Origin of the sequence: Streptomyces malaysiense (genome assembly GCF_000980885.2) — a bacterium.
In the GTDB taxonomy this organism is placed as follows: domain Bacteria; phylum Actinomycetota; class Actinomycetes; order Streptomycetales; family Streptomycetaceae; genus Streptomyces; species Streptomyces malaysiense.
In genome coordinates this window covers 1-107681 of the sequence record NZ_LBDA02000062.1, presented here as the reverse complement: position 1 = coordinate 107681, position 107681 = coordinate 1, and the positions used below count along the sequence as shown (strand labels likewise).

Below are 107681 nucleotides of genomic sequence, written 5' to 3'. Positions count from 1 at the left end.
GCGAGGTTAAACGCCAAGCTCAGACCTGTGGACGGGGGCGTCGAGTGGTTCGAGGGTCTCTCAGAGGGTGACCAACGCAGGGTCCTGCACGCACTGGTGTTGTTCTGCGGGCAGGCACGCGCCCGCGAAGAAGACGTGCCGGAGAGCATCGTGCGTTCCGGTATCCGCCCTACTCACACGCCAGCGGTGATGCTCACGAAGTGGCGCTTCGGAATGGAAGCGCTTCCGGCCTACGAACTCACCAAGTCATTCCGCCTGCTCGTCGCCCTCTTCAGCATCGCCGACACCCGCAGGCGAACGCTGCAGTGTGCCGGCGGATGCAGTCACGCGTGGCACAACCTGCCGGATCCGCCACGCGACGCAACCTGAAATGTCTTCTTGCCCTGGGTCTTGCCGGGGATCTTGGTGACCTGGATTTTCGCAGGTCCGAGCAATGCTCCTGGGTTCCTAAGCAGTTGTCATTGGTCGTCACTGGCCGCTGCCGAGCAGCCTCGGACAGCCCAGAGACGGCCCAGACGACGGAGCCGCCCGGCGGCGTGATCTTACGGCTCCCTCCTCGGACTGCTCCTCGATGGGCGATCCGCCGGAAACGGGCTTACGGTCGAACGAAGGGCTGCCCTATAAGGGAGCTCATGCGCGTCGGCCCCCGTGGATCCCCCTCACGACACCAACAGGAGACGACTGCCATGGCCACAGCATCTGAAACCCCTGTACTGGACACCATCGCCGCGATGACGGTCGACTCGGTTGAGCGGTGCGGACTGGCTCCGGACACGCTCCTGCTCACCCGCATCGCGGCCCTCGCGGCTTCGGACGCCCCGCCGATCTCATACATTGCCCACATCGACCCCGCCATCCAAGCCGGCCTGACCGCCGAGCAGGTGCAGGATGTCCTTGTCGCCATCGCTCCTGTCGTGGGTACAGCCCGCGTCATGACGGCAGCCGGCAACATCGCCAAAGCCCTCGGCATCACGATCGCAGTCGCCGACGCCGAGGCCCAGGGCCGCGTATAGAGATCTCGCCCAAAGTCTGCAGCTGACGGCCGTGCCCACCAGTGACGCCTGGGCGCGGCCGACGGCTGAGCAGTACCGGCAAAATCGCGTACCGTCGCCCAGACGGACCAACCCCATAACGGCGCCGAACTCCCGTCGCCGCCCGTCGCGTGGCTCTCAGGACCGTCCGGGCCACCCATGCAGAACCGTGTCACGGCAGAACCTGCGCCCCCTCAGGAGTTCGCTCCTAGCCTGTGCCAGCCCCGGCCGTCGACTGGCGCGGCGGCCGGACAGAGACGCTGGTGTACGCCCCCGTCCGGCGTTGTTGAAGTCAGCCGCAGATGTCTTTCTGATGCGTAGCTCTACAGAGATCAGTCGTCAGCGGTCATACAGGCCGCCGGAAGCCTCTGAGAGTCGGCGTGGGGCGCTACCGGTTGCCGGGGTTGTTGTACTTCGCTGCTGTACCGCCGGCCCAACGGCTCAGTACCGGAAGCGTGCGGTATCGCCGTGAATCCTCAGCAGGAAGTCTCTGATGACCTCACCCCCGCCTTCGGGCACCAATTCGAGGCCAAGTGCATAGATGGCCTCGTCGGCCGCGATGGCCGCGCCCTCGTCCTTCCGCTCCCATGCGGCCCGCGATGCGTCAATGAACGGCTTGAGGGCTGGCCAGCCAGTTGAGGGCTCGAACCGGCAGTCGGTCCAGAACATGTCGACGGCTTCGAGCGTGAGGACACCGACGACCTCATGACCTCGACGCAACTGCCAAACCTGATCTTCCATCACAGCCCCCTTCATGGAGGTTGCACCGTCGCGGCCGTGGCCCCAATGTCACTGCCCACGCCTAGTCTCCGACCATGAGCATGATCGGTGAGTACCTGCGTGTCACGGCTGCTGAGCTTGATCGAGCGATCCAAGATCCCGGCTGGGCTCTGGACTTCGTCGAAGAGGTCCAGGACGCCGAGGAGAAGACGGAGCCTGCGCCGACCGAGGCACGCCACTTCAGTACGTACAAGACCTGGGACATGCTCCGCTTCCTGCTGGCGCACGCAGAGTTCCCCGTGAACGTGATCCATGGCGAGGAGTCGTTCGCCGAGGACGAGGACTGGGGCTACGGGCCTCCGAGGTACCTGCGGCCTGAGCGGGTCCGGCTCGCCGCGGAAGCTCTACGGACTACCAGCTATGACCAGCTCGTCAGTGGCGTGGATCCTGCTGAGCTGGCCAGCGCCGAGGTCTATCCCCTGGGATGGAGTGAACCCGGCTCACTGGAATGGGGGCGCCCCTGGTACGACGGCCTCACACAGTTCTTCGAGGCTGCTGCCGGGGCGGACGACGCGATGCTCGTCTGGCTGGACTGACGGGCCCTCGACTGCGGTGGGACCTCAGCTCGGGAAGCTTAGGTCATCTGGAGGGCAATTAGACCTCTGACCTGCCGAAACGGCATGATCGCCGTCCCTCGGTGCGCTGCTCCTCACTCTGTGATTCCCCGCTGTTCCCCGCCTGTTCTGGCACGCATGTGGCACGTGCTCACCAGGTCGGTGGGGTCCCGATGGGGGAGTGGCCCTCCCCAAGGGGCGATCTGGTTGCCGGAGTTCTGGAGTTCCCCATCTTGCCGTATCGCCACCCCTGCGCGGAAACCCGTTGGGCGGGGGCGCTGTGACCTGGGCTTTCACTGGTGGCGGCTGTGAGGGGTCTGTCGCTGTCGGTTGCCATCGAGTGTCCCTGGGCGTCCTCGCACGGCCCCGAGCGGGCGCAGGAACGATCACTCAGGCAACCGGCAGTCGTCCTCCAGACCGAAGTTCTCGGCCAGGTCCGTCATGGAGGATCGCCGGTCGGGCCGTGGCTCGTGTTGCACTGCACGAGGGCTGCCGGCATCAGGCGGTCGGCGGGTGGAAGCCGGCCGTGAGAGATCCGGACCGCCCCCGGCGACGGCGACCAGGGAGGGACGCGTGAGCGACAACCAGCAGGCCAGCACCGAGGAGCAGTGGCAACGGGCCGCGCTGATCTGGGAGTACCACCAGATGCACCACGCGCTGCGGCCCGTCGACGTGGCGATCGGCCTGGGCAGTCACGACCTCAGCGTCGCCACCCGCTCCGCCGAGTTGTACCGCGCCGGGCTGTTCCCGACCCTGGTCTTCACCGGCGGCAACAGCCCCACCACCGCCAAGGTCTTCCCACGCGGCGAGGCCGTCCACTTCCGCGAGCACGCCATCGGCCTCGGTGTCCCCTCCGAGGCGATCCTGCTCGAACCGTCCGCCGGCAACACCGGGCAGAACATCACCCTCTCTCGTGAGGTCCTCGCCGCCGCCGGCATCACCCCGGCCACCGTGCTGCTGGTCTCCAAGCCCTACATGGAACGGCGCTCGTACGCGACCGCCCGCAAGCTGTGGCCCGGCGTCGAGATCCGCTGTGCGTCGGAGCCGTTGGATCTGTACGACTACGTGAAGTCCATCGGTGACGAGAAGCTCGTCCTGGACATGCTCGTCGGTGATCTCCAGCGGGTGATCGAGTACCCGAGGCGCGGATTCGCCATCGAACAGGAGGTCCCGGCCGACGTGCGTGAAGCGTACGAATCCCTCATCCGCGACGGCTTCACCAGCCGACTGATCGCTTCCTGACCTGCCGGAATCCGGGCGCGCTGTGCGCACCGGCCCCAACTCCGATCCGGGGCGCGTGGAAGCCCGGCGCCCGCGTCCCGGGCCGGCGGCTGTCGTCCTGGCTGCCGCCGCACAGCCCAGGCCCGTCACCTTGCTCGTGCGGGGCAGGCTGCCAGGAAGCCCGCGAAGGCTGGTGTGGGGCACTGCCGGTTGCCGGGGCATCTGCCGCCGCCGGTCGCCCTTCGCCGCTACGGCGACGTGACGCGCTTCCTGAGTCGGGAGAATCGTCGCCAGGCCACCCGCAAGTTGATCAGGAGCAGAGCGGATCCCGCGATGGGCCAGCCTGCGGATCCACCGTCGCGGTAGGTCTTGATCCCTTCGGAGAACAGCAGTGCACCGATCACGGGGCCACCCACGAGGTCGAGGAGTATGCCCACCGGCCTCGCGATCTTCGGGAAGAGGACGTCCGTCCGCGCCACGAATCGTGTGAGGAGGGCGTCCATCCGCCTCGCGATCTTTGCAGGGTTGACCACGGCTTGATCGTGACAGGTGGCCGCCCTCGCCGCCAAGGGCGAGATCCTCGCCAGGACCTGCTCCTTGGGCACCCGCCTCGTGCCGTCCAGCGAGATACGCACCCGGAAAGCCGTCTCCGCGATGTACCGGGCCGCCGGTCACGGCCCATGACGGCCCAAGTACGGCCCAAGTACGGCCCAGGCTGCGTGAGACGGCGCCTCATCGGTGGGAAGCCCTCTGGTGAGGGGCCTTTTCATGTCCTCTCGTGGAGGCGGGCGGGGATCAGGCCCCGGCGATGGTTCGGCCGGGCATCGGTTCCGCCAGTGCGGCGCGCCAGGCCGGCGCGTCGAAGGGGGCGGCGAAGTACTGCGTCTCGTGCGCCACGTGCCGGCCGGTGAACTCCATGACGCTGACCGAGTAGGAGGGAACGCCGTCGTAAGTGATGACGCACTCGCTCACCCACAGACTGCCGTGGCCGGTGATCCGCCGGACGGTGAAGTGCCGGTCTGCCGGGTGCCCGCCGCGCTGCGCGGAGATCCGCTCGCGGCCCCTGAACCGCTCACCGGACTGCGGGTAGTCCAGGATCGCGTCCGCGGCGTAGATGGCGTGCTCGGCTTCGGTGTCCCCGCGTTCCGAGGCCCGCCAGTGCTCCTCGATCGCGTCTCTGGTCCGGGAGTCAGCCTCCATGGCACCGCCCTTCCGTGGCGGGGACAGCCTAGGCACGCCGGGCCGTGGCCGACCCGGGTCCAGGCGGACACGGGCTGACACGTCCTTCCTTTGGCCGGATCAGGAAGGAGAGCGAAGTCCCCGCGGATCGCTCACGCCGCGGCCCGCCGATCGGGCCGCCCGACTGAAGGGGTCCGCGCCGGTCGAAGTCCGGACGCGGCAAGGGGCCTCACTCGCCCGGCTGCTCCCGCTTGCGCAGGAGGACCAGGACCGCGCCGCCGATGACGACCAGGCCGATGGCGGCGCCGGCTATCAGGGGGGTGACGGCGGAGCCGCCCGTCGCGGCGAGGTCGGTGTCGTCGGGGGCGGGGGTGGCCAGCGGGGTCGGTTCGCCGACGGTCTGAGCGGCGGTCCTGGAGACGATCGTGCCCTGGATCCTGCAGTCCAGGACGCCCGCGAAGCGGCGGGTGAAGCCGTTCGCGCCGGTGATCGTGAAGTCGTAGCCCTGGTCCTCCTGCACGGGGACGGGGACGGTGTGCGTGGCGCCGGCCGGGACGGTGTGCTCGGCGCCCATCAGGCTGAAGGTGAAGGGCTGGTCGCCCTTGTCGGCGGCCGTGATGTCCACCGTGCCCTTGGCGCAGTCCTTGCGCGCCGACACCGCCGGTATCGCGCCCTGCGCGGCCCAGTCGGCCGTCGCGCTCGCGGAGACCGCGGACTCGCTGGAGCCGGCCAGGATCTGGGTCTGGCTGCGGCTGTCGGAGGCGAGGGCGCGCCCCACCGGGACGGTCGTCGAACCCTGCACGCTCAGCTGGGCGGAGCCGTCCGCCGCGTCCTTCGGGATGTCGAAGTAGATCCGGCTGCCGTTCTTCGCCGTGGTGAGCGCCTTGCCGGTCTTGTCGGTGATCCGCACCCCGCTGGTGGCCGCGTCCGCGGGCGGTATCACCGTGACCGCGCCCGCGTTGGTGTGCACGGTCACCGGGCCGATCACGCCTCCGGGCCGGCCGGAGACCGCGGCCGGGTCCAGGGTCAGCGAGGCCGCCGGCTCGCCGCTGGTACGGGCGCTGCGCTGGAGGTAGCCGGCGAGCTTCTCGGCGCCCGGGGTCACGGCGTCGACCTTGACGTGGTCCGAGTACCGCCAGATGGCCACCTGGGTGCCGGTCGCCGCGTCCTGCTCGGTGAGGCTGCCCACGCCGGCCCGGTGGGCGAGCGCGGCGAGGTCGTTGACCTGGGGGTAGGAGTGCTGCACGATCCAGCGGATCCTGCCCGCGTCCCGGTTGCCGCCGAGCGAGGTGCTGCTCCAGGACGTCTCCTGGTAGTGGGCGTCGCGCTGCACCGGGTTGTGCAGGTCGACGCCGTACGTCTGGAGGGTGCCGCCGCCGTCCACCGACATCTCGAACAGCCCCGCCGACACCCGCTGGTCGCCGCCGGCGTCATGGACCACGGCCTCACCGAAGGTCTTCAGACCGTCCAGGGTGGCGCTCGCCCCGCCCTCGGTCTGCGGCGCCACATCGGCCGCGGCCGTACCCGCGCCGGACAGCACACCGGCCGCCACGAGCCCGGACACCGTGGCGGTGGCGGCCAGGCGGGCCACGGTGGTGGACCGGCAGAACCCAGAGAGCGCAGCAAGCACAGAATTCCCCTTCGAGCAGGACCCGTTGGACGTGGGGGACGGGTCCCACCAGCAGAATCGGCAGCCCCGAGGGGCATGCCCGGCATCCTATGGACTCGGGCTGCGCCTCCCCGGCCGGTCGGATGATCAGATTGCGTTTCTGATCCGGAATCGTTATCGCCGGACCACCCTTGAACAGCCCTTATCGACAAATCCACCCGGGTGGACAGCTGACTTCACGTCACTGTGGCTGGTTCCGAGACCTGTTGGACGGGAGTGTCCTCGCCGGTGTCCGGCGGAACCGGGGTGGCCCAGTCGGGTTCGGGCCGAGCGGCCCCGGCAGGGGGTTCCGGTTTGCCAGCGCGACGGAAAGCCGCCGTACCCCGCGAGAGGTCATGGCCGATCGCCGTGGCGTCGATGTCCGCCGACGCCCACTGCTGCTGCCCCTCGCGCCCGTCGGTGCGCACCTTCAGCCGGCCCTGCACGACCAGCGGCTGCCCCACCTCCACCGACGCCATCGCGTTGACGGCGAGCTGGCGGTTGGCCCACACCGTGAAGAAGTTGGTGTGCCCGTCCGTCCAGGCGCTCTTCTCCCGGTCCCAGTAGCGCGCGGTCGCCGCGAGCCGGAACCGCAGCGACGGCCCCGCCGCCAGCTCCCGGTACACCGGCGCGGTCGCCACATTGCCCACCACACAGACCACGGTCTCGTGCATCCTCGCGCTCCCCTCCCCCGCCCGGCGCCCTCGGCCGGGCGGGCGGACGTACGTACGGGCCCGTCCCGTACGGCGGCGTCTGCCACGACCCCAGACTGCCGCCGTCGGGCCGGGCCCGCAGAGCGCTGTGGACGGCCCCCACACCTGTGGAGAACTCCGCCACCCACACGAGTGACCACCACCGGCGAACCGCCCTGCCCCGCCCTGCCTCGCACGACACCGACCGGTACCGGGTCAACTCGCCTGACAGGGAAGAGAACTCACGCGCTACGGCACGGACTCATGCGGCACGGCGCAGCACTCGGCACCGGCGGGACTCACCCCACCCCGGCCTCCGCCCGCGCCACCCTCGCGTACTGCTCCCGCACCTCCCCGTACCGCAGCAGTTCCGACGCCACCGGATCCAGCACCCGCGCCCGGCCACAGCTCGCCGCCGACTCGCGCAATCGCCGTTCCGCGTCCTGGCCGTACCGCCGCGCCGGCCCCCGCGCGGCCATCCGGCAGCCCCACTCCACCAGGGGCCCGCCGACGATCCCGCACAGCATCAGCAGCACCGGGACCCCCAGATTGGGCGCCATCACCCCGGCGATCTGCCCGGCCAGCCACAGCCCGCCCGCGATCTGGAGCAGCGTCATCGCCGCCTGGACCAGTACCGCCGCCGGCCACCAGCCCGGCCGCGGCGGCCGCCCGGAGGGGCCCCCGGCCCGTTCCGCCAGCTCGTCCAGGGCCTCCGGCAGCCCCTGCGCCCCGCGTACGGCCGCCTCGCGCACCGCCTGCGCCCACGGCCCCGGCAGCCCGGCCGAGGCCCGGTCGGCCACCGTACGGACCGCCTGCTCCACGCGCTGCCGCGCCGTCGCCTCCTCGTCGGCCTGGGCTCCTGACCGATGGCGGCCGGTCGCCGCCGTACCGCGCTTCTGGTACCAGCGCCACAAGCGCAGCCAGGGTGTGCCGCAGGCCCGGTTGGCGTTGCGCAGCCAGGCCCGCTCGGCGGCCTCGCCCGCCGCGGTGGCGCCCACCGCGTCCGCGAGCCGCGCGGCGAACTCCTCGCGCGCCTCCTCGCTGAGCCCGACCCGGCGCCCGGCGGCGTAGACGGGCCGCAGTCCGGCCGCGGCCGCGTCCACATCGGCGGCGACCCTGCGGGCCGCCGCGCCCCGTTCGGCCACGAACTCGCCGAGCGACTCGCGCAGTTCGCCGACCCCCTCACCGGTGAGCGCGGACAGCGCGAGCACGGTGGCGCCGGGCTCGCCGTGCTCGCCGAGTGCCACGCCGTCCTCGTCGAGCAGCCGCCGCAGATCGTCCAGGACCTGGTCGGCGGCCTCTCCGGGCAGCCGGTCGACCTGGTTGAGCACGACGAACATGACCTCGGCGTGGCCTGCCATGGGCCGCAGATAGCGCTCGTGCAGCACGGCGTCGGCGTACTTCTCAGGGTCGACGACCCAGATCACCGCGTCCACCAGCTTCAGGATCCTGTCGACCTGTTCACGGTGCTGCACGGCGGCGGAGTCGTGGTCGGGCAGATCGATCAGGACCAGCCCCCGCAACTGCTCGTCCGACTCCGGGTTGTTCAGCGGACGGCGGCGCAGCCGGCCCGGGATGCCGAGCCGGTCGATGAGTCCCGCGGCGCCGTCGCTCCAACTGCACGCGATCGGCGAGGAGGTGGTCGGGCGCCGTACTCCCGTCTCCGAGATGGCCACCCCGGCGAGGGAGTTGAACAGCTGCGACTTGCCGCTGCCGGTGGCGCCCGCGATCGCGACGACCGTGTGCCGCCCGGACAGCTTGCGCCGGTCCGCCGCCTTGTCCAGCACCCGGCCCGCCTCGGCGAGGGTCTCGCCGTCCAGCCGTGTCCGGGAGAGCCCGACCAGCTCCCGCAGGGCGTCGAGACGGGAACGGAGGGGGCCTTCGTAGGCGAGTGGGACGACGGTTCGGGCGGCCCCGCCACGGGCCGGGACCGGCTCCAGGGGGGTGGCGAGCGCGACGGCGGCCGAGGCGTCGGTGATACGGCGGGCGATGAGGCCGTCGTCCCAGGAGCCGGAGGGGATGGAGGGGGTGGAGGGAGAGGAAGAGGAAGGGGTGGAGAGGGCTGAGCCGGTCGAGCGTTCCGGTGAGTTGGAGGGGGTGGCCGGGGCGCCTTCCGGATCGGCGGTACGGAGGGCTCGCGCGGCGCGGGAGGGGCCGCCGGGCCCGCTTTCCGGCGCGCGGGGTCCGCCCTCCTCACCCTTCGAGCCCAGGGCCGCCGCCTTCGCTCCGTCCTCGGCGCCCTCGCTGGCCTCGTCCGCTACGACCCCGCTCGCGTCCGGCATCGGCGTACCTTCCTCCCCCCGGTCCTCCGCAGCGGGGACCGCGGTGACCGTCGCACCGTCACCGTCTCTGTCACGGTCACCGTCTCCGTCTCCGTCTCCGTCTCCGTCTCCGGCCCTGTCGGCCCGGCCGTCCGCCACCGCGCCGTGGGCGTGGCCCCCCGGGATGCTCTCCCCCTGTTTCCGGATGTCGGTGCTCCTCGGACCCGCGATGTGGTCGATGGGGTTGACGGGGTCCACAGGGCCGATGGGGTCGACGGGGCTCACGGGGTCCCTGGGCTCGACGCGATCTGTGTGGTCCATGTGCTCCTGGTCAGTGACGGCGGACACCGGTCACCTCTCCTTCTGCAGTACGGACAGGGCGGCGATGAGTTCGGCCTGGGGTTCGGGATGGATGTCGAGGGCGTCGAGCGGGGCGAGGCGGCGTTCGCGTTCGCGGTGGACGACGCGGTCCACGTGCTCGGTGAGCAGTTGTTCCGCACGGTCGCGCAGGCGCAGCGCGCCGTGGGCGCCGACCCGGTCGGCGAGCCGTTCGCCCGCGTGGCGGCCCCGTCTGCCGCCCAGCAGGGCGGTGGCGACGAGGGCGGCGACGGCCTCGGGGTCGGGCGCGACGCTGCGGTCCAGCTGGCGCGCCTCGTCCTCTGCGTACTCCTCCAGCTCCCGCCGCCAGCGCCGTACCGCGAAGCCGATCCGGTGCTCCGCGCTCTCCGGCGAGGGGTCGCACCCGGCGAGCCCCGGGGCCGTGGCGGCGGGCTCGCGGCGCCACGCCTCGGCCACCCGCTCGTCGGCTGCGGTGACGGCGCACAGCAGCAGCGCGCCGAGGCTCTCCACGAGGGCGTCGAGGAGTTCGCCCGCGGTGCAGTCCAGGGGGAAGGCGCGCCAGCGTTTGAGGGCGCCCCCGGCTAGTACGGCGCCGGACTGGAGGCGGTCGCGCAGGCGCGCGTGCTCCCTGTCGTACGCGCCCTCCACGGCGGTGGTGAGCCGGAGCGCGGCGGCGTACTGGGCGGCGGCGGCCCCGGCCAGCTCGGGCATGCGGGTTCTCAGCGAGTCGAGGAGGCCCTGGGCTGTACGGGCCATGACGTACTGCCGGGCGCCGGGGTCCTGGGCGTGCTGGACGAGCCACGTGCGCAGGGCGGCGACGGCGGTGGCGGGCAGCAGGCCGGCGCTCCAGACGGACTCGGGCAGCTCGGGCACGGTGAAGCGGGGCACGTCGCCGAGGCCGGCCTTGGTGAGCAGGGCGGCGTACTGCCGGGAGACCTCGGAGACCACCTGGTGGGGCACGCGGTCGAGGACGGTGACGAGCGTGGCGTCGTACTCCTTGGCGGTGCGCAGCAGGTGCCAGGGGACGGCGTCGGCGTAGCGGGCGGCGCTGGTGACCATGACCCAGATGTCGGCGGCGCAGAGCAGTTCGGCGGCGAGGACGCGGTTCTCGGCGACCAGGGAGTCGACGTCGGGGGCGTCGAGGAGGGCGAGGCCGCGCGGCAGGGTGTCGGCGGTCTCGACGCGCAGGGCGCGGACCGGTTGGTCGCCGGGGAGATCGCCCGGGAGCAGCAGGTCGTCGTCGCGGGAGTCGTGGTGGGGCACCCAGACGCGCGCGAGGTCGGGCAGGACGCGCATGCCGCTGAACCAGTGATGGTCCGCCGGATGGCAGACCAGGACCGGGGTGCGGGTCGTCGGCCTGAGTACGCCGGCCTCGCTCACGCGGTGCCCGACGAGGGAGTTGACGAGGGTCGACTTCCCCGCGCCGGTGGACCCGCCGACCACGGCCAGCAGCGGCGCCTCGGGGGCCCGTAGTCTGGGCACGAGATAGTCGTCCAGCTGGGCGAGGAGTTCGTCGCGGTTGGCACGCGCGCGTGGGGCCCCGGCCAGGGGGAGCGGAAAGCGTGCGGCGGCGACACGGTCGCGCAGAGCGGAGAGTGTGTCGAGCAGCTGAGGCCGTACGTCCAAGGTCACCACATGTGAAGAATGCCCAATTTTAGGGGAATTCTGAAGCATATGGACATGCCTGCGCGCCGACGGAACAGAAAGGGCGGATGGGGCGACTGGGACATGGGCGCGGGCCAGGCATAACGAGTGCACAACACCCGGTGGCGTCGGACGCCAAAAGCGCTGCACGATTCGTACCCGCCTGCGATTATCAGGACCGCTTCACCGAACCTCCACATCGAGCCACGGAGGCGAAGCGACAGGGTCGGCGAGCAGGGAGCTTTATCCTTGAACGCGCCACCAGGCCCCCGTAGCTCAGCGGATAGAGCAGGCGCCTTCTAAGCGCTTGGCCGCAGGTTCGAGTCCTGCCGGGGGCGCCATCCGCAGCCCTCCCTTCGGGGAGGGCTTTTTGCTGGTCAAAGTGGGTGCGGCCGGGCGCGCGTCAGCCCCAGAAGCGCCTCTGGTGATCAAGGGCGGGCTCCGGGGCGATCCGGCCGGCACCGGGATCTTGCGGGTGGCCGCGTCGAATACGTGTCGAAGTTCCGGGCCGACACCCCGGCCGGTGGACGACTCCCGGGGGGAAGATCTCCAGCCGCTTCCAGCCGCTTCCAGCCGCTTCTCCGGATCGGGCGGCCACCCGCCGGCGCAGCGGGCGCAGGTGGCCGGAAGCACGGCGACACTGTCGTCGCCGGAGGAGCGGGGGCCCGGTTCGTGACAGCGGATCAGACCGTACGCTGGGCACGCGCCGGTGGTGGGGAGACAGCCGTACGCCGCGGAGGCCGGGAACCGGTCTCCCGGACTCTGGGATCGGGGGAGCGATGTCACAGCGGTGGGGCCTGATCGTCGAAGAGATGCGGGGGACGTACACCCACAGCTGTTCGGCGACGGTTCTGGAGCACTTCCTCGGCACGCGCGAGGACGCCCTGGCCCGCCTGGAAGAGCGCGCCCGCTCCTACCAGGCACGACACCCGTTGAACCCCGTAAGGACCCGGCTGTTCCGGACCGGCGAAGGCTTCCTGCTGGTCAACGACGGCGACACGCACGGCTTCGGCTGCCGCTTCTCCGTCGCCGAACTGCTGTGTGACAGCGCCGAGGAGAAGGAGGCGGCAGCGGCCGCCCGCGAGGCGGAGCGGCAGCAGCGGGCGGCGCTGAAGCAAGCGGAGAAGGAAGCGAAGCGCGCTCAGCGCAAGTCGCGCCGAGGCCTCTGACGTCGGCCGAGTCGGCGTGCGGTTCGCCCGACCCGAGCGGTGAGGGGAAGCCGAGCCTCCGGGCCCTCCCCGCTCCACCCGGGTTCTTCGTCGCTCACAGCTCCGTTGCTCCCGTGACCCCACGCAGCTCACGGATCAGGCTCCCCGCCCGCTCCACGGTGATCTCCTCCAGATGGTGGTCGGAGCGGGAGTGGGTGAACTCGTGGATGACCGGGTCCGGTGCCCACTTGTCCCCGACGACGAAGGCCTCGTCCATCACACGCTCGGGGCTGCTTCGGCGACGCACCACCGTGACCGGCGTGACACCGTCGCGGTATTCCGCCTCGTCGAGGTACAGCGCCCAGTGCTGGACCCAGCCCTGCCGGTCGGCCTCCAACTGCGCCGCGCGTTCGGCCGAGATCGGCTCGAGGCTGGTCGCCATCGGCGGGCTCTTCACCGCCCCGTTATCGCCTACCGGGTGCCATGCCCAATCGAGGAACGAGACGTACTCCCAGAACTCGTCGTCGCGGCGACGCCACAGCCCGATCACGCGGGGCGGATCGTAGCCACGGTGCATCTCGGTGAAGTACTCGTACTTGTTCTCTTGATCGGCCATCGGTGGTTCCTCCTGGTGCTGTCGGACCGGTGCCCAGCGCGGCATGTGCGCTGTTGGTCACCACGTCGTGGCGGCCGGCCGTGGAGTACCGGGGAGCCCTCCCAAGCGTCCGCGGTCACTGGCCGGTCATCGCGATCCCCTGGTCAGGCTCCTCCGGTAGCGCTCGACGACCCCGATCGAGAGCGCCGATCCTGCCATCAGGCCGAACACGATCGAGTCGGAGCCGTCTCCGTGCTCTCGCTCCCACACACGAGCGCCGGCCAGGAGGACGACCACGACCAGCAGGGCGAATTGCGCGCGGCGGACGACCCGGGCTCGTCGAGCCCGGCGCCCCTCGTCGTTCCCGGTTCCGTCCATCCGGACTCCTCCCCCTCTCCCCCTCTTCGGCCCACCACGATATCGAGTACGCGGTGGGTGCGAGCTCGCGGTCCCGCCGATCCGCGCGTCGGCCAGGGGGAGTTGGCACCCGCCCCCGCGTAACCCACCTCACCGTCCGACATACTTCGAGACGCTCGGAGTGCTCGGATCGCTCGGAGTGCTCGGATCGCTCGGAGTGCTCGGATCGCGAGGGGAGAACGGCGTGGGACTTCGTTGTGCGGTGCTGGACGACTTCCAGGGCGTGGCCACCGAGTCGGCCGACTGGTCGGTGCTCGGGGACGCGGTGGAGGTCGTGTCGCTGCGTGAGCACCTGGCCGACGAGGACGCGCTCGCCGCGGCGCTCGCCGAGTACGACATCGTCGTCACCCTGCGCGAACGCGTCGGCTTCCCGGGATCGCTGCTCGCCCGGCTGCCCCGGCTGCGGCTGATCGTGGCGACCGGGATGCGCAACACCGTGATCGACTACGCGGCGGCCGAGGCACACGGCGTCACAGTGTGCGGGACGCAGAGTTCCGGGACTCCCCCGGTGGAACTGACCTGGGCGCTGCTGCTCGGGCTCGCCCGGGGGATCGTCCAGGAGAACACCGCGCTGCGCACCGGCGGGCCCTGGCAGTCCACGGTCGGCGCCGATCTGCACGGCGCCCGTCTCGGTGTGCTCGGGCTCGGCCGGATCGGCGGCAGCGTCGCGCGGGTCGGGCTCGCCTTCGGCATGCGCGTCGCCGCGTGGAGCCCACGACTGACCGAGGAGCGCGCCGCGGCGGCCGGGGCCGAACTTGCCGCCTCCAAGGAGGAGTTGCTGGCGGACAGCGACTTCGTCTCCGTGCACGTGCCCGGCGGCGACCGCACCCGGGGGCTGATCGGCGCCGCCGAACTCGCCCTCCTGAAGCCGACCGCCTACCTGGTCAACACCTCCCGGGCCTCGGTGGTGGACCAGGACGCCCTGCTCGCCGCGCTGCACGAGGGCCGGATCGCGGGCGCCGGCATCGACGTCTTCGACATCGAGCCGCTGCCCGCCGGCCATCCGATGCGCACCGCCCCCCGGCTGCTCGCCACCCCGCACCTCGGCTATGTCTCCGCGGCCAACTACCGGACGTACTTCACCCAGGCCGTGGAGGACATCCAGGCCTATCTGGCGAAATCTCCGGTACGACAATTGCCGTGAAACCTCAGGTATCGGAAACGTCTCCGTTGAAAGGGTGATCTCCCGCTGATCACCGTGACCCCTGCCGGAGGGCCACGTTGAAGGTGGAGTGCGACGGCGAGACCAGCCGTCGCGTGTCCCGAGCAACAGGAGGAACGTGATGTCTCGCATCGCGAAGGCGGCCGCCGTGGCCCTCGGTACCGGCGCCGTGGTGATCGGCGGAGCCGGGCTGGCTCTGGCCGACGCGTGCGCCCAGGGCACGGGCGCCGATTCGCCCGGCATGCTGTCCGGCGACGTGGTCCAGGTCCCGGTCAACATCCCGGTGAACGTGTGCGGCGACTCCGTCGACGTCATCGGTCTGCTGAACCCGGCCTTCGGCAACGGCTGCGTCAACCAGGGCGGCACCCTCGTGTAGAGCGGCAACGCCTGCGGCGGCCGAGGCCCCGTCGCACGCCGCGAAGAGCCCCGGCACTCCGAGCGCCGGGGCTCTTCGCGTGTCACCGGCACGGACCCACCGGTGCGGACTCACTCGTACCGGTAGATCCCGCTCATGTCCTCCAGCTGATCCGGGGTGTCGTTCCACGGCGGCAGCTTGTCGTGGCGGGCGACGACCCGGCCGTGCTGCGGGTCGTCGGCGCCGGGTGGGTCGGCCGGCAGATAGCGGTGACTGCTGTGCGCCCGCTGCCAGCGTTCCCACTGCATGTCGAGGTAGGCGTGATGGAGCCAGAACACCGGGTCGTTGACGGACGCGGCGCCGAGCATCGCCCCGCCGACCCAGCGGTGCACCCGGTTGTGGTTGTGCCAGGAGGCGCTGCCGCTGCCGGTGCCCCAGCCCTCCAGCTTGTTCCGGAACCCCTGGGTGACGGTCGAGTCCCAGGGCCGTACGTCGTAGACCGGGTCGTTCAGCGCCCAGTTCACGTCGTCCTTCGTGGGCAGTTGGAGGGGTGAGGCGGCGCGGCCGAGGTCGCGGGTGAGGTAACGGCCGTCGGTGACACCCACCTTGATGGTCCAGCCGCCCGTCGCATAGGCGAACGGCCCGTTCACCACCTGCTGGTCGGAGCGCCGGCCGTTGCCGCCGAGCAGGTCCTTGGTCCAGGGCGTCGAGGTCGTCGTGCGGTCGCGGGTCCAGTCCCAGTACGGCAGGGTCACCGAGGGATCGACGCGACGCAGCGCGCTCTCCAGGTCCAGCAGGAACCGGCGGTGCCAGGGCAGGAAGGACGGTGCCATGTGGGCGGCGCGAAGATGGGTCTCGCCGTCGGCGGCGAAGTACGCGATGTGGGTGCGCACGAACTCGTCGTACTCACCGCGCCTCTTGACCTCCAGCAGGGCGTCCACGAACCGCTTCCGCTCGTTCGCGGTGAGGCCGCCGACGTTCTTACGAACGTACGCCATGCCGGCCCCCCACCCTCATGCCCGTGCCGCCCGCGCCCACACCGCCCATGTCCATGCCGTCCATGTCCACGGTCGTGCCCATGCGGCCCATCATGTCCTTGGCGCCGTCGGGCAGGGTGTGGTCCAACAGGCCCGGGGCCAGATCGCACAGCCGCTGGCCGGGGCCGAGTTCGTCCACCGCGGCCCGCGCCGCCTCCAGGGGCGTGCGGTACGACGTGTAGTGGTCGACCATGCTCAGCCAGGTGCCGTCGGCCCTCCGCATCAGGTGCAGCGGGCGGCCGTCGACGGTGATCCGCCAGGCGTCGTCGGACGTGCTGCGTCCGGCGGCCGGCAGTCGTACGCCCTGGATGTGCCGCCCCCGGTACGTCTCGTCGAAGGAGTCACCGCCGGCGGCCGGGGGCACCGGCCGGGAGGCGGCGACGACCGGCGCGAGGGCGAGGGCGGCGACGCAGGACAGCAGCCCCCGCGTCACCCGCCGGCGTCCGGGACCGGCCGTCGTACTCGCTCTGACCTGCTCTGTCGCGCCCGCCGCAGTCGCGCCGTCGCCGTCGACCATCGCACTCTCCTCGTCCGGGAACAGATGTCGTACCCGCTAACGGACCGGGAGAGGCCGGGTCACCGGCGTACGGCCGAACGGCGCTGATGAGGGAGCCCTGGGGGTTACCGGACCGGGCCCGGGCCCAGGTCGTCGGCCGCGGCGGCAGGGGCGGTCGCGCTCACGCCGGCCGCGGCACCGGCCAGCACGACGGCGAGGGTTCCTCAGGGGGTCGGCTCCATCTCGCTTACTGCCCCTTCCGGATGCGAGAGTTCGGCGACCGTACCGCGTAACCGGTGTTGCCGGGACGGAGCACGCGGGCGGCGTCCGATTCCCCCGGCCGCCGTAATCGTCGGCGGGCTCGTCTTTCGTGAAGGCCGGCCGCGCTCTTCGCCCGCCGGCCGGTCACGCTCGTACGGTCCCTCGTCCGTGCCGCCGTATGCCGGGGCCCCGGCCCTCGTCCACGCCCTCAGCCACGCAGACTGGTGGCCGGCAGCACGACGTGCGCGGCGGCGTGCAGGGTCTCCGGGGCGCCGGCGAACGCGGCCAGCTCGGCCGGCTGCACGATCCTGCCGGGCGCGCCCTCGGGCCAGGCGCGGGTGGTGAAGACCAGGTAGGCGAAGCCGCGGGCGCGGACGGCGGCGAGCCACTGCGGCGGCGCGGGGGCCTGGGCGATCAGCCGCGGCATCCGTACGACGGCCTGGCCGGCCTCCACCAGCAGGGTGATGGGGAGGCTGGGCCGGTGGGTGCCGTCGACCATGTCACCGCCGACCGGCAGTCCGTTGCTCACCAGCAGCTGCTCGACCGCGGCCGCGGTGGCCTGGGGGCCGCCCGCGGCGTCCCCCAGGGAGTAGGCCAGCAGGTAGGGCATGTCGGTGCCGTCGGGGGCCGCGCCGCTCCAGGGCAGCACGACCAGCGTGCCGAGGTCGGCGGGGCGCAGTTCCGTGGGGGTTGAGGTCACCGCGCGACCATACCGACGCGCCCGGGGGCGGCTCGGCGGCTTCTCACCCGTCCGGACCAGTGGACCGGGGGGCTCCACACGAACGAGGGAAACGGTCCCGAAAGGGGCGGGGCCGGCACCGCAAATGCGGTACCGGCCCCGGTCGCGCAGGAGGTGTCAGCCCTTCAGGGGCAGGCCGCCGAGCAGCGGGTTGTGCTGGTTCAGCGCGGTGGTGGCGCCCTTGACCGTGTGCAGCACGGAGTCCTTGTCCTCGGTGTCGAGGGCGTTCGACTGATGCTGGAGCGGCATCACGTCCCGCAGGGTGAAGTCACCCTTGGCGAGCTGGTCGACGGCGCCGTTGAGGCTGGAGGGCGTCAGGTCGGTGGCGTTGTAGGCGAACGCGGGCGCGGCGACGCCGGCGAGGGCAACGGAACCGGCCAGGACGGCGGCAGCCTTCAGGGACTTCATCGTGTTCCTTTCTTCGGCAACGACGTGTCCAACGAGCACCGCGCCGGGGCGGAAACCCCATGGTCGACAAGACATATGAACATGTCTCAGCCGCGGCGGGACCGGGTTCGCGGCCGGGCCAGGAGGTCAGCCGGCCGTGGGCACCGGTGTGCTCGGCAAGGCGGGCACGCTCGGGAGCGTCGTCGGGGTGGGGGTCGGGGTGGCGGTGGGGGTCGGGGTCGGCAGGCCGGTGCCGGGGAGGGCGGCGAGCAACTGGGCGACCAGGGCGTTGGCGGCGGCGACCACCTGGTCGACGTCGGAGACGACCGCATTCACCAGGGCATCCACCGCGGCCAGCACATCGCCGAGGAGGTCATGGGCGACGGGCACGCCGCGGACCACCCCCCGCGGGGCCGGGCTGAGCGGTACGGCGGGCGACGCGGCCGGCTTGGGCAGCGCCGACTGGGACTCGGACCCCGAGGGGACGGGAGCGGGGGCCGAGGGGGTGGCGGGAGTGGCGGGGGCGGCCGCGCTCGCGGCGGCCTCGGGGGTCGCCGCCTGGGCCGGATCGGCGGGCACGGCGGGTGTCGCCGCCGCCGTGGGAGCGGTCGGAGCGGCGGGCGTCGTCTGCTCACCGGCGACCGTCGGATCCGCGGGCGCCGTCTGCTCCCCGGAGACCGTCGGATCGGCGGGCACCGCCGGCGCGGCAGGTGTCGTGGGCTCCGCCGCGGCCACCACGACGGCGGGGGTCGTCGGCTCCCCCGGAGCCTTGGCGACGCCGAGCGTCCCTTCCGCAGCCGCGCGTGCGACGGCCTGCTTCGCCGCGTCGCCGAGGCGCTCGGCCTCCGCCGCGGGCAGCCGGCCCTCCGTCAGCGAGCGGTCGAGCAGTTCGACGACCGGCTTGGGCAGGGCGCCCGCGTGATCCAACGCTCTGACCTGGGCGAGGAGTTTCGTGGCGCCGGGCAGGGCGGACTGGGAGGCGGGGGCGTCCGCCTGGCCCCGTGCCGTGTCGACGGCGACGGCGACCGGGCCGGTGATCGCGGCGATGACGGCGGCGCTCAGGGCGGTGGAGGCGAGGCGCCGTGCGGGCAGAGCACGCATGGACGTTCCTTTCGGCTGGGCTTCGAGGTCTCAGCCCACCGTCAGTTCGCCCCTCCCGCCCCCGCAACCGCTCACCGTGCCGCATGCCCCGTCCGGGCCCACCGCTGCCCCGTACGGGGGATCGGCGCCCGGGAGCGCGCGGGGACACACAGGAAAACCGGCCGCCCGCCACCGCGACGGATGCGCGGGGGTGGACGGCCGGTCGAAGGGGTGTGCGCCCCGGACGTCAGCCGTTGGCGCAGGTGTTGCCGAACGCCGGGTTCAGCAGACCGATGACGTCCACGGAGTCGCCGCAGACGTTGACCGGGACGTGGACCGGGACCTCGACGACATTGCCCGAGACGAAACCGGGCGAGTTGGCGGCGGCGCCGTTCGCGCCGGAGTCGGCGGCGGCGACACCGGCGGCGCCGGCGACGGCCGCGACGGCGGCGGAGGTCAGGACCAGACCCTTCGCGATACGCGACATGGAGAGGTGCTCCTTGTAATAGACACAAACATCCGGGCGGATGCCCGGCGTTGTGTCAACGCGTCGCGCGCCCCCGGGTTGTGCGGCCAAAGGAGTGATGTGCGACGGGTGCCGCCCGGACGGGACTTGGCCGCCCTCGCCGAAGACCCCCGCACGGGTGTGTGCGGGGGTCCTGGGCGGCGGGTGCCGGACGCTCGGGGTCCGGCACCCGGCAGCTCACCGACGGACGGCTGTCCGGCCGCGACGGTACAGCACCACACCCGCCATGATCAGCGCGGCGCTGGCGGCCGACGTCGCGATCATGGCCTTGGCGTTGCCACCGGTGTGCGGCAGGGTCGGCGGCTCGTCGTTGCCGTACGAACCGGGCGGGGTGGGCTCGTCATTTCCGTACGAACCGGGCGGGGTCGGGTCGTCGCTGCCGTAGGAGGACGGCGGCGTGGGATCGTCGCTCCCGTAGGAGGTCGGGGTGGGGTCGTCGCTGCCGTACGACGTGGGGGTCGGCTTCGGATCGGGGCGGCCGTAGGACGGCGGCGGCGTGGGGTCGTCATGGCCGTAGGCCGGCGGGGTCGGGTCGTCATGGCCGTACGACACAGGCGTGGGTGTCGGGTCGTCATGGCCGTACGACACAGGCGTGGGCGTCGGGTCGTCATGACCGTACGACACAGGCGTGGGCGTCGGGTCGTCATGACCGTACGACACAGGCGTGGGCGTCGGATCGTCATGACCGTAGGCCGGCGGCGGCGGATCGTCGTCGCGGGGATCGGTGGGGCGCGGGGCGACCGGGTGGCCGCCATTGACACAGGTGTTGCCGAACGCGGGGTTCAGCAGACCGATGACGTCCACGGAGTCGCCGCAGACGTTGACCGGCACATGCACCGGGACCTGGATGCTGTTGCCGGACAGCATGCCCGGTGAGCCCTGGGTCACGGACTGGGCGTTGGAGTCGGCGAGCGCGGCCGTGCCGTACAACGAAAGCACGCCGGTCGCGGCAGCTGCGGCCACGACCATGCCCTTGCTGAGGGTCTGTCGCAATCTCGTAGTCTTCCTACTCGAACTGCTCGGAGATACGGAAAGGCCGGCCCCGGGCCAAAGGATCTGTGGATCGTCGGTCCGGGGCCGGCCTGGAAGCAGCCGGCCGGCTGGCGTGCGGTGGGTACCGGACGTCAGCCGTTGGCGCAGGTGTTGCCGAACCCGGGGTTCAGCAGACCGATGACGTCCACGGAGTCGCCGCACAGGTTGACCGGGACGTGCACAGGCATCTCGATCACGTTGCCGGAGAGCATGCCCGGGGAGTTCGCGGCGAGGGCATCGGCCCCGGAGTCGGCGAAGGCGGGGGCGGCCCCGCCCAGCGCCAGGAGGGCACCGGCGACGACGGCAGCGCTCTTCTTCATGGATTTTCCCTTCTCTGACGGTCATGCCCCTATGAGCGGCCGAAACCGAGCGAGCACAGCCTTGAACGGCTCGCACCATGACCGGCAGGTTGTAAAACGAGGGATAGACGGCCGGAGAAACCCTCGAACGCGCCCAGCCCCCTAATTCACTCGAACGCCCCCATAGAATTGACACCTTGGACGATCAACAGATAGACGCTTATTCGGGAAGAACGACAAAACCGTCCGGGCGCCGCACCGAGAATTCGGCGCGGCGCCCGGACGGCACTCGGGGGTGGGGCCCTTTCAGCTGCCGACGGCGCCGTTGCCCGCCAGCACGGAGATGTCGTCCGCGATGTGCGAGAGCGGCTCGTCGTCCTTGGCCTGCGTCGAATTCTCGGCGCACTGCTGGGTCTGCGGCGAGGACAGCACGGGGATTTCCTGGACGCCGACATTCAGGGCGGCGAGGACCGACTGGACGTCCGCCTTCGCGGGCAGGCCGACGCACAGGTCGTTGAGCGAGCCGCCCACCAGCGTGGCCTGCGGGCTCAGGTCGCCGCTGGTCACGGCGTTCCCGAACGCCTCACTGGCACCGACACCGCTGGCCGAGGTGGTGCCCGTGTCGTTGCCGATGGCAAGCGCCTGAGGGGCCGCCGCCGCAGACACACCGATGAATGACGCGGCGACCGCCGCCGCGGCCATTGCCTTCTTCAGCATTTCGCATTCCTTTCCTGGCTTTCGCCAAGACGCACGTTCCTGCCCTGGCATCAACCGGGTCGCCGCCGTTTGGTTGCGGTGCATCACCCGATCGGATCGTCCGGCGGTATTCGGCGACATTCGCCGGCTGATCGCCGCCCCCGGCGCCATATGAGCCATTGGAGTGAACGAGGGCAACTCGTGGGCGTGCGGAGCCGTTGAACCAGATCGCTCCGGTGGACGGGGTGTCTTCAGAAGGGAACAGCAAGTGATCAAGAAGGTTATGGCCACCGCCGCGGTCGCCGCTTCCGTCGTCGGTGCCTCCGCAGCCGCCGCGGCGCCGGCCCTGGCCATCGGCAACGACACCGGCACGACGTCCTACAGCGGCAACGGCGCCGCGCAGACGTACGGCAACTCGGCCACCTACGGCAACATGAGCCCGCAGATGGCGCTCATCCAGGGCTCGTTCAACAAGCCCTGCATCGGTCTGCCGGCGAAGGCGGACCTCCAGTCGCTGGTGGGCCTGGTCAACGTCGGCGTCCAGGACATCCCGATCCTGTCCTCGCCGCAGACCCAGCAGTGCACGGAGAACTCGACGCAGGCGAAGGGCGACGAGGCCCTGTCGCACATCCTGGACGACATCTCCGCCCTGTCGGGCAACGGCGCCACCGGCAGCTGATCGGACGCGTCCCCGCGAACGGCGGGTCACCGGCTCCCCCGGTGGCCCGCCGTTTCGCCGTTCCGGTGCCGGCTCGACGGGGGACGTTCATCCATTTATCCGACCACACTGCTCCAAACGGGGCAAAAGCCGCAACCAGGGCCCCATTCGGGCAGTTGACGGTCACGCAGCTCCTCCCCGGAGTCCGCCTTTCGAAGGGAACGAACATGAAGAAGCTGTGGGCAACCGCGGCCGTCGCCGCCTCCGTCGCCGGTCTGGCCGGTGCGGCGGCTCCCCAGGCCCTCGCCATCGGCAACGACCACGGCACCACGTCGCTCAGCGGCAACGGCGCCACGTCGGCCTTCGGCAACTCGGCCACCTCCGGCAGCATGAGCCCGCAGCTCTCGCTCGTCGAGGGTTCGCTCAACAAGCCCTGCGTCGGCCTGCCGGCGAAGCTCGACGCCCAGTCGCTGGTCGCCCTGGTCAACGTCGGCGTCCAGGACATCCCGGTCCTGTCCTCGCCGCAGACCCAGCAGTGCACGGAGAACTCGACGCAGGCGAAGGGCGACGAGCCGCTCTCGCACCTCCTGGACGACATCTCCGCCCTGTCGGGCAACGGCGCCGTCGGCAGCTGATCGGACGCATTCCCGCGACGGCGGGTCACCGGCTCCCCCGGTGGCCCGCCGTTTCGCCGTGTGCGGGACCTGCCGGCACCTAGGAGACGATGTCCTTGCGGGCGAACCCCCGGAAGGCCAGCGCGAACAGTACGAGCGCGCAGGTCACCGAGAGGGCGGCGCCCTGGATCATCCCGGACCACTCGGCGTGCGGCTGGAGGGCGTCGGCCCAGGCGAACTGCCAGTGCGCGGGCAGGAAGTCGCGCCAGTGGCCCAGCGCGGTGACGGCGTCCAGGACATTGCCGACGATGGTCAGCCCGACCGCGCCGCCGACCGCGCCGAGCGGGGCGTCCGTCTTCGTCGACAGCCAGAACGCGAGTCCGGCGGTGACCAGCTGGGACACGAAGATGTACGCCACCGCCACCACGAGCCGCTGGACGGCCGTGCCGGGGTCCAGTTCGCCGCCGGTGGGTATCCGGAGCGGTCCCCAGCCGTAGGCGGCGGTGCCGACGGCGAGGGCGACGGCCGGCAGCAGCACCATCGCGGCGAGGCTCATCCCGAGCGCCACGACCAGCTTGGACCACAGCAGCCGGGCCCTGGGCACGGGCGCGGCGAGCAGATAGCGCAGCGAGGACCAGTCGGCCTCGGCGGCCACGGTGTCCCCGCAGAACAGGGCGACCGGCACGACCAGCAGGAAGCCGGCCGAGACGAACAGGTTCACCGCGGCGAAGTTGGCCCCGGACGCGGTGGCCGTGTCCATCAGGGTGACCTGGCCGTCGCGCCCCGACGGGTGGCCGACGGCGAAGGCGATCACCAGCACGAACGGCAGTACGGCGAGGAGCCCGCCCATGACCAGGGTGCGGCGCCGCCCCAGCTGGCGGACCAGCTCCACGCGCGGGGGCAGGGTGCCCCGGGTGCGGTAGCCGGAGGCCACCTCGGTGAGCGTGCTCATGCGGAACCTCCGATCAGGGTGAGGAACGCGTCCTCCAGGCGGCGGTGCGGGCCGACCGAGGCGACCGGCACCGAGAGCCGCACCAGCTCCGCGACCAGCCGCTCGGCGGTGCCGCCCGCCTCCAGGCGGATCAGCAGCCCGTCGTCGGTGCGCACGGCGGAGGCGACGCCGGGCAGGGCGGCCACCTTCTCCACCACGGGGTCCGCCACCCGGCCCGCGGTGCCGACGAGCAGGGTGTCCCCGGAGCCGACGATGTCCCGCACGGGTCCGGCCTGGACCAGCCGGCCGCGGTCCATCACCACGAGGTGGGTGCAGGACTGCTCGACCTCGGAGAGGAGGTGGCTGGAGACGATCACGGTGCGCCCGGCGGCCGCGTAGCGGATCATCACCTCGCGCATCTCGCGTATCTGGGGCGGGTCGAGCCCGTTGGTGGGCTCGTCCAGGATGAGCAGATCGGGGAGGCCGAGCATGGCCTGGGCGATGGCCAGGCGCTGGCGCATGCCCTGGGAGTAGGTGCGCACCGCACGGGCCAGCGCGTCGCCGAGGCCGGCGATCTCCAGGGCCTCGTCCAGATGGGCGTCCTCGGCGGGACGGCCGGTGGCCCGCCAGTACAGCTCCAGGTTCTCCCGCCCGGACAGGTGCGGCAGGAAACCCGCGCCCTCCACGAAGGCGCCGACCCGGGAGAGCACCGGGGCGCCGGGGCGGATCGCGTGTCCGAAGACGCGGATCCCGCCGTCGTCCGGGGTGATCAGGCCCATCAGCATGCGCAGGGTGGTGGTCTTGCCCGCGCCGTTGGGGCCGAGCAGCCCGAGCACCTGGCCCCGCTCGACGCGGAAGGACAGCTCGCGCACCGCGTACCGGTCGGCTGATCCCGCGTACCGCTTGCTCAGCCGCTCGATGACCAGCGGGACCTCGGTCAGCGCGGGATCGGGCGCGGGGGCGGCCGTACGGCGGCGGGCGGTCAGCAGCAGGGCGGCGGCCGCCCCCGCGCCGGCGAGCGGCAGCCACCACACCCAGGAGGGCAGCGGGGCCGCGGCGGTGCGCACGGCGGGCGCGGTCGGGACGCTCAGCGTGCTCCTGAGGGCGACGGTGTACGTGGCCGGGGCGGCCGGTGAGGCGTAGCCGAGGTCGGTGGTGGCGAGGACCAGGCGGAGCCGGTGGCCCTTCTGCACCTCGTGGTCGATGGCCGGGAGGGTGACCGTGACGTCCTTGCCGCTCCTGGCGCCGGTCACCCGGAAGGGGGTGACGAGCTGGGAGGGCAGCACCTGGTGTCCGCCGGGGCCGACGTCGTAGACCTTGCCGAACAGCACGGCGTCGCCGCCGGTGGAGGTGATGTGGACGCGGGCGGTCGGAGTGCCCGTGATCCGGAGGGTGCGGGTGAGCGGCGCGGAGTCGAAGTGGGCGTACTGGCCGGGGAAGTCGAGGGCGGTGCCGAGGCCCAGCGCGGACAGCCGGCCGAGACCGCCCAGGCCGGGCAGCGCGGAGACGGCGGGCGGGCTCGCGCCGGCCGGGTTGGCGATGCGCTGCGCGGGGCCGGACAGGGCGATCCCGTGCCGGTCGGCGCGCAGGCCCGGGTAGGCGTTCGCGCTCGCTCCGCGGAGCTGGGCGGTGCCGTCCGTGGAGTCGACGCCGCCGGTGCGGGTGATCCGGAAGGCGGGGCCGGTGTCGGTGCCCCGGTCGCCCTTCAGGTACCGGTCGAACCAGGCGCGCACCCGGTTCTGGACGCGCCCGGTCTCCAGGTCGCCGCCGTCGTGTCCGCCCGCGATCCAGTCGACGTCGACGAGGGCACCGGCCGCCCTGATGGCGTGCTCGGCCGCGTCGGCCTGGCCGAGCGGGAAGAGCGAGTCGGTCTGGCCCTGCACCAGCAGGGTGGGCACCTTGATGCGGGAGCCGACGGCGGACGGCGAGCGCTCCTGGAGCAGGGCGCGGGCGGCCGCGTCCGGGGTGCCGGAGGTGGCGACCCGTTCGTACATCCGGCACAGGGCGGGTTCGAAGCGGGCACAGCCGCCGCCCTCGCCGAAGAAGACCCCGGCCCACAGCTTCTTGTAGACGCCGTTCGGGAACAGGGAGTCGGCGAGGTTCCAGTAGGTCAGGGCCGGTGCGATGGCGTCCACCCGCCGGTCGTGGCCCGCGGCGAGCAGCGAGACGGCGCCGCCGTACGAACCGCCGGCCACGCCCACGCGGGGGTCGCCGGGCTTGTCGAGCCGTACCTGCGGCTGCTTCGCGAGCCAGTCGATGAGCCGGGAGACGTCGGCGACCTCGGTCTTCGGGTCGTTCAGTCCGATCTTTCCGGTGGATCTGCCGAAGCCGCGCGCGGACCAGGTCAGGACCGCGTATCCGTCGCGGGCGAGGTCCTCGGCCTGCCCGCGCATGTCGTCCTTGCTGCCGCCGAAGCCGTGCGCGAGCAGGACGGCGGGCCGGCGGCCGGCGGGGCCCGCGGTGAAGTACGAGGTGTCCAGGCGCACGCCGCCCGGCATGGCCATCATCCGGTCGGCGCGGTGCACGGGTTCGGGTCCGCCCGAGGCGGCGGCCGTCCAGGTGCCGGCGCCCGCGAGCAGCACGACGGCGGCCGCGGCGGCCACCAGCCGCCGGGGTCCCTTGAGCAGCCCCCGCAGCCGGGCCACACGAAGATCCATGCCTCAACGGTACGGGCCGCCACTGACATCCGCCGGACCCCCCGGGGCTGAACCGGGGCCCCTCCCTGGGGAGTAGGGCCGGCGTTCCCGTACTTCATCCGCGGTAGCACGGCGCGGCCCCCGGTACCGGAGGTGAGGGGGGTACCGGGGGCCGCGCGCGCCGCGGAGGGCTCAGATCTCCTGTGCGTCCTCGGGGATGGACACCAGCCAGCGGGTGTGCCGGCGCGGGCGGAGGTAGAGGGCCCAGTAGAGGGTGGCGGCGGCGGTGATGCCGCCGGTCCAGATCAGGTACGAGACCTCCTGCTCGACCAGGATGTAGACCAGGAAGGCGATCAGCAGGACCGGCATGGCGGGCCACAGCGGCATCCGCCAGGCCTTGCGGGTGCCGTGGTGGCCGCGGCGGGCGAGCAGGGCGGCGACGGCGACCAGCAGGTAGAGGGCGGTGACGGCGACGCCGGTCACGCCGTAGAGGGTGTCCAGGTCGACGAAGCAGAGGAACGCGCCGGGGACGCCCACCACCAGGGTGGCGACCCAGGGGGAGCCGAAGCGGCCGAGCTTGGACAGGGCGTTGTTGACCGGCGAGGGCCAGGCCTTGTCGCGGGCGGAGGCGAACAGGACGCGGGAGTTCTGGATGACCATCACGATGCCCGCGTTGATGATCGCGAGGGCGACGCAGAGGCTGACGAAGGTGCCGACGGCCGAGTTGCTCCAGGCGATGACCATGGTGGAGATGTTGCCGGCGGTCAGGGAGGTCAGGTCGCCGGCGCCCAGGGTGATCGCGGCGACCGGCACCAGGATGACCACGCTGGAGATGGCCAGCGTCGCGAGGACGGTGCGGGCGACGTTGCGGCGCGGGTTCTCCAGTTCCTCGGAGAGGTAGACGGCGGTGGAGAAGCCCTGGGTGGCGAAGAGCGCGATGGCGAGCCCCGAGAGGACCATCATGGCCGTCACCGGGTTGACGTGGGCGTGCTCGCCGGCGATCTGGAAGGAGGTGAGGGAGCCCAGGCCGCGGTGGGAGTGGGCGAAGCCGAGGACGGCGACGACGCCGGCCGCGATGACCTCCAGGACCAGGAAGATGCCGGTGATCCAGGCGTTGGCGCGCAGGTCGAGCAGGCCCGCGAGGGTGGCCGCGATCATCACGCCGGCGCCTGTCCAGGACGGGTCGAGGTGGACGACCGGGGCGAGGTAGTCGGCGGTGCCCATCGCGATGACCGGGGGGACGATCATCACGACGAGCAGCGACATGACGAAGGCCAGCCAGCCGGACAGCCGGCCCGCCAGGGTGGAGACCATGGCGTACTCGCCGCCCGCGCTGGGGATCAGGGTGCCCAGCTCCGAGTAGCAGAAGGCGACCGGGATGCAGAGCAGCGCGCCGATGGCGAGGCAGAGCGCGGTCGCCGTGCCCAGGCTGGAGAACAGGTCCGGCACGATCACGAAGAGCGTGGAGGCCGGTGTGACGCAGGAGAGGGTGAGGAGGGTGCCGCCGACCACGCCGATCGAGCGCTTGAGCTTCTGAGGGCTGTCCGTGGCCTCCGGGAGGCTCGTCGCGACTGGGCGGAGCGTGTCGGTCATACGGCGGAATCCGATCGACTCGTGTCGTGCGTGAGGGTGGGGGGTTCGGGAGCGCTATCGCCTCCGGCGGATCGTCGTCGTACGGTCGTCTTCGTCCGCTCCCGGCGCCCATAGGGAACCCCGACGAAAACCACCACGTCAATGGGCGTTTGCCTTCGGAATCCGCACCTGCGACACGCATCGCGTTGGATCAGATTCGCAGGCAACAAGACCACATAGGTGCATCCATCAAGCCTGTACGCGATCTGACCTTGCTTTCCAAGGCTGCCTCCCCGTAACCCCTTCGTCACCCGTTTCATCCACATGAACGGGAACCGCAGCCGTCGTTTCAAAAAAATGTCAGGCCGTCCGGAATCCGGACGGCCTGACGGGGGAAGAACGGGGTCGCTACCTCACGTTCAGTGGTTGCGCGGGAACCCGAGGTCCACGCCGGCGGGGGCGTCGGCCGGGTCGGGCCAGCGGGTGGTGACGACCTTGCCGCGGGTGTAGAAGTGCGTGCCGTCGTTGCCGTAGATGTGGTGGTCGCCGAAGAGCGAGTCCTTCCAGCCACCGAAGGAGTGGTAGCCCACCGGCACCGGGATCGGCACGTTGACGCCGACCATGCCGGCCTCGATCTCCAGCTGGAAGCGGCGGGCGGCGCCGCCGTCCCGGGTGAAGATCGCGGTGCCGTTGCCGAACGGCGAGGCGTTCATGAGGGCCACGCCCTCGTCGTACGTGTCCACGCGCAGCACGCACAGCACCGGGCCGAAGATCTCGTCCCTGTACGCCTTGGCCGTCGTCGGCACCTTGTCCAGCAGCGAGATGCCGATCCAGTGACCGTCCTCGTAGCCCTCGACCGTGTAGCCGGTGCCGTCCAGGACCACCTCGGCGCCCTCGGCGGCCGCGCCGGTGACGTAGGAGGCCACCTTGTCACGGTGGGCGGCGGTGATCAGCGGGCCCATCTCGGAGGCCGGGTCGTCGCCCGGACCGATCTTGATCTTCTCGGCCCGCTCGCGGATCTTCGCCACCAGTTCGTCGCCGATGGCGCCGACCGCGACGACCGCCGAGATCGCCATGCAGCGCTCGCCGGCCGAGCCGTAGGCCGCCGAGACGGCCGCGTCGGCCGCCGCGTCCAGGTCGGCGTCCGGCAGCACCAGCATGTGGTTCTTCGCGCCGCCCAGGGCCTGCACGCGCTTGCCGTTGGCGGAGGCGGTGGTGTGGATGTAGCGGGCGATCGGGGTGGAGCCGACGAAGGAGACGGCCCGCACGTCCGGGTGCTCCAGGAGCCGGTCCACGGCCACCTTGTCGCCGTGCACCACGTTGAACACGCCGTCCGGGAGCCCGGCCTCGGCCAGCAGCTCCGCGATGCGGACGGCGGCCGACGGGTCCTTCTCGCTCGGCTTGAGCACGAAGGTGTTGCCGGTCGCGATGGCGATCGGGAACATCCACATCGGGACCATAGCCGGGAAGTTGAACGGCGTGATGCCCGCGACGACGCCGAGCGGCTGGCGGATCGAGGCCACGTCCACCCGGCTGGCGACCTCCGTGGACAGCTCGCCCTTGAGCTGCACGTTGATGCCGCAGGCCAGGTCCACGATCTCCAGGCCGCGGGCGACCTCGCCGAGCGCGTCGGAGTGCACCTTGCCGTGCTCGGCGGTGATCAGCTCCGCGATCTCGTCGCGGTGCGCGTCCAGCAGCGCCCGGAACTTGAAGAGGACGGTGGTGCGCTGCGCGAGCGAGGACCGGCCCCAGGTCGCGAACGCGTCCTTGGCGGCGGCGACCGCGGCGTCCACCTCCTCCACCGAGGCGAACGCGACCTTGGTGGTGACCGCGCCGGTCGCCGGGTCGGTGACCGGCCCGTACGTGCCCGACGCGCCTTCGACGGACTTCCCGCCGATCCAGTGGTTGACGATCTTCGTCATGCCCAGAGACTCCTTACTCACAGATGGCGGCGTCGGGTCGAGACGTGCCGTTCGTACTGCTCGCGTGCCGTGACCGCGGGGGTTCGGGTCGCGCTCGCGGCCACAGGAACATCCCACCAGGCCTGTGCCTCGGGCGCGCCCGACACAGTGTCGGACGTTTTGGTCTCGACGTAGACACATGTGGGAGTCTCGGCCGCCCGCGCCTCGGCGAGTGCCGCGCGCAGTTCCCCGACGCTCCCCGCCCGCAGTACCCGCATCCCCAGGCTGGCCGCGTTGGCCGCGAGATCGACGGGCAGCGGAGCACCCGTGTACGCCCCCTCCTCCGTCCTGAACCGGTAGGCGGTGCCGAACCGCTCGCCGCCCACCGCCGCCGAGAGCCCTCCGATGGAGGCGTACCCGTGGTTCTGCACCAGCAGCACCTTGATCGCGATGCCCTCCTGCACGGCGGTCACGATCTCGGTCGGCATCATCAGGTACGTGCCGTCCCCGACCAGCGCCCAGACGTCGCGCTCGGGCGCCGCCAGCTTCACGCCGAGCGCGGCCGGGATCTCGTAGCCCATGCAGGAGTAGCCGTACTCCAGGTGGTACTGGTCGCGCGAGCGTGCCCGCCACAGCTTGTGCAGATCGCCGGGGAGCGACCCGGCCGCGTTGATCACGATGTCCGACTCGTCCACCAGGGCGTCGAGCGCGCCGAGCACCTGCGGCTGGGTCGGCCGCGCGTCGGGGTCGGGGCTCGCGAAGCAGGCGTCGACGCGCCGCTCCCAGCGCTCCTTGGCCACCGTGCACTCGTCCACGTACGCGTCGTCCGCCCGGTACGGCGCCACCGCGGCGGCCAGCTCCTCCAGGCCGGTACGGGCGTCCGCGACCAGGGGCAGCGCGGCCAGCTTGTGGGCGTCGTGGGGCGCGATGTTGAGGTGGAGGAAGCGGACGTCCGGGTGCTGGAAGAGGGTGCCGGAGGCGGTGGTGAAGTCGGTGAAGCGGGTGCCGGCACCGATCACCAGGTCCGCGGTGCGCGCCAGTTCGTCGGCGGTCGCGGTGCCGGTGTGCCCGATCCCGCCGACGTCCCGCGGATGGTCGTACCGCAGCGCGCCCTTGCCCGCCTGGGTGGAGGCGACGGGGATGCCGGTCGCCTCGGCGAACGCGGCGAGGGCCGCCTCGGCGCGGCTGTGGCGGACCCCGCCGCCCGCCACCAGGAGGGGGCGGCGGGCGGCCCGGACGGCCCGTACCGCGCGGGCCAGTTCGACGGGGTCCGGGCCCGGCCGGCGTACGGTCCACACCCGCTCGGCGAAGAACTCCTCGGGCCAGTCGTACGCCTCCGCCTGCACGTCCTGCGGCAGGGCGAGGGTGACCGCGCCGGTCTCCACGGGGTCGGTGAGCACCCGCATGGCCGCGAGCGCGCTCGGGATCAGCTGTTCGGGGCGGGTGATCCGGTCGAAGTAGCGGGAGACCGGGCGCAGCGTGTCGTTGACCGAGACGTCGCCGGCGTGCGGCACCTCCAGCTGCTGGAGGACCGGGTCGGCGGGGCGGGCGGCGAAGACGTCGCCGGGGAGCAGCAGGACGGGGAGGTGGTTGACGGTGGCGAGGGCGGCGCCGGTGACGAGGTTGGTGGCGCCGGGGCCGATCGAGGTCGTCACCGCGTGCGTGGCGAGGCGGCCCGACTGGCGGGCGTAGCCGACGGCCGCGTGCACCATGGACTGCTCGTTGCGGCCCTGGTGGTACGGCATCACGCCCGCGTACTCGACCAGTGCCTGCCCGATGCCCGCGACGTTCCCGTGGCCGAAGATGCCCCAGGTGGCGCCGATCAGCCGGCGCCGCTCGCCGTCGCGTTCGGTGTGCTGGGCGGCGAGGAAGCGGACGAGCGCCTGGGCGACGGTGAGCCGGATCGTCATCGGTAGCCCCCGGTGGTCCCGGTGTGGTCGGGGTGGAAGCGGATCCGCCACTCCCTGCTCTCGCCGGGCCCGGCCATGACGTTCAGGTAGTACATGGCGTGCCCCGGCTGGGCGATGGAGGGGCCGTGCCAGCCGTCGGGGACGAGGACGGCGTCGCCGGAGCGGACCTCGGCGAGCACGTCGGCGCCGCCCGGACGCGAGGGGGACACCCGCTGGTATCCGAGGCCGCCCGCCCCCTCGATCTCGAAGTAGTAGATCTCCTCCAGGACGCATTCCTCACCCGGCCGCAGCTCGTCGTGCTTGTGCGGCGGGTACGAGGACCAGTTGCCGCCGGGGGTGAGGACCTCGACGGCGATCAGCCGGTCGCAGTCGAAGGCCTCGGCGGAGGCGAAGTTGCGCACCTGGCGGGCGCAGGTGCCGCTGCCCCGCCGCTCGACGGGGACCTCCGGCGCGGGGCCGTAGCGGGCGGGGAGTCGTCGCTCGCACTTCGCTCCTGCCAGGGCGAAGCGGCCTCCCGCGCCGGAGGCGATCTGGACCCGGGCGTCCCGGGGCGCGTAGGCGAAGTCGGAGGCCCCCGCGAACACGCTGTCCCGACCCAGGAGTTGGAACTCGCTTTCCTCGATTCGAACGGTACATGCGCCTTCCAGCGGAAGCACGATCCACTCGCTGTTCCCGGTGATGAACGTATGGCTACCACCCGGGGACAACTCCACGACGCGCAGCGCGCCGTACGTCCATCCGGCGCGCTCGGGGCCGATGTCGAGGACGTATTCGGCACTCGCGGTGGTGCCCCGGGGCAGATACAGATCTTTGCTGGTCATTCGGCCTCTCGCAGCAGTGCGGTGGCGGTGTCCACGGCGGCGGCCGCATCGCCGTCCGCCGGGTACAGCAGTGAACGGCCGGGCACCAGGCCGCGCACGGTGGGCAGGTGGAGCGCGCCGCGCCACTTCTCGTGCGCCGCGTGCCGGCCGGCGGGGGCGCCGGGCAGCAGCAGGTCGTCCAGGATGTCGGCGGTGGCGAGGACCCCGTCGGCGCCGGGCCTCGGGAGTGCGGGCGCGGACCCGGACCAAGTCGGCGACGTCGACACGGGGCCGGGGGACGGTCGGGCCGGGGCCCCGGTGCGGGCCGCGGCACCGGTCCCGCCCGCGCTCATCGCACGGCTCCGGCGGCGAGTACGGCGGCCACCTCGTCCGGGGTGGGCATCGCGGTGGAGCACTCCAGGCGGGAGGCGACGATGGCGCCGGCCGCGTTGGCGCCCCGCAGGGTGGTCTCCAGGTCCCAGCCGGCCAGCAGCCCGTGGCACAGGGAGCCGCCGAACGCGTCGCCGGCGCCGAGGCCGTTGAGGACGGTGACGGGGAGCGGGGGCATTTCGACCGCCTCGCCGTCCGCGCCGACGGCCAGGACCCCCTTGGGCCCCTGCTTCACCACGGCCAGCCGGACCCCCGCGTCCAGCAACGCCCGCGCGGCGGCGTGGGGTTCGCGTATCCCGGTGGCGATCTCCACCTCGTCCAGATTGCCGACGGCGACGGTGGTGTGGCGCAGGGCCTCGGCGTAGAAGGGGCGGGCCGCCTCGGGGTCGCGCCAGAACATCGGCCGCCAGTCGAGGTCGAAGACGGTGGTGCCGGTCCGGTCGCGGTGGGCGAGGGCGGCGAGGGTGGCCGTACGGCTGGGTTCCTCGCTGAGCCCGGTACCGGTCACCCAGAAGACGCGGGCGGCGGCGATGGCGTCGAGGTTCAGCTCGCCGGCCTCGATCTCCAGGTCGGGGGCCTTGGGCTGCCGGTAGAAGTACAGCGGGAAGTCGTCCGGCGGGAAGATCTCGCAGAAGGTGACGGGGGTGGGGAGTCCAGGCACGGAGGTGACCCAGCGGTCGTCGACGCCGAGGGCGCGCAACGCGTCGTGCAGATAGGCGCCGAAGGGGTCGTCGCCGGTGCGGGTGATCACGGCGGTGGTCCGTCCCATCCGCGCCGCCGCCACCGCGACGTTGGTCGCCGAGCCGCCGAGGAACTTGCCGAAGGACGTCACCTGCGCGAGCGGGACCCCGGTCTGGAGCGGATACAGATCCACTCCGATCCGGCCCATGGTGATCAGGTCGTACACCATCGACTCCCCTTCGTCACGGCTCCCCCCGGCTTTCTAGTCCCGCCCACGGAACACTGTCAATGCTTTGTCCGGACATTCGGACGATGGAAGCGTCCCGGGCAGGTTCCCGGAGCCGGGGCCGGTCATGCGTGCCTCCGCGCCTCACTTTGCGTCAGTCGTGTCACAAATACCCCTCTTCTGTCACACATGTCGCGCGTACGCGGGTGCTGCGTCACACCCGGTCTACAGGCGCTGACCGCTGGTGACGGTGCGTCGTTGTCCGGGCGCAGGCTTGATGATCGCCAGCGCAGCGCCCGGTCCCCCCGACGGCCGTCCCCGGCCGCCGCCGCGGCGCGCGCAGGGAGGTGCAGCTCATGACCGACCGCCGGCTCTGGTCCTACAAGGAGATCGCGGCGCACATCAAGGTGCAGCCGGACACCGTGCGGTCGTACCGCAAACACGGGTTGCTGCCGTCGCCGGACCACGTGGAGGGCGGCAAGCCCTACTGGTACGCCGACACCGTCCGCGCCTGGGTCGCGTCCCGGCCGAGCAGCCGGGGCCGCCGCCCCGACTGAGGCTCCCGCCCCGGGGTCCCGCCGGCCGGGCAGGTGCGGGCGGCCATGCCGTGGCCGCCCGGGAGTTCCCGCAGCTCCCGCACCTCGGCCGGCTCCCCGGGCTCCTCGAACAGCACCACCCTCAGGCGGCTCGCCCTTTCACGCCACCGCGCGCCTCCGTCCGGCGTCACGCGTACGGCGCAGGGGAACGGCGACGAACCGGTACATCTGCCTAAGGTGCGGAGGAATCACCCGCCGCACACCTCGCACACCACTCCGGTACGACCCGCGCACCACCCGGTGACCCGCCCTTGCCCCAGCCCGACGGGACGACCCACGTGAGCCACCCCCCGCCGCCCGGCACACCCAAGGCCCGCATCCCCCACCCGCAGCAGCCCCCGCCCCCGTACCCGCGCATCGGCGCGGGCCTGTGGCGGCGCTGCCTGACCGGCGGGCTCGCGGTGTGGGCGCCGGCCGCGGGACTGGCACTGGCGACCCGGAGCACGGCGGCGCTCACGGCGCCCGTTCTGCTGGGCGCCTTCCTGGCGCCGGTGGTCCTCGTACTGTGGGCGTACGAACGGCACGGCCGCGACCTCGGTGTCAGCGCGGTGCTCGGCTGCTTCCTGGCGGGCGGCACGCTCGGCGTGCTCGGCGCCTCGCTCACCGCCGCGTCCGTGCCCCAGCCCTCCCCCGGCCGGTACCTGACCGCCGCCCTCGCCGAGGAGGCGGCCAAGCTGGGGGCGCTGGCGTTCGCACTGCGCCGGCAGCCCGCCGTCCACGGCACGCGGGCCGGGCTGGTGCTGGGCGCCGTCCTCGGCGCCGGCTTCGCGGCGCTGGAGAGCACCGGGCGCGCCCTCGACGCGGCGCTGTGGGCGCCGGACCCCTGGGGTCAGCTGGAGACGGAGCTGGTGCACGGGCTGCTCGCGCCCCTCGGCCAGGGCGCCTGGACCGCGGTCGCGGGCGGTGTGCTGCTGGCGCTGCGCCGCCCCGACGGGCGCTTCCGGTACGCCCCGCCGGTGGTCGCCGCCTGCGTGGGCGTCGCCCTGCTGCACGCCCTGGCGGAGACGGCGCGCGGCCTCGCGCCCTGGCTGGTCGTACGGCTCACCGGCCGGGGCGTGGAGACCGGGCTGTTCGCGCCCGGGTACCCGCCCCAGCCGAGTGCCTCCCAGCAGCATCTGCTGACCCTGGTCTCCACCCTGGGCCCGGCCCTCGTCGCGCTGGCCGGGCTCGCCTGGGCGCTGTCACTCGCTCGCCGCAATCCTTCGTACCCTCCTTGGAGAAATACCCCCTAGGGGTATACTCTCGTGAGAGTGGGGAAACCATCGGGAACACCAGACCGGCGCACACCACCGGCCCCACGCGCCACGACGAGGAGAACGAAATGAGCGCCCAGACCGACACCCCGGCCCCCGTCACCACCGTCTACAAGGTGACCGGCATGAGCTGCGGGCACTGCGAGGGATCCGTCTCCGGCGAGATCTCCCAGCTCCCCGGCGTCACCTCGGTGAAGGCCGTCGCGTCGAGCGGCGAGGTCACCGTCGTCTCCGCGGCCGCGCTGGACGACGAGGCCGTCCGCGCCGCGGTGGACGAGGCCGGCTTCGAGCTGGCCGGCAAGGCCTGAGCACCACCCTTCCACAGCCCCGACCGGCCGTGCCGACCAGCTGATACTGGCTCCGTGCGGTCCGGTCCGATGTCTGGAGTCCGGACATGACCAGCACCATCGCAGAGCAAGCAGACACCGCCATATCCTCCGGCACGCCGTCCGAGGTCGAACTGCTCATCGGCGGGATGACCTGCGCCTCCTGCGCGGCACGCGTGGAGAAGAAGCTCAACCGGATGGACGGCGTCAGCGCCACCGTCAACTTCGCCACCGAGAAGGCGAAGGTCAGCTTCGGCACGGGCGTCGAGGTCGCCGACCTGATCGCCACCGTCGTCAAGACCGGTTACACCGCCGAGGAACCCGCCCCGCCGCGGCCCGAGCCCGAGACCGCGGCCCCGGAATCCGCCGGACAGGACCCCGAACTCGGGGCACTGCGCCACCGGCTGCTCGTCTCCGCGCTGCTCGCGCTGCCCGTCGTGCTGCTCGCGATGGTCCCGGCCCTCCAGTTCGACAACTGGCAGTGGCTCTCCCTCACCCTCGCCGCGCCCGTCGTCGTCTGGGGCGGCGCGCCCTTCCACCGCGCCGCCTGGACCAACGCCCGGCACGGCGCGGCCACCATGGACACCCTGGTCTCGGTCGGCACGCTGGCCGCGTTCGGCTGGTCGCTGTGGGCGCTGTTCCTCGGCCACGCCGGGATGCCCGGCATGCACGACGAGTTCCGCCTCACCGTCTCCCGCACGGACGGCGCCTCCACCATCTATCTGGAGGTCGCCTCCGGCGTCGTCGCGCTGATCCTGCTCGGCCGCTATCTGGAGGCCCGCTCCAAGCGGCGCGCCGGCGCGGCCCTCAGGGCCCTGCTGGAGCTGGGCGCCAAGGACGTCGCGGTGCTGCGGGACGGCCGCGAGGTGCGGGTGCCGGTCTCCGCGCTGGCGGTCGGGGACCGGTTCGTCGTACGGCCCGGCGAGAAGGTCGCCACCGACGGCACCGTGGTCGAGGGAGTCTCGGCGGTCGACGCCGCGATGCTGACCGGCGAGTCGGTGCCGGTGGACGTCGGCCCCGGCGACCAGGTCACCGGCGCCACGGTCAACGCGGGCGGCCGGCTGGTCGTCGAGGCCACCCGGGTCGGCGCCGACACCCAGCTCGCGCGGATGGCCAGGCTGGTGGAGGACGCGCAGAACGGCAAGGCCGAGGTGCAGCGGCTCGCCGACCGGGTCTCCGCGGTGTTCGTGCCCGTGGTCATCCTGATCGCGCTCGCCACCTTCGGCGGCTGGCTCGGCGTCACCGGGGACGCGGTGTCCGCGTTCACCGCCGCCGTCGCCGTGCTGATCATCGCCTGCCCCTGCGCACTGGGCCTCGCCACACCGACCGCGCTGATGGTCGGCACCGGGCGCGGCGCCCAGCTCGGCATCCTGATCAAGGGCCCCGAGGTCCTGGAGTCGACGCGCCGCGTCGACACCGTCGTCCTGGACAAGACCGGCACCGTCACCACCGGCCGGATGGCCCTCCAGACGGTGTACGCCGCGGACGGCGAGGACGAGAAGGAGCTGCTGCGCCTCGCGGGCGCCCTGGAGCACTCCTCCGAGCACCCGGTCGCCCGCGCCGTCGCGGCCGGCGCCGAGGAGCGCGTCGGCGCGCTCCCGGCGGTCGAGCACTTCGAGAACGTTCCCGGGCGGGGCGTGCGCGGGCGCGTGGACGGCCGCGAGGTGGCCGTGGGGCGCCTGTACGACGACATTCCCGAGGACCTGGCCCACGCGGCCGCGGAGGCCGAGCGGGAGGGCCGTACGGCCGTCCTGGCGGGCTGGGACGGCCGGGCCCGCGGGGTCCTCGCGGTCGCCGACGCGATCAAGGGGACCAGCGCCGAGGCGATCCGCGGGCTGCGCGCCCTCGGGCTGACGCCGGTGCTGCTCACCGGGGACAACCGGACGGTCGCCGAGTCGGTCGCCAGGGCCGTCGGTATCGACGCGGAGCGGGTGTACGCGGAAGTGCTGCCCGAGGACAAGGTGGACGTCGTACGACGCCTCCAGGCCGAGGGCCGTGCGGTGGCCATGGTCGGCGACGGGGTCAACGACGCGGCCGCCCTCGCCACCGCCGACCTCGGCCTCGCGATGGGCACCGGCACGGACGCGGCGATCGAGGCGGGCGATCTGACGCTGGTCCGCGGTGACCTGCGTACGGCCGCCGACGCGATCCGGCTGTCGCGGCGGACGCTGGCCACGATCAAGGGCAACCTGGTCTGGGCGTTCGGCTACAACGTGGCCGCGCTGCCGCTGGCCGCCGCCGGGCTGCTGAACCCCATGATCGCGGGCGCCGCGATGGCGTTCTCCTCGGTCTTCGTGGTGACCAACAGCCTTCGGTTGCGCCGGTTCCGGTGAGATTCCGCTCCAAGCCGAAACCGGAGTCCCTCTAGAGACCGACGCGAGCCTCACATAAGCTCTTCACAAGGCTCGCGCATCTTCCTTACGCTCGAGTCCCGATCAATGGATCGGGGCTCTTGCGCATCAAAGGGACATATGCAAGAGACGCAGATCACAGTGATGTGAACGTAACCATCGAAGGGGTTCGAAGGTCTAAGTTGGCGATGTCGGATCGGCGTCTTGGGGGGCGTTGTTCCGACGTCCGGGGATGTCTTGGGGGACGTCTCCGGAGATGCGTTGCCGGGGCACGTACACCGGGAAGCTTTGAGCGGCCCTCCCGGCGTGCCTGTCCCGGCAGACCGCAACAACGACAGCGATTCAGGCGCTGTCCTCTCTAGGCGCCCGGCCCGGATCCCGTGGGGGGAATCCGCACCGGGACATGGGAAGGCGCCCTGGTCGTCGGCCCGTGGGGGGACCGGCGACTCAGGGCGCCTTCTTCTTCGCCCGATTCCCAGGCGGCGCGGCTACGGCTCAGCGAGCCTCGACCGGCACGAAGTCGCGCTCGACCACGCCCGTGTAGATCTGGCGCGGGCGGCCGATGCGGGAACCCGGCTCCTTGATCATCTCGGTCCACTGGGCGATCCAGCCCGGGAGGCGGCCGAGGGAGAACAGCACGGTGAACATCTCGGCCGGGAAGCCCATGGCCCGGTAGATCAGACCGGTGTAGAAGTCCACGTTCGGGTAGAGGCTGCGCGAGACGAAGTAGTCGTCGGAGAGCGCGTGCTCCTCCAGCTTGAGCGCGATGTCCAGCAGCTCGTCGGACTTGCCGAGGGCCGAGAGGACGTCGTGCGCGGCGGCCTTGATGATCTTGGCGCGCGGGTCGAAGTTCTTGTAGACCCGGTGGCCGAAGCCCATCAGACGAACGCCGTCCTCCTTGTTCTTCACCTTGCGGATGAAGGTGTCGACGTCGGAGCCCGAGTCGCGGATGCCTTCGAGCATCTCCAGGACGGACTGGTTGGCGCCGCCGTGCAGCGGGCCCCACAGCGCGTTGATGCCGGCCGAGATCGACGCGAACATGTTGGCCTGCGAGGAGCCGACGAGGCGGACCGTGGAGGTCGAGCAGTTCTGCTCGTGGTCGGCGTGCAGGATCAGCAGCTTGTCCAGCGCGGAGACGACGACCGGGTCCAGCTGGTACTCGTCGGCGGGGACCGAGAAGGTCATGCGCAGGAAGTTCTCGACGTAACCGAGGTCGTTGCGCGGGTAGACGAACGGGTGGCCGATCGACTTCTTGTACGCGTAGGCCGCGATCGTCGGCAGCTTGGCGAGCAGGCGGATCGTGGAGAGGTTGCGCTGCTTCTCGTCGAACGGGTTGTGGCTGTCCTGGTAGAAGGTGGACAGCGCCGAGACGACCGAGGACAGCATGGCCATCGGGTGGGCGTCGCGCGGGAAGCCCTTGTAGAAGTTCTTGACGTCCTCGTGCAGCAGCGTGTGCCGCGTGATCTCGCCCTTGAACGTCGTCAGCTCGTCGACGGTGGGCAGCTCACCGTTGATCAGCAGGTAGGCCACCTCCAGGAAGGTGGAGCGCTCGGCCAGCTGCTCGATGGGGTAGCCGCGGTAGCGGAGGATGCCCGCCTCGCCGTCGAGGTAGGTGACCGCGGATTTGTAGGCGGCCGTGTTGCCGTACCCGCTGTCGAGGGTCACCAGCCCGGTCTGGGCGCGCAGCTTCCCGATGTCGAAGCCCTTGTCGCCGACGGTGCTGTCGACCACCGGGTAGGTGTACTCGCCGTCGCCGTACCGCAGTACTACAGAGTTGTCGCTCACGTCTTCCCTCACCGACGTAGTGCCTCATCTTCGAGGTGCCCTGACTGTCTCTACCATCCCCCATTTGGCTCAGGAGAGTGCACTCGGGGTCGACCATTGGGCCTATTGACGGCACTCAGTGCCGCCAACCTGCTCATCCTGCCCCCTCGGAGGGGTATCTGGAAGTGCTCTGTGACCTTCACGACTCATTTGATCGATCATTTTTGCCGACGAGCCTGAAGTCCAGGGCCGTGCACCGTCTTCCGGCCGACACCGTGCGCACGGCCTGGCCGATCGCCCGACGCGACCCGACCAGCACGACCAGCCTCTTGGCCCGCGTCACGGCGGTGTAGAGCAGGTTCCGCTGCAGCATCATCCATGCTCCCGTGGTGACGGGGATCACCACGGCGGGATATTCACTTCCCTGTGAACGGTGGATGGTCACCGCGTACGCGTGGGCGAGTTCGTCCAGTTCGTCGAATTCATACGGAACCTCCTCGTCCTCGTCCGTCAGCACCGTCAGCCGCTGGTCGACCGGGTCGAGCGCGGTGACGACGCCCACGGTGCCGTTGAAGACCCCGTTCTCCCCCTTCTCGTAATTGTTGCGAATCTGGGTCACCTTGTCGCCGACCCGGAAGACCCGCCCGCCGAACCGCTTCTCCGGCACATCGGGCCGGGCGGGCGTGACGGCCTGCTGGAGCAGTCCGTTGAGCGTCCCCGCGCCGGCCGGGCCCCGGTGCATGGGCGCGAGCACCTGCACGTCGCGCCGCGGGTCGAGCCCGAACCGGGCGGGGATGCGCCGCGCCGCCACGTCCACGGTGAGCCGCCCTGCCTCCTCCGTGTCGTCCTCCACGAAGAGGAAGAAGTCCTTGAGCCCGTCGGTGAGGGGGTGCTGCCCGGCGTTGATCCGGTGCGCGTTGGTGACGACGCCGGACTGCTGGGCCTGCCGGAACACGCGGGTGAGACGGACGGCGGGGATCGGGCTGCCCGGCGCGAGGAGGTCGCGCAGGACCTCCCCGGCGCCGACGCTGGGCAACTGGTCTACGTCCCCGACGAAGAGCAGGTGCGCTCCGGGCGGTACGGCCTTCACCAGCTTGTTGGCGAGGAGGAGGTCCAGCATGGACGCCTCGTCCACGACCACCAGGTCGGCGTCGAGGGGCCGTTCCCGGTCGTAGGCCGCGTCTCCGCCGGGCCTCAGCTCCAGCAGCCGGTGCACGGTGGAGGCCTCGGCCCCGGTCAGCTCGGCCAGCCGTTTGGCGGCGCGACCGGTCGGGGCGGCGAGCACCACCTTGGCCCGCCGGGCACGGGCCAGCTCCACGACGGACCGGACGGTGAACGACTTGCCGCAGCCGGGGCCACCAGTGAGCACGGCGACCTTCTGCGTGAGCGCGAGCCGGACGGCGGCCTCCTGCTCGGGCGCGAGGTCGGCCCCGGTGCGCTTGTGGAGCCAGCCGAGGGCCTTGCCCCAGTCCACGTCCCGGAAAGCGGGCATGCGGTCGTCCTCGGTGCGCAGGAGGCGCAGGAGCTGGGCGGAGAGGGAGATCTCGGCGCGGTGGAAGGGGACGAGGTAGACGGCGGTGACGGATTCGCCGCCGTCGGGGCCGGGCACCTTCTCCCGTACGACACCCGGGTCGGTGCCGTCCTCCGGCTCCCGGGCCAGCTCGCCGAGGCATTCGATGACGAGGCCGGTGTCGACCTGGAGGAGTTTGACGGCGTCCGCGATGAGGCGTTCCTCGGGCAGGTAGCAGTTGCCCTGGTCGGCGGACTGGGAGAGGGCGTACTGGAGGCCGGCCTTGACGCGCTCGGGGCTGTCGTGGGGGATGCCGACGGACTGGGCGATCTTGTCGGCGGTGAGGAATCCGATGCCCCAGACATCGGCGGCGAGCCGGTAGGGGTTCCCCTTGACGACGTCGATCGACTGGTCCCCGTACTTCTTGTAGATGCGCACGGCGATGGAGGTGGACACCTCGACGGTCTGGAGGAAGAGCATGACCTCTTTGATCGCCTTCTGCTCCTCCCACGCCTCGGCGATCTTCTTGGTCCGCTTGGGCCCGAGCCCCGGCACCTCGATCAGCCGCTCGGGCTCCTCCTCGATGACGCGGAGGGTGTCGACGTCGAAGTGCCGGGTGATCCGGTCGGCGAAGACGGGCCCGATCCCCTTGACGAGCCCGGAGCCGAGGTAGCGGCGCATGCCCTGGACGGTGGCCGGGAGGACGGTCGAGTAGTTCTCGACCTGGAACTGTCTGCCGTGCTGGGGGTGGCTCCCCCACCGCCCCTCCATCCGCAGGGACTCCCCCACCTGGGCCCCGAGCAGCGCGCCGACGACGGTGAGCAGCTCGCCCCCGCCTCTGCCCGCGTCGACCCGGGCAACGGTGTACCCGTTCTCCTCATTGGCGTACGTGATCCTCTCCAGCACCCCTTCGAGCACAGCCGTCCGCCGCTCACCGGTATGGGTCCCCGCCTGTTGCGCCATGGGTCGACGGTAGCGGTGGGGTGTGACAGGGGGTGACGGCGGCAGTCAAAAGTCACTTGCCCCAGGCATATGCAACTTCTCGCGACCCGGCTCGTTGGTCACGTCGTACGACAGGAGGGAGTGCCGATGGCCGGCTCGTCGCACGAGGTCTTCTGCACGCGGTTCGTCGACTCCTGCCTGACCGGTCGGCGGGCGAAGCAGATGTGGAGGGACTTGATGAAGACCGTCCAGTACTTCTGGCGCCACCCGCTGGCCGAACAGGTGCGAGAGGAGGGGCGCGAGGAAGGACGCGAGGAAGGACGTATCGAAGGCAGCAGGGCGATGCTCCTTCGCCTCCTCGAGTGGCGCCGTATCCCCGCCCCTGACGCCGTCCGCGAGCGCGTCGAGGCATGCGTCGGCCTCGGCCGGCTGGGGGAATGGACCAAGCGGGCCGTGCACGCGGCGAACGCCGACGGGTTGTTCACCGGCGACTGACCCGCTGCCCGGAGGGAGCGGGGGCCGGCGGGCGGCGTGGCCCCCGCGGGCCGGCGGGCGGTACCGGCGGGCTCAGGCCCCCAGCTTCGCGGCGGCCTCGGTGAGGCGGGCCTCCAAACCCTCCAGGACGTGGAGGACTTCGGCCTGCTCGGCCGGGGAGAGGCCGCCGAGGGTGGCGTCCTCCAGCCGGCGCCAGAGGGACTCGACCTGTGTGCGCAGCGCCTGGCTGGCGGTGGTGGCCTCGATCAGGTACGCGCGCTTGTCGTCGGCGCAGGGGTAGCGCCGTACGAAGCCGGCCTGTTCCAGGCGGCGGACCGTGCGGGCCATGGTGGCCGCGTCCGAGTCGAGCAGCCGGACGAGGTCGGCCTGCCGCTGCGGGCCCAGTTCCCACAGCTGCATCATGACCAGCTCCTGGCCGGGGTGAAGGCCCACGCGGCGCAGCAGCTGTCCGGCGATCATGCGGTGCGTGCGGGCCACGCGGAAGATCGCGTGACTGACCGGGCCGCCCGTCGCGGCCGAGGGCACGGCCACCGCCACGTCCGCCCCGGCCCCGGGGCCTTCCCCACCCTCGCCGCTGCCTGCGGATGCCGCCATGGCCCGCGCTCCCTTCAAGACTAGATCCATGATCCTGCTCGGACAGGATATCCCTTCCTTCGCCTCGCCGCGGAGCAGTCACTTCTGGGCAAATCAACCCTTTCACGCACGCCGTGGTCGTTGTCACGAGCGCTTGCGAAATATCCACGGCCAGTTTTACTGTTCGAACAGGTAAATCGAGGTTCCGGGGACCGCGACCCGCGGTCACCGGACCGACCACCGTGTGAAGGGCTTGATCATGACCACTGCTTTCGACCCGATCGAGCTGGGCGGCAAGCGCCTGGCCAACCGCATCGCGATGGCGCCGATGACCCGCAGCCGCGCCTACGGTCCCGGTGCGAGCGCGACCGAGGCGATGGCGACGTACTACGCACAGCGCGCCGGCGCCGGGCTGATCATCAGCGAGGGTGTGCAGCCCTCGGTGGTCGGCCAGGGATACCCGGACACCCCCGGCCTGCACTCCGCGGAGCAGGTCGCGGCCTGGCGGCAGGTCACCGACGCGGTGCACCGCGAAGGCGGCGTGATCTTCGCCCAGCTCATGCACACCGGCCGGATCGGGCACCCGGACCTGCTGCCCGACGGGCTCGTCCCCGTCGGTCCCTCGCCCGTCGCCGCGGCCGGCCAGGTGTTCACCCACGAGGGGATGAAGGACTTCGTCACCCCGGCCGAGCTGACCGAGGCCGAGATCGCCCGGACCGTCGACGACTTCGCCCGAGCGGCCCGCAACGCCGTCGAGGCCGGCTTCGACGGCGTCGAACTGCACGGCGCCAACGGCTACTTGCCGCACCAGTTCCTGTCCACCAACGCCAACCTGCGCACCGACGGCTGGGGCGGCTCGGTGGCGGGCCGGATCCGCTTCACCGTCGAGGTCGCCCGCGCGGTCACCGACGCCATCGGCGCGCACCGGGTGGGGCTGCGGATCTCCCCGGCCGTCCCGTTCAACGACATCGTCGAGGACGGTCACCGTGACACATACCGCGCGCTGGTCGCCGCGATCGAGCCGCTCGGCCTGGCCTACCTGCACGTGCTGGAGGGCCCGGACCGGGAGCTGACCCTGGAGCTGCGCAAGCTGTTCGGCGGCGTCCTCGTCCTCAATCCCCAGACCGGGCAGACCCCGACCGGCCCCGGCGAACTGGCGCTGATCGAGGACGGCACGGCCGATGTGCTCAGCTTCGGCGGGCTGTTCCTCGCCAACCCCGACCTGCCCGCCCGGCTGGCCTCCGGCGGTCCGTTCAACGAGCCCGACCGCGCCACCTTCTACGGCGGCGACGAGCGCGGCTACACCGACTACCCGGCCCTCGCCGGCTGACCAGGACGCCCGCTCGGTCCGGTGCCGGTACGGCCGGTGTCTTCCGGCCGGGGGAATCCGGCCCCGGATCGCCCGGTGTCCCGCACGCCCCCGGCCCGCCCCGCCGCCACCCTGGTGACGCGGACCCTCGCGTCTTCCACCCCTCCCGCCCTCCCCTCAATGGAGTTCTCGATGTCCCACACCGTCACCTACACGCGCTACGGCGACCCGGACGTGCTGACCCTGTCCGAGACCGACGTCCCCGAGCCGGGTCCGGGCCAGGTCCGGATCAAGGTCCGGGCCGCCGCGGTCAACCCGATCGACCTGAAGATCCGCTCCGGCACGATGGCCGAGGTCTTCCCCGCGCAGTTCCCGGTACGGCCCGGCCTCGACGTGGCCGGCGTCGTCGACAAGGCAGGCGAGGGCGCCGCGGCGCGGGTCGGCGACGAGGTCCTCGGCGCCACCCCGGCCGGCGGCTACAGCGAGTACGCGCTGCTGGAGCGGCCGATCCCCAAGCCGGCTGAGATCTCCTTCGAGACCGCCGCCGCGCTGGTGACGGTGGGCGAGACCGCCTACCGCGCGCTGCACCAGCTGGACCCCCGGGCGGGCGAGACCCTGCTGGTCCACGGCGCGGGCGGCAGCGTCGGCGTCCTCGCCGTGCAGCTCGCCACCGCCCGGGGCGTCACCGTGGTCGCCACCGCCGGCGAGCACGACCTCGAAGGGCTCACCGGACTCAGCGCCACCGCGGTGCCGTACGGCGAGGGCTGGGCGGAGCGGGTGCGGGCCGCCGCGCCGCAGGGCGTGGACCGGGTCCTCGACTGCTCCGGCGCGGGCGTACTGGCCGACTCGGTCGCACTGACCGGGGACGCCGCGCGGGTGATCACCATCGCCGACATGTCCGCCGCGCGGCACGGCGTGCGCTTCAGCACCGGTGGCCCGGCCGACCGGCTCCCCGAGGCACTGCCCGAACTGGTCGCGCTGGCGGCCGCCGGAGAGCTCGTCCTCCCGCTGGGCGGCACCTACCCGCTGGCGCAGGCCGCCCGCGCCCACGCCGACATCGAGGCCCGCCGGGTCCGGGGCAAGGTCGTCCTCCTGCCCTGACCGACACCGCCGGCCCCGCCCGCCCTTCCCGTCCCGCGGAGGGCGGGCGGGAACAGGCGCGCCGGGCGCCGGACGGGGGCCTGCTGTCCGGGCGCGACCGCCACGCGCAAGGAGGTGCACGAGCGACCTCGCGCCCCCCGACCCCACCGCACCGCACCGCACCGCACCGGCCACCCGAGTCACCCCCGCCCGGCCCCACCGCGCCGCCCGCCCGAGCGACCCTGCCGGCCCCCACGGGCACCGCCGCCGCGGCGGGCACCGCCGCCGAACCCCCCGCACAGCCGCTCGCTCCACCGCTTTCCTGCCAGGTCACGATTGAGTTTCGGCCACCCCCAACCCCCTTGTCACCGCTCGTGTAATCGATTCCAATCGTTTCTCGTCTCGATGTAATCGATTCCAAGCGTCACGAGTTCACAAGGAGGTGGGCCGGAGGTGGCGAGCATCAAGGACGTCGCCGCCGCGGCGGGCGTGTCCGTCGCGACGGTTTCCCGGGTACTGAACGCGCATCCGTCCGTCAGTGCGGACGCCCGTGCCCGGGTGCTGGCCGCCGTGGAATCGCTGGGGTACCGCCCGAACGCCGTCGCGCGTTCGCTGCGCACCGACCAGACCCACACCCTCGGCCTCGTCATCAGCGACGTGCTGAACCCCTACTTCACCGAGCTGGCCCGCTCCGTGGAGGAGGAGGCCCGTTCGCTCGGGTACAGCGTCATCATCGGGAACGCCGACGAGCGGCCCGACCTCCAGGACCACCACGTACGGAACCTGCTCGACCGGCGGATCGACGGGCTCCTCGTCTCCCCCACCGACGGCGGCTCCCCGCTGATGCTGGACGCCGCCCGCGCCGGTACCCCCATGGTGTTCGTGGACCGCTGGATCCCCGGCGTCGACGTCCCCGTCGTACGCGCCGACGGACGTGCCGCCGTACAGGACCTCGTCGCGCACCTCCACGCCCTCGGGCACCGGCGGGTCGCGATCATCGCGGGGCCCGCCGCCACCACTACCGGCAGCGAGCGCGTCGAGGCGTTCCGCGCCGCGCTGGCCGAGTACGGGCTCCCCCTGCCCGACGTCTACATCGGCCAGGGCGACTTCCAGGCCGCCAGCGGGCGTCGGGTCACCGAGGGGTTCCTCGATCTGCCCGAGCCGCCGGACGCCGTCTTCGCGGCGGACAACCTGATGGCGCTCGGCGCCCTGGACGCCGTCCGCGCGCGCGGGCTGCGGGTGCCGGACGACATCGCGCTCGCCGCGTTCGACGACATCCCGTGGTTCGTGCACACCGATCCTCCGGTCACCGCGATCGCCCAGCCCACGGGCGAGTTGGGCCGGGCCGCCGTACGCGCCCTGGTCGACCGGATCGAGGGCCGGCCGGCCGCGTCCGTCACCCTCGCCGCCCGGCTGGTCGTGCGCCGCTCCTGCGGTGAGACCCCGGAGAAGACCCGCACCATCCCCACCCCGCCCCTCCCCCCAGTGCAAAGGAGCACGACGTGAGCAACCCGGACGAGTTGCTGCGCATCGAGGGCATACGCAAGACCTTTCCCGGCGTGGTCGCGCTCGACGGTGTCGACTTCGACCTGCGCCGGGGCGAGGTGCATGTGCTGCTCGGTGAGAACGGCGCGGGCAAGAGCACGCTCATCAAGATGCTCTCCGGTGCCTACACGCCCGACTCCGGGCGGATCCTCGTCGGCGGTCAGGAGACCCGCGTCAATGGTGCGCAGGACTCCGAGCGGCTCGGGATCGCCACCATCTACCAGGAGTTCAACCTGGTTCCGGACCTGACCGTCGCCGAGAACATCTTCCTCGGCCGGCAGCCGCGCCGCCTCGGGATGATCGACCGGAAGCGGATGGAGGCCGAGGCCGCGAAGCTCCTGGAGCGGGTCGGCGTGCGGGTCTCGCCCCGGGCGCGGGTGCGTGAACTGGGCATCGCCCGGCTCCAGATGGTGGAGATCGCCAAGGCGCTGAGCCTGGACGCGCGTGTGCTCATCATGGACGAGCCGACCGCCGTGCTGACCTCGGAGGAGGTCGACAAGCTCTTCGCCATCGTGCGACAGCTGCGGGCGGACGGGGTGGGGATCGTCTTCATCACTCACCACCTCGACGAGATCGCCGCCCTCGGGGACCGCGTCACCGTCATCCGGGACGGGAAGAGCGTGGGCCAGGTGCCCGCCTCCACCCCGGAGGACGAGCTGGTACGGCTCATGGTCGGGCGCTCCATCGAGCAGCAGTACCCGCGCCGGCGCCCCGACCGGGGCACCGCGCTGCTCAGCGTCGAAGGGCTGACCCGTGACGGCGTCTTCCACGATGTGAGCTTCGAGGTGCACGCCGGTGAGGTCGTCGGCGTCGCCGGGCTCGTGGGCGCCGGACGGACCGAGGTCGTGCGGGCCGTGTTCGGCGCGGACCCGTACGACGAAGGGACCGTACGGGTCGGCGGCAACGCGCTCAGGCGCTCCGACGTGAACGCCGCGATGGCCGCCGGGATCGGGCTCGTGCCCGAGGACCGCAAGGGGCAGGGCCTCGTGCTGGACGCCTCGGTCGAGGAGAACCTCGGCCTGGTGACCATGCGCGCGGCGACCCGCGCCGGACTGGTCGACCGCAGGGCGCAGCACGTCGCGGCCGAGCGGATCGCCGGTCAGCTGGGCGTGCGGATGGCCGGGCTCGGCCAGCACGTGCGCACGCTGTCCGGCGGCAACCAGCAGAAGGTCGTCATCGGCAAGTGGCTGCTGGCCGACACCAAGGTGCTGATCCTCGACGAGCCGACGCGCGGTATCGACGTCGGCGCCAAGGTCGAGATCTACCAGCTGATCAACGAGCTGACGGCCGCCGGTGCCGCCGTGCTGATGATCTCCAGCGATCTGCCCGAGGTGCTCGGCATGAGCGACCGGGTGCTGGTGATGGCCCAGGGCCGCATCGCCGGCGAACTCGCGGCCGACGAGGCCACCCAGGACACCGTGATGGCGCTCGCCGTATCCACCCCCACCAGCGACAACACCGCGAAGGAGGCCACCCGTGGCCACTGACACGCTCAAGAGCACGACGGGAGCGAGTGGCGCCCCGGGCGGCCTGCGCCGGCTGCTGCTCGACAACGGCGCGCTGACCGCGCTGATCGTCCTGGTCGTCGCCCTGTCGGCGCTGTCCGGTGACTTCCTGACGACGGACAACCTGCTCAACATCGGTGTCCAGGCGGCCGTGACGGCGATCCTGGCCTTCGGTGTCACCTTCGTGATCGTGGCGGCGGGCATCGACCTGTCGGTCGGCTCGGTGGCCGCGCTGTCGGCGACGGTGCTGGCGTGGAGCGCCACCCAGCACGGGGTGCCGGTCGCACTGGCCGTCGTCCTGGCGGTCGCCACGGGTGTCGCGGCCGGTCTGGTGAACGGCTTCCTCATCGCCTACGGCAAGCTTCCGCCGTTCATCGCGACGCTCGCGATGCTGTCGGTGGGCCGCGGTCTGTCGCTGGTGGTCTCCGGTGGTGTGCCGATCCCGTTCCCGGACTCGGTCTCGCACCTCGGTGACACCCTCGGCGACTGGCTGCCGGTGCCGGTCCTGGTCATGATCGTGATGGGTCTGCTGGCCGCGTTCGTGCTCGGCCGCACCTACATCGGCCGCTCGATGTACGCGATCGGCGGCAACGAGGAGGCCGCGCGCCTGTCCGGCCTGCGGGTCAAGAAGCAGAAGCTCGCGATCTACGCCCTGTCCGGTGTGTTCGCGGCGGTGGCGGGCATCGTGCTGGCCTCCCGGCTGTCCTCCGCTCAGCCGCAGGCCGCCGACGGCTACGAGCTGGACGCGATCGCGGCGGTCGTCATCGGCGGCGCCTCGCTCGCGGGCGGCACCGGCAAGGCGTCCGGCACCCTGGTCGGCGCGCTGATCCTCGCGGTGCTGCGCAACGGCCTGAACCTGCTGAACGTCTCCGCGTTCTGGCAGCAGGTCGTGATCGGTGTCGTGATCGCGCTGGCGGTGCTGCTCGACACGGTGCGCCGCAAGGCGGGTGCCACCCCGGTGACCGGCGGGGGCGGCGGCGACAAGGGCAAGCAGGCGGCGACGTACGGGCTCGCGGCCGTGGTGACCGTGGCGGTCGTCGGCGCGACCTCCTTCCTGCACAACGGCTCCTCCGCCTCGTCGAACCCGCGGATGGGTCTGTCGCTGTCCACCCTGAACAACCCGTTCTTCGTGCAGATCCGCTCCGGCGCGCAGGCCGAGGCGAAGAAGCTGGGCGTGGACCTGACGGTGACCGACGCGCAGAACGACGCCTCCCAGCAGGCCAACCAGCTCCAGAACTTCACCAGTTCGAGCCTTGACGCGATCATCGTCAATCCCGTGGACTCGGACGCGGCGAGCAACTCGGTGAAGGCCGCCGACAAGGCGAGGATCCCGGTGATCGCGGTCGACCGCGGTGTCAACAAGGCCGATGTGGACGCCCTGGTGGCCTCGGACAACATCGCCGGCGGCGAGCAGGCGGCCAGGACCATCGCCGAGAAGCTGGGCGGCAAGGGCCGGATCGTGATCCTCCAGGGTCAGGCGGGCACCTCGGCGGCGCGTGAGCGTGCGCAGGGCTTCGCAGGCGGTCTGCGGGCGTACCCGGGCATCAAGGTGGTCGCCCAGCAGCCCGCCGACTTCGACCGCACCAAGGGCCTCGACGTGATGTCGAACCTGCTCCAGGCCCACCCGGACGTGCAGGGCGTCATCGCCGCCAACGACGAGATGGCCCTCGGCGCGATCAAGGCGCTGGGTTCCAAGGCCGGTACGTCGGTGCCGGTGGTCGGCTTCGACGGCACCCCCGACGGCCTGAACGCGGTCAAGGCGGGCACGCTGTACGCCTCCGTCGCGCAGCAGCCGACCCAGCTCGGCCGGATCGCCGTGGACAACGCGCTCAAGGCGTCCCAGGGCAAGAAGGTGGAGCGGACGGTCAAGGTGCCGGTGAAGGTGGTCACGAAGGACAACGTGGCCGGATTCAGCGGCTGACGGAAACGGACGGAGAGGGCTCGGGCGGACGGTCGTACACCATGGGTGGTGGCCGTCCGCCCCGGCTCGTTTCTCGGGTTCGCGGATTCAAAGGGTTCATGGGAGTCAACTGATGTACGACTACGACCTGTTGGTCGTGGGTTCGGCCAACGCCGACCTGGTGATCGGGGTCGAGCGGCGGCCGGCCGCCGGTGAGACGGTGCTGGGCGGGGACCTGTCCACGCATCCGGGCGGCAAGGGCGCCAACCAGGCGGTCGCCGCGGCCCGGCTGGGCGCCCGTACGGCCCTGCTGGCGCGCGTCGGCGACGACGGCCACGGCCGGCTGCTGCTCGACTCCCTGCGCTCGGCCGGGGTCGACCCGTCGGGCGTGCTCGAAGGCGGGGCGCCGACCGGTGTCGCGCTGATCACCGTCGACCCGTCCGGGGACAACAGCATCGTGGTGTCGCCCGGCGCCAACGCCCGGCTCACCCCGGCGGACGTCCGGGCGGCCGAGGGTCTGCTGCGCGCCTCCCGGGTGGTCTCGGCCCAGCTGGAGATCCCGCTGGAGACGGTGGTGGAGGTCGTACGGAACCTGCCCTCCGGTACCCGCTTCGTGCTCAACCCGTCCCCGCCGCGCTCGCTGCCCGCGGAGGTGCTGGCGGCCTGCGACCCGCTGATCGTCAACGAGCACGAGGCGCGGGTGGTCCTGGGCGAGGCCGCCGGGGCGGACCCGGAGGACTGGGCGCGCGGGCTGCTGGCGATGGGCCCGCGCTCGGTCGTGGTCACGCTCGGCGCCGAGGGCGCGCTGGTGCACGACGGCTCGGGCGCGGCCCGGGTGGCGTCGGTGAAGGTCGACGCGGTGGACACCACGGGCGCGGGCGACGCCTTCACGGCCGCCCTCGCCTGGAGGCTGGGCGCGGGCGCGGGCCTCGCTCGGGCGGCGGGCTACGCGGCCCGCGTCGGCGCGGCGGCCGTGACGAAGGCGGGGGCGCAGGAGTCGTACCCGACGGCCGAGGAGGTCGGACAGCCGTGAGGAGGTCGGGCATCCTGAACCGCCATCTGGCCGGTGCGCTGGCCGAGTTGGGGCACGGGGACGAGGTGCTGGTCTGCGACGCGGGCATGCCGATCCCGAACGGCCCACGCGTGGTGGACCTGGCCTTCCGGGCCGGTGTGCCGTCCTTCGCGGAGGTCTTCGCCGGTCTGGTGGACGAACTGGTCCTGGAGGGCGCCACGGTGGCGGAGGAGCTGCGCGGCGACCATCTCGCCCTGGTACGGCGGCAGTTCGCCAACCTGGACTTCGTGCCGCACGAGCGGCTCAAGGAGTTGTCGGCGGGGGCACGGCTGATCGTGCGCACCGGCGAGGCGAGCCCGTACGCCAATGTGCTGCTGCGGTGCGGGGTGTTCTTCTAGGAACCGCGCAGCGTCCGGCGCGGCGAGGGATTCGCCAGCACGATCCCCCAGGTGTCGTTCCCGCCGATCCGCACCGTGACCCGCTGAGTGCGCTCGGGCCCCGTGAAGTGCAGGACGACCTCCTGGCGTACGGAGCCCTCCTCGTCGAAGTCGGCGGTCACCTCGTCGCGGGCCGCCGCCTCACCGTACGCCTTGATCCAGGCGCGGGCCGCGGGTTTCGCGTCGCCGCCCTCCGAGTCGAGGGCGGCGAGACCGTCGGCGTCTCCGTCGGCGAGCCGCCAGACGACCTTCTGGACCGTTCCCAGGCTGCCCGTGCTCGGGTGGCCGGTGACGCGCAGGGGACGGTGGTTCGCGTAGTCCGTCTGATAGTCCAGGTGGTCGTCGGCACAGCCGGTCAGGGCGGCACCGAGCACCAGCGGGACCGTGAGCGCGGTGGAGCGACGGCGAGTCGATGTCGTGATCACCCGGTCAAGTCTCCACGACCGGCCGCGCGCCCCTGCTCTCCGCGATGCGCTTGACCTCCTCCAGGGACTCGATCACCAACTCGATGGATGATCCTGCGCTGGTGGCCGCCAGTCAGACCGCCTACGCTCTTGCGCTGAGCGATGCGTTGTGGCAACAGGAGTCACTTGCCCTCGTCAGGGCAGCAGCAGAGGAACACGTGGATGGCCACCAGCAAGCACACCGTCTCCGACTCGTCCACTCCCACCGGGTGGTACAAGTCCAGCTACAGCGGCGGCAACCACGACAACTGCGTGGAGATCGCCTCCGGTCACGCCGCCGTCCCCGTCCGCGACAGCAAGGACGGCTCGGGCCCGGCGCTGCTCTTCTCCGTGGACAGCTGGACGGCGTTCATCGGCGCCGTCAAGGGCTGAGCCCACGTGCCGGGCGGGTCAAACAATCCCCCGGCACGTTCCATCCCTTGTGATGAACCCCCGGGCCGACACGCCCGGCACGGCCTGAGCGCGACCCCACCATGACGGTGTCTTGCCCTTCGCGACGACATCTAGGAGCACGACCATGTCGCCTCAGGACTCCGCCGAGCCGGAACTCGCCGGACTGACGATCAGCGACCCGCTCGACCAGCGGGTGCACAACCCGGTCGACGTACCGTCCCCGGACAACGAGTGGAGCCTGCCGGAAGGCTTCGCCTGGGTCTTTCTCGGCCAGGGGAACCGGAGCCTCGTCCGGCCCGTGATCATCTCCGACGGCTTCAGCCTCGGCCGTAGCGAACTCGACAAGCTCTACCAGTTCCTGGAGAGCGACTACCAGCTCATCAGCGACCTGCGCCGGCGCGGCAAGGACGTCGTCCTGCTCGGCTACAACGAGCGCACCGCCGCCATCCAGACGAACGCCCAGGCGGCCATCGCCGCGATCCTGCGGGCCGGCGCCGAGCGGCTGGGCGACGACCGGCTGATCGTCGGCGGGTTCAGCATGGGCGGGCTGGTCACCCGGTACGCGCTCGCCAAACTGGAGCACCAGCGCATCGACCACCAGACCGGCACGTACTTCTCGTTCGACACCCCGCACCGCGGCGCCACCATCCCCGTCGGTGTCCAGGCGTTCTCGTACTTCATCCCGTTCCCGGACAACGACTTCGCCCGGCAGATGAACAGCCCGGCCGCCCGCCAGATGCTGTGGCAGCACTACGACAAGGACACCGGCAAGATCGGGGTGGCCGAGGAACGCCGGGTCCTGCTGGACGAGCTGGCGCGGCTGGGCGGCTGGCCCCGCATCCCCCGGCTGCTCGGTGTCGCCAGTGGGCGCGGGGACGGCGTGGGCCTGCCGGAGGTGCGGCCCGGGGAGACCGCGCTGCGCGTCGAGCGGATCTACCCGGGCACCACCTTCTACACCCAGGCCCAGGGCGACGACGTGACGGCCGCCTACCTCAACCGGCGCTTCCCGAAGGCCGAGAAGACGGTCACGACCAACGGCTTCCCGGAACTCGACGGCGCCCCCGGCGGCACGCTCAACACGTACCGCATCCTCGCCGACGCGCTGGAGAAGGGCGGCGGCACGGTGGACCTGCGGCACCCGGACATCTGCTTCGTCCCCACGATCAGCGCCGTGTCCGTCCGCGACATCGGCCGGCAGCAGGACCTCTACGCGAAGGTGGACGAACTCCCGCCGGACGAGAGCGACCTGGACGACTTCATCTGCTCGTCCACGACCACCACGCACACCGCCGTCACCGAGGAACTGGGCACCTGGCTGGTCGACCGGCTCGGCTACTGACCCGCACCGAGCGGCGGCGGCGTGCTCCGGCGAGCGCGCCGCCGTCTTCTTGAACGGCGTCCTCCGGAAGGCACGGCGGCGGGTCCCCGCGCTCGCGCGGGCGATCCCGGCCGGAACCGGTCGTCCCACCGGACACCGCGACAATCGTCACAGCAAGCGCTCCCTACAGGCGAGAGAGCTAGCCTCGGGGCAGCGGTCGGCGCAGGACCTGTCCGGCTCCCGGGCCCCGTTCCCCCGGGGAGGGGCATGGGCCGGGCGCGGGAACCGGCAGCCCCGTTCAGGCCGTCTACCTGCCCTGACGAGACGACGAGATGCGCGACCGGAGGACGACGAGATGACCGTGACCCTGGCGGACGTGGCCGCGCGCGCCCAGGTCTCCCCCGCGACGGTGTCGCGCGTGCTGAACGGCAACTACCCGGTGGCGGCGTCGACCCGCGAGCGGGTGCTGCGGGCGGTGGACGAGCTGGACTATGTCCTCAACGGGCCCGCGAGCGCGCTGGCCGCCTCCACCTCCGACCTGGTCGGCATCCTCGTCAACGACATAGCCGACCCCTTCTTCGGCATCATGGCGAGTGCGATCCAGGCGGAGATCGGGGGCACCGGGGGGCGGGCCGGCGGTGAGCGGCTCGCGGTCGTCTGCAACACGGGCGGTTCACCGGAGCAGGAGCTGAAGTACCTGACGCTGCTGCACCGGCAGCGGGCGGCCGCGGTCGTGCTGACCGGCGGCGCGGTCGTGGACGCGCCGCACGCGGCGGCCGTCGCGGCGAAGCTGCGCAAGCTCGGGGAGGGCGGCACGCGGGTGGTCCTGTGCGGACGGCCCCCGGTGCCGGACACCCGGACGGTCGCGCTCGCCTTCGACAATCTCGGTGGCGCGCGGGCGGTGACGGAGCACCTGGTGGGGCTCGGGCACCGGCGGCTCGGGTACATCGCCGGGCCCGGGGAGCGCTCGACGACGCGGCACCGGCTGGAGGGGCATCGCGCGGCGCTGGCCGCGGCGGGGATCGAGGAGGATCCGCGGTGGACCGTCCACGGACGGTTCGACCGGCGCTCCGGGTACGAGGGTGCACGCGAACTGCTGCGCCGCGACGCGTCGTTGACCGCCGTGGTCGCCGCGAACGACTCCGTCGCGGCCGGAGCGTGCGCGGCGCTGCGCGACGCCGGGCTGCGGATACCGCGGGACGTGTCCGTCACCGGGTTCGACGACCTCCCGGTGGCCGTGGACGTGGTCCCCGGGCTCACGACGGTCCGTCTGCCCCTGGCCGAGGCGGGGGCACGGGCCGGGCGCGTCGCCATGGGCCGGGAGGGAGCACCGGCCGGGGGGATCGGCGAGGTGCGGGGGGAACTGGTGGTCAGGGGGTCGACGGCGGTGGCCCGGGACTGAGCGCCGCGGGGTGGCCGGGGCCGGGGGACGCCGCCGGTCGTGACCCGGACGTCCCCCGGCCCGCGCCGCCCCACCCGACGGGCTCAACCGCCCTTACACGTGCGGCCGGTGTCCCCCTTCCTGGCGCGGGAACGTCTGGTCCGCGTCCGGCAGACGCGGCGCCGGCAGGGTCGCCACCTGCTTCCGCGCCTTCTGGAGTTGCGCCGCCGTGCCCGGCAGCCCGGGTGCGCCCTTGCGGCCCTGGGAGAAGCGGAAGGCGCTGGTGAAGTCGCCGAAGGCGGACCGTCGCCAGGCGCTCAGATTGGGCTCCCGGACCCCGGTGAACCGCTCCAGGAAGCGCAGCGCCGAGGTGTGGTCGAGGGCCTCGGTGGCGACCCAGCCGCCCACGGTCCAGGGCGAGACGACGATCGCCGGGACCCGGAATCCGGCGCCGATCGGGAGCCCGCCGACGAACTCGTTCTTCGTCCCGGCGCGCGGGGTGGGTGGCGGCACATGGTCGAAGAGGCCGTCGTTCTCGTCGTAGCAGAGGATGAGCGCCGTCTTCTGCCACACCTTGGGGCTGGCGGCGACGGCCTCGATCTTCGACGCCACGAAGTCGGCGCCGGCGGCGGGCAGGTAGTCGGGGTGCTCGGACTGGTGGCTGGGCGGCACGATCCAGCTCACGGCCGGCAGCCGGCCGGCGCGGGCGTCGTCCTCGAAGGTGCCCGCGGGCTGCGGGCGGATCCCTCGCTCGTAGAGGTCGGAGCCGGGTTTCGCGTTCTGGAACGTGGCGAACCGGTCCAGCATGTTGCAGCCGTAGTCGTCGTCCTGGTGGTAGACCTTCCAGCTGATCCCGGCCGCCTGGAGGCGTTCGGCGTACGTCGTCCAGCGGTACGGATCGGGTGCGGAGTTGGTGGTGACCGGGCCGCCGCGGGTGCCGCCCGGGTCGATCGAACCGGTCATCCACATGAGCCGGTTGGGCCAGGTGGGACCGAGGACGGAGCAGAAGTAGTTGTCGCAGATGGTGAAGGTCTCCGCGAGTGCGAACTGGAACGGGATGTCCTCGCGCGTGTAATACCCCATGACGTACGGGCCGTTGGCGCCGTCCGCCTTGCGGTGCGCGGCCAGCCACTGGTCCATCCTGCCGCCGTTCCAGGTCTGGTGCTGCACCTCCCAGGCGTGGCTGGTGGACGGGATGGCCTGGGCGCTAAAGGCGCGGGTGTCGAGGTGGAAGGGCAGCAGATAGCCCTTCGGGTTCTCGCTGTCCGGCTGGTGGAAGACGCTGCGTCCGGTGCGGAGCCGCAGCGCCTTGGCGTCGGCGAAGCCGCGCACACCGGAGAGGGTGCCGAAGTAGTGGTCGAAGGACCTGTTCTCCTGCATCAGCAGGACCACGTGCTCGATGTCGCGCAGGGAGCCCTTCCGGGGTGGTCCGGCGGCGACCGCCTTCTGGACGCTCGGCGGGAGGAGGGAGAGGGCCGCCGCGCCGCCCAGCACGCCGGCGGCCGAGCCCAGGAGTCTACGTCGAGTCAACTCTGCCATGTATCGCCCTTCTTGCGGGTCCTCGCGGACCGTTGCGGCGCCCGATCCCTACCCGGGCAGATCGGGCCACATCGGTCGGTGGAGAAAAAGCGGCAATACCTGGTCTCTTTTTAGAGAAGTCATGACATTGTGGCGCGACGGCACGGCGTGCCGGGGACGAGTAGGGTCATTGCGCATGAAGCTGGCGTTCTCCACTCTCGGTGTCCCCGGCCTGCCCGTCCCGGACGTCCTGGCGCTCGCGTCCGAGCACGGCTACCACGGTGTCGAACTGCGCGCCCATCCCGAGGAGCCGGTCCACCCCGGCCTCTCCCCCGCCGAACGCGCCGACACCGCCGCGCTGTTCCGCGGCTCCGGCATCGAGCCGCTGTGCGTGGCCGGGTACGCGCGCGTCGCCGCGCCCGGTGACGACGCGGCCGTGCTCGGCGAGGTGCGGGGGCTGCTCCGGCTCGCGCACGATCTCGGCGCGCCCTTCGTCCGTGTCCTGCCCGGAGGAGAGACCTCCGGCGGGGAGACCGCTCGCGAGGAGGCCGACGCGATCGCGGCCCGGCGGCTCGGGACCGCCGCCGAGGACGCGTCCGCGCTCGGGGTGCGCATCCTGCTGGAGACCCATGACTCGCACCGCACGGGCGCCGACGCCATCCGGGTGCTCGGTCCGGTGGGGCATCGGCAGGTGGGGGCGCTGTGGGATGTGATGCACACCTGGCTGGGGGGCGAACAGCCCGCGCAGACATACGCGGCGCTCGCCCCTCAGCTGGGATATGTGCAGGTCAAGGACATCGCCTCGGCCGAGGACACCACCCCGCTGCCGCTCGGCGCGGGCGTGCTGCCGCTCACCGAGTGCGTGGAGGTGCTGAGCCGGGGCGGCTGGGACGGCTGGCTGTGCTGGGAGTACGAGAAACGGTGGTACGAGCAGGCCGCCCCGCTGCCCGGCCTGCTCGCCGCGGGCCGCGACCACCTCGTCCGACTGCTCGGCGAGGCGGCGTAGCCCGATCGGCCACGGCCTAGTGCCGCGGCAGGCAACGTTCGCCCGTCAAGGAGCGGCGTCCGGTGCGTGCTCTCGGCGTGCCGGACGGAAGCCCTCGTACCGGACGTACTCGGGCTTTCGGCCGGTGCGGCGAGAGTGCGTGCAGGGCGTCGCGACGGGGCGGACGTCGCCTGTTGCGGCACTAGTACGTCAGGCCGTGGCCGATCGGGTACAGGACCCGCGTCGGGTCGTCGGCCCGCTGTACCGGTACCGGGAGCTTGCCGCGCGGCCTGACGCGGCCCGCGATCACCCGTGCGGCGGCGCGGAGTTCCACGTCGGTCCAGCAGTACGAAGCCAGGCAGGCCCGGACCGAGGGGAGTTGGGCGATGTCGTACGGGTTGCGCACGGCGAGCGCCACCACGGGCTTGCCGGTCGCCAGCAGCCGGTCCACCAGCGTGCGCTGGGAGCTTCCGGCGGTCACGTTGTAGGTGCCGACCACCACCGCGTCGGCGTCCTCGGCGGCGGCCACCGCCTTGTCGACGGCCGCTGCGGAGGGGTTCGTTCCGGTCGGGAGCGCGGTGGCGGTGAAGCCCGCCTCGGTGAGGGCGGCGGCCAGGACGCCCGTCGGCGGGCCCGTCGTACCGGACGGGGAGTCGGGGTCGGCGCCGACCACCAGCAACCGGGGCTGGGCGCGGCGGTCCAGGGGCAGCGTGCCGCCCTCGTTGACCAGCAGGGTCGTGGTGCGCTCGGCGATGCGGTCGGCCGTGGCCAGATGGGACTTGGTGCCGACGGTACGGTCCACGCCCTTCCGGTCCACGTACACCCCGTCGAACAGGCCGAGCCGGGACTTCATCCGCAGGATGCGCAGGATCGATTCGTCGAGACGGGCCTCGGTCAGCTCGCCGTCCTGGACGGCCCGCAGGACCGCGTTCCAGGCCGTGTCGATGGACGGCGGATTGAGCAACTGGTCCACGCCGGCCTGCAGCGCGAGCACCGGCACCCGGTCGTCGCCGTACTTGGTGCGCACGCCCTCCATGCCGAGGGAGTCGGTGATCACCACGCCGTCGTAACCCAGTTCGCCGCGCAGGATGCCGGTGAGAATGGGCTCGGACAGGGTGGCCGGGTCGCCGGATCCGTCCAGGGCCGGGAACTGGATGTGCGCGGTCATGATCGAGTCGATGCCCGCCGCGATCGCCGAACGGAACGGCACCGCGTCCAGCTTCTCCCACAGCTCCCGGCTGTGTGTGATGACCGGGAAGCCGTAGTGGCTGTCGACGGCGGTGTCCCCGTGCCCCGGGAAGTGCTTGGCGGTGGCGGCGACCCGGGCCGACCGGTAGCCCCGCACCTCGGCCGCGACCAGCTCCGCGACCGCCGCCGGGTCGGCGCCGAAGGAGCGCACCCCGATCACCGGGTTGGCCGGGTTGACGTTCACATCGGCGTCGGGCGAGTAGTCCTGGTTGATGCCGAGGGCACGCAGTTCGGTGCCCGAGATCCGGCCGACGGTGCGCGCGTCGGCGGCCGAACCTCCCGCGCCGATCGCCATGGCGCCGGGGAAGAGGGTGGCGGGCTCGCCGACCCGGCACACCGCGCCGTGCTCCTGGTCGGTGGCGATCAGCATCGGCAGGCCGCGCGGCTGGTCCAGGGACGCCTGCTGGATGCCGTTGGACAGGTCCGCGATCTGGTACGGGTTCTGGGTGTTGTGGGCCCAGGTGAAGTAGATGATCCCGCCGACCCGGTACTTCCGGATCAGCTCGGCCGCGGTGCGCACGCCCAGTTCGCCGAGGTTGGCGTCGATGTCGGCCTGGTCCGGGGCGGTGGCGGAGGCGCCGTAGACCCGCGTCACGAAGAGCTGCCCGACCTTCTCCTGGAGCGACATCCTGGAGATCAGGGCCCTGAGGCGGCGATCGTCGTGGGGGCGGCGGCCGTCGGGGGCGGCGGCGCGGGCGGTGGTGGGGACGGAAAGCGCGGCGGTGATCCCCGCCCCCGCGGCGAGGACGGTACGCCGGGACAGCCGGGCGCCCCCGCTCCCTGTGTTTCCCGTGTCTCTCTTGCTGGTGTCGCTTCCCGTGCTGGTGTCGGGCACGTGCGCTCCTTCCCAGAGGAGAACTGCTGAAGGAAACTTCCAAGGAGTCACCAATATCCGGGAAGTTTCTTTCCGTCAAGGGAACGCACAGCGGCCAGCGTGTCGACGCGGGCGGCGGTTCAGCAGAGGATCCAGCCCGAACTGACGCCGTTCCGGCCGACCGCGCCACGGATCCAGACACAGCGGTGCCCGGCGTGCACGGTCACCGGCCCGGCGCGGTGCAGGTAGTGGCCGGTGTCCTTGGCCGGACGGCTGCCGCGGGCCTGGACGCTCACCGACATCGCGCGGACGACGCCGGGATCACGGGCGAGGGTGATGGCGCAGACGTAGTCGCCGTGCCGGTAGACGCGGGTGACGCCGGTGGCGAAGGAGAGGGTTCTGACCTGGTCCCCGGAGCAGCTGCTGGGTGCCGCCTGCGCGGTGCCGGAGGCCGCGAAGGCCAGTAGTCCGGCCGCGGCCAGCAGGGCCGGGCCGAGCGTGAGACGTCGGCGTATCGCACCACTTCGCACCTGTTCGTCCTCCCCGAAGCGCGTCCAGACCGTCCCCCGACGGCCGTACGCATGTACGACGCAGGGGATATGCCGGATGGTTGCACGGTCGTCAGCGGCGCGGACCGGCGGGGCTCAGAGGACCGCTCCGACCGGTTCCTCCGGCTCGGAGCGCCCGGCGAAGGTCCGCCACAGCTCGGCGTACCGGCCGCCGAGGGCGAGCAGTTCCCCGTGGGTGCCGTCCTCGGCGACCCGGCCGTGGTCCATGACCACCACCCGGTCGGCGCGGGCGGCGGTGGTGAGCCGGTGGGCGACCACCAGCGTGGTACGACGGCCGGCGAGGCGGTCGGTCGCCTGGTTGACCTGCGCCTCCGTGGCCAGGTCCAGGGCGGCCGTGGCCTCGTCCAGGAGCAGGATGTCCGGGTCGACCAGTTCGGCGCGGGCGAGCGCGATCAGCTGGCGCTGGCCCGCCGAGAGATTGCGGCCGCGCTCGGCGACCTCGTGCAGATAGCCGCCGTCGAGGGTGGCGATCATCTCGTGCGCGCCGACCGCCCGCGCGGCCGCCTCCACCTCGGCGTCGGTGGCCCCGGGGCGGCCGTAGGCGATGGCGTCCCGCACCGTGCCCGGGAACAGGTACGCCTCCTGCGGCACCACGCCGAGCCGGTGCCGGTACGCGGTCAGGTCCAGGTCCCGCAGATCCGTGCCGTCGACCGTGACCCGCCCGGCCGTCGGGTCGTAGAACCGGGCCACCAGCTTGACCAGCGTGGACTTTCCGGCACCGGTCTCACCGACGAACGCGACCGTCTGCCCCGCGGGGATGGTCAGCTCGACGTCGGCGAGGGCGGCCTCGCCGTCGCCGTACGCGAAGCGCACGCCCTCGAAGGCGATGTCGCCGCGCACCGACGTGACGTCCCGCGGCCGCTCCGCCGCCGCGGTGGACGTGGGCTCGCGCAGCAGTTCCTGGATGCGGCCGAGGGAGACGGTCGCCTGCTGGTAGCCGTCGAATACCTGGGAGAGCTGCTGGACCGGGGCGAAGAAGAGGTCGATGTAGAGGAGGTAGGCGACCAGGGCGCCGGTGGTGAGGGTGGCGGCCTCGACCCGGCCCGCGCCCGCGATCAGCACGGCGGCCGCGGCGACCGAGGACAGCAGCTGCACGAACGGGAAGTAGACCGATATCAGCCACTGGCCGCGCAGCCGGGCGGCGCGGTAGCCGTCGCTGCGCTCGGCGAACCGCCGTCCGCCGTCCTTCTCGCGGCGGAACGCCTGCACGATCCGCAGCCCGGACACCGACTCCTGGAGGTCGGCGTTGACCGCCGAGACACGCTCGCGGGCCAGCTCGTACGCCTTCACGCTCGCCCGGCGGAAGAAGAAGGTGGCGATGATCAGCGGGGGCAGCGTGGCGAAGACGACCAGGGCGAGCTGGACGTCGATCACCAGCAGGACGCCCATGATGCCGAAGAAGGTGACGACCGAGACGAACGCGGTGACCAGGCCGGTCTGGAGGAAGGTGCTCAGCGCGTCGACGTCGGTGGTCATGCGCGTCATCACCCGGCCGGTCAGCTCGCGCTCGTAGTAGTCGAGGCCGAGCCGCTGGAGATGCGCGAAGATCTTGAGCCGGAGCGCGTAGAGGACGCGTTCGCCGGTACGGCCGGTCATCCGGGTCTCGCCGATCTGCGCGGCCCACTGCGCGAGGACCACGAGCAGGGCGAGCAGCGAGGCCGACCAGACGGCGCCGACGGCCAGCTTGGTGACGCCCGCGTCGATGCCGTGCCGGATCAGCACCGGCAGCACCAGGCTCGCGCCCGCGTCGACGGCGACCAGCGCCAGGCTGATCAGCAGGGGCAGCCCGAAGCCGTGCAGCAGGCGGCGCAGGCCGTAGGAGTCCTCGGGCCGTACCGCCTTCTCCTCGTCGACGCCGGGGGCATCGGTGGCCGGGGGCAGGGCCGCCACCTGGGCGAGGAGCGCGGGGGTGGCGGGGGTGCCGGCCAGCGCCGGGTCCTTCGGCGCGCGGTCGCCGGTCCACAGGTGGGGGGTGACGCCGCGCTCGGCGTCGTACTCGGCGTCCAGCTCGGCGCGCAGGCTGTCGTCGTCCTCGACCGGCTCGTCCGGGAGCGGGTGTCCCGGGGAGACGCCGCCCAGCTCGTCCGGGTCGGTGAGCAGCCTGCGGTAGAGGGCGGAGCGCCGCTGCAGCTCCTCGTGGGTCCCGAGGTCGGCGAGCCGGCCGCGGTCGAGTACGGCGATGCGGTCGGCGAGGTTCAGGGTGGAGCGGCGGTGGGCGATCAGCAGGGTCGTACGGCCGCGCATGACCTCCTTGAGGGCCTCGTGGATCTCGTGCTCCACCCGGGCGTCCACGGCGGAGGTGGCGTCGTCCAGGACCAGTAGGCGCGGGTCGGTGAGCAGGGCGCGGGCGAGCGCGACGCGCTGGCGCTGGCCGCCCGAGAGGGTGAGGCCGTGCTCGCCGACCTTGGTGTCGTAGCCCTCGGGCAGCTCCCGGATGAAGCGGTCGGCCTGGGCGGCGCGGGCGGCGGCCTCGATCTCGTCCTGGGTGGCGTCCGGCCGCCCGTAGGCGATGTTCGAGCGGACCGTGTCGGAGAAGAGGAACGAGTCCTCCGGGACCAGTCCGATCGCGGCGCGCAGCGAGGAGAGGGTCAGCTCGCGGACGTCGTGGCCGCCGATCAGGACGGCGCCGTGGGTGACGTCGTAGAAGCGCGGCAGGAGCAGGGAGAGGGTGGACTTGCCGGAGCCGGAGGAGCCGACGACGGCCAGCGTCTCACCCTGGCGTATCTCGAAGCTCAGCCCGTCCAGGACCGTGGCGTCGCTCGCGTACCCGAAGGACACGTCGTCGAACTCGACGGTCGCGGGCGCGTCCGCGGGCAGCTCCCGGGTGCCGTCCCGCAGGGTCGGCTCGGTGTCGATCAGCTCCAGGACGCGCTCGGTGCCGGCGCGGGCCTGCTGGCCGACGGTGAGGACCATCGCGAGCATGCGGACCGGTCCGACCAGCTGGGCGAGGTAGGTGGAGAAGGCGACGAAGGTGCCCAGTGTGATGTGCCCGCGCACCGCGAGCCAGCCACCGAGGGCGAGCATGGCGACCTGGCCGAGCGCCGGGACGGACTGGAGGGCGGGGGTGTACTTGCTGTTCAGGCGGATGGTGCGCAGCCGGCCCGCGAACAGCCTGCGGCCGACCTCGCGCAGCTTGCCGGTCTCCTGCGCCTCCTGCCCGAAGCCCTTCACCACGCGTACGCCGCTCACCGCGCCGTCGACCACACCGGCGACGGCGGCGGCCTGGGCCTGGGCGTACCAGGTGGCGGGGTGCAGCTTGCTGCGGCTGCGCCGGGCGATCCAGCCGAGCGCGGGGGCGACGACGAGGGCGACGAGGGTCAGCGGCAGCGACAGCCACGCCATGATCACCAGGGAGACCAGGAAGAGCAGGACGTTCCCGATGGTCATCGGGAGCATGAAGAGCAGGCCCTGGATCAGCTGGAGGTCGCTGGTGGCGCGGCCCACGACCTGCCCGGTCGACAGCTCGTCCTGGCGGCGGCCGTCGAGGCGGGTGATCGTGTCGTACATCTCCGTCCGCAGGTCGTGCTGGACGTCGAGGGCGAGCCGGCCGCCGTAGAAGCGGCGGACGTAGGTGGCGGCGTAGACGAGCACGGCGGCGACGACGAGGGCGCCGGCCCAGGGGGCCATGGAGCGGGTGTGGGCGCCGATCACGTCGTCGATGATCACCTTGGTGATCAGGGGGACGACCGCGGTGACGGCCATGCCGGCGAGCGAGGAGCCGAGTGCCAGGACGACGTCCTTCGGATACCGCCAGGCGTAGCCCGCGAGCCGCCGTGCCCATCCCCGTTGTGGTTCCACGCCGGTGCCTCCCGATCGTCGTACTTTTCCGGAAGGCACCAACGCGGGCGCGGGCCGATTTCATCCCGCCGTGACCATGGGTCGTCAGACGCGCACCCGCAGGTAGTAGAAGCGCGTGGTCTGCACCGGGTTCTGGTTGTCGTCGCTGACCAGCAGGACCTTCAGGCGGCCGGTGTGGTCGCGGCCCGTGATGGCCATGCCCTCGATGTTGTCGAGGAGGGGGTTGGGCTGGGGCTGCCTGGCGGTGGCTCCGAGGGAGGGGCAGGCGGCGATGTCGGCGAGCAGCGTCTTCCTGATCGGCCGGACGCCGGGCTGCCCGGTGAGGTTCTCGATGCCGCTGGTGTCCGTGGCGTGGCGCGGGTCGGCCAGGTAGAGGCGGACCGTGTTGCCGACGCCCGCGGTGAAGCCGCGCTCCAGGACGAGCAGCCGGCCGTCGGGAGTGGCCTGCACCTCGGGGACGCCGAGACCGGCGTCGATGCGGTAGGCGTACTGCGCGGCCAACCGGAAGTGGCCGCCCCGGGTCCGGGTCCAGGTCTGGAAGCGGACGAGGTCGGCGGCGTCGCCCGCGATCGGGTCCTCCATGGACGCGAGGAGGGTGTGGCCGCCGGGCAGCAGGGTCAGCCCCTCGAAGGTCTGGTTGAAGGTGGCACGGCCCGCGGGGGCGACGAGGAGGGACGACGGCACGGGGAGCCGGTCGAGGATCTTGCCGTCACGGGAGTAGCGCCGGACGGAGGGCTCGACCTCGGAGGTGACGAGGCGGGTGCCGTCGCGGTCGATGACGAGACCCTCGGAGTCGAGGTCGGCGCCGTTCTCGTCCGCGAGGTGGACGGCGGACCTCGGCTGGAGCGTCCTGGCGTCCAGGTCGAACAGCTGGGACCGGTCCTCCAGGGCGGCGATCGATCCGTCGCGGTCCACGGCGAGGGCGGAGAAGTTGCCGACGAACGTGCCGTCGTACGTCGTCTTGTCGAGCGCGTCGGAGAAGCGGTCGATCGAGACGGTGGCGGAACAGGCGTGGCCCGCGGGTGTGTTGGCGGGCCGGGCCGTGGCGGGCCCGGCGGCGGCCAGCGTGGTGGCGGCCGCCAGGCCGGCGGTGACGGTGGCGATGACATGTCTCAGGCGCATGGTCGATCACCGTAGCGGTGGGTCAACTACGCTCGGGAGCCATTGTGTTGACTTTGTGATGAAAGACCGTGGCTACTGTGCGGGCGTGGCGACGAACGCCTCGTCCGGCCTGCTGGTGGGGACGTAGCGTGCCGTCTTGGCGGTGGTCGGCACGAGGTCCTTGTGGATGGCCTTGGCGACGTTCTGGATGGTGGTGACGCCGTAGTCCATGGTGCTGTTGTCCTGGGTCAGGACGGACATCATGTAGTCGTGGCCGGCACCGCTGAAGGTGCCGAGGCTGTGCACGCGCCAGCCGTGCGTGGAGCGCTGCAGCCAGCCGTTCTTGACGTGCACGGAGACGGTGGACGGGGCGCCGGCGGGCGTACCCCACCGCTGGTCGGACTCGACGTTCCCCATCAACCGCTGCATGTACGCACGCGAGTTGTCGCTGAGCACGCTGTTCTTGGCGGTGACCAGCTGGAGCAGCTTCTGCTCGTCGGTGACGTTCTCCTGGGTCAGGCCCCAGTAACCGTCCGCGCCCGGCACGGTTTTGGTCATCTTGGCGGCGGCCAGGAAGCCCTTGATCTTCGTCATGCCCAGCTGCTTCCACAGCTTGCTGGTGGCGTCGTTGTCCGACTGGGTGATCATGGCGGTGGCGAGCGAGGCCTCGGTGCTCGTCAGGTACCGGTTGTGCTTCTTGGCGTCCCACAGCAGGGTCGCGAGCACGGTGACCTTGACGGTGCTGGCCGAGTCGTACGCGGTGGTGCCGCGCAGGGTGCAGGTGGTCTTGGTGGCCCGGTCGTACAGGCCGATGGCGACGGTGCTCTTGCGGTTCGCGAGCGCCGCGGTGATGTCCTTGGTCAGCTTGGCGGCGAGGCCGGCCTTGCCCGACGTGCAGCTCACGACGGGCGTCGTCGCAGCGGCCGGGGTGGCGGCCGCGACGGTGGGTATGAGCAGCGCGGCACCGAGCGCCGCCACCGACGCCTTGGCGCGCCGGCTGGAGCGGTGGGTCATGGAGGGTTCCCCCTGGAACGACGTGCGAACGCACCCCTTGCGGGTACTTACGGTCTTTTGACTCGCAGGAGTGATCGGAAGTTGCACACATGTTCTCAGGTTGAGTGCCCCAACTGACCGATAACCGGCCATGCTTCGTTCAAGCAGGAGCGGAACAGGTGGCCTTCGCCTGGGACCGCCACGGCCTGTGCATCCTGTTCCGAACGGAACGCGTCACAGCGGCCGATGCCCGGGGGACGAAGCGACGGCGGCGGCGAAGCCGCCTGGGCGGGACTACTGCTGAACCCCTCCGCCCGAGCCCGAGTGCGTCGGCGCGAACATCCGCAACACCGCGGGCAGTACGACCACCGAGGGGCCCGGGGCCGACAGGGCCCGTGCCAGGTCGGATTCCAGGGATTCCGGGGTCGCCCGTACGGCCGGGACGCCGAAGGATTCGGCCAGGGCCACGTAGTCCGGGCGGGTCAGGTCCGTCGCCGTCGCCGCGCCGAAGGCGTCCGTCATGTATTCGCGCAGGATGCCGTAGCCGCCGTCGTCGATGATCAGCCAGGTGACGGGGAGGTCGTGCTGGCGGGCCGTGGCCAGTTCGGCGATGGAGTAGAGGGCGCCGCCGTCACCGGAGACCGCGAGGACCGGGTGGGTGGGGTCGGCGACCGCCGCGCCCAGGGCCGCCGGGAAGGCGTAGCCGAGGCCGCCCGAGCCCTGGGAGGAGTGCATCAGGTTCGTGCCCCGGGGGTCGAAGCCGCACCAGGCCCAGTAGGACAGGATCGTCATGTCCCAGAAGGACGGGGAGCGGGCGGGCAGCGCGCGGCGGACGGCGGTCAACAGCGACTGTTCCAGGATGAGTTCCTGGGACGCGAGGCGGTCAAAGACGCGGGAGAGGAGGGAGCGGACACGCTCCGGGGCCTGCGGGTCGTGGCGTTCCGTCGCCGTTTCCAGCAGCGCCTGGAGCGCCAGGCGGGCGTCCGCGTGGATGCCCAGAGCGGGGTGGTTGGACTCCAGCTTCCCGAGGTCCGCCTCGATCTGGACGACCCGGCCGCGCGGCCTGAACGTGTGGTAGTTCGAGGAGAGTTCGCCGAGGCCGGAGCCCACGACCAGCAGGACGTCGGCGTCCTCCAGGAAGTCCGTGGTGTGCCGGTCCTCCAGCCAGGACTGGAGGGACAGCGGGTGTTCCCAGGGGAACGCGCCCTTGCCGCCGTACGTCGTCACCACCGGGGCGTCCAGCAGTTCCGCCAGCCGGCGCAGCTTGCCCGAGGCGTCCGAGCGTACGACGCCGCCGCCCGCGATGATCGCCGGGCGGGCAGCGCGAGAAAGCAACTCCGCAGCCACCGCGGTCAGTTCGGGGCGGGGGGCCAGGTCGTCCGGGGTCGCGTCCATCGCCGTCACCACGGGCAGCGACGTCGGGGACGCCAGCACGTCCTGCGGGATCTCCACCCACACCGGGCCGTGCGGGGCCGTCAGCGCGGACTTCCAGGCCGCGGCGATCGCCGAGGGGATCTGGGACTGGGCGCGGACCGTGTGGACCGACTTCACCACGCCCCGGAACGACGCGGCCTGGTCGGGGAGTTCATGGAGGTAGCCGTGGCGGCCGCCGCCCAGGCCCGCCGTCGGGATCTGGCTGCTGATCGCGAGGACGGGGGCGGAGGCCGAGGCCGCCTCCTGGAGCGCCGCCAGCGAGGTCAGCGCGCCGGGGCCGGTCGACAGCAGCAGCGGGGCGGCCTCGCCGGTGATCCGGCCGTACGCGTCCGCCGCGAAGCCCGCGTTGTTCTCCACCCGCAGGCCCACGTAGCGGAGAGACGACCTGCGCAGGGCGTCGAACATGCCGAGCGCGTGCTGGCCCGGCAGGCCGAAGACGGTCGTCGCGCCCAGGCCGGCCAGGGTCTCCACGACCAGGTCTCCGCCGACGCGTCCGGGGGGAGGGTTCAGCGCGGCCTCCCGCTGGGCGGCGGTCGGGCGGAGCACCAGGTCGTGGTCGTGGGTCACGTCGGTTACGCGTCCTTCCGGGCGGCCGCGATCTGGCGGGACATGATGGTGGTCAGCTCGTAGGCCGTGTGGGAAGCCGCCACGGACGTGATCTCGGCGTGGTCGTAGGCCGGGGCGACCTCCACCACGTCCGCCGAGACCAGGTTGCAGGACGCCAGGCCGCGCAGGATCTCCAGCAGCTCGCGCGAGGTCATGCCGCCCGCCTCGGGCGTGCCCGTGCCGGGGGCGTGCGCCGGGTCGAGGCAGTCGATGTCGATGGAGATGTACAGCGGGCGGTCGCCGATGCGCTGGCGGAGCTGGTCGGCCACCTCGTCGGCGCCCCGGCGGTAGACGTCCGCCGAGGTGACGATGCCGAAGCCCATCTTCTCGTCGTCGGTGAGGTCCTGCTTGCCGTACAACGGGCCGCGCGTGCCCACGTGCGAGAGGGCGGAGGTGTCGAGGATGCCCTCCTCCACCGCGCGGCGGAACGGCGTGCCGTGCGTGTACTCGGCGCCGAAGTACGTGTCCCAGGTGTCCAGGTGGGCGTCGAAGTGCAGCAGCGCGACCGGGCCGTGCTTCTTCGCCACCGAGCGCAGCAGCGGCAGCGCGATGGTGTGGTCGCCGCCCAGGGTCATCAGACGGGCGCCGGTGCCCAGCAGGTCGTCCGCCGCGGCCTCGACCGTCTCGACGGCCTCGTTGATGTCGAACGGGTTCACCGCGATGTCGCCGCCGTCCGCGACCTGCGCGAGCGCGAAGGGGGACGCGTCCTGCGCGGGGTTGTAGGGGCGCAGCAGCCGGGAGGCCTCGCGGATCGCGTTGCCGCCGAAGCGGGCGCCGGGCCGGTAGGAGACGCCGGAGTCGAACGGCACGCCCACCACGGCGACGTCGGCGGTGCCGACCTCGTCCAGGCGGGGCAGCCGGGCGAAGGTCGCGGGGCCCGCGTACCGGGGGACGCGGGAGGAGTCGACGGGGCCGCGGGGCGTCTCGTTGCTGCTCATTGCGTGTGCCTTCTTTCCTGCGTCCTGGCCGCGTCCCGACCGGCTTCGCGGCGCGGTTTCCTGGAATCGACACTAGGTGGCCGGACAGCGTCCACGAAGTGTACGTTTTATCCATACAAGGGACCTGGAGTGGAAGAAGTGCACACCATGGCCGAGACGAGCCCCACGGCCCCGGCCGCCGCGGTCCCGCCGACCCCGCCGATCCCCCTCTCCGCGCTCCTCGCCCGCGACGACCTCGCGCTGCGCCAGCTCGCCGGTCCCACCGGTCCGGACGTCGTGATCCACTGGGCGCACACCTCCGAGATGGCCGATCCCTTCCCCTACCTCCTCGGCGGCGAACTGCTCCTGACGGCCGGGGTCCAGATCCCCGACGCCCCGTCGCCGGACACCTTCTTCGACGCCTACGTGGCCCGGGTCGTCGCCGCGGGCGGTGCCGCCCTCGGCTTCGGGCTCGCCCCGGTGCACGACACGGTGCCGGACGCCCTGGTCACCGCCTGCGACACCCATGGGCTGCCGCTGCTGGAGGTCCCGCCGGGTACCACCTTCTCGGGCGTGGCCCGCGCGGTGTGGCAGCTGATGGCGCAGGCCCGCCTCGCCGAGCTGCGCCGGGTCACCGAGGCCCAGCAGAGCCTCGCCGCGGCCGCGGCCCACCCCGACCCGGTGCCGTCCGTGCTGCGCCGGCTCGCCCAGCGGCTCGGCGGGCACGCGGTGCTCTACGGTCCCGACGGCACCGGGATCGCGGCGGCGGGCCGGGATCCGGCGCCCGCCGTAGCCGAGGCGCTGCGGAACCTGGCCGCGGTGGTCCGCCCGGCCGGCCCGGCATCCACCTCCGCCGGCCCCGCCAGGCCCGCCTCCGCCACCGACACCGCCGACGGCGTCCATCTGGCCGCCTACGCCCTCGGCTCCGGCGAGGGCTTCGTGCTCGGGGTCGCCGCCGGACGGCGCGAGGGCGGGGACCACACCATCGCCTCCGTGGGCGCGGTGCTGCTGTCGCTGCTGACCGGGGAGCACCACGGCGCGGCCGGGGCGGCCCGCTCCTCCGCGCTGGTACGGCTGCTGCTCGGGGCCGCGCCGCGGGAGGTCGCACCGCTGCTCGCCGCGGGCGAGAGCACGGGCGACGGCACCGGGGACGGCGAGCGGATCGTCGTACAGGCGCGCCGAGAGCGGCAGGCACCGGACGCCGTGGCCGCCGCCGCTCTCGGCACCGCCCTGGGCTCGCCCCTGGTCGACCTGGACGGGGAGGTCGTACGGGTCCTGGTGCCCGCCGGCCGGGAACCCGCCCCGGTGCCCGGCTGGACGCTCGGGGTCAGCGCGCCCGCGGAACCCGGCGGATGGCGGACCGCCGACACCCAGGCGGCCCGCGCCCTGGCCCGCGCCCGCGCCACCCGCGTCCCGCTGGTCCGGCACGGCGACCGTCCCGGACTGTCCGAGCTGGTGCCCGAGGCGGAGGCGCGGGCCCACGCCCGTGCCCTGCTCGCGCCGCTCGCCGCGCGGCCCGCCCTCCTGGAGACCCTGCGCACCTGGCTCTCCCTGCACGGCAGTTGGGACCGCACCGCGGTGGCCCTGGGGGTACACCGCAACACCGTGCGGCAGCGCGTCGCCCGCGGCGCCCTGCTGCTCGGCGCCGACCTGGACGACCCGGACGTACGCATGGACCTGTGGTTCGCGCTGCGGCACTCCTGATGCCGGGTGCCGCTCGGGCGAGGGTGACGCCCGTCCCAGCGGGCGAAACCCCTGGGATGCCCGCACCGGGCTGCCCCACAATGGATGCCATGCCGATATCCGGGACACCCAGCCGCGCCCAGCTCCTCGACCACCTGGTGAGGACCCGTATCGCGGGGGACGTCGCCACACCCCGCGAGAACAACCTCTCCCACTACCGCAAGCTGGCCAACGGCGACCGCAACTTCTGGCTCGGTCTGGAACTGGGCGAGCGCTGGGCGGACGAGCAGGACGTGCTCGCGGTGATGGCCGAGCGGGTGGGGGTCAACGACGATCCGGAGTACCGGTACGGCCAGGACACCATCGACCCGGAACTGACCGTGGACGGCCTCGACCGGCTCGCGGCGCGGGTGCGCAAGGCGGCCGAGGGGCGCGAGCGGGTACTGTTCGCGACCGGCCACCCGGGCGGGCTGCTGGATGTGCACCGGGCCACCGCCGCCGCGCTGCGCACCGCCGGCTGCGAGATCGTCGTCATCCCCGACGGGCTCCGGACGGACGAGGGGTACGTCATGCAGTTCGCGGACGTGGCCGTCCTGGAGCACGGGGCGACGCTGTGGCACACGCACTCCGGGGAGCCCATGCGGGCCGTCCTCGGCGGACTCGAACAGGCCGGGCGGCCGCTGCCGGACCTGGTGGTCGCCGACCACGGCTGGGCCGGGTACGCCGCGCAGCACGGCCTGGACTCGGTCGGCTACGCCGACTGCAACGACCCCGCGCTGTTCCTCGCCGAGTCCGAGGGCGTCCTCCAGGTCGCCGTGCCGCTGGACGACCACGTGGTCAGCCCGCGCCACTACGACCCGATGACCGCGTATCTGCTGGCCGCGGCGGGCCTGGAACGGTAAGACGGCCGCAAGGCATCCGTAAGGCACCGGTAAGACGACAAGACACCGGTAAGACGACGGTGGCTCAACCGGCCCCGGACACAAGGATGTGCGGCCCCGCGGACGGGACCGCACATGGTGTTCGATCGGGTTACGGCTCAGCGACCGCCATGGCCTCCGCCACCGTGACCGCCACCACCGTGGCCTCCGCCACCGTGACCGCCACCGTAGCCGCCACCACGTCCGCCGTGGTCTCCGCCGTATCCGCCGTGGCCGTATCCATATCCGCCACGTCCACCGTGGTCGTATCCACCACGTCCGTGGTCGCCGCGACCGTGGCCACCGCAGCCGTCGTTCCAGTTCCACCAGCCGCCGCCGCAGTCCCTGCTGTAGGAGCCATGGTTGTCGTGGTGGTTGTACGTGGTCGCCGAGGCGGTGCCCGCGGCGCCGAGTGCGGCTCCACCGGCCAGCATCATGCCGGCGGCGGACAGGGCGAAGATGCGCCTCGTGCGTTGTGCTCGCATAGCAGATACCTTCCGTTCCATCGTCTCTCGCGGCTTCCCTCTCAGGAGGACGCGAGGTGGATGGCCGCCGCCGCACACGAGGGGCGCGGCACGGTCTTCGGATGTCACCGCGGGATCGGGTACGGCACGTCGGTACGACCGGCGCCTGCGGTCCACCCGGGCGCTGGCGCGTCATCAGGTACCGCGGCTGAGGTCCGAGATCTTCCCGGACCTCGCCGGCCGCTCATGCCGTGCACTCGCGGCCTTCACTCTCTGAGCGTAGTACCGCACACGCCACTTGGCACCTTCGGGAGAACTGTCCAGCGCCGGTCAGCGCGGGACGCGGACGACGCCCTCCTGGATGACGGTGATGGCGAGCCGCCCGTCCTGGGTGTATATGCGGGCCTGGCCGAGGCCGCGGCCGCCGTGCGCGGACGGCGACTCCTGGTCGTACAGCAGCCATTCGTCGGCGCGGAAGGGGCGGTGGAACCACATCGCGTGGTCCAGGGACGCGCCCACCACGTCGCCGACCGCCCAGCCGCCGCGGCCGTGCGCGAGCAGCACGGAGTCGAGCAGGGTCATGTCGGAGACGTAGGTGGCGAGGACGACGTGCAGCAGCGGATCGTCGTCCAGTTTGCCGTTGGTGCGGAACCACACCTGGCTGTGCGGCTCGCGCGGCTCGCCGTAGCGGCCGTACGGCGGCTCGTCCACGTATCTGAGGTCGACCGCCTCGCGTGCCTCCAGGAAGCGTTCCACCACGTCGGGCGCGAGGTGGCCGTAGCCGCGCAGCCGCTCGTGGGAGGTCGGCAGGGTCGCCGGATCGGGCGCCGACGGCATCGGCGCCTGGTGTTCGAGACCCTCCTCGTACGTCTGGAAGGACGCCGAGAGGTGGAAGATCGGCTTGCCGTGCTGGACGGCGACCACGCGGCGGGTGGTGAAGGACTTGCCGTCGCGGATGCGGTCGACGGTGTAGACGATCGGCGCGCCGGGGTCGCCGGGGCGCAGGAAGTACGCGTGCAGGGAGTGGGCGGGACGGTCCGCGGGGACCGTGCGCCCGGCGGCGACCAGCGCCTGGGCCGCCACCTGCCCGCCGAAGACGCGGGGGACGACGGCGGAGCGGGACTGGCCGCGGAAGATGTCCTCCTCGATCTGCTCGAGGTCGAGCAGATCGAGGAGGTCCTGGAGTGCCTGGCTCATGAGGAGTTCGTACCGGCCAGTGATCGGGGGACCTTACAGGCCCATGTCCTTGGCGATGATCGTCTTCATGATCTCGCTGGTGCCACCGTAGATGCGGTTGACGCGGTTGTCCGCGTACAGGCGGGCGATCGGGTACTCGTTCATGTACCCGTAACCGCCGTGCAGCTGGAGGCAGCGGTCGATGACGCGGTGCGCGACCTCGGTGCAGAACAGCTTGGCGGAGGCGGCCTCGGCGGGGGTCAGCTCGCCGGCGTCCAGGGCCTCGGTGGCCCGGTCGGCGACGGCCTCGGCGGCGTCCACCTCGGCCTGGCAGGCGGCCAGCTCGAACTTGGTGTTCTGGAAGTGGGCGACCGGCTTGCCGAAGACGGTGCGCTCCTGCACGTACTGCTTGGCGAACCGGACGGCGGCCTTGGCCTGCGCGTAGGCGCCGAACGCGATGCCCCAGCGCTCGGAGGCCAGGTTGTGGCCGAGGTAGTAGAAGCCCTTGTTCTCCTCGCCCAGCAGGTCCTCGACGGGGACCTTGACGTCCACGAAGGCCAGTTCGGCGGTGTCGGAGGTCTTCAGGCCGAGCTTGTCCAGCTTGCGGCCGACGGAGTAGCCCTCGGACTTGGTGTCCACCGCGAACAGGGAGATGCCGTGACGGCGGTCCTCGGCGGTGGGCGCGGCGGTACGGGCGCACACGATCACGCGGTCGGCGTGGACGCCGCCGGTGATGAAGGTCTTGGCGCCGTTGAGGACGTAGTGGGTGCCGTCCTCGCTGAGCTTGGCGGTGGACTTCATGCCCGCGAGGTCGGAACCGGTGCCCGGCTCCGTCATCGCGATGGCCCACATCTCCTCGCCGGAGACGAACTTCGGCAGGTAGCGCTTCTTCTGCTCGTCGGTGGCCAGCATCTTGATGTACGGCAGGGCGAGCAGCACGTGCACGCCGGAGCCGCCGAACTGGACGCCGGCGCGGGCGGTCTCCTCGTAGAGCACGGCCTCGAACTTGTGGCTGTCCAGGCCCGCGCCGCCGAACTCCTCGGGGACGTTGATGCCGAAGATGCCCAGCTCGCCGAGCTTGTAGTAGAAGTCGCGGGGCGCCTGGCCCGCCGCGAACCACTCGTCGTACACCGGTACGACCTCGGCCTCGATGAAGGCGCGCAGGGTCTCCCGGAACGCCTCGTGATCCTCGTTGAACACCGTACGGCGCACGCCGCCCACCTCCACGTACCTCGGGCATGCCGGAACAGGGCATGTCTAAGCGCTTGCTCATCCGAGCGTACCGGCGGGTAGGGAAGGCGTCCAGGGGCGGGCGGTCGTAACGCTCGTCACGCCGCGGCGGGAAAGCGGGGCGGGCGGCGCGGGGCGAGCGGCGCGGCGCGGGGCGGGCGGCTCGGGACGCGCTACGCGGCGCCGGCGGCCTCGAAGGCGCCCCGCGCCATCCGGTGCAGCAGCTCCGCCGTCGCCCCCCGGCCCGGGAGCGTGCCCGCGCGGCCCAGGTGGGGCGTGGAATTGAGCAGGCCGAAGACCGAGTGGACGGCGGAGCGGGCGGTGGGCTCGGTCAGCGCCGGGTAGACCTCGCGGACCACGCCCACCCACAGCTCGACGTACTGCCGCTGGAGCTGGCGCACGAGCTTGCGGTCGCTGTCGCGCAGCCGGTCCAGCTCACGGTCGTGCAGGGTGATCAGCGGCCGGTCGTCCAGGGCGAAGTCGATGTGGCCCTCGATCAGCGAGTCCAGTACCGCGGCGGTGCGGGCGTCCCCGTCGGCCTCGGCGAGCCGCCGCCTGGCCCCGGTGAGCAGCTGGCCGCTGATACCCACCAGCAGCTCGGCGAGCATCGCGTCCTTGCCGGGGAAGTGCCGGTAGAGGCCGGGGCCGCTGATGCCGACGGCCGCTCCTATCTCGTCCACGCCGACGCCGTGGAACCCGCGCTCGGCGAAGAGGCGGGCGGCCTCCTTGAGGATCTGCTCGCGGCGGGTGGGGGCGTCGGTTCTGGCCATGAAGACGATTCTAGACAGCGAGGTTAGCGGTCGTTAACCTGAAGGAAATGGTTAACGCTCATTAACCGGTTCGAGCACCGGGTGAGGGGACCGCAGGATGCAGGAGGCACCGGAGCTCCGGAGCGCGGCCGAGCCCGCGTCGGAGGCCTGGCGGGCCAATGAACAGGCCCATCTCGCGCTGGCCGAGGAGCTGCGCGGCAAGCTCGCCGCGGCGGCGCTCGGCGGCGGGGAGCGGGCGCGGGAGCGGCACACCGCGCGCGGCAAGCTGCTGCCGAGGGACCGGGTCGACACACTCCTCGATCCGGGCTCACCGTTCCTGGAGCTGGCCCCGCTCGCGGCCGACGGGCTGTACGACGGGCAGGCGCCGGCCGCCGGCGTGATCGCCGGGATCGGCCGGGTCAGCGGACGCGAGTGCGTGATCGTCGCCAACGACGCGACCGTCAAGGGCGGCACGTACTACCCGATGACCGTGAAGAAGCACCTGCGCGCCCAGGAGGTGGCCCTCGACAGCCGGCTGCCCTGCGTCTACCTGGTCGACTCCGGCGGCGCCTTCCTGCCGATGCAGGACGAGGTCTTCCCGGACCGCGAGCACTTCGGGCGGATCTTCTACAACCAGGCCCGGATGTCCGGCGCGGGCATCCCGCAGATCGCGGCCGTCCTCGGCTCGTGCACGGCGGGCGGCGCGTACGTCCCGGCGATGAGCGACGAGGCGGTCATCGTCCGCAACCAGGGCACCATCTTCCTGGGCGGCCCCCCGCTGGTGAAGGCGGCCACCGGCGAGGTGGTCACGGCGGAGGAGCTGGGCGGCGGCGAGGTCCACTCCCGGATCTCCGGCGTCACCGACCACCTCGCGGAGGACGACGCGCACGCCCTGCGCATCGTCCGGAACATCGTCGCCACCCTCCCGGCCCGGCAGTCGCCGCCCTGGGAGGTCACCGCGGCCGTGGAGCCGAAGGTGGACCCGGCCGGGCTGTACGGCGCGGTGCCGGTCGACTCGCGCACGCCGTACGACGTCCGCGAGATCATCGCGCGCGTGGTCGACGGCTCCCGGTTCGCCGAGTTCAAGAGCGAGTACGGCCAGACGCTCATCACCGGCTTCGCGCGCGTCCACGGCCACCCGGTGGGGATCGTCGCCAACAACGGCATCCTCTTCGCCGAGTCGGCCCAGAAGGGCGCGCACTTCATCGAGCTGTGCGACCAGCGCGGCATCCCGCTGGTGTTCCTGCAGAACATCTCCGGCTTCATGGTGGGCAAGGACTACGAGGCGGGCGGCATCGCCAAGCACGGCGCCAAGATGGTGACCGCGGTGGCCTGTACCCGGGTGCCCAAGCTGACGGTCGTCGTCGGCGGTTCGTACGGCGCGGGCAACTACTCGATGTGCGGCCGGGCCTACTCCCCCCGCTTCCTGTGGATGTGGCCCAACGCCAAGATCTCCGTCATGGGCGGCGAGCAGGCCGCCAGCGTGCTCGCCACGGTCAAGCGCGACCAGCTGGAGGGCCGCGGCGAGACATGGTCCGCCGAGGACGAGGAGGCGTTCAAGGCGCCGGTCCGCGCGCAGTACGAGACCCAGGGCAACGCCTACTACGCGACCGCCCGGCTGTGGGACGACGGCGTGATCGACCCGATGGAGACCCGTCAGGTGCTCGGACTCGCCCTGACGGCCTGCGCCAACGCGCCACTGGGAGAGCCCCAGTTCGGCGTCTTCCGGATGTGAGGAGGGGAACCGTGTTCGACACAGTGCTGGTCGCCAACCGGGGCGAGATCGCGGTACGGGTCATCCGTACGCTCCGCGAGCTGGGCGTGCGCTCGGTGGCGGTCTTCTCCGACGCCGACGCGGGAGCGCGGCACGTCCGGGAGGCCGACACGGCGGTACGGATCGGTCCGGCGCCCGCGGCGGAGAGCTATCTGTCGGTGGAACGGCTGCTGGAGGCCGCCACCCGCACGGGTGCGCAGGCCGTCCACCCCGGCTACGGCTTCCTCGCCGAGAACGCCGCCTTCGCGCGTGCCTGCGAGGAGGCGGGCCTGGTCTTCATCGGCCCCTCGGCCGACGCCATCGCGCTGATGGGCGACAAGATCCGGGCGAAGGAGACGGTGGAGGCCGCCGGCGTGCCGGTGGTCCCCGGTGGCCGCGACCCCGAACTCGCCGAAGCCGCGCGCAAGCTGGGTGCGCCGGTGCTGCTGAAGCCGTCTGCCGGCGGCGGCGGCAAGGGCATGCGCCTGGTGCGGGACCTCTCCGTCCTGGACGAGGAGATCGCCGCCGCCCGCCGCGAGGCCCGTGCCTCCTTCGGCGACGACACCCTGCTGGTGGAGCGGTGGGTCGACCGCCCCCGGCACATCGAGATCCAGGTGCTGGCCGACGGCCACGGCAATGTGGTGCACCTCGGCGAGCGCGAGTGTTCGCTCCAGCGGCGCCACCAGAAGATCATCGAGGAGGCGCCGAGCGTCCTCCTGGACGAGGCCACGCGCGCGGCGATGGGCGAGGCGGCCGTCCAGGCGGCCCGCTCCTGCGGCTACCGGGGCGCGGGCACGGTGGAGTTCATCGTGCCGGGCGGCGACCCCTCCCAGTACTACTTCATGGAGATGAACACCCGTCTCCAGGTGGAGCACCCCGTCACCGAGCTGGTGACCGGCCTGGACCTGGTCGAGTGGCAGCTGCGGGTGGCCGCGGGCGAGTCGCTGGGCTTCACCCAGGCCGAGGTGACGCTGACCGGGCACGCGGTCGAGGCGCGCGTCTGCGCCGAGGACCCGGCCCGCGGCTTCCTGCCCTCCGGTGGCACGGTCCTGCTGCTGGACGAGCCGCAGGGCGACGGCGTGCGCACCGACTCCGGGCTGAGCGAAGGCACCGAGGTCGGCAGCCTGTACGACCCGATGCTCTCCAAGGTGATCGCGTACGGCCCCGACCGCGCGACCGCGCTGCGCAGGCTCCGGTCCGCGCTCGCCGCGACGGCCACGCTGGGCGTGCAGACGAACGCGGGCTTCCTGCGCCGGCTCCTCGCCCATCCGGACGTGGTGGCGGGCGAGCTGGACACCGGCCTGGTGGGGCGGGTCGTGGACGACCTGGTCAGCACGGACGTCCCGGAGGAGGTGTACGAGGCGGCGGCGGCCGTACGGCTGGAGGAGCTGAAGCCCCGCGGTGACGGCGCCGGCTGGGTGGACCCCTTCTCGGTGCCGAGTGGCTGGCGGCTCGGCGGCACCCCGAAGCCGCTCGCCTTCCACCTGCGGGCCCCGGACCCGGTGACCTACACCCCGCGCGGCACCGCCACCGTCACCGGCGACACGGTGACCGTCACCCTCGACGGCCTGCGGCACACCTTCCGCCGTGCCGGTGACTGGCTCGGCCGGGACGGCGACGCCTGGCAGGTGCGCGACCACGACCCGGTGGCCGACTCGCTGTCCCAGGCGGGGCACGCGGGCGCCGACTCGCTGACCGCGCCGATGCCCGGCACGGTGACCGTCGTCAAGGTCGCCGTCGGGGACGAGGTGGCCGCCGGGCAGAGCCTGCTGGTGGTGGAGGCGATGAAGATGGAGCACGTCATCTCCGCCCCGCACGCGGGCACCGTCGCCGAGCTGGACGTCACGCCGGGCACCACGGTCGCCATGGACCAGGTGCTGGCCGTCATCGCGCCGAAGGAGGAGACGGAGTGAGCGCCGAGCGGCTGCCCATGGTCGTACCGGCCGCGGATCTGCCCGACCGGGTGCGGATCTACGAGGTCGGCGCGCGCGACGGGCTGCAGAACGAGAAGGGCGCCGTACCGACCGAGGTGAAGGCGGAGTTCATCCGCAGGCTGGCCGACGCGGGGCTGACGACGATCGAGGCGACGAGCTTCGTGCACCCCAAGTGGGTGCCCCAACTCGCCGACGCGGAAGAGCTGTTCCCTCGGGTGCGCGACCTGCCCGGGACCGAGCTTCCCGTCCTGGTGCCCAACCAGCGTGGCCTGGACCGGGCGCTGGCCCTCGGCGCCGACCGGATCGCGGTGTTCGCCAGCGCCACCGAATCCTTCGCCAAGGCCAACCTCAACCGCACGGTGGACGAGTCCCTCGCGGTCTTCGAGCCGGTGGTGCGCCAGGCGAAGGACGCGGGCGCGCGGGTGCGCGGCTATGTCTCCATGTGCTTCGGCGATCCGTGGGAAGGCGCGGTCCCGCCGCATCAGGTGGCCCGTGTCTGCACCGCCCTGCGGAACATGGGCTGCGACGAACTGAGCCTCGGCGACACCATCGGCGTGGCCACCCCCGGGCATGTCCGGGGACTCCTGAACCTGCTCGACGAGGAGGGCGTGCCGACCGACGAGATCGGCGTGCACTTCCACGACACCTACGGCCAGGCGCTCGCGAACACCTACGCGGCCCTGGAGCACGGCGTGACGACGGTCGACGCGTCCGCCGGCGGGCTCGGGGGCTGCCCGTACGCCAGGTCCGCCACCGGCAACCTCGCCACCGAGGACCTGGTCTGGATGCTGCACGGACTCGGCATCGAGACCGGCGTCGACCTCGACCGGCTGACCGCCACCAGCGTGTGGATGGCCGCCCATCTGGACCGGCCAAGCCCCTCCCGCACCGTCCGCGCTCTCTCCCACAAGGACCAGTGATCAGCATGGACCACCGCCTCAGCCCCGAGCTGGAGGAACTCCGCCGCACGGTGGAGGAGTTCGCGCACGATGTCGTGGCGCCGAAGATCGGCGACTTCTACGAGCGGCACGAGTTCCCGTACGAGATCGTCCGCGAGATGGGCCGGATGGGTCTGTTCGGACTGCCGTTCCCGGAGGAGTACGGCGGCATGGGCGGCAACTACCTGGCGCTCGGCATCGCCCTGGAGGAGCTGGCCCGGGTGGACTCCTCCGTGGCGATCACCCTGGAGGCCGGTGTCTCGCTCGGCGCGATGCCCATCCACCTCTTCGGCACCGAGGAGCAGAAGCGCGAGTGGCTGCCCCGGCTGTGCTCGGGCGAGCTGCTCGGCGGCTTCGGCCTGACCGAGCCGGACTGCGGCTCGGACGCGGGGGGTACGCGCACGACGGCCCGCCTCGACCCGGACACGGACGAATGGGTGATCAACGGCTCCAAGTGCTTCATCACCAACTCGGGCACGGACATCACCGGGCTGGTCACGGTCACCGCGGTCACCGGCCGCAAGCCCGACGGCAAGCCGCTGATCTCCTCGATCATCGTGCCGTCCGGCACCCCCGGCTTCACGGTCGCGGCGCCGTACTCCAAGGTCGGCTGGAACGCCTCCGACACCCGCGAACTCTCCTTCGCGGACGTCCGCGTCCCCGCCGCCAACCTGCTCGGCCAGGAGGGCCGCGGCTACGCCCAGTTCCTGCGCATCCTGGACGAGGGCCGCATCGCCATCGCCGCCCTGGCGACGGGTCTGGCGCAGGGCTGTGTGGACGAGTCGGTGAAGTACGCCAAGGAGCGGCACGCCTTCGGCCGGCCGATCGGCGCCAACCAGGCGATCCAGTTCAAGATCGCCGACATGGAGATGAAGGCGTACACGGCGCGGCTCGCCTGGCGCGACGCCGCCTACCGGCTGGTCGCCGGTGAGCCCTTCAAGAAGGAGGCGGCCATGGCGAAGCTGTACTCCTCCACGATCGCCGTCGACAACGCCCGCGAGGCCACACAGGTCCACGGCGGCTACGGCTTCATGAACGAGTACCCGGTGGCCCGCATGTGGCGCGACTCCAAGATCCTGGAGATCGGCGAGGGCACGAGCGAGGTGCAGCGGATGCTGATCGCACGGGAGCTGGGGCTGGCGGGCTGAGCTCGTCGAGACGCTGATCGGGGGGCACGTCGCCGGGAACACCAGCGGCGCGCCCCTCTCCTCACCGCCAGCCGTGCAGCGCCAGCACACCGGCCCGGCCGAGGCAGCCCCGCAACCCTGCGCCGGGGTACTCGATGATGTCCTCGGGAAGGTCGTGATCGGCGAACCACTGGAGCGCCAGGCACTTCTCGGGCTCCTTGTTGCGAGGTGTCCCCTCCCACCGGACGGCCTCGAAGAAGAAGCCGATGCGCTCCGAACCGTCTCCCTGCCGGTGGTGCACGACGTGCCGGAGCTCCAGGTGGCCGGGGTCGGTCTTGACGCCGGTCTCCTCGAACAGTTCGCGAGCCGCCCCGACGGTCAGGGTTTCGCCCTGGTCGAGTTTGCCGGAGGGCAGATGCCACCGACCGTAGCCGTAGGGGCCGCCTCTCTGCGAGAGCAGGACCTTGTCGCCGTCGCGGAGAAGGACGTGCGTGTCGATGATGGGCTGTGCCGGCTGTCCGCTCATGGTTCCTGGAGGGTTGGAGTGGTGGCTGGAGCATCTGACGGTGAGGCGGCGGCTGGAACCGCGTCGCGCCCGGAGCAGAGCGGCGCGAAGCACGCCGAGGGCAGCGGATGTCCGCGCCCCCAGACATCCCGGTCATACGGCGATGCTCCAAGTAGCCGTATGTTCAGCCCAGTCCCGTGCCCCAGAGCTGTCAGCTGCGGTAGCTCGCAGCGCGGTCCCGAACCCTTGCAGCATCGGGGCCACCCGAGCGTGCCGACCGGCAATGTCGGATGGGACCTTCATCGCCGTGGCGACGGCCGGTTCGATGTCGCCTTGACCGAGTTGGGCGGCAGCGAGCCGTACCGTGTTGAGGGCGCGGTCGCGGCGCATCCGAGGGTGGAGCAGAGCCAGGCTGCGGTGAGCGTGCATTTCGGCCTTCTCGAAGTTGCCGAGGCGCAGATGGGCGGCGACAGCAAGCGTCTCAAGCTCCGCGCCGTCGAGGACCGCGGTCATCCACACCGGCCTGACGAGGCTTCGATCGGCGCGTTCCCACGCGTCCTGAGCACGGCCGAGAGCGCGCTGCACACCGGCGGTGTCCCTGGCGAGCCCGAGAGAGGCAGCCTGACGGGCATGCCCCAAACAGGCGAACAGAGGGTCGCGACGCGTGATGTGCAGGTTGCAGGCGACATCGTTGGCAGCCAAGGCGTCCACGGCGCGCCCCACGTGCCGATACATGGTTCCGGCATGACTCCAGATGCGGAACTTGATCGCCTGATCGCCGGACAACTCGGCCAGCGACTGCGCCTCACGCATGTGGAGCTTTGCATCGTCGTAGCGCCGGCCGTCGATGGCAGCCCACATCGCTGAGGAACGGAACGCCGCAGCGGCAGCGTACAGCCCGCTGCGTACCCGTTGTGTGGCACCGCCCGCGTTCTGGAGGTTGAGCGCCGCGTCGGCAAGTGCTGCGGCCTGCTGTTCGACGACGAGTTGACCGCCATGCTGGTGGTCACGGGCGATGATCTCGGCGAAGCGCTTGTACAGGCGGTCGATGTCGCTCATGCCGATGCGTCGGCCGGAAGCTGCCCGGAGAGCGGCTGGGGCAGCAGCCGCAAGGGCGATGCCACCTACGAGAGAACGGCGCTTCATGCTGTCAGAGTCCTTCTGCAACAGGGCTGGAACGGACGGAGTCCGGCCACGCGGCACGAACCCCAAAGCGGTGGCGGGCAGCCCAGTGACGTCCTCAAGAGCCCGCCGAGTCGCTGTCTTCGGCCATCTGACCCGGCCGGATTTCCAGTCCCGGACCGAGGCCCCGTCGTGCCCGCCTGCATGCCCGGTGAGCCGCTCACTAGCCAAGTTCACCGCTTCCGCGAAGGCATTGGAGCTATACCCGTGCTCTTTCATCCACGCTTCGAGAACGGTGTTGCGCGTGGTGTCGTCCATGCGCGCACCGTATCGCCGTGACTTCGTTCCGTCAGATAAAGGCATCACCAAATCGCCCTAGGTTGCCCCACCGCACGACAAGTCGATCGCCCTAACTTTTGCCGCAGAACTGAGAGTTGTCTGGGCAGCAGCCGCCGCTCTCCCGAGTGGGCACAGGCAACGACACCAGCGAAGGCTCCACAATGACGGGTCTCAACACACCAGCGCGGACCGCTTCCACCGGCTGCCCCGCCTACAGCCAGACCTTCCCGTGTGCACCTGAGACAGCCGGGCTCGGACGCAGACTCGTCCGCCATGCCCTCGGCGCCTGGCACCTCGACCACCTCACCGACGCCGCCGAGTTGATCGTCTCGGAACTGGTCGCGAACGCCTCCCGACACACCCCGTGCCACTCGATCCACCTCCTCGTCGGACGCCCGAGCCCGGCCCGGGCGCACATCGGTGTGGTGGACCGGGCGCCATCACGCCTGCCCGTCCTCAGCCCCGGCGGCGCCGACGACGAGTCCGGTCGGGGGCTGCTCCTGATCGACGCGCTCGCGGACCGGTGGGGCTACACCCTGCTCGGCAGCCATCCACTCCGTGGCCCTTGGGGCAAGAAGACCTGGGCGGAACTGGACGCCGCCCTCTGATCCCAGAAGGCTCGTGGCCGGGCCCGCCGTCAGGGCGCGGACCCCCACAGCCGAACCCCGGCCGCCAGCAGTTCCAGCGCGGCGCGCCGCTCGTCGGGGGTCCAGTCGTCGCACTCGCCCGCGCACAGCTTGTCGTACGCACCGTCGTGCGCCGCGCGCTGCCGGGGCAGCCGGCGCTCTTCACCGAGCCCGCGCGCGAGGTCCTCGAAGAAGTTCCACGCCTCCAGCACCGCCCCCGCGGGCACCCGTCGGCGCACCGGGTCCGCCAGCCAGCGCTCCACCCGGACGAGCTCCAGCGTGCCCACCTCGGTGGCTGCCAGGCTCCAGCCCCGCCGCGCCGCGAACGCCCGCGCCTGCCGCCCCGTCACGAACACCGGCATCCGGCGACGCCCACCCTCCCCCACCACAAGCACCCGGTCGGGCTCGTCCCCCGGCCCGCCGGCCCACAGCACCACCCCGCTGCGCCCGGCCCCGCGCACCCGGTACGCGTAGAGCCGCCTCGCTCTCATGGACCCCACCTCTCCCGAACGGACCGCACAGTCAACGCGGTTGAGCGGGTGGGCGCAAAGGCGTTCCACGCCGCGGGGAACCCGGCCACCGGGAATCCGCACCGCCCCCTGGACAGAGAAGAAGGTTAGGCTAACCTAAGTTCCGCACTTGTCCGGCGGGCGCTGCGCCCCGTTCGAAAGCGGTCATATCCATGTCCCATGCCCGTGCCATCCACCTCTCTCGCCGCGGTCTGCTCGCCGCGGGCGGCGCCGCGGGGCTCGGCGTCGCGCTCGCGGCCTGCGGGGACGACAAGGGCAAAAGCAAGGGCACCGGCGGCGGGCCGGGTGCGGCGAAGGCGGGTCCCTGGTCGTTCGAGGACGACCGCGGCAAGACCGTGAAGCTCGACAAGGTCCCCGCGAACATCGTCGCCTTCACCGGCGTCGGCGCCGCGCTCTTCGACTACGGCGTCCAGGTCAAGGGCGTCTTCGGCCCCACCACGACCACGGGCGGCAAGCCCGACGTCCAGGCCGGCGACATGGACGTCAGCAAGGTGACCGTCCTCGGCAACACCTGGGGCCAGTTCAACGTCGAGAAGTACGCCTCCCTCGCCCCCGACGTGCTGATCACCACCATGTTCGACGACGCCGGCACCCTCTGGTACGTCCCGGAGCAGTCCGCCGAGCAGATCGCCGAACTCGCGCCCAGCGTCGGCATCTCGGTGTACGACCGCCAGCTCACCCAGCCGCTCCAGCGGATGTGGGACCTCGCCGAGTCGCTCGGCGCCGACATGAGGGCCGCCGGGGTCACCGGCGCGAAGAAGCGGTTCGAGGCGGCCGCCGCCCGGCTGCGGGCCGCCGCCAAGGCCAAGCCGCACATCAAGGTGATGGCCGGCAGCGCGAGCGACCAGCTCTTCTACGTCTCGGGGACGCACCTGTCCGTCGACCTGGAGTACTTCAAAGCGCTCGGGGTGAACTTCGTGGAGCCGCCGGAGAGCGCGAAGAAGCAGGGCGGCGGCTGGTACGAGTCGCTGAGCTGGGAGAACGTCGACAAGTACCAGGCCGACATCATCATGATGGACGACCGGTCGTCGGCGATCCAGCCCGCGGACATCAGCAAGCCGACGTGGAAGAAGCTGCCGGCCGTCAAGGCGGGACAGGTCATCGCCCGCTCCCCCGAGCCGATCCTGTCCTACGACAAGTGCGTACCGCTGCTGACGGGCCTCGCCGAGGCCCTGGAGAAGGCGAAGAAGGTCAGCTAGCGGCAGCCCCCACCCCTTCCGACAGGAGCCCCCATGGCCACGGCCGTCGTCGAACCCTTCACGCTGTTCTCCCTCCGGGTCGTGCGCACCAGAAGGCTCGGGCCCTCCCTGGTGCGGGTCACCTTCGGCGGAGCCGATCTGATGGGCTTCCGCTCCGACGGACGCGATCAGTCCCTCTCCCTGTTCCTGCCGCACCCCGGGCAGCATGAGCCCGTCGTGCCGCTCGACCTGGGCGAGGGGTGGTGGCGGGAATGGCGTGAACTGCCGCAGGACGTACGGGCCGTGATGCGCTCCTACACCCTGCGGGAGCTGCGGCGCGAGCCGGACGAGATCGACATCGACTTCGCGCTGCACGGGGTCGAGCCCGGCGCCGCCGCCCCCGCGGGACCGGCCTCGCAGTGGGCCGCGCGAGCCGTTCCCGGGGACCGGGTGCTGGTCCTCGGGCCCGTGCTCGCCGACAACCGGGCGATCCGGTTCCGCCCGCCCGAGGACACCGACCTCGTGGTGATGTGGGGCGACGAGACCGCCGTGCCCGCCGCGACCGCGATCCTGGAGTCCCTCCCGGCGGGCACCCGCGTGCGCGCCTGGCTCCAGGTGCCGTACGCCGGTGACATCCAGGACGTGCGCACGGACGCCGACGCGGAGATCACCTGGCTGGTGCGCGGCGAGGGCGCCCCCGAGCCCGTCGCCGCCCTCCGGGGCTTCCGACTGCCCGACGCGGCGCACCCGTACGTCTGGATCGCCGGGGAGTCCGGCCAGGTGAAGGCGCTGCGCCGGCACTTCGTCGGGGAGCGCGGGATCGACCGGCGCCGGGTGACCTTCGTCGGGTACTGGCGGCGCGGACTGACCGAGGAACAGCTCCGGGCGACCGGCGAATAGCCCCCGCTTCCGCCGGAGTTCCCCGCACACGCGCGTCTTGATTCCAAAAACTTAGGTTAGGCTAACCTAAGTTAAATCCCCACGGACTTCCCCCTCGGAGGACCCCCCATGCGCTCCCACCTGCTCAATGGCCTCACCGCGGAGCACTACCGCCGCTCCGTGACCGAAGGAGTCGAGCGGGTGGCGGCCAAACTCGCCGCCACCGAGCGCCCGTTCACCGGCGTCGCCGTGGACGAACTGTCCCCCCGCGTCGACGCCATCGACCTCGACCGCCCGCTCGGCGACACCGCCGCCGTCCTCGACGAGCTGGAGGACGTCTACCTGAAGGACGCGGTCTACTTCCACCACCCCCGCTATCTCGCCCACCTCAACTGCCCGGTCGTCATCCCGGCCGTGCTCGGCGAGGCGGTGCTCTGCGCGGTCAACTCCTCGCTGGACACCTGGGACCAGTCGGCCGGCGGCACGCTCATCGAGCGCAAGCTGATCGACTGGACGACCGCGCGGATCGGCCTCGGGCCCGCCGCCGACGGCGTGTTCACCTCCGGCGGCAGCCAGTCCAACCTCCAGGCACTGCTGCTGGCCCGCGAGGAGGCCAAGTGCGACGACCCCGGGAAACTGCGGATCCTCGCCTCCGAGGTCGGCCACTTCAGCGTGCAGAAGTCCGCGAAACTGCTCGGGCTCGGCCCCGACGCGGTCGTCACCGTCCCCGTCGACCGCGACAAGCGGATGCGGACCGTCGCGCTGGCCCGCGAACTGGAGCGCTGCCTCGCCGAGGGCCTGGTGCCCATGGCGGTCGTCGCCACCGCCGGGACGACCGACTTCGGCTCCATCGACCCGCTGCCCGAGATCGCCGAGCTGTGCGACCGCTACGGCGCGTGGCTGCACGTGGACGCGGCCTACGGCTGCGGGCTGCTCGCCTCGCGCAGGTACCGGTACCGCATCGACGGCATCGAGCGCGCCGACTCGGTCACTGTCGACTACCACAAGTCCTTCTTCCAGCCCGTGAGTTCGTCCGCCGTGCTGGTGCGCGACGCGTCCACGTTGCGGCACGCCACCTACCACGCCGAGTACCTCAACCCGCGCCGGGCGGTGCGCGAGCACATCCCCAACCAGGTGGACAAGTCCCTCCAGACCACCCGCCGCTTCGACGCCCTCAAGCTGTGGCTGACGCTGCGCGTCATGGGCGCCGACGGCATCGGCGGGCTCTTCGACGAGGTCTGCGACCTCGCTGTGCGGGGCTGGCACCTGCTGGCCGCCGACCCGCGCTACGACGTCGTGGTCGAGCCGTCCCTGTCCACCCTCGTCTTCCGCTACGTCCCGGCCGCCGTCACCGACCCGGCCGAGATCGACCGCGCCAACCTCCATGCCCGCAAGGCCCTGTTCGCCTCCGGCGACGCCGTGGTCGCGGGCACCAAGGTGGGCGGCCGCCACTACCTGAAGTTCACCCTGCTCAACCCCGAGACGACGCCGTCCGACATCGCCGCCGTCCTCGATCTCATCGCCGGCCACGCCGAGCAGTACCTGGGAGAGTCCCTTGACCGCGCTTCCTGAATCCAGCCGCATCCACGACCTCGTGGGGATCGGGCTCGGCCCCTTCAATCTCGGCCTGGCCTGCCTGACCGAGCCGATCGCCGAACTGGACGCCGTCTTCCTGGAGTCGAAGCCCGACTTCGAGTGGCACGCCGGGATGTTCCTGGACGGCGCCCACCTCCAGACCCCGTTCATGTCGGACCTGGTCACCCTCGCCGACCCGACCTCGCCGTACTCCTTCCTCAACTACCTGAAGGAGAAGGGCCGGCTGTACTCCTTCTACATCCGCGAGAACTTCTATCCGCTGCGGGTGGAGTACGACGACTACTGCCGCTGGGCCGCCGGCAAGCTGAGCGGTGTCCGCTTCGGTACGACGGTCACCGAGGTGTCGTACGAGGACGGCGTCTACGCCGTACGGACGGAGGCCGGTGACACGGTCCGCGCCCGGCATCTCGTGCTCGGCACGGGCACGGTGCCCTACCTCCCGGAGTCCTGCCGGGACCTGGGCGGGGACCTCCTGCACACCTCCCGGTACACGCACCGCAAGACGGAGCTCCGGCGGAAGAAGTCCATCACGGTCGTCGGCAGCGGGCAGAGCGCGGCCGAGATCTACTACGAGCTGCTGTCCGAGATCGACATCCACGGCTACCAGCTCAACTGGGTCACCCGCTCCCCCAGGTTCTTCCCGCTGGAGTACACCAAGCTCACCCTGGAGATGACCTCACCGGACTACGTCGACTACTTCCGCGCACTGCCCGAGGAGACCCGCTACCGGCTGGAGAAGCAGCAGAAGGGGCTGTTCAAGGGCATCAACTCGGACCTCGTCGACGCGATCTTCGACCTGCTGTACCAGAAGAACGTGACGAGCGGGGACCGGCCGCTGCCCACCCGGCTGCTCACCAACTCCTCACTGAACAGCGCCCGTCACGACGACGGGACGTACACGCTCGGCTTCCGCCAGGAGGAGCAGGGCAAGGACTTCGAGATCCGCACCGAGGGCCTGGTGCTGGCCACCGGCTACCACTACGCGCCACCGGCCTTCCTCGCCCCGCTGCGCGAGCGGCTGCGCTTCGACGGCCACGGCCGCTTCGACGTCGCCCGCAACTACGCCGTCGACGTCACCGGGCGCGGTGTCTTCCTCCAGAACGCCGGCGTCCACACCCACAGCATCACCAGCCCCGACCTGGGCATGGGCCCCTACCGCAACGCGAGCATCATCCGCGAGGTGCTCGGCAGCGAGTACTACCCGGTCGAGAAGTCCATCGCCTTCCAGGAGTTCGCCGTATGACCGACCTGACCTTCACCTTCCGGCCCGTCGACCCGCTGGAGGACGCCGAGCTGCTGCACTCCTGGATCACCCACCCGAAGGCGGCCTTCTGGATGATGCAGGACGCCGGGCCGAAGGACATCGAGCGGGCGTACACGGAGATGGCCGCCGACGAGCACCAGCAGGCGCTGCTCGGGCTCCGGGACGGCGCCCCCGCCTTCCTCATGGAGCGGTACGACCCCGCCCACCGGGAACTGGTCGGCCTCTACGAGCCGCGGCCGGGCGATGCCGGGATGCACTTCCTGACCCCCGCGACCGACACCCCCGAGCACGGGTTCACCAGGGCCGTCATCACCGCCGTCATGGCCCGTCTCTTCGAGGACCCGGCCGTCGAGCGCGTCGTCGTGGAACCGGATGTGCGCAACAAGGCGGTGCACGCGCTGAACGCGGCCGTCGGGTTCGTGGCCGAGCGCGAGATACGGAAGCCGGAGAAAGAGGCCCTGCTGAGCTTCTGCACCCGCGAGCAGTTCACGAAGGCGGTGTCCGCATGACCCCCGCCGAGTCCGTGGCCCATCTGTCCCCCGAGCGCTGGGCGCGGGCCGGCCGGCTGCTGATCCGCAAGGCGCTCGCCGAGTTCGCGCACGAGCGTCTGATCACGCCCGAGGAGGACGGCGCGGGCTACGTCGTACGCAGCGACGACAAGCTCACCGCCTACCGGTTCACCGCCGTGCGCCGTGCCCTCGACCACTGGGAGGTAGACGCCGGCTCGATCACCCGGCACCGCGACGGCGCCGAACTCCCGCTCGCCGCCCTGGAGTTCTTCATCGAGCTGAAGGACTCCCTGGGCCTGGCCGACGCCGTCCTGCCCGTCTACCTGGAGGAGATCTCCTCCACCCTGTCCGGCACCTGCTACAAGCTCGCCAGGCACCGGACGACCTCGGCCGAGCTGGTGTCGGGCGGCTTCCAGGCGGTCGAGACCGGGATGACCGAGGGCCACCCGTGCTTCGTCGCGAACAACGGGCGGCTCGGGTTCGGGGTGCACGAGTACCTGTCGTACGCCCCGGAGACCGCGCACCCCGTGCGGCTGGTGTGGCTGGCGGCGCACCGCTCCCGGGCCGCGTTCACGGCGGGCGCCGGCGTCGAGTACGAGGGCTTCATCCGGGCCGAGCTGGGCGAGGAGACCGTCGAGCGGTTCCGGCGGACGCTGACGGCGCAGGGCCTCGACCCGGCCGACTACCTCCTCATCCCCGTCCACCCCTGGCAGTGGTGGAACAAGCTGTCCGTCACCTTCGCGGCGGAAGTGGCCCGCAGGCACCTCGTCCCGCTCGGCGAGGGCGACGACGAGTACCTGGCCCAGCAGTCCGTCCGGACCTTCTTCAACACCAGCGCCCCACACAAGCACTACGTGAAGACGGCCCTGTCCGTGCTCAACATGGGCTTCATGCGCGGTCTCTCGGCCGCCTACATGGAGGCCACCCCCGCCATCAACGACTGGCTCTCCCAGCTGATCGAGAGCGACCCGGTGCTCAGCGGCAGCGGCCTGACGATCATCCGCGAGCGGGCCGCCGTCGGCTACCGGCATCCGGAGTACGAGCGGGTCACCGACCGCCACTCCCCCTACCGCAAGATGCTGGCCGCGCTGTGGCGGGAGAGCCCGGTGCCCTCCCTCGCGGACGGCGAGACGCTCGCCACCATGGCCTCCCTGCTGCACGTCGACCACGAGGGCGCGTCCTTCGCGGGCGCCCTGATCGAGCGGTCGGGGCTCGCCCCCGTTGAGTGGCTGCGCCGGTACCTGCGGGCGTACTACACCCCGCTGCTGCACAGCCTCTACGCCTACGACCTGGCGTTCATGCCGCACGGCGAGAACACCGTCCTGGTGCTGCGGGACGGCGTCGTGCGGCGGGCCGTCTACAAGGACATCGCCGAGGAGATCGTGGTGATGGACCCGGACGCCGTGCTGCCGCCGGAGGTCGCCCGCATCCGGGCCGACGTCCCCGAGGACCAGAAACTGCTCTCGATCTTCACCGACGTCTTCGACTGCTTCTTCCGGTTCCTCGCGGCGATCCTCGCGGCCGAGGGCGTCCTCACGGAGGACGAGTTCTGGCGGACGGTCGCGGAGGTCTCCCGCGAGTACCAGGAGGCGAACCCGCAACTCGCCGACCGGTTCCGGCAGTACGACCTGTTCGCGCCTGAGTTCGCGCTGTCCTGCCTCAACCGGCTCCAGCTGCGCGACAACCGGCAGATGGTGGACCTCACCGATCCCTCCGGGGCGCTCCAGCTCGTGGGCACGCTGCGCAATCCGCTGGCCGGCCGCTGACGCCGGACACCGACGGACGGGCACCCCGGAGTGCGGTCCTCCGGGGCGCCCGTCCGACTCCCGCTCACGCGCCGGGCCATGGCACCTGCGGTGACCGGTAGTACCCGATGCCGAGGGCGTCCCAACGGGGGCCCTGGGCGGCCAGCCGCACCTTGTAGGTGTCCCAGTCGTGGGTGGCGGCGGGCGACCAGCCCAGCTCGGCCGCGCCCGGCAGCCGCGGGAACGCCATGTAGTCGATGTCGGCCGAGGTCTTCAGCGTCTCCGACCACAGGGGCGCCTCCACCCCCCGCACCGCCGACGCGGGCACGCCCGGCAGACAGGCGCCCGGGTCCCAGTCGTACGACCGCCGGACCTCGACCAGCCCGGCCCAGGAGAGCCCGAGCCTGGTGTCCTTCGTGTACTTCATGTCGAGGTAGACCCGGTCGGCCGGGGACAGGATCAGCCCGGTGCCGCCCCGCGCGGCCCGTGCGACCTGCTCCTTCTCGGCCGCGCTGGTGCTGTCCACCCCCCAGTACTGGGCGATCGCGCCCTCGGCGGGACGGGCGCCGGTGAGCTGGTGCCAGCCGATGACCTTCTTGCCGTACCTGGCGACGATCGGCTGCACCCGGTCCATGAAGGTCACATAGTCGGCGTGGCCGGTGGAGTGCGCCTCGTCGCCGCCGATGTGCAGATAGCGGCCCGGGGTGAGCGCGGCCAGCTCCCTGATGACGTCGTTCACGAAGATGTACGTGACGTCCTTCGACACGCACAGCGAGCTGAAGCCGACCTCCGTGCCCGTGTAGCGCGGGGGCGCGACGCCGTCGCAGTTGAGCCGGGCGTAGGAGGCGAGGGCCGCGTCGGTGTGGCCGGGCATGTCGATCTCGGGCACCACCTCCACGTAGCGGGAGGCCGCGTAGGAGACGAGGCGCCGGTACTCGGCCTGGGTGTAGAAGCCGCCCTTGCCGCCGCCGACCTCGCTCGCGCCGCCGTAACGCGCGAGCCTCGGCCAGGAGTTGACGGCGATGCGCCAGCCCTGGTCGTCGCTGAGGTGCAGGTGCAGCTCGTCGACCTTGTACAGGGCGAGTTCGTCGATGTACCGCTCCACCTGCGCGACGGTGAAGAAGTGCCGGGATACGTCCAGCATGGCGCCGCGGTACGCGTAGCGGGGGCGGTCCTCGACGGTGCCGCCGGCGATCCGCCAGCTCTGGTGCTGGACGGTCCTCTTCTCGACGGCGGCCGGGAGCAGTTGGCGCAGCGTCTGCACGCCGTGGAAGAGGCCGGCCGGGGCGCTCGCGGTGATGGTGACGCCGGAGGGTCCGCTGCGCAGCCGGTAGCCCTCGGCTCCGTGGCCGCCCTTCTCCAGGTGCAGCCGGATGCCCCCGGGGCCGTGCTCGGTGAGCGGCAGCGGATAGCCGGTGGAGGGCCGCAGGACGCCGGCGAGATAGGCGCCGACGCGCCGGACCTCGGCCTTGTCGTCCACGCGGACGGCGGTGGCACGGGTGATGCGGTACGGCGCTCCGCCCGGGGCGACGGAGGCGGGGGCCGGGACCACCCGGCCCAAGGGGGTGACGCGGGCCTCGGGCGGGGCGGGCGCGGCGCCGAGGGTGAAGCCGCCGGCCGCCGCGACGAGCAGCAGCGAACCAAGGACACGGGCGGTTCGGGGAGTCGTACGGTCGTTCCGTCCCACATGCGCTCCCTTCGGATCTGGTCGGGTCCACTCTCCCGTAGATCGGGCGGAACAATCCCGCTATGGCGGAAATCATCCAGAAGGATGGCGCCTTGAGTTCACACGGACCGGACCGGCGGTCCTGCGCCGGCGACGAGGCGGAAGTGACATGGAACACAGCGGACGGAAGGGAGTTCACCACCCGCCCGCCCCCGGTGCCCGATATCGGGCAGGATTCTTGCTAAACCCGCGCCAGTGTCCGAGGATCTACGGGTGCACGACGAACTCGTAGATCATCTGACGCGGTCCACGCCCCTCGGCAGGGGCGAGGCGCTGCGGGTGATCCAGGACGTGCTCGCCTATTTCGACGAGTCGACGGACGATTTCGTCCGTCGCCGCCACCGCGAGCTCCAGGCCCAGGGCCTGGTGAACGCGGAGATCTTCGAACGGATCGGGGCGGACCTCAGATATCGAGCGGTGGCACCGCCCGAGCTGACGCTCAGGCAGCTGCGCCGCATCGTCTACGGCTAGGAATACCTGCATATGTGCGGAATTGTCGGTTACATCGGGAAGCGTGACGTCGCCCCCCTCCTCCTGGAGGGCCTCCAGCGGCTGGAGTACCGCGGGTACGACTCCGCGGGCATCGTCGTCACCTCCCCGAAGGCGTCCGGCCTGAAGATGGTCAAGGCCAAGGGCCGGGTGCGCGACCTGGAGGCCAGGGTCCCGGCGCGCTTCAAGGGCACCACCGGCATCGCCCACACCCGCTGGGCCACCCACGGCGCCCCCTCCGACGTGAACGCCCACCCGCACATGTCGGCCGACAACAAGGTCGCGGTCGTCCACAACGGCATCATCGACAACGCCGCCGACCTGCGCCGCAAGTTGGAGGCGGAGGGCGTCGAGTTCCTCTCCGAGACCGACACCGAGGTGCTCACCCACCTCATCGCCCGCGCCACCGCCGACAAGCTGGAGGACAAGGTCCGCCAGGCCGTCCGGCTGATCGAGGGCACGTACGGCATCGCCGTGCTGCACGCCGACTTCCCGGACCGGATCGTGGTGGCCCGCAACGGCTCCCCGGTCGTGCTCGGCATCGGCGAGAAGGAGATGTTCGTCGCCTCGGACATCGCCGCGCTGGTCATGCACACCCGCCAGATAGTGACGCTGGACGACGGCGAGATGGCCACCCTCAAGGCCGACGACTTCCGCACCTACACCACCGAGGGCACGCGCACCACCGCCGAGCCCACCACGGTGGAGTGGGAGGCCGAGTCGTACGACATGGGCGGCCACGACACCTACATGCACAAGGAGATCTTCGAGCAGGCCGACGCGGTCGACCGCGTGCTGCGCGGCCGGATCGACGACCGCTTCTCCACCGTGCACCTCGGCGGACTCAACCTGGACGCCCGCGAGGCCCGGCGGATCCGCCGGGTGAAGATCCTCGGCTGCGGCACCTCGTACCACGCGGGGCTCATCGGCGCCCAGATGATCGAGGAGCTGGCCCGCATCCCCGCGGACGCCGAGCCGGCCTCCGAGTTCCGCTACCGCAACGCGGTCGTGGACCCCGACACGCTGTACGTCGCGGTCTCCCAGTCCGGCGAGACGTACGACGTGCTCGCCGCCGTGCAGGAGCTCAAGCGCAAGGGCGCGCGGGTCTTCGGCGTCGTCAACGTGGTGGGTTCCGCGATCGCCCGGGAGGCGGACGCCGGGATCTACGTGCACGCGGGCCCCGAGGTCTGCGTCGTCTCGACCAAGTGCTTCACCAACACCACGGTCGCCTTCGCGCTGCTCGCGCTGCACCTGGGCCGCACCCGCGACCTCTCGGTGCGCGACGGCAAGCGGATCATCGAGGGCCTGCGCAGGCTGCCCGACCAGATCACCGAGATCCTCAAGCAGGAGGAGCAGATCAAGGAGCTGGCCGAGCTGTACGCCGACGCCCGCTCGATGCTCTTCATCGGCCGGGTCCGCGGCTACCCGGTCGCCCGCGAGGCCTCCCTCAAGCTCAAGGAGGTCTCCTACATCCACGCCGAGGCATATCCCGCCTCCGAGCTCAAGCACGGCCCGCTGGCCCTGATCGAGCCGGCGCTGCCGACGGTCGCGATCATCCCGGACGACGACCTGCTGGAGAAGAACCGCGCCGCGCTGGAGGAGATCAAGGCGCGCGAGGGCAAGATCCTCGCCGTGGCCCACCAGCACCAGGAGAAGGCCGACCAGACGATCGTCGTCCCGAAGAACGAGGACGAGCTCGACCCGATCCTGATGGGCATCCCGCTCCAGCTCCTCGCCTACCACACGGCGCAGGCCCTGGGCCGCGACATCGACAAGCCGAGGAACCTGGCGAAGTCGGTGACGGTCGAGTAGCCGCACCCCCGGACGGCACCAGCCCCCACGCGGACCGCGTGGGGGTTCTTCCGTCTCAGGGGATGACGATCACCGGCCGGCGCGCCCGCCGCGCGAGCCGCCCGGCGACGGAGCCGAAGATCCGGCCCACGATCCCGTGCGTGGAGCCGACGACGATCGCGTCCGCCTCGTACTCCTGCCCGACCTCCTCGAGTTCATGGCAGATGTCGCCGCCACGCTCGACGAGGATCCAGGGGACCTCGGACAGATAGTCCGCGCAGGCGAGTTCGAGGCCGAGCACCTCCGTGCGGTGATCCGGCACGTCCACGAAGACCGGTGGCTCGCAGCCCGCCCACACCGTGGTGGGCAACCGGTTGGCGACATGCACGATGATCAGCCCGGAGTGGGAGCGGTGCGCCATGCCGATCGCGTAGGCGAGGGCGCGCTCACTGGAGGTGGAGCCGTCGAAGCCGACGACGACTCCGTGCCGGAAGGCGGGGTCGCAGGAATGACGTGGCTCTTCGGCCGCCTGGTGATCGGCCGCCGTGGGGTCGGCGACCGGTCGCTTGCGGTCCGCGGGTTCGAAGAATTCGTGACCGGCCATGGCTGTCTCGGCGTTGTGATCCTTTATGGGACGGGACGACAGTGTGCGGCGGAGCTGTGTCCGGGAAACATCTTCCCCACCCCATACCCCCAAGGGTACGGCGGCACGCCTCCCGAGCCCAGATCGCTTGCACGCTCCGTAAGCGGCCCCCCGGTATCCGTAGGGGTTCACCGGAGCATGCACGAGCCGCGCCCGTTGCGCAATGCTCGCTGCCCCGTACAGGCGCTTTGCACAGTGTTCGCGGACGCACGGCCGGTGACCGACCGGCCGGCCGGGCGTTGAAGGGGGTGAGCCACCGCCACGGGGAGCCACCAGGCGCCACCGGACGCCACCCGGCCGACACGGCTCGCCACAGGGAGTACGAGATGTCCGGACCCCGGTCCCGCCACGAGGAGCCCGGCGCGCAGGACAGCACCGGCGAGCTGATCCGCTGGGCCGCCTTCACGTGCGTCCTCGTCCCGGTGGTCCTGCTCTGGTACGGCACCTCGCTCGCCGGCGCCACGGGCACCGCGCTGGGCCTGGCCGCCGTCACGAGCGCGTGCCGGCTTCTGCTGCGACGCGCGGAGCGCGGGGCGCGTCGCGGCGCACGCCGGAGTGCGGGCGGGAACCGGGGGCGCGGATCACGGCGCGCCGGGAGGCGTGGGGCCGGGCGGGACGGCGGCCGGGGCGAGGGCCGCAACGGCGCCCGGGGCGGCGGGCGTTGCGGCGTGCAAAGAGGTGGACGTCACACCCGGGAGCGGACACCGGTCGACTGACCGGTTTCCATGCCTCCGAACGCTTCTTTTCAGCCAACTTCTTGATATCGCCCAAGAGGGGTCCCCACCACCCCCCAACCCCCGTTCCACCTGCACGGAAAGGGTCCACGGGGCGCTGCGCACCCTACGCGGTTTGGCCACTGCCCCGAGGCGCACTTCCCTGCACGCCCCACGAGTGCAACGCTTCGTGATCGAATGCTTCACGCCAAGTTGTCATGTCGACAATGTGCCGCATTTGGAACTGGTCACCGCGCCTTCGCGGGACCCAGTAGATTCGATCTTGACTGTCTTTACGGCGGGGGACTCGTGCAGGACCGAGGGGAAACGTGCAGGAGCGACACAACCGAGGAGCCGCGACCACCGAGGGGGGCTTAGCAGTATGAGCCACGACTCCACCGCCGCGCCGGAAGCCGCTGTCCGGAAACTGTCCGGGCGTCGCCGCAAGGAGATCGTCGCGGTGCTGCTGTTCAGCGGCGGCCCCATCTTCGAGAGTTCCATACCGCTGTCGGTGTTCGGCATCGACCGCCAGGACGCCGGGGTGCCGCGCTACCGACTGCTGGTGTGCGGCGGCGAGGAAGGTCCGCTGCGGACCACGGGCGGTCTCGAACTCACCGCCCCGCACGGGCTGGAGGCGATCGCCCGCGCCGGCACGGTCGTCGTACCGGCCTGGCGTTCGATCACCGCGCCACCGCCCGAGGAGGCGCTCGACGCACTGCGCCGGGCACATGAAGAGGGCGCCCGCATCGTAGGGCTGTGCACCGGGGCGTTCGTGCTCGCGGCCGCCGGACTGCTCGACGGCCGCCCGGCGACCACCCACTGGATGTACGCGCCGACGCTGGCCAAGCGCTATCCGTCGGTGCACGTCGACCCGCGGGAGCTGTTCGTCGACGACGGCGACGTGCTGACCTCCGCGGGTACGGCGGCCGGAATCGATCTCTGTCTGCACATCGTGCGGACGGACCACGGCAACGAGGCGGCCGGCGCGCTGGCCCGCCGGCTGGTGGTTCCGCCGCGCCGCTCGGGCGGTCAGGAGCGCTATCTCGACCGGTCTTTACCCGAGGAGATCGGCGCCGACCCGCTCGCCGAGGTCGTCGCCTGGGCGCTGGAGCACCTCCACGAGCAGTTCGACGTGGAGACGCTGGCGGCACGCGCGTACATGAGCCGTCGTACGTTCGACCGCAGGTTCCGTTCGCTCACCGGGAGCGCGCCGCTGCAATGGCTGATCACCCAGCGGGTGCTCCAGGCGCAGCGGCTGCTGGAGACGTCGGACTACTCGGTGGACGAGGTGGCCGGGCGGTGCGGGTTCCGCTCGCCGGTCGCGCTGCGCGGGCACTTCCGCCGCCAGCTCGGCTCCTCCCCCGCCGCGTACCGGGCCGCGTACCGGGCCCGGCGGCCCGGAGCCGACAAGCCGGGTGAGGCGGAGGCCGCGCTCCAGCCGTCGGCCGGGCAGCCGTTGCCGCCCGCGGGACTGCCGGGTCCGGGACCGCTGGGCGCCATGCCCTCGGTGCTGCACGCCGAGCGGGACAACGGGGTGCCGATGCAGAGCAGGCGCACGGCGGCGGCCGGGGCGGTGACGCTGCTTCCGGGGCCGCGCTCCGGGAGCTGAGCCGGCACCGGGGCCGCGAGGCCGGGTGAGGGGGTACGGGGTCCAGGCTCCGTACTCCCTCGCTTCGTCCCGCCCGCCCCGGCCCGTCCACCGACTTCCGGGCCGCCGCGGGGCATCCAAAAGGCGAGGCCCGCCTTAGGGTGGTCGCATGAACGATCGCATGGTGTGGATCGACTGCGAGATGACCGGCCTCTCGCTGTCCGACGACGCTCTCATCGAGGTGGCCGCCCTCGTCACCGACTCCGAGCTGAACGTACTCGGCGAGGGGGTGGACATCGTCATCCGCCCGCCGGAGCGGGCGCTGGAGACGATGCCGGAGGTGGTGCGTCAGATGCACACCGCGTCCGGGCTGCTCGCCGAGCTCCCGAACGGTACGACGCTCCAGGACGCCGAGGAGCAGGTCCTCGCGTACATCAAGGAGCATGTGAAGGAGCCGGGCAAGGCTCCCCTGTGCGGCAACTCGGTCGGCACCGACCGCGGCTTCCTGCTGCGCGACATGCCGACGCTGGAGGACTGGCTGCACTACCGGATCGTGGACGTGTCCTCGGTCAAGGAGCTGGCCCGCCGCTGGTACCCGAGGGCGTACTTCAACAGCCCGGAGAAGAACGGCAACCACCGGGCGCTCGCCGACATCCGCGAGTCCATCGCCGAGCTGCGCTACTACCGCGAGGCCGTCTTCGTCCCGCAGCCGGGACCGGACTCGGAGACGGCGCGGACGATCGCGGCGAAGCACGTGCTGCCGGCGGCGGAGTAGCCGACGGCGCGGGCCGGCCCGGGTCCGCCCGGGGCCGGCCCGGGTCCGCCCGGGGCCGGCCCGCGGGCGGGTCCGTCCGGGGATGGAGTCACTCCGGGGGGGCTGTCCGGGGCGGGTCCGTCCGGAGGCCGTTCGGGGTCCGCTGGGGGGCGGCGCGAAAACCTGTGCGCGAGCACCCCCTCGGACCCTGTAGACTTCTTCTCGGCCGGTCGGGGAAACGACAAGTTTCCAAGCGCCGGTCATGGTGGGTGTAGCTCAGCTGGTAGAGCACCTGGTTGTGGTCCAGGATGCCGCGGGTTCGAGTCCCGTCACTCACCCTGTGTGAACAGCCGGTGACTTCGTCGGAAGACGGGTCACCGGCTGTTTCGCGTTCCGGCGCCCCCGCGCTCTCCCGGCCCGCGCCACGGCGGTCACCCCGAGCTCGACGGGCGCCGCCGTGACGGGCGTCACCCTACGAGGACGCCCGCACCACCAGCTCCGTCGGCAGCACCGCGTGCCGCCGCTCCCCCCGCCCGAGCCCCGGGGGGCGCCTGTCGGATATCTCCGTCAGCAGCAGGTCGATCATGGCGCGGCCCATGTTGTCGATGGGCTGGCGGACGCTGGTCAGCGGCGGGTCCATGTGGCGAGCGATGGCGGAGTCGTCGTAACCGACGAGGGAGACGTCCTCGGGGATGCGCAGCCCGGACTCGCGCAGGACCTGGCGGGCACCGGCGGCGGTGACGTCGGAGCCGGCGAAGACGGCGTCCAGGCCGGGGCGCCGGGCCAGCAGGGCGGTCATGGCCTTGCGGCCGCCATCCTCGGTGAAGTCGCCGGATTCGATGAGGAGTTCGTCCACCTCGTGACCGGCGGCGCGCAGGGCGTCCCGGTAGCCGTCGACGCGGCGGCGGGCGCCGTAGACGTCCAGCCGGCCGGTGATGTGGGCGATACGGGTGCGGCCGCGCGCGAGGAGGTGCTCCACGGCCGCGCGGGCCCCGCCGTAGTTGTCCGAGTCGACCGAGGTGAGCGTCTCCGTGGCCGAGCGCGGGCCGCTGACCACGGCCGGGATCTCCAGCTGGGACAGCAGCTCGGGGAGCGGGTCGTCGGCGTGGACCGAGACCAGGAGGACGCCGTCGACCCGATGGGCCGCCAAGTACTCGGCGAGGCGCTGCCGTTCGCGGTCGTTGCCCGCGAAGATCAGCAGCAACTGCATCTCGGTGTCGGCCAGTTCGGCGCCGACTCCACGCAGCATGTCCGAGAAGTACGGCTCCGCGAAGAACCGGGTCTCCGGCTCGGGGACGACGAGCGCGATGGCGTCGGTGCGGTTGGCGGCCAGTGCGCGGGCCGCCGTATTGGGGACGTAGCCCAGCTCGGCGACGGCCGCCTCCACCGCGGCCCGCGTCGCGTCGCTGACCCGGGGCGAGCCGTTGATCACCCGCGAGACCGTGCCCCGGCCGACCCCCGCACGCGCGGCGACCTCCTCCAGCGTGGGTCGGCCCCCGCTCCGGCCCCGCACTCCGTGGCTCGCCATGCGCTCCGCCTCCCTCGCTTCCTCCGGTTGGCTGGAATCTAACAGTCCCGCCCGGGACCCCATCGGCCCCGTATGCCCCCGGCGCCCCGAACGCCCCACCCGTCCGGGCCAGTTAACGCTCCGATAACTGAACCCGAGCCCCGGTGTCAGGTCCCTTGACACCCCGCTGAGAACCGACGACTCTTCAAGCCATCACTTGTGGGAGCGCTCCCACAGTACCTGACACCTACACAACCCGCACGTTCCCCGCCCGAGCCGCAGCGCGTGACGAACGGGCCCGATTCCATGCAGTCGGCCGGGGGGTCGGCACGTCAGGCAACAGGAGGACGCAATGCGCACGAACTTCCGCCGGTCCGGGCGGATGGTGGCCCTGGCGGCCGTCGCCGCGCTGACCACGAGTTTGTTGGCAGGCTGCGCCAAGGACGCCAAGGACGGCTCCTCGGACGACGCGGGCGGCGGCAACGGCAAGGGCGGGATCACGCTGACCGTCGGGACCTACGGCGTCTTCGGCTACAAGCAGGCCGGCCTCTACGACGAGTACATGAAGCTCCACCCGGACATCAACATCAAGGAGAACGTCACCACCCGCACCGACGTCTACTGGCCGAAGGTGCTCACCCGCCTCCAGGCCGGCTCCGGCACCGATGACATTCAGGCCATCGAGATCGGCAACATCACCGAGGCCGTGCAGACCCAGGCCGACAAGTTCGTCGACATGAGCAAGTACGTCGACAAGTCGCAGTGGCTGGACTGGAAGAACGCCCAGGCCACGACCAAGGACGGCAAGCTGATCGGGCTCGGGACCGACATCGGCCCCATGGCGATCTGCTACCGCAAGGACCTGCTCCAGAAGGCGGGCCTGCCCACCGACCGGGACAAGCTCGCCCAGATGTGGAAGGGCGACTGGGCCAAGTACGTCGACGTCGGCAAGCAGTACATGAAGAAGGCGCCCAAGGGCACCAAGTTCGTGGACTCGGCGGCCTCCGTGTACAACGCGGCCCTCGGTGGCGGCGCGGACCGCTACTACGACAAGGACGAGAACGTCATCTGGGACAGGTCGCAGGGCGTGAAGAAGGCCTGGGACGTGGCGATGACCGTCGCCACCAGCGACATGTCGGCGAAGCTCAAGCAGTTCGACCCGACCTGGGACCAGGGCTACGCCAACGCCTCCTTCGCCACCGTCGCCTGCCCGGCCTGGATGATCGGCTACATCGAGCAGAAGTCCGGTGACTCCGGCAAGGGCAACTGGGACGTGGCGGCGGCGCCCACCGCGTCCAACTGGGGCGGCTCCTGGATCGGTGTGCCGACCGCGGGCAAGCACCGCAAGGAGGCCATCGCGCTGGCCAAGTGGCTGACCGCGCCGGCCCAGCAGGAGAAGGTCTTCTCCAAGCAGGCGAGCTTCCCGTCCACCCCGTCGGCCTACCCGAACCTGAAGCCGGCCGCGGACACCACCGCCTACTTCTCGAACGCGCCGCTCACCCAGATCTTCTCCGACTCGGCGAAGACGATCCCGACACAGGTCTTCGGCATCAAGGACCAGCCGATGACCACCGCCATCACGGACGTCGGCATCCTCCAGGTCGAGCAGAAGGGCAAGACGCCGGCCCAGGGCTGGGACGCGGCGTCCAAGGAGATCAAGGACGTGCTCGGCCAGTGACCGGCTCCGAAGAGGCTCTCGCGCACTCCGCGTCGAGCGCCGAGGCCGCGCCCGGCAACCCGCCGGGCGCGGCCCGGGGCGCTCACGGTCCGGGCGGGGCGGCCGCCGACTCCTGGCGCAGCAGGCTGTACCGCTGGGACATGAAGGGGTCGCCATACGCGTTCGTCGCCCCCTTCTTCATCCTCTTCGGGGCCTTCACCCTGGTCCCGCTGCTCTACACGGCGTGGTACTCACTGCACAATGTGCAGCTTTCCTCGCTGGACCACCAGACCTGGACGGGCCTGGACAACTACAAGAACCTGTTGTCCTCGGACTTCTTCTGGAACGCGCTGAAGAACACCTTCACCATCGGGGTGATCTCGACCGTGCCACAGCTGCTGGCCGCGCTCGGGCTCGCCCACATGCTGAACTACCGGCTGCGCGGCTCGACCGTGTGGCGCGTGGTGATGCTGACCCCGTACGCCACCTCGGTGGCCGCGGCGACCCTGGTGTTCACGCTGCTCTACTCGTGGGACGGCGGCATGGTCAACTGGCTGCTGCACTTCGCCGGGGTGGGGCCGGTCAACTGGCGCGAGTCCGACTGGGGTTCGCAGTTCGCGGTGTCGTCCATCGTGGTCTGGCGGTGGACCGGCTACAACGCGCTGATCTACCTCGCCGCCATGCAGGCCATACCCGCCGACCTGTACGAGTCGGCGGCGATCGACGGCGCGGGCCGCTGGCAGCAGTTCCGCCACGTCACCGTCCCGCAGCTGCGCCCGACGATCCTGTTCACGGTCGTGGTCTCCACCATCGGCGCGACCCAGCTCTTCGGCGAGCCGCTGCTGTTCGGCGGGGTCAGCGGGTCCAAGGGCGGCTCCGAGCACCAGTACCAGACGCTCGGTCTCTACATGTACGACCAGGGCTGGATCGTCGGCAACCTCGGCAAGGCGTCCGCGATCGCCTGGTCGATGTTCCTGATCCTGCTGATCATCGCCGCGGTCAATCTGCTGCTCACCCGACGGCTGAGGAAGTCCCAATGACCACCAGTGAACTGACGCTGCCGCCGAAGGCGCGGACCCCGCGCACCCGGCGCCGGGTGATGGGCGCAGGCAAGCAGCTGCACGCCGGCCCGGTGACGTACACCGTCCTGACCGTCTTCGCGCTGGTCTCGCTCGCCCCGCTGGTGTGGACGGCGATCGCGGCCTCCCGCACCGACCGGCGGCTCGCGCAGACCCCGCCGCCGCTGTGGTTCGGCGGCAACCTGTTCAGCAACCTCCGGACGGCCTGGAACCAGGCCGGGCTCGGCACCGCGATGGTCAACTCGGTGCTGGTGGCGGGCACCATCACGGTCAGCACGGTGCTGTTCGCGACGCTGGCCGGGTTCGCCTTCGCCAAGCTCCGGTTCCGCTTCTCCGGGCTGCTGCTGCTGCTGACCGTCGGCACCATGATGATCCCGCCGCAGCTCGCCGTCGTACCGCTGTACCTGTGGATGGCGGACCTCGGCTGGTCGAACCAGCTCCAGACGGTCATCCTGCCGAGCCTGGTGACCGCGTTCGGCACCTTCTTCATGCGGCAGTACCTGGTACAGGCGCTGCCCTCGGAGCTGGTCGAGGCGGCCCGGGTGGACGGGGCGAGCAGCCTGCGGATCGTCTGGCACGTGGTGTTCCCGGCCGCGCGGCCCGCGATGGCGGTGCTCGGCCTGCTGACCTTCGTGTTCGCCTGGAACGACTTCCTGTGGCCGATCATCGCCCTGAACCAGCAGAACCCGACGGTGCAGGTGGCCCTGAACTCACTGGGCACCGGCTACGTCCCGGACCAGTCGGTGATCATGGCGGGCGCGCTGCTGGGCACCCTGCCGCTGCTGGTCGCCTTCCTGCTGTTCGGCAAGCAGATCGTGGGCGGGATCATGCAGGGCGCGATCAAGGGCTGAGCCCGGCCGCCCGCACGGGGCCGGGGTGCCGCCGCCCGGCCCCTCCTCTCCGGCCGCCTCCGGCCCGCGCCCGGCTCCGCCCCGCGGTCCGCCCCGCACGGTCCGCACTCCACCTCCGGTCCCTCCAACTCACCTGGGAGCGCTTCCATGCCTGAACCCCTCACCCCCGTCACCTTCCCGACCGACTTCCTCTGGGGCTGTGCGACCTCGGCGTACCAGATCGAGGGAGCGGTGCGGGAGGGCGGCCGCACCCCCTCGATCTGGGACACGTTCAGCCATACCCCGGGCAGGACCGCGGGCGGGGACCACGGTGACATCGCCGTCGACCACTACCACCGCTACCGCGAGGACGTCGCGCTCATGGCCGGCCTCGGCCTGAACGCCTACCGGTTCTCCGTCTCCTGGTCCCGGGTGCAGCCGACGGGGCGGGGCCCCGCGGTCCAGGTGGGCCTGGACTTCTACCGCCGGCTCGTGGACGACCTGCTGGAACACGGCATCCAGCCCGCCGTCACCCTCTACCACTGGGACCTGCCGCAGGAGCTGGAGGACGCGGGCGGCTGGCCGGAGCGCGAGACCGCGCTGCGGTTCGCGGAGTACGCCGAGCTCGTCGGGGACGCCCTGGGCGACCGGGTGGAGCGCTGGATCACCCTCAACGAGCCCTGGTGCAGCGCCTTCCTGGGCTACGGCTCCGGGGTGCACGCCCCCGGCCGCACCGATCCGGCGGCCTCGCTGCGCGCCGCGCACCACCTCAACCTCGGCCACGGCCTCGCCGTCTCGGCGCTGCGTTCGGTGATGCCGGCCCGCAACCAGATCGCGGTCAGCCTCAACTCCTCGGTGGTGCGGCCGCTCTCACAGGACCCGGCCGACCTCGCGGCGGTCCGGCGCATCGACGACCTGGCCAACGGCGTCTTCCACGGTCCGATGCTGCACGGGGCGTACCCCGCCTCGCTGCTGGAGGACACCGCCTCGGTCACCGACTGGTCCTTCGTGCGGGACGGCGACCTGGCCGCGGCCGGGGCACCGCTGAACGCGCTGGGCCTGAACTACTACACCCCTGCGCTGGTCTCGGCCGCCCCCGGCAAGGTCGCGGGCCCGCGCGCGGACGGCCACGGCGCCAGCGAGCACTCCCCCTGGCCCGGCGCCGACGACGTGCTGTTCCACCAGACGCCGGGCGAGCGCACCGAGATGGGCTGGACCGTCGACCCGAGCGGCCTGCACGAGCTGATCATGCGCTACTCGCGCGAGGCCCCGGGGCTGCGCCTGTACATCACTGAGAACGGCGCGGCCTACGACGACAAGCCGGACGCCGAGGGCCGGGTGCACGACCCCGAGCGCATCGCCTATCTGCGCGCCCACCTCGCCGAGGTCGGGCGCGCCATCGCCGACGGGGCCGATGTGCGCGGCTACTACCTGTGGTCCCTGATGGACAACTTCGAGTGGGCGTACGGCTACGGCAAGCGGTTCGGCACGGTGTACGTCGACTACGCGACCCTGGAGCGCACCCCGAAGTCGAGTGCCCACTGGTACGGCCGGGCGGCGCGGACGGGGGAGCTGCCGCCGCTCGACGCGGTGTGAGCTGACCGCGCGAGCGAGGGGCGCGGCGTCTCTCCGCCGCGCCCCTCATCCGTGCCCGTGGATCACTTGAAGGCGGCGAACGCCTTCGAGAACGCCCACTTGTCCTGGGCGATGGAGCTGCAGGTCGGGTCGGCGTAGGGCTTGGGGCCGCCGGAGCACTGCTGGTCGCGGGCTGCCGACCACATGGAGAGCCCGCCCAGGCCCTTGGCCGTGGCGAAGCCCGCGAGCCGGGTGGCGTCGGCGACCGTGAAGGTCTCGGCGGAGACGTCGTTGACCCCGATCATCGGGGTGACGGCGACGGTCTTCCAGGCGGCCGCGTCGGAGAGCCCGAGCACGCTCTTGACCTGGGCCTGGGTGGCGGTCGCCGCCTGCTCGGCGTACCCGCCCATGTCGCCGTTGTACGAGGAGCCGTAGTCCATCGCCATGATGTTGACCGTGCCGGTCTTCACGCCGTTGGCCTTGGCGTTGGACAGCAGGTTGACGCCGTCCTGGGTGAGGCCCTCGGGCATCACCGGGAGGGTGAAGGAGACGTCCAGGCCGGGGTGCTGGGCCTGGAGCTTGGCGATGGCCTGGGCGCGGCGGGTGTTGGCGGCCGTGTTCGGCAGCGCGCCGCCCTCCACGTCGAAGTCGACCTTGGTCAGCTTGAACGCGTCGATCGCCTTGCCGTACGCCGCCGCGAGCGCGTCCGCGGAGGAGCAGGTGGTGGCCAGCTCGGAGCCGGAGGCGCCGCCGAAGGAGACCCGGACGTCACCGCCCTTGGCGCGCAGGGCGCCGATCTGCGCGGCCACGGCGTCGCTGGTCACATCGGTGACCCCGCCCCACTTGGGGGTGCAGCCGCCGCCGTCGGTGATGAAGGCCAGGTTGAAGTTCTTCACCCCGGTGACGTCGGCGGCGCCGAGCAGGTCGAAGGCCGGGTAGAGGGAGGTGTCCACGTAGGGGGCGAACCCGGCGGACGCGGTGGTGCCGGAACCGGTGCTCGTGGTCGGCGTGGGGGTGGGGGTGGCGG

General features: G+C 71.8%; 94 protein-coding genes, 2 tRNA genes and 2 pseudogenes. 49 read left to right on the top strand and 49 right to left on the bottom strand.

Features of this window, described 5'->3' with window-relative positions; translation table 11 throughout:
- The first annotated feature begins 27 nt into the window (after nucleotides 1-27).
- Nucleotides 28-369, top strand: coding sequence for a DUF5958 family protein (locus VT52_RS26290; RefSeq protein WP_046427965.1), 342 nt, complete (start codon nucleotides 28-30; stop codon nucleotides 367-369).
- A 317-nt stretch (nucleotides 370-686) separates the two neighbouring features.
- On the top strand, nucleotides 687-1013 hold the full coding sequence (locus VT52_RS26285; RefSeq protein ID WP_046427962.1) for a carboxymuconolactone decarboxylase family protein: 327 nt from the start codon (nucleotides 687-689) through the stop codon (nucleotides 1011-1013).
- Between the two features lie 459 nt (nucleotides 1014-1472).
- Here the strand turns inward: VT52_RS26285 and VT52_RS26280 are convergent, their stop codons facing one another.
- The gene (locus tag VT52_RS26280) at nucleotides 1473-1772 is read right to left on the bottom strand and encodes a hypothetical protein (protein WP_046427981.1); all 300 of its coding nucleotides are present in this window, start codon (nucleotides 1770-1772) and stop codon (nucleotides 1473-1475) included.
- A 74-nt stretch (nucleotides 1773-1846) separates the two neighbouring features.
- On the opposite strand from VT52_RS26280, the gene VT52_RS26275 reads away from it, so the two are divergent.
- Together VT52_RS26275 and VT52_RS26270 are read left to right on the top strand one after the other, a co-directional pair.
- Nucleotides 1847-2347 carry a YfbM family protein gene (locus VT52_RS26275; RefSeq protein ID WP_046427960.1) on the top strand — a complete coding sequence of 167 codons (501 nt, stop codon included), beginning with the start codon at nucleotides 1847-1849 and terminating at the stop codon, nucleotides 2345-2347.
- A gap of 591 nt (nucleotides 2348-2938) precedes the next feature.
- A complete protein-coding gene (locus tag VT52_RS26270; protein ID WP_046427958.1) occupies nucleotides 2939-3607 on the top strand; it encodes a YdcF family protein in 669 nt (222 codons plus the stop codon).
- 227 nt (nucleotides 3608-3834) lie between these two features.
- On the opposite strand, the gene VT52_RS38970 is transcribed toward VT52_RS26270, so the two are convergent.
- The 6 genes from VT52_RS38970 to VT52_RS26240 form a co-directional block, all read right to left on the bottom strand.
- Entirely contained in the window at nucleotides 3835-4221 is a 387-nt protein-coding gene (locus VT52_RS38970) for a hypothetical protein (RefSeq protein WP_240509881.1), read from the bottom strand.
- Nucleotides 4222-4381: 160 nt separating this feature from the next.
- The gene (locus VT52_RS26260) at nucleotides 4382-4786 is read right to left on the bottom strand and encodes a nuclear transport factor 2 family protein (RefSeq protein ID WP_046427955.1); all 405 of its coding nucleotides are present in this window, start codon (nucleotides 4784-4786) and stop codon (nucleotides 4382-4384) included.
- 208 nt (nucleotides 4787-4994) lie between these two features.
- Nucleotides 4995-6395 (bottom strand): TQXA domain-containing protein, encoded by a 1401-nt coding sequence (locus VT52_RS26255; RefSeq protein ID WP_420856310.1) that lies wholly within the window; start codon nucleotides 6393-6395, stop codon nucleotides 4995-4997.
- Nucleotides 6396-6610: 215 nt separating this feature from the next.
- A complete protein-coding gene (locus tag VT52_RS26250) occupies nucleotides 6611-7087 on the bottom strand; it encodes a single-stranded DNA-binding protein (RefSeq protein ID WP_046427953.1) in 477 nt (158 codons plus the stop codon).
- 317 nt (nucleotides 7088-7404) lie between these two features.
- Complete coding sequence (locus VT52_RS26245; protein WP_107481450.1) at nucleotides 7405-9387, bottom strand: GTPase; 1983 nt, start codon at nucleotides 9385-9387, stop codon at nucleotides 7405-7407.
- Nucleotides 9388-9717: 330 nt separating this feature from the next.
- Nucleotides 9718-11340, bottom strand: a complete 1623-nt coding sequence (locus VT52_RS26240; RefSeq protein ID WP_046427950.1) for a dynamin family protein — start codon at nucleotides 11338-11340, stop codon at nucleotides 9718-9720.
- A gap of 274 nt (nucleotides 11341-11614) precedes the next feature.
- Between VT52_RS26240 and VT52_RS26235 the strand changes: the two genes are divergently transcribed.
- Nucleotides 11615-11690 (top strand) — tRNA-Arg (locus VT52_RS26235).
- 438 nt (nucleotides 11691-12128) lie between these two features.
- Complete coding sequence (locus VT52_RS26230) at nucleotides 12129-12518, top strand: hypothetical protein (protein ID WP_053055727.1); 390 nt, start codon at nucleotides 12129-12131, stop codon at nucleotides 12516-12518.
- A gap of 94 nt (nucleotides 12519-12612) precedes the next feature.
- On the opposite strand, the gene VT52_RS26225 is transcribed toward VT52_RS26230, so the two are convergent.
- A complete protein-coding gene (locus tag VT52_RS26225) occupies nucleotides 12613-13113 on the bottom strand; it encodes a hypothetical protein (RefSeq protein WP_053055725.1) in 501 nt (166 codons plus the stop codon).
- A gap of 126 nt (nucleotides 13114-13239) precedes the next feature.
- Entirely contained in the window at nucleotides 13240-13470 is a 231-nt protein-coding gene (locus VT52_RS26220; protein WP_046427947.1) for a hypothetical protein, read from the bottom strand.
- Nucleotides 13471-13693: 223 nt separating this feature from the next.
- Here VT52_RS26220 and VT52_RS26215 point away from each other — a divergent pair, with 223 nt between their 5' ends.
- Together VT52_RS26215 and VT52_RS26210 are read left to right on the top strand one after the other, a co-directional pair.
- Nucleotides 13694-14653, top strand: coding sequence for a D-2-hydroxyacid dehydrogenase family protein (locus tag VT52_RS26215; RefSeq protein WP_046427944.1), 960 nt, complete (start codon nucleotides 13694-13696; stop codon nucleotides 14651-14653).
- A gap of 139 nt (nucleotides 14654-14792) precedes the next feature.
- Nucleotides 14793-15047 carry a chaplin gene (locus VT52_RS26210; protein ID WP_046427942.1) on the top strand — a complete coding sequence of 85 codons (255 nt, stop codon included), beginning with the start codon at nucleotides 14793-14795 and terminating at the stop codon, nucleotides 15045-15047.
- Nucleotides 15048-15157: 110 nt separating this feature from the next.
- Here VT52_RS26210 and VT52_RS26205 read toward each other — a convergent pair whose 3' ends face one another.
- The 9 genes and pseudogenes from VT52_RS26205 to VT52_RS26165 all read right to left on the bottom strand — a co-directional run bounded on the left by VT52_RS26205 (nucleotide 15158) and on the right by VT52_RS26165 (nucleotide 21600).
- A complete protein-coding gene (locus tag VT52_RS26205; RefSeq protein WP_046427940.1) occupies nucleotides 15158-16024 on the bottom strand; it encodes a tyrosinase family protein in 867 nt (288 codons plus the stop codon).
- Nucleotides 16025-16166: 142 nt separating this feature from the next.
- Nucleotides 16167-16580 (bottom strand): annotated as a pseudogene (locus VT52_RS26200) (tyrosinase cofactor); the annotation flags it as partial.
- Nucleotides 16581-17028: 448 nt separating this feature from the next.
- A complete protein-coding gene (locus VT52_RS26195) occupies nucleotides 17029-17520 on the bottom strand; it encodes a DUF5949 family protein (RefSeq protein ID WP_046427938.1) in 492 nt (163 codons plus the stop codon).
- Nucleotides 17521-17676: 156 nt separating this feature from the next.
- Nucleotides 17677-17967 carry a hypothetical protein gene (locus VT52_RS26190; RefSeq protein ID WP_046427936.1) on the bottom strand — a complete coding sequence of 97 codons (291 nt, stop codon included), beginning with the start codon at nucleotides 17965-17967 and terminating at the stop codon, nucleotides 17677-17679.
- Between the two features lie 126 nt (nucleotides 17968-18093).
- Complete coding sequence (locus tag VT52_RS26185; protein WP_071387664.1) at nucleotides 18094-19047, bottom strand: hypothetical protein; 954 nt, start codon at nucleotides 19045-19047, stop codon at nucleotides 18094-18096.
- A 226-nt stretch (nucleotides 19048-19273) separates the two neighbouring features.
- A complete protein-coding gene (locus tag VT52_RS26180) occupies nucleotides 19274-19513 on the bottom strand; it encodes a chaplin (protein WP_071387663.1) in 240 nt (79 codons plus the stop codon).
- A gap of 216 nt (nucleotides 19514-19729) precedes the next feature.
- The gene (locus VT52_RS26175; RefSeq protein ID WP_071387662.1) at nucleotides 19730-20545 is read right to left on the bottom strand and encodes a chaplin; all 816 of its coding nucleotides are present in this window, start codon (nucleotides 20543-20545) and stop codon (nucleotides 19730-19732) included.
- Nucleotides 20546-20676: 131 nt separating this feature from the next.
- Nucleotides 20677-20904 carry a chaplin gene (locus VT52_RS26170; RefSeq protein ID WP_046428685.1) on the bottom strand — a complete coding sequence of 76 codons (228 nt, stop codon included), beginning with the start codon at nucleotides 20902-20904 and terminating at the stop codon, nucleotides 20677-20679.
- A 285-nt stretch (nucleotides 20905-21189) separates the two neighbouring features.
- Nucleotides 21190-21600: a rodlin gene (locus VT52_RS26165; protein WP_046428688.1), complete on the bottom strand. Its 411-nt coding sequence runs from the start codon at nucleotides 21598-21600 to the stop codon at nucleotides 21190-21192.
- Between the two features lie 247 nt (nucleotides 21601-21847).
- Here VT52_RS26165 and VT52_RS26160 point away from each other — a divergent pair, with 247 nt between their 5' ends.
- Complete coding sequence (locus tag VT52_RS26160) at nucleotides 21848-22258, top strand: rodlin (protein ID WP_046428691.1); 411 nt, start codon at nucleotides 21848-21850, stop codon at nucleotides 22256-22258.
- Nucleotides 22259-22464: 206 nt separating this feature from the next.
- Nucleotides 22465-22872, top strand: coding sequence for a rodlin (locus tag VT52_RS26155; RefSeq protein ID WP_046419458.1), 408 nt, complete (start codon nucleotides 22465-22467; stop codon nucleotides 22870-22872).
- Between the two features lie 79 nt (nucleotides 22873-22951).
- Here VT52_RS26155 and VT52_RS26150 read toward each other — a convergent pair whose 3' ends face one another.
- From VT52_RS26150 to iolC, 8 genes and pseudogenes are all read right to left on the bottom strand, one after another.
- Entirely contained in the window at nucleotides 22952-23803 is an 852-nt protein-coding gene (locus VT52_RS26150; RefSeq protein ID WP_046419459.1) for an ABC transporter permease, read from the bottom strand.
- A complete protein-coding gene (locus VT52_RS26145; RefSeq protein ID WP_046419461.1) occupies nucleotides 23800-26439 on the bottom strand; it encodes an alpha/beta fold hydrolase in 2640 nt (879 codons plus the stop codon). The genes VT52_RS26150 and VT52_RS26145 overlap by 4 nt, the downstream gene beginning before the upstream one ends.
- A 171-nt stretch (nucleotides 26440-26610) precedes the next feature.
- Nucleotides 26611-28011 (bottom strand): APC family permease, encoded by a 1401-nt coding sequence (locus VT52_RS26140; protein WP_046419463.1) that lies wholly within the window; start codon nucleotides 28009-28011, stop codon nucleotides 26611-26613.
- A gap of 398 nt (nucleotides 28012-28409) precedes the next feature.
- Nucleotides 28410-29912 (bottom strand): CoA-acylating methylmalonate-semialdehyde dehydrogenase, encoded by a 1503-nt coding sequence (mmsA, locus tag VT52_RS26135; RefSeq protein ID WP_046419464.1) that lies wholly within the window; start codon nucleotides 29910-29912, stop codon nucleotides 28410-28412.
- A 17-nt stretch (nucleotides 29913-29929) separates the two neighbouring features.
- Complete coding sequence (gene iolD, locus VT52_RS26130; RefSeq protein WP_046419466.1) at nucleotides 29930-31801, bottom strand: 3D-(3,5/4)-trihydroxycyclohexane-1,2-dione acylhydrolase (decyclizing); 1872 nt, start codon at nucleotides 31799-31801, stop codon at nucleotides 29930-29932.
- The gene (iolB, locus tag VT52_RS26125) at nucleotides 31798-32622 is read right to left on the bottom strand and encodes a 5-deoxy-glucuronate isomerase (RefSeq protein ID WP_046419467.1); all 825 of its coding nucleotides are present in this window, start codon (nucleotides 32620-32622) and stop codon (nucleotides 31798-31800) included. Before iolB ends, iolD begins: the two co-directional genes overlap by 4 nt.
- Nucleotides 32619-32759: pseudogene (locus VT52_RS37210) on the bottom strand (Cgl0159 family (beta/alpha)8-fold protein); the annotation flags it as partial. The gene iolB and the pseudogene VT52_RS37210, both read right to left, overlap by 4 nt.
- Nucleotides 32760-32950: 191 nt before the next feature.
- The gene (gene iolC, locus VT52_RS26115; RefSeq protein WP_046419472.1) at nucleotides 32951-33901 is read right to left on the bottom strand and encodes a 5-dehydro-2-deoxygluconokinase; all 951 of its coding nucleotides are present in this window, start codon (nucleotides 33899-33901) and stop codon (nucleotides 32951-32953) included.
- A 353-nt stretch (nucleotides 33902-34254) separates the two neighbouring features.
- On the opposite strand from iolC, the gene VT52_RS26110 reads away from it, so the two are divergent.
- The 4 genes from VT52_RS26110 (at nucleotide 34255) to VT52_RS26095 (ending at nucleotide 38406) form a co-directional block, all read left to right on the top strand.
- Nucleotides 34255-34455: a helix-turn-helix transcriptional regulator gene (locus VT52_RS26110; RefSeq protein ID WP_046419475.1), complete on the top strand. Its 201-nt coding sequence runs from the start codon at nucleotides 34255-34257 to the stop codon at nucleotides 34453-34455.
- A gap of 317 nt (nucleotides 34456-34772) precedes the next feature.
- Nucleotides 34773-35726: a PrsW family glutamic-type intramembrane protease gene (locus VT52_RS26105; protein ID WP_046419476.1), complete on the top strand. Its 954-nt coding sequence runs from the start codon at nucleotides 34773-34775 to the stop codon at nucleotides 35724-35726.
- An 89-nt stretch (nucleotides 35727-35815) separates the two neighbouring features.
- A complete protein-coding gene (locus VT52_RS26100) occupies nucleotides 35816-36055 on the top strand; it encodes a heavy-metal-associated domain-containing protein (RefSeq protein WP_046419478.1) in 240 nt (79 codons plus the stop codon).
- Nucleotides 36056-36141: 86 nt separating this feature from the next.
- Nucleotides 36142-38406, top strand: a complete 2265-nt coding sequence (locus VT52_RS26095) for a heavy metal translocating P-type ATPase (protein ID WP_046419481.1) — start codon at nucleotides 36142-36144, stop codon at nucleotides 38404-38406.
- Nucleotides 38407-38919: 513 nt separating this feature from the next.
- Here VT52_RS26095 and VT52_RS26090 read toward each other — a convergent pair.
- Both VT52_RS26090 and recD2 read right to left on the bottom strand, forming a co-directional pair.
- A complete protein-coding gene (locus VT52_RS26090) occupies nucleotides 38920-40209 on the bottom strand; it encodes a citrate synthase (RefSeq protein ID WP_046419483.1) in 1290 nt (429 codons plus the stop codon).
- A gap of 178 nt (nucleotides 40210-40387) precedes the next feature.
- Complete coding sequence (gene recD2, locus VT52_RS26085; RefSeq protein WP_079175267.1) at nucleotides 40388-42661, bottom strand: SF1B family DNA helicase RecD2; 2274 nt, start codon at nucleotides 42659-42661, stop codon at nucleotides 40388-40390.
- A 126-nt stretch (nucleotides 42662-42787) separates the two neighbouring features.
- Here recD2 and VT52_RS26080 point away from each other — a divergent pair, with 126 nt between their 5' ends.
- Nucleotides 42788-43135: a hypothetical protein gene (locus tag VT52_RS26080; RefSeq protein WP_053055465.1), complete on the top strand. Its 348-nt coding sequence runs from the start codon at nucleotides 42788-42790 to the stop codon at nucleotides 43133-43135.
- Nucleotides 43136-43207: 72 nt separating this feature from the next.
- On the opposite strand, the gene VT52_RS26075 is transcribed toward VT52_RS26080, so the two are convergent.
- Nucleotides 43208-43729, bottom strand: a complete 522-nt coding sequence (locus VT52_RS26075) for a MarR family winged helix-turn-helix transcriptional regulator (protein WP_079175266.1) — start codon at nucleotides 43727-43729, stop codon at nucleotides 43208-43210.
- Between the two features lie 238 nt (nucleotides 43730-43967).
- On the opposite strand from VT52_RS26075, the gene VT52_RS26070 reads away from it, so the two are divergent.
- The 7 genes from VT52_RS26070 (at nucleotide 43968) to rbsD (ending at nucleotide 52457) form a co-directional block, all read left to right on the top strand.
- The gene (locus VT52_RS26070) at nucleotides 43968-45038 is read left to right on the top strand and encodes an alkene reductase (RefSeq protein ID WP_046419593.1); all 1071 of its coding nucleotides are present in this window, start codon (nucleotides 43968-43970) and stop codon (nucleotides 45036-45038) included.
- Between the two features lie 171 nt (nucleotides 45039-45209).
- Nucleotides 45210-46118, top strand: a complete 909-nt coding sequence (locus VT52_RS26065) for an NADP-dependent oxidoreductase (RefSeq protein ID WP_046419489.1) — start codon at nucleotides 45210-45212, stop codon at nucleotides 46116-46118.
- A 432-nt stretch (nucleotides 46119-46550) separates the two neighbouring features.
- Nucleotides 46551-47603 carry a LacI family DNA-binding transcriptional regulator gene (locus VT52_RS26060; protein ID WP_046419492.1) on the top strand — a complete coding sequence of 351 codons (1053 nt, stop codon included), beginning with the start codon at nucleotides 46551-46553 and terminating at the stop codon, nucleotides 47601-47603.
- Entirely contained in the window at nucleotides 47600-49129 is a 1530-nt protein-coding gene (locus VT52_RS26055; protein ID WP_046419494.1) for a sugar ABC transporter ATP-binding protein, read from the top strand. Before VT52_RS26060 ends, VT52_RS26055 begins: the two co-directional genes overlap by 4 nt.
- Entirely contained in the window at nucleotides 49119-51068 is a 1950-nt protein-coding gene (locus VT52_RS26050) for an ABC transporter permease/substrate-binding protein (RefSeq protein WP_046419496.1), read from the top strand. The genes VT52_RS26055 and VT52_RS26050 overlap by 11 nt, the downstream gene beginning before the upstream one ends.
- Nucleotides 51069-51180: 112 nt before the next feature.
- Nucleotides 51181-52080, top strand: coding sequence for a ribokinase (locus VT52_RS26045; RefSeq protein ID WP_046419498.1), 900 nt, complete (start codon nucleotides 51181-51183; stop codon nucleotides 52078-52080).
- Nucleotides 52077-52457 (top strand): D-ribose pyranase, encoded by a 381-nt coding sequence (gene rbsD, locus VT52_RS26040; RefSeq protein ID WP_046419500.1) that lies wholly within the window; start codon nucleotides 52077-52079, stop codon nucleotides 52455-52457. The genes VT52_RS26045 and rbsD overlap by 4 nt, the downstream gene beginning before the upstream one ends.
- Here the strand turns inward: rbsD and VT52_RS26035 are convergent.
- On the bottom strand, nucleotides 52454-52921 hold the full coding sequence (locus VT52_RS26035; RefSeq protein ID WP_046419503.1) for a hypothetical protein: 468 nt from the start codon (nucleotides 52919-52921) through the stop codon (nucleotides 52454-52456). The two genes, rbsD and VT52_RS26035, sit on opposite strands and share 4 nt — an antisense overlap.
- A gap of 201 nt (nucleotides 52922-53122) precedes the next feature.
- On the opposite strand from VT52_RS26035, the gene VT52_RS26030 reads away from it, so the two are divergent.
- From VT52_RS26030 to VT52_RS26020, 3 genes are all read left to right on the top strand, one after another.
- The gene (locus VT52_RS26030) at nucleotides 53123-53332 is read left to right on the top strand and encodes a DUF397 domain-containing protein (RefSeq protein ID WP_046419505.1); all 210 of its coding nucleotides are present in this window, start codon (nucleotides 53123-53125) and stop codon (nucleotides 53330-53332) included.
- A gap of 145 nt (nucleotides 53333-53477) precedes the next feature.
- Nucleotides 53478-54692, top strand: a complete 1215-nt coding sequence (locus tag VT52_RS26025; RefSeq protein ID WP_046419506.1) for an esterase/lipase family protein — start codon at nucleotides 53478-53480, stop codon at nucleotides 54690-54692.
- A 334-nt stretch (nucleotides 54693-55026) separates the two neighbouring features.
- Nucleotides 55027-56073 (top strand): LacI family DNA-binding transcriptional regulator, encoded by a 1047-nt coding sequence (locus VT52_RS26020; protein ID WP_046419509.1) that lies wholly within the window; start codon nucleotides 55027-55029, stop codon nucleotides 56071-56073.
- 93 nt (nucleotides 56074-56166) lie between these two features.
- Here VT52_RS26020 and VT52_RS26015 read toward each other — a convergent pair whose 3' ends face one another.
- Nucleotides 56167-57591, bottom strand: a complete 1425-nt coding sequence (locus VT52_RS26015; RefSeq protein WP_046419511.1) for an alkaline phosphatase family protein — start codon at nucleotides 57589-57591, stop codon at nucleotides 56167-56169.
- 175 nt (nucleotides 57592-57766) lie between these two features.
- Between VT52_RS26015 and VT52_RS26010 the strand changes: the two genes are divergently transcribed.
- A complete protein-coding gene (locus VT52_RS26010) occupies nucleotides 57767-58576 on the top strand; it encodes a sugar phosphate isomerase/epimerase family protein (RefSeq protein ID WP_046419513.1) in 810 nt (269 codons plus the stop codon).
- A 181-nt stretch (nucleotides 58577-58757) separates the two neighbouring features.
- Here the strand turns inward: VT52_RS26010 and VT52_RS26005 are convergent, their stop codons facing one another.
- The 7 genes from VT52_RS26005 to speB form a co-directional block, all read right to left on the bottom strand.
- Nucleotides 58758-60638: a glycoside hydrolase family 3 protein gene (locus VT52_RS26005; protein ID WP_079175265.1), complete on the bottom strand. Its 1881-nt coding sequence runs from the start codon at nucleotides 60636-60638 to the stop codon at nucleotides 58758-58760.
- 119 nt (nucleotides 60639-60757) lie between these two features.
- Nucleotides 60758-61147 carry a hypothetical protein gene (locus tag VT52_RS26000; RefSeq protein ID WP_046419516.1) on the bottom strand — a complete coding sequence of 130 codons (390 nt, stop codon included), beginning with the start codon at nucleotides 61145-61147 and terminating at the stop codon, nucleotides 60758-60760.
- 114 nt (nucleotides 61148-61261) lie between these two features.
- On the bottom strand, nucleotides 61262-64984 hold the full coding sequence (locus VT52_RS25995; protein ID WP_046419517.1) for an ABC transporter ATP-binding protein: 3723 nt from the start codon (nucleotides 64982-64984) through the stop codon (nucleotides 61262-61264).
- An 84-nt stretch (nucleotides 64985-65068) separates the two neighbouring features.
- Nucleotides 65069-66106 carry an esterase-like activity of phytase family protein gene (locus VT52_RS25990; protein WP_046419519.1) on the bottom strand — a complete coding sequence of 346 codons (1038 nt, stop codon included), beginning with the start codon at nucleotides 66104-66106 and terminating at the stop codon, nucleotides 65069-65071.
- A gap of 72 nt (nucleotides 66107-66178) precedes the next feature.
- Nucleotides 66179-67099, bottom strand: coding sequence for a serine hydrolase (locus VT52_RS25985; protein WP_046419522.1), 921 nt, complete (start codon nucleotides 67097-67099; stop codon nucleotides 66179-66181).
- Between the two features lie 273 nt (nucleotides 67100-67372).
- Nucleotides 67373-69079 (bottom strand): thiamine pyrophosphate-binding protein, encoded by a 1707-nt coding sequence (locus VT52_RS25980; RefSeq protein WP_046419524.1) that lies wholly within the window; start codon nucleotides 69077-69079, stop codon nucleotides 67373-67375.
- Between the two features lie 5 nt (nucleotides 69080-69084).
- Complete coding sequence (gene speB / locus VT52_RS25975) at nucleotides 69085-70056, bottom strand: agmatinase (protein ID WP_046419527.1); 972 nt, start codon at nucleotides 70054-70056, stop codon at nucleotides 69085-69087.
- A gap of 147 nt (nucleotides 70057-70203) precedes the next feature.
- Between speB and VT52_RS25970 the strand changes: the two genes are divergently transcribed.
- Nucleotides 70204-71739, top strand: a complete 1536-nt coding sequence (locus VT52_RS25970) for a PucR family transcriptional regulator (RefSeq protein ID WP_107481448.1) — start codon at nucleotides 70204-70206, stop codon at nucleotides 71737-71739.
- A gap of 89 nt (nucleotides 71740-71828) precedes the next feature.
- Nucleotides 71829-72620, top strand: a complete 792-nt coding sequence (locus VT52_RS25965) for a phosphatase (protein ID WP_046419530.1) — start codon at nucleotides 71829-71831, stop codon at nucleotides 72618-72620.
- Nucleotides 72621-72750: 130 nt separating this feature from the next.
- On the opposite strand, the gene VT52_RS38165 is transcribed toward VT52_RS25965, so the two are convergent.
- The 4 genes from VT52_RS38165 to VT52_RS25945 form a co-directional block, all read right to left on the bottom strand.
- Complete coding sequence (locus VT52_RS38165) at nucleotides 72751-72942, bottom strand: hypothetical protein (RefSeq protein ID WP_046419532.1); 192 nt, start codon at nucleotides 72940-72942, stop codon at nucleotides 72751-72753.
- Between the two features lie 490 nt (nucleotides 72943-73432).
- Nucleotides 73433-74299, bottom strand: coding sequence for an acyl-CoA thioesterase II (gene tesB / locus VT52_RS25955; RefSeq protein ID WP_046419535.1), 867 nt, complete (start codon nucleotides 74297-74299; stop codon nucleotides 73433-73435).
- A 33-nt stretch (nucleotides 74300-74332) separates the two neighbouring features.
- Nucleotides 74333-75490 carry an acyl-CoA dehydrogenase family protein gene (locus tag VT52_RS25950; RefSeq protein WP_046419597.1) on the bottom strand — a complete coding sequence of 386 codons (1158 nt, stop codon included), beginning with the start codon at nucleotides 75488-75490 and terminating at the stop codon, nucleotides 74333-74335.
- 191 nt (nucleotides 75491-75681) lie between these two features.
- Nucleotides 75682-76278 carry an SACE_7040 family transcriptional regulator gene (locus VT52_RS25945; protein WP_046419537.1) on the bottom strand — a complete coding sequence of 199 codons (597 nt, stop codon included), beginning with the start codon at nucleotides 76276-76278 and terminating at the stop codon, nucleotides 75682-75684.
- Between the two features lie 97 nt (nucleotides 76279-76375).
- Between VT52_RS25945 and VT52_RS25940 the strand changes: the two genes are divergently transcribed.
- The 4 genes from VT52_RS25940 to VT52_RS25925 are packed head-to-tail and all read left to right on the top strand — an operon-like array spanning nucleotide 76376 to nucleotide 82030.
- A complete protein-coding gene (locus VT52_RS25940) occupies nucleotides 76376-77992 on the top strand; it encodes a carboxyl transferase domain-containing protein (RefSeq protein ID WP_046419540.1) in 1617 nt (538 codons plus the stop codon).
- Nucleotides 77993-78003: 11 nt separating this feature from the next.
- Nucleotides 78004-79923 carry an acetyl/propionyl/methylcrotonyl-CoA carboxylase subunit alpha gene (locus tag VT52_RS25935; protein ID WP_046419542.1) on the top strand — a complete coding sequence of 640 codons (1920 nt, stop codon included), beginning with the start codon at nucleotides 78004-78006 and terminating at the stop codon, nucleotides 79921-79923.
- A 17-nt stretch (nucleotides 79924-79940) separates the two neighbouring features.
- Nucleotides 79941-80864: a hydroxymethylglutaryl-CoA lyase gene (locus VT52_RS25930; protein ID WP_206306609.1), complete on the top strand. Its 924-nt coding sequence runs from the start codon at nucleotides 79941-79943 to the stop codon at nucleotides 80862-80864.
- A 5-nt stretch (nucleotides 80865-80869) separates the two neighbouring features.
- Nucleotides 80870-82030 carry an acyl-CoA dehydrogenase family protein gene (locus VT52_RS25925; protein WP_046419600.1) on the top strand — a complete coding sequence of 387 codons (1161 nt, stop codon included), beginning with the start codon at nucleotides 80870-80872 and terminating at the stop codon, nucleotides 82028-82030.
- Nucleotides 82031-82091: 61 nt separating this feature from the next.
- Here VT52_RS25925 and VT52_RS25920 read toward each other — a convergent pair whose 3' ends face one another.
- Nucleotides 82092-82535 (bottom strand): NUDIX hydrolase, encoded by a 444-nt coding sequence (locus VT52_RS25920; protein WP_046419548.1) that lies wholly within the window; start codon nucleotides 82533-82535, stop codon nucleotides 82092-82094.
- 132 nt (nucleotides 82536-82667) lie between these two features.
- Complete coding sequence (locus VT52_RS25915) at nucleotides 82668-83954, bottom strand: NsdA family TPR-like regulatory protein (protein WP_079175264.1); 1287 nt, start codon at nucleotides 83952-83954, stop codon at nucleotides 82668-82670.
- A gap of 182 nt (nucleotides 83955-84136) precedes the next feature.
- Here VT52_RS25915 and VT52_RS25910 point away from each other — a divergent pair, with 182 nt between their 5' ends.
- Nucleotides 84137-84583, top strand: a complete 447-nt coding sequence (locus VT52_RS25910) for an ATP-binding protein (RefSeq protein WP_046419550.1) — start codon at nucleotides 84137-84139, stop codon at nucleotides 84581-84583.
- A gap of 29 nt (nucleotides 84584-84612) precedes the next feature.
- On the opposite strand, the gene VT52_RS25905 is transcribed toward VT52_RS25910, so the two are convergent.
- The gene (locus tag VT52_RS25905; protein WP_143070916.1) at nucleotides 84613-85092 is read right to left on the bottom strand and encodes a hypothetical protein; all 480 of its coding nucleotides are present in this window, start codon (nucleotides 85090-85092) and stop codon (nucleotides 84613-84615) included.
- Nucleotides 85093-85283: 191 nt separating this feature from the next.
- Here VT52_RS25905 and VT52_RS25900 point away from each other — a divergent pair, with 191 nt between their 5' ends.
- The 6 genes from VT52_RS25900 (at nucleotide 85284) to VT52_RS25875 (ending at nucleotide 92323) form a co-directional block, all read left to right on the top strand.
- Nucleotides 85284-86330: an ABC transporter substrate-binding protein gene (locus VT52_RS25900; protein WP_046419552.1), complete on the top strand. Its 1047-nt coding sequence runs from the start codon at nucleotides 85284-85286 to the stop codon at nucleotides 86328-86330.
- Between the two features lie 33 nt (nucleotides 86331-86363).
- A complete protein-coding gene (locus VT52_RS25895; RefSeq protein ID WP_046419554.1) occupies nucleotides 86364-87209 on the top strand; it encodes a siderophore-interacting protein in 846 nt (281 codons plus the stop codon).
- Nucleotides 87210-87317: 108 nt separating this feature from the next.
- The gene (desA, locus tag VT52_RS25890; protein WP_046419557.1) at nucleotides 87318-88760 is read left to right on the top strand and encodes a lysine decarboxylase DesA; all 1443 of its coding nucleotides are present in this window, start codon (nucleotides 87318-87320) and stop codon (nucleotides 88758-88760) included.
- Complete coding sequence (locus tag VT52_RS25885; RefSeq protein WP_046419559.1) at nucleotides 88744-90027, top strand: lysine N(6)-hydroxylase/L-ornithine N(5)-oxygenase family protein; 1284 nt, start codon at nucleotides 88744-88746, stop codon at nucleotides 90025-90027. Before desA ends, VT52_RS25885 begins: the two co-directional genes overlap by 17 nt.
- Nucleotides 90024-90557, top strand: coding sequence for a GNAT family N-acetyltransferase (locus VT52_RS25880; RefSeq protein WP_046419560.1), 534 nt, complete (start codon nucleotides 90024-90026; stop codon nucleotides 90555-90557). The genes VT52_RS25885 and VT52_RS25880 overlap by 4 nt, the downstream gene beginning before the upstream one ends.
- Nucleotides 90554-92323, top strand: a complete 1770-nt coding sequence (locus VT52_RS25875) for an IucA/IucC family protein (protein ID WP_046419563.1) — start codon at nucleotides 90554-90556, stop codon at nucleotides 92321-92323. Before VT52_RS25880 ends, VT52_RS25875 begins: the two co-directional genes overlap by 4 nt.
- 64 nt (nucleotides 92324-92387) lie before the next feature.
- Here VT52_RS25875 and VT52_RS25870 read toward each other — a convergent pair whose 3' ends face one another.
- The gene (locus VT52_RS25870) at nucleotides 92388-93989 is read right to left on the bottom strand and encodes a beta-N-acetylhexosaminidase (RefSeq protein WP_046419565.1); all 1602 of its coding nucleotides are present in this window, start codon (nucleotides 93987-93989) and stop codon (nucleotides 92388-92390) included.
- 252 nt (nucleotides 93990-94241) lie between these two features.
- Between VT52_RS25870 and VT52_RS25865 the strand changes: the two genes are divergently transcribed.
- Complete coding sequence (locus VT52_RS25865) at nucleotides 94242-94499, top strand: hypothetical protein (protein ID WP_046419567.1); 258 nt, start codon at nucleotides 94242-94244, stop codon at nucleotides 94497-94499.
- Between the two features lie 12 nt (nucleotides 94500-94511).
- Entirely contained in the window at nucleotides 94512-96329 is a 1818-nt protein-coding gene (glmS, locus tag VT52_RS25860; RefSeq protein WP_046419570.1) for a glutamine--fructose-6-phosphate transaminase (isomerizing), read from the top strand.
- A 55-nt stretch (nucleotides 96330-96384) separates the two neighbouring features.
- Here the strand turns inward: glmS and VT52_RS25855 are convergent, their stop codons facing one another.
- Nucleotides 96385-96912: a universal stress protein gene (locus VT52_RS25855; protein WP_046419573.1), complete on the bottom strand. Its 528-nt coding sequence runs from the start codon at nucleotides 96910-96912 to the stop codon at nucleotides 96385-96387.
- Between the two features lie 365 nt (nucleotides 96913-97277).
- On the opposite strand from VT52_RS25855, the gene VT52_RS25850 reads away from it, so the two are divergent.
- The 4 genes from VT52_RS25850 (at nucleotide 97278) to VT52_RS25835 (ending at nucleotide 100344) form a co-directional block, all read left to right on the top strand.
- Entirely contained in the window at nucleotides 97278-97667 is a 390-nt protein-coding gene (locus tag VT52_RS25850; RefSeq protein ID WP_046419575.1) for a hypothetical protein, read from the top strand.
- A 379-nt stretch (nucleotides 97668-98046) separates the two neighbouring features.
- Nucleotides 98047-99273 carry a helix-turn-helix domain-containing protein gene (locus tag VT52_RS25845; protein WP_046419576.1) on the top strand — a complete coding sequence of 409 codons (1227 nt, stop codon included), beginning with the start codon at nucleotides 98047-98049 and terminating at the stop codon, nucleotides 99271-99273.
- Nucleotides 99274-99421: 148 nt separating this feature from the next.
- Nucleotides 99422-100027 (top strand): oligoribonuclease, encoded by a 606-nt coding sequence (gene orn, locus VT52_RS25840; protein ID WP_046419579.1) that lies wholly within the window; start codon nucleotides 99422-99424, stop codon nucleotides 100025-100027.
- A gap of 244 nt (nucleotides 100028-100271) precedes the next feature.
- Nucleotides 100272-100344: transfer RNA gene (locus VT52_RS25835), tRNA-His, on the top strand.
- A 134-nt stretch (nucleotides 100345-100478) separates the two neighbouring features.
- Here the strand turns inward: VT52_RS25835 and VT52_RS25830 are convergent.
- Nucleotides 100479-101534: a LacI family DNA-binding transcriptional regulator gene (locus VT52_RS25830; RefSeq protein WP_046419581.1), complete on the bottom strand. Its 1056-nt coding sequence runs from the start codon at nucleotides 101532-101534 to the stop codon at nucleotides 100479-100481.
- A 331-nt stretch (nucleotides 101535-101865) separates the two neighbouring features.
- Between VT52_RS25830 and VT52_RS25825 the strand changes: the two genes are divergently transcribed.
- The 4 genes from VT52_RS25825 (at nucleotide 101866) to VT52_RS25810 (ending at nucleotide 106675) form a co-directional block, all read left to right on the top strand.
- Entirely contained in the window at nucleotides 101866-103191 is a 1326-nt protein-coding gene (locus VT52_RS25825) for an ABC transporter substrate-binding protein (protein ID WP_046419583.1), read from the top strand.
- Nucleotides 103188-104210 carry a carbohydrate ABC transporter permease gene (locus VT52_RS25820; protein WP_046419585.1) on the top strand — a complete coding sequence of 341 codons (1023 nt, stop codon included), beginning with the start codon at nucleotides 103188-103190 and terminating at the stop codon, nucleotides 104208-104210. The genes VT52_RS25825 and VT52_RS25820 overlap by 4 nt, the downstream gene beginning before the upstream one ends.
- Nucleotides 104207-105100, top strand: coding sequence for a carbohydrate ABC transporter permease (locus tag VT52_RS25815; protein WP_206306608.1), 894 nt, complete (start codon nucleotides 104207-104209; stop codon nucleotides 105098-105100). Before VT52_RS25820 ends, VT52_RS25815 begins: the two co-directional genes overlap by 4 nt.
- A 147-nt stretch (nucleotides 105101-105247) precedes the next feature.
- On the top strand, nucleotides 105248-106675 hold the full coding sequence (locus VT52_RS25810) for a GH1 family beta-glucosidase (protein ID WP_046419587.1): 1428 nt from the start codon (nucleotides 105248-105250) through the stop codon (nucleotides 106673-106675).
- A gap of 62 nt (nucleotides 106676-106737) precedes the next feature.
- On the opposite strand, the gene VT52_RS25805 is transcribed toward VT52_RS25810, so the two are convergent.
- Nucleotides 106738-107681, bottom strand: a 944-nt coding sequence (locus VT52_RS25805; protein ID WP_206306607.1) for a chitinase, incomplete at its 5' end; no start/stop codon positions are given.

Excerpts from the sequence above, each read along its gene's own strand:
- VT52_RS25855 (WP_046419573.1), bottom strand. The coding sequence starts at position 96,912 with ATGGCCGGTCACGAATTCTTCGAACCCGCGGACCGCAAGCGACCGGTC.
- recD2 (WP_079175267.1), bottom strand. The coding sequence starts at position 42,661 with ATGGCGCAACAGGCGGGGACCCATACCGGTGAGCGGCGGACGGCTGTG.
- VT52_RS25915 (WP_079175264.1), bottom strand. The coding sequence starts at position 83,954 with ATGGACGACACCACGCGCAACACCGTTCTCGAAGCGTGGATGAAAGAG.
- VT52_RS25985 (WP_046419522.1), bottom strand. The coding sequence starts at position 67,099 with ATGACCCACCGCTCCAGCCGGCGCGCCAAGGCGTCGGTGGCGGCGCTC.
- VT52_RS26140 (WP_046419463.1), bottom strand. The coding sequence starts at position 28,011 with ATGACCGACACGCTCCGCCCAGTCGCGACGAGCCTCCCGGAGGCCACG.
- VT52_RS26190 (WP_046427936.1), bottom strand. The coding sequence starts at position 17,967 with ATGAAGTCCCTGAAGGCTGCCGCCGTCCTGGCCGGTTCCGTTGCCCTC.
- VT52_RS25900 (WP_046419552.1), top strand. The coding sequence starts at position 85,284 with ATGTCCCATGCCCGTGCCATCCACCTCTCTCGCCGCGGTCTGCTCGCC.
- VT52_RS26045 (WP_046419498.1), top strand. The coding sequence starts at position 51,181 with ATGTACGACTACGACCTGTTGGTCGTGGGTTCGGCCAACGCCGACCTG.
- VT52_RS25825 (WP_046419583.1), top strand. The coding sequence starts at position 101,866 with ATGCGCACGAACTTCCGCCGGTCCGGGCGGATGGTGGCCCTGGCGGCC.
- VT52_RS26180 (WP_071387663.1), bottom strand. The coding sequence starts at position 19,513 with ATGTCGCGTATCGCGAAGGGTCTGGTCCTGACCTCCGCCGCCGTCGCG.
- VT52_RS26075 (WP_079175266.1), bottom strand. The coding sequence starts at position 43,729 with ATGGCGGCATCCGCAGGCAGCGGCGAGGGTGGGGAAGGCCCCGGGGCC.
- VT52_RS25990 (WP_046419519.1), bottom strand. The coding sequence starts at position 66,106 with ATGCGCCTGAGACATGTCATCGCCACCGTCACCGCCGGCCTGGCGGCC.
- VT52_RS26010 (WP_046419513.1), top strand. The coding sequence starts at position 57,767 with ATGAAGCTGGCGTTCTCCACTCTCGGTGTCCCCGGCCTGCCCGTCCCG.
- VT52_RS26095 (WP_046419481.1), top strand. The coding sequence starts at position 36,142 with ATGACCAGCACCATCGCAGAGCAAGCAGACACCGCCATATCCTCCGGC.
- iolB (WP_046419467.1), bottom strand. The coding sequence starts at position 32,622 with ATGACCAGCAAAGATCTGTATCTGCCCCGGGGCACCACCGCGAGTGCC.
- VT52_RS26250 (WP_046427953.1), bottom strand. The coding sequence starts at position 7,087 with ATGCACGAGACCGTGGTCTGTGTGGTGGGCAATGTGGCGACCGCGCCG.
- orn (WP_046419579.1), top strand. The coding sequence starts at position 99,422 with ATGAACGATCGCATGGTGTGGATCGACTGCGAGATGACCGGCCTCTCG.
- VT52_RS26170 (WP_046428685.1), bottom strand. The coding sequence starts at position 20,904 with ATGAAGAAGAGCGCTGCCGTCGTCGCCGGTGCCCTCCTGGCGCTGGGC.
- VT52_RS26230 (WP_053055727.1), top strand. The coding sequence starts at position 12,129 with ATGTCACAGCGGTGGGGCCTGATCGTCGAAGAGATGCGGGGGACGTAC.
- VT52_RS25895 (WP_046419554.1), top strand. The coding sequence starts at position 86,364 with ATGGCCACGGCCGTCGTCGAACCCTTCACGCTGTTCTCCCTCCGGGTC.
- VT52_RS26110 (WP_046419475.1), top strand. The coding sequence starts at position 34,255 with ATGACCGACCGCCGGCTCTGGTCCTACAAGGAGATCGCGGCGCACATC.
- VT52_RS26260 (WP_046427955.1), bottom strand. The coding sequence starts at position 4,786 with ATGGAGGCTGACTCCCGGACCAGAGACGCGATCGAGGAGCACTGGCGG.
- VT52_RS26150 (WP_046419459.1), bottom strand. The coding sequence starts at position 23,803 with ATGAGCACGCTCACCGAGGTGGCCTCCGGCTACCGCACCCGGGGCACC.
- VT52_RS25875 (WP_046419563.1), top strand. The coding sequence starts at position 90,554 with ATGACCCCCGCCGAGTCCGTGGCCCATCTGTCCCCCGAGCGCTGGGCG.
- VT52_RS26015 (WP_046419511.1), bottom strand. The coding sequence starts at position 57,591 with ATGGCAGAGTTGACTCGACGTAGACTCCTGGGCTCGGCCGCCGGCGTG.
- VT52_RS26070 (WP_046419593.1), top strand. The coding sequence starts at position 43,968 with ATGACCACTGCTTTCGACCCGATCGAGCTGGGCGGCAAGCGCCTGGCC.
- mmsA (WP_046419464.1), bottom strand. The coding sequence starts at position 29,912 with ATGACGAAGATCGTCAACCACTGGATCGGCGGGAAGTCCGTCGAAGGC.
- VT52_RS25925 (WP_046419600.1), top strand. The coding sequence starts at position 80,870 with ATGGACCACCGCCTCAGCCCCGAGCTGGAGGAACTCCGCCGCACGGTG.
- VT52_RS25810 (WP_046419587.1), top strand. The coding sequence starts at position 105,248 with ATGCCTGAACCCCTCACCCCCGTCACCTTCCCGACCGACTTCCTCTGG.
- VT52_RS26065 (WP_046419489.1), top strand. The coding sequence starts at position 45,210 with ATGTCCCACACCGTCACCTACACGCGCTACGGCGACCCGGACGTGCTG.
- VT52_RS26165 (WP_046428688.1), bottom strand. The coding sequence starts at position 21,600 with ATGCTGAAGAAGGCAATGGCCGCGGCGGCGGTCGCCGCGTCATTCATC.
- speB (WP_046419527.1), bottom strand. The coding sequence starts at position 70,056 with ATGAGCAGCAACGAGACGCCCCGCGGCCCCGTCGACTCCTCCCGCGTC.
- VT52_RS25910 (WP_046419550.1), top strand. The coding sequence starts at position 84,137 with ATGACGGGTCTCAACACACCAGCGCGGACCGCTTCCACCGGCTGCCCC.
- VT52_RS25830 (WP_046419581.1), bottom strand. The coding sequence starts at position 101,534 with ATGGCGAGCCACGGAGTGCGGGGCCGGAGCGGGGGCCGACCCACGCTG.
- desA (WP_046419557.1), top strand. The coding sequence starts at position 87,318 with ATGCGCTCCCACCTGCTCAATGGCCTCACCGCGGAGCACTACCGCCGC.
- VT52_RS26080 (WP_053055465.1), top strand. The coding sequence starts at position 42,788 with ATGGCCGGCTCGTCGCACGAGGTCTTCTGCACGCGGTTCGTCGACTCC.
- iolC (WP_046419472.1), bottom strand. The coding sequence starts at position 33,901 with ATGGTGTACGACCTGATCACCATGGGCCGGATCGGAGTGGATCTGTAT.
- VT52_RS26275 (WP_046427960.1), top strand. The coding sequence starts at position 1,847 with ATGAGCATGATCGGTGAGTACCTGCGTGTCACGGCTGCTGAGCTTGAT.
- iolD (WP_046419466.1), bottom strand. The coding sequence starts at position 31,801 with ATGACGATCCGGCTCACCGTCGCCCAGGCGCTCGTCCGCTTCCTCGCC.
- VT52_RS25815 (WP_206306608.1), top strand. The coding sequence starts at position 104,207 with ATGACCACCAGTGAACTGACGCTGCCGCCGAAGGCGCGGACCCCGCGC.
- VT52_RS26020 (WP_046419509.1), top strand. The coding sequence starts at position 55,027 with ATGACCGTGACCCTGGCGGACGTGGCCGCGCGCGCCCAGGTCTCCCCC.
- VT52_RS25965 (WP_046419530.1), top strand. The coding sequence starts at position 71,829 with ATGCCGATATCCGGGACACCCAGCCGCGCCCAGCTCCTCGACCACCTG.
- VT52_RS26285 (WP_046427962.1), top strand. The coding sequence starts at position 687 with ATGGCCACAGCATCTGAAACCCCTGTACTGGACACCATCGCCGCGATG.
- VT52_RS26145 (WP_046419461.1), bottom strand. The coding sequence starts at position 26,439 with ATGGATCTTCGTGTGGCCCGGCTGCGGGGGCTGCTCAAGGGACCCCGG.
- glmS (WP_046419570.1), top strand. The coding sequence starts at position 94,512 with ATGTGCGGAATTGTCGGTTACATCGGGAAGCGTGACGTCGCCCCCCTC.
- VT52_RS25930 (WP_206306609.1), top strand. The coding sequence starts at position 79,941 with ATGGTCGTACCGGCCGCGGATCTGCCCGACCGGGTGCGGATCTACGAG.
- tesB (WP_046419535.1), bottom strand. The coding sequence starts at position 74,299 with ATGAGCCAGGCACTCCAGGACCTCCTCGATCTGCTCGACCTCGAGCAG.
- VT52_RS25850 (WP_046419575.1), top strand. The coding sequence starts at position 97,278 with ATGTCCGGACCCCGGTCCCGCCACGAGGAGCCCGGCGCGCAGGACAGC.
- VT52_RS25880 (WP_046419560.1), top strand. The coding sequence starts at position 90,024 with ATGACCGACCTGACCTTCACCTTCCGGCCCGTCGACCCGCTGGAGGAC.
- VT52_RS26210 (WP_046427942.1), top strand. The coding sequence starts at position 14,793 with ATGTCTCGCATCGCGAAGGCGGCCGCCGTGGCCCTCGGTACCGGCGCC.
- VT52_RS26205 (WP_046427940.1), bottom strand. The coding sequence starts at position 16,024 with ATGGCGTACGTTCGTAAGAACGTCGGCGGCCTCACCGCGAACGAGCGG.
- VT52_RS26025 (WP_046419506.1), top strand. The coding sequence starts at position 53,478 with ATGTCGCCTCAGGACTCCGCCGAGCCGGAACTCGCCGGACTGACGATC.
- VT52_RS25970 (WP_107481448.1), top strand. The coding sequence starts at position 70,204 with ATGGCCGAGACGAGCCCCACGGCCCCGGCCGCCGCGGTCCCGCCGACC.
- VT52_RS25905 (WP_143070916.1), bottom strand. The coding sequence starts at position 85,092 with ATGAGAGCGAGGCGGCTCTACGCGTACCGGGTGCGCGGGGCCGGGCGC.
- VT52_RS26280 (WP_046427981.1), bottom strand. The coding sequence starts at position 1,772 with ATGGAAGATCAGGTTTGGCAGTTGCGTCGAGGTCATGAGGTCGTCGGT.
- VT52_RS25920 (WP_046419548.1), bottom strand. The coding sequence starts at position 82,535 with ATGAGCGGACAGCCGGCACAGCCCATCATCGACACGCACGTCCTTCTC.
- VT52_RS25845 (WP_046419576.1), top strand. The coding sequence starts at position 98,047 with ATGAGCCACGACTCCACCGCCGCGCCGGAAGCCGCTGTCCGGAAACTG.
- VT52_RS25945 (WP_046419537.1), bottom strand. The coding sequence starts at position 76,278 with ATGGCCAGAACCGACGCCCCCACCCGCCGCGAGCAGATCCTCAAGGAG.
- VT52_RS26030 (WP_046419505.1), top strand. The coding sequence starts at position 53,123 with ATGGCCACCAGCAAGCACACCGTCTCCGACTCGTCCACTCCCACCGGG.
- VT52_RS26225 (WP_053055725.1), bottom strand. The coding sequence starts at position 13,113 with ATGGCCGATCAAGAGAACAAGTACGAGTACTTCACCGAGATGCACCGT.
- VT52_RS26220 (WP_046427947.1), bottom strand. The coding sequence starts at position 13,470 with ATGGACGGAACCGGGAACGACGAGGGGCGCCGGGCTCGACGAGCCCGG.
- VT52_RS26245 (WP_107481450.1), bottom strand. The coding sequence starts at position 9,387 with ATGCCGGACGCGAGCGGGGTCGTAGCGGACGAGGCCAGCGAGGGCGCC.
- VT52_RS26185 (WP_071387664.1), bottom strand. The coding sequence starts at position 19,047 with ATGCGTGCTCTGCCCGCACGGCGCCTCGCCTCCACCGCCCTGAGCGCC.
- VT52_RS26155 (WP_046419458.1), top strand. The coding sequence starts at position 22,465 with ATGAAGAAGCTGTGGGCAACCGCGGCCGTCGCCGCCTCCGTCGCCGGT.
- VT52_RS26100 (WP_046419478.1), top strand. The coding sequence starts at position 35,816 with ATGAGCGCCCAGACCGACACCCCGGCCCCCGTCACCACCGTCTACAAG.
- VT52_RS25940 (WP_046419540.1), top strand. The coding sequence starts at position 76,376 with ATGCAGGAGGCACCGGAGCTCCGGAGCGCGGCCGAGCCCGCGTCGGAG.